This is a genomic window from Streptomyces sp. NPDC012825 (assembly GCF_042900925.1).
Lineage (GTDB): Bacteria > Actinomycetota > Actinomycetes > Streptomycetales > Streptomycetaceae > Streptomyces.
In genome coordinates this window covers 1-113,383 of sequence record NZ_JBIBBZ010000020.1, presented here as the reverse complement: position 1 = coordinate 113,383, position 113,383 = coordinate 1, and the positions used below count along the sequence as shown (strand labels likewise).

The window sequence follows — 113,383 nt, the reverse complement described above, 5'->3', positions numbered from 1 at the left end:
ACACGCGGGGCACGGAGACGGAGAAGACCGAGGTCGTGCTGGGCGAGATGTAGCCGACGCGAAAGGGGGTGCGGGGAGCTCGCCCCCGCACCCCCTTCCCGTCGCCGGGCGCCCTAGCCCTCCGCGTTCAGGGGCATCGGGCCGTAGATCTTCGTGCCGTCCTCCGAGAGGGTGACCTGGTCGGCGCCGCCGCTCAGGAGGTCACGCCAGTGCTCGCCGATCCAGCTCTCCGCGTCGCCCTGGGTGGTGAACTCCTCGGGTGTCACCACCGGCTCGACCTCCGTGCCGTCGGACTTCTCGAACCGCCACGTCCATGCCATGTCCGCCTCCTGGCGCTCACCGGATGATCGGTTTCCTGCCCGCAGCGTAGCCGGGCGCGCACGCCTCGCGGTGGCGCGGGAGGATCTGAGGGTGGAACTGACTCTGCTCGGCACCGGCGCCCCGCTCGGCCTCCCCCGTCCCGACTGCCCCTGCGCCGTCTGCGCGCTCTCCCGGGGGCCACGCGCGCGTGCCGCGACCGCGCTGCTCGTGGACGGGGCCCTGCTGCTCGACCTGACCCCGGGGGCCGCGCTCGCGGCGGCCCGGTCGGGGCACTCGCTCGTGGGCGTCCGGCAGGTGCTGCTCACGCATCCGCACGACGGGCCGGCCGTGGAGCTGCCTGCCGGACTGCCGACGGCGGGGAGGGTGCCGGACGGACGGGAGTTGACGCTCATCAGCGGGCACCGGGTGCGGGCGGTGCCGATGGACTCCCCCGGCACCGGGTACGAGGTGACCTCGGCGGACGGCGAGCGGCTGCTCTACCTGCCGCCGGGCGGCTCCCCGGCCGGGCTCGGCGAGGACCACCGGGCGCCGTACGACGTGGTGGTGGCCGATGTGACGGGCCGTCCGGACGGGCTCGCCCGGCTGCGGGCGACCGGGGCCGTCGGCCCGGCCACGGACGTGATCGCGGCGCACCTGGACCACGACGCGCCGGCGGGCGCCGAGCTGGACCGGCGGCTCGCGGCGGCGGGGGCGCGGGCGGTGCCGGACGGGGCGACGCTGTACGTGGGCGAGTACCACGAGGTGCCGGACGTGCCCCGGCGGACCCTGGTGACCGGCGGGGCCCGGTCGGGCAAGTCGGTGGAGGCCGAGCGGCGCCTGGAGACCTTCCCCGAGGTGCTGTACGTGGCGACCGGCGGGACCCGGGAGGGCGACCGCGAGTGGGCGCAGCGGGTGGGCCTGCACCGGGAGCGGCGGCCGGCCTCGTGGCGTACGACCGAGACCTGCGACCTCGTGCCCCTGCTCGCGGAGGACGGGCCCGCCCTCCTGGTCGACTGTCTGTCGCTGTGGCTGACGCACGCCATGGACGAGGTGGGCGCCTGGGACGACGGGGCGTGGGCGGACGGCGGGGAGAAGGCGCTGCGGGAGCGGACGGCGGAGCTGGTGGCGGCGGTGCGGGCGACGCGCCGGACGGTGGTGGCGGTGACGAACGAGGTCGGCTCGGGCGTGGTGCCCGCGACGGCGGCGGGGCGCCGGTTCCGGGACGAGCTGGGCCGGCTGAACGCGTCCTTCGCCGACGAGTGCGAGCAGGTGGTGCTCGTGGTCGCGGGACAGCCGCTGGTACTGCGCGGGTAGGGTGCGATCACCGATGGCCCTGGCTGATGTGTCTCAAGGCGGAACCGTGAACCTGGACGACTTCTCCGATCTGATCGAGCGCCCCGACGGGGGGGTACGGCGCGACGCCGAGGAGCGCCGGGAGCGGCTCGTGGTGCCGCCGGGGGCCCTCGGGAGGCTCGACGAGCTGGGCGAGTGGCTGTCCGCCGCGCAGGGCTCGGTCCGGGTGCGGGCGATCGAGCAGCCGAAGGTCGTCCTGTTCGCGGGCGACCACGGAGTGGCCTCGCTCGACGTGTCGGGGCGCCGGGCCGGCACCGCGCACGAGCTGGTGCGGGCGGTCCTGGACGGGGCGAGCCCGGTGGCCGTCCTCGCCCGGTCGGTGAACGTGCCGGTGCGGGTCGTGGACGCCGGTCTGGACTGCGACCCGGAGCTGCTGCCGGCCGAGGTCGTGCGGCACCGGATCCGGTGGGGCAGCGGCCGGATCGACGTGGAGGACGCGCTGACGTCCGAGGAGGCCGAGGCCGCGCTCCGGCTCGGCGTCGCGATCGCGGACGAGGAGGCGGACTCGGGCACCGACCTGGTGGTGCTCGGGGACCTGAGCGTCGGCGGCACGACCCCGGCGTCCACGCTGATCGCGGCCCTGTGCGGGACGGACGCCTCGGTGGTGACCGGCCGGGGCGGCGCCGGGATCGACGACCTGGCGTGGATGCGCAAGTGCGCGGCGGTCCGGGACGCGCTGCGGCGGGCCCGGCCGGTCCTCGGCGACCAGCCGGCGCTGCTCGCGGCGGTCGGCGGCGCGGACCTGGCGGCCATGACCGGTTTCCTGCTCCAGGCGTCGGTGCGGCGGATGCCGGTGATCCTGGACGGCGTGGTCGGGGCGGCCTGCGCGCTGGTGGCGCAGCGGGCGGCGTTCCGGGCGCCGGACTGGTGGCTGGCGGGCCAGGTGAGCGGCGAGCCGGCGCAGTCGAAGGCGCTGGACCGGATGGCGCTCAACCCGTTGCTCGACCACGGCGTCCATGTGGGTGAGGGAACCGGGGCACTGCTCGCGCTTCCCCTGGTCCAGGCCGCGGCGGCGTTCGCCGCGGAGCTGCCCGAGCGTCCGGAGCCGACCACTCCGGAGGGTGGGGGCGACATTCCGGGAGTCCCCGGGGCCTGACGGGGAGCACGGCGGATTCGCATCGTCTCCGGGGCGGCCGTACGCGACGCGCGTGCGGTCGTCTCCGGCGTCTCCGCACGGAAAGCGGTGCCCCATATGATCGCTTTTCATGGGAGAGGTCCGTTTGTCCGCCGAAGGAGCGCCCCGGGGCGCCACCGCCCGTTCACGGCGCGCCGCCGCGTTCGCCGTCTGGTACCTGCGCGTCGTCACGTTCGTCAATCTCCTGAGCGCCGTCTGGGTCTCGTTCGGACAGGACCTGCGCCGGCACAACGAGGACGACCACTTCACCCCGTACCTGCTCACGGCCGGTTTCGCCTCGGGGGTCTTCACCCTCTTCCTGGCGGTCACCATGCGCCGCCGCAAGCGGGCGGCGTGGATCCTCAACCTGGTGCTCGGCGGGCTCTTCCTGCTGCTCTTCGCCCTGGTGATGTTCTTCCCGGAGATCCGGCGGCACGCCCAGAACTGGGTCTCGCTGGTCCTGACCGCCGCCTTCGTGCTCGCGCTGCTGCTCGGCCGCAAGGAGTTCTACGCGAAGGGCGACCGCTCCAACCCGCTGCTCGCCGCGGTCGTGGCGGTCGGCGGACTGCTCGTCACCTCGCTGCTCGCCGCCGTCCTGGTGACCGTCACCGACACCTCCGCCGGCCACTCCACCTTCGTGGACCGCTGGCGCTACGGCCTGATGCGGCTGGTCACGCTGGCCTCCGACGACTCCCGGTTCACCGGGATCGACACCCCCGGCTGGGTGGACGTCACCATCAACGTCCTGTCCACGCTGCTGCTGTGCGCGGTGCTCTTCGCCGCCTTCCGCTCCCGCCGGGCCGTGGACCCGCTGACCGAGGAGGACGAGCGGCGGCTGCGGGCCCTGCTCGACAAGTACGGGGACCGCGACTCGCTCGGCTACTTCGCGCTGCGCCGCGAGAAGAGCGCGGTGTGGTCGCCGAGCGAGAAGGCGGCCGTCGTCTACCGGGTGGTCGGCGGGGTGTCGCTGGCCTCCGGCGATCCGATCGGGGACCCCGAGGCCTGGCCGGGCGCCATCGGGCCCTGGCTGGCCGAGGCGCGCGAGCACGGCTGGATCCCGGCGGTGATGGGGGCGAGCGAGGAGGCCGGGACGATCTACGCCCGGCACGGTCTGGACGCCCTGGAGCTGGGTGACGAGGCCATTGTGGAGACGGACGAGTTCACGCTGGACGGGCGGGCCATGCGGTCGGTCCGGCAGGCCTTCAACCGGGTCGAGCGGGCCGGGTACGAAGTCCGGATCCGGCGCCACGAGGACATCCCCGCCGAGGAGATGGCCGCGCTGGTGCGCCGGGCGGACGACTGGCGGGACGGGGCGACCGAGCGCGGCTTCTCGATGGCGCTCGGGCGGCTCGGCGATCCGGGGGACGGCCGCTGCGTGATGCTGGAGTGCACGGACGGCGAGGGGGAGCCGCGGGCCCTGCTGTCCTTCGTGCCGTGGGGGCCGCGGGGGCTCTCGCTCGACCTGATGCGCCGCGACCGGGAGGCCGAGAACGGCCTGATGGAGTTCATGGTCATCCAACTCCTCCGGCGCTCCGGGGAGATCGGGATCACTCAGGTCTCGCTGAACTTCGCGATGTTCCGTTCCGTCTTCGAACGCGGCTCGAAGCTCGGGGCGGGGCCGGTGCTGCGGATGTGGCGTTCGCTGCTCGGCTTCTTCTCCCGGTGGTGGCAGATCGAGTCGCTGTACCGCGCCAACGCCAAGTACCGACCGATCTGGGAGCCCCGATTCATGCTCTTCGAGAAGAGCGCCGACCTGGTGCGCATCGGCCTGGCCGCCGGGCGGGCCGAAGGCTTCCTGGAGGCCCCGGGGCTGCCGAAGTGGCTGCACCGCGGGCATCTGGAGGGCGGGCGTTGAGCGGGGCCTCCCGGGAAGGCCGGGGAGGCGGCGTCCGGGGGTTCGCCCGCCGCGAGTGGGGGCCGCTGTTCACCACCGTACGGACGGCGCTCGTCACGAAGAGGTGGCGGGCGATACCGATGACACTGGCGGCGGTCTGCCTCACGGCCCTGTTCCAGCTCGTGCAGAACCAGGACCGGGGGTACGGACCGGTCCACGACATCGGCTTCGTACGGGCCGGGGACCCGCTCTGGCTCGCGCTGCTCCGCACTCCCCTCTCGCTCTTCGTGCCCGCGCTCGACCTGCCCGTCTGGGGCGCCCTCGCGCAGGTGCTGCTCGTGTTCGGGATCGCGGAGATCTGCCTCGGCCGGTGGCGGACGCTCGCCGTCGCCTATCTGGCGACGCTGGCCGGCACGCTCTACGCGCGCGTGGGCATCGCGGTCGGCCCGGACGGCCCCTTCGGCCTGCCGGCCTCCGACGCGCTGGTGGTCGACACCGGCCCGTCGGCGGCCGTCGTGGGCCTCGCCGTCTACGTCTGTCGGCGTTACCGCGCCCACCGGACCGGCGGCCTCGTCGTCCTCGCGATGCTCGTGGAGGTCGTGGTCAAGCCGAACCTGGCGGGCAAGGAACATCTGGCGGCCATCGCCGCCGTCCTCGTCCTGATCGCCGTCCTGGCCCGGCGCGAGCGGCGTCAGGGCGGGGCCGAGCCGGGCCCCGAGACGCGCTCCTGGAAGCCGCCGATCAGGTCCTGAAAGCGGCGGCGGACCTTGGTCCAGCGCCGGTCGTGGCGGTACGTGCGGAGCCGGGAGCGGGCCCTGGCCCGGTGGCGGCGGCGGTAGAAGCGCTTGGACCACCAGGAGCCGGGGCGGGCGAGCCGGACGGCGCCGATGATCGCCACGAAGGGCACGAAGACCCCCATCACGGCCATCCGGAACTTCCCCTTCACCAGGCTGACCAGGATGAAGAGGAAGTTGAGCACGATCGTGACGAGGAAGGTCGCCCGGTCCTGGCGCTCGTCCTCGGTCAGGTCGTTCACGCCGAGCGGCGAGAAGCCGCTCAGGGCCAGCATGACCAGGGCCGCGGTGAGTACGACCGCCTCGACGCTCTTGCGGCCGTCCTCGCTCCAGTACACGTCGTCGAGGTGGAGGATCAGCGCGAACTCGTCCAGGACGAGGCCCGCGCCGATCCCGAAGACGACGGCGAAGACGACCGCGCCGACGCCGTGCCGGCCGCTGGCCACCGCGCCGAAGCCGCCGACCACGGAGAGGACCACACCGGGCACGACATGATGGATGTGGAGCCCGCCCGAGGAGACGTTCCCGAACGGTCCCTTCCCCGCCCGGATGAGGCGGGTGACGGTCCGGGTGACCAGGAACGTCACGACAAATGAGGTCAGCGCGAGGAGCAGCGGGAGCTTCCCCGGTTCGAGGACGTTCCGCGAGAACCAGTGACCCATGCCACCCCCTTCCGAAATGTACGTAATGCGCAATCTACCGTCCGGAACCGGCGATTACCCTGCCCGGATGGACGGCCTGCGTTTCGCCTTCGGCACCCTCACGGTGCTCCCCGCCCGCATCACCCGCTGGGACCGGGACGCGGCACGCGCCGGCATGCTCTGCGCCCCGCTCGCCGGGCTGACCGTCGGCCTGGCCTCCGCCGCGCTCGGCGGATCGTTCCTCCTGCTCGGCTCGGGCCCGCTGGTCGCGGCCGTCGTCACCGCCGCCGTCCCCGCCGTCCTCACCCGGGGCCTCCACCTCGACGGCCTCGCGGACACCGCCGACGGCCTCGGCAGCGCCAAGCCGCCCGAGGACGCGCTGCGCGTCATGAAGCAGTCGGACATCGGCCCGTTCGGCGTGATCGCCGTGGTCCTCGTCCTGTTCGCCCAGGTCGCCGCCCTCTCCCACCTGTACGGGGAGGGCTGGGCGCACGGCGCCGTCGCCGCCGTCCTCGCCGCCACCGTCGCCCGCCTCGCCCTCACCCACGCCTCCCGCCACGGCGTCCCGGCGGCCCGCCCCGAGGGGCTCGGCGCGATCGTCGCCGCGACGGTCCCGGTCCGCTCCGCGACCCTGGCGACGGCCGCCTTCCTGGCCCTGGCCGCCGGGACGGGCCTGCTGCTCTCGCCGTACGACGCGGTCCGCAACGTCCTGGCGGCCGGCGCCGCCCTGGGCGCGGCGGCGCTGCTGCTCCGCCGGTGCGTGCGCCGCTTCGGCGGGGTGACGGGCGACGTGTTCGGCGCGGTGGAGGAGACGGCGGCGACGGCGGCCCTGCTGGCGCTGACGCTGGGGTGATCGTTTCGTGACCGGCGGCCGGACAACCATCGGTGCCGCCGCCCGGTCAGGAGGACGTGACCAGACCCCTCGCCCGTACCGTCGGCGCGGCCGTCGGAGCCGTCCTGCTGCTCGGCGCCTGCGACCCGGGAGCAGCGGACGCCCCCGGCGCCGCCCGTCCCGCTCCCCTCTTCTCCGAGCCGGCCGCCCGGCAGATCGGCCTCGCGCTGCGGCACACCCGGGAGACCGGCGGCGCCGACCTGCGCCAGACGGTCACCTTCACCTCGGAGAAGGGCGACGCCGTCCAGACCCTCACCGGGCGACTGGACTTCGCGGGCTCGCGCGGTGAGGCGGTGCACACCTGGCGCATCGCCCCCGGCTTCTCCGAGGAGGCCCGGAGGACGATCCTCGGCACCCTGCCCGGACGCGGCACCGGCGACACCTCCGGCCGGTACGTGGTGGACACCCGGGCCATCCACTACCGGGCCGCGTCGGCCGGGTACTGGCTGCGGTACGACGGCGACGTCGAACCGTTCCCGGGCACCGACTCGATCGACCACCTCCGGGGCACCGGGAGCCCGATCGGCGGCACCCTCCTGGAGGTGCTCGGCGGCGTGCGGCCCGCCGGGGTGCGGGAGCTCGCGGGCGGCGGGCGCTCGTACCGGGCGGACTTCCCGCTGGCCGAGGCCCTGGAGCTCTTCCCGTACGACCTGCGGCGGGAGTTCGTGCCCGCGCCCCTGAACGCCGGCTCGCCCGGCGCCCCCGTCCCCGTGGCCGTCGAGGTGGACCGCGAGGGCAGGATCACCCGGGCCTCGGCCGACCTGACGTCCCTGCTGGACGAGGGGAGGAGCGGGGCGCTCGACGGAGTGACCGGGATCCGCGCGGAGCTGGCGCTGGGCGGCTTCGGCGCGCCGGAGCCGCCCGTCGACACCGCTCCCGGCGGGCGGGTCCTGGCGGGCGCCTCGGCGGTCGTCACCATCTACGGGGCCCGGCCCGGCGACTGCCTGGACTTCAACACCGGCATGCGGCATCGCAGGCTGGTGGTCCGGGTGCCCTGCGCCGGCCCCCACGACGGCGAGATCGTCGAGCAGCACTCCCTGCCAGGCGCCTTCCCCGGAACGGAGGAGGCCGCCGAGCGGGCCGAGCGGGCCTGCGCGGCGGCCGGGGAGCGGCGCGCCCCCGGAGCCCCCTGGCGCACCTGGTCGACCGAGGAGGAATGGACGGAACGCGGCGAGGGCCGGGCCACCTGCTACGCGGTCAGCAGGGCTGCCGCCACGCCCCCAGCTCGTACCGCTTCCGCATCGAGCTGAGGCCCAGCTGCCGGACCTCCGGGCAGAACTGTTCCGTCGTCAGCTCGTACTCGACGTGGAAGACGGCCTTGCCGGCCTTCACGAACGGGGTGAGCCGGTCGCACTCCTCGTACTGGGCGCACTGCTCGTTGACCGCGAAGTCGAAGTCCGCGAGGAGCTCCGGGATCTGGTCGAGGTCGTTCTTGAGGCCGACCGCGAGGCCGCGCTCGTGGGCCAGACGGGCGATCAGGCGGTTGTAGCGGAGCTGGTCGGCGGCGGTGAGGGGGAAGCCGGTGCGGTTCTTGTAGCCGTCCATGTTGTCGGGTTCGACGGCGTCGAAGCCCTTGTCGCGGCACATGTCCAGGCGTTCGGCCATCAGGGGGCCGAGGACGTCGGTGCGGCGGACGTCGAGCCAGCGCTCGCCCTTCCAGCCGTTGCCCCCGCCGAGCACGGCCTTCGGGAAGCGGCCGGCGTCGGGGCGGAAGTCCTCCCAGGCGCCGGTGGAGAGGTAGCAGACCACCTTGCGGCCCCGGGCGTGCAGGTCCTTCACGGCGGACGCCGGATGGTCGAAGCCGTCGATGTCGTACACGGGGACGTCGACCGCGGGGTCGAGCCGGCCGCTGAGCTGCCACTGCCAGGCGAGACCGGGCTTCGGCCGCCAGCGCTCCCCCGCCCGCTTGGCGTCGGGGGCGGGGCCGGGGGTCGTCGTGCAGGCGGTGGCGAGGAGCAGCAGCCCCGCGAGCAGGGACAGCGGTCGTCTCATCGGGCGGGCTCCGGGAGGTGCGGGAGGGTTCCCCAGGGGTGCGCGCCCGCGCCGGGGACGGCGCAGTGCACCGGGGTGGCGGGGCGGAACCCGGCGGGGGCGGCGTAGACCAGGTGGCAGTAGTGGGGGGCGACCGGCAGGTCGAGGGTGCGGTAGGTGTCCCAGGGGCCCTCGAAGGTGACGAGCAGGTCGGCCTGGGCCTCGTAGCCGGGGTCCGGGCGGGCCCCGTGGTTGAAGACCAGGGTCGCGGCCCCGGCGGCCCGGGCGGCGACCGCGATCCGGCGGTAGTGGGCGAGGGCGCCGGGCGCGGTCGCCACCTGGTCCAGGAAGGCGCCGTCGACGGCGTACCAGTCGCGGTGGCGCAGCAGTTCGCCGACGACCTCGGCGTGCGGGCGGCGCCCGTAGGCCGTGTCCACGTAGCCGAGGACCCGGACGCCGGCCGCGCGCAGCCGCCCGGCGGCGTCGGCGAACGCCGGGTCGGGGGCCGGACCCGCGCCGCTCGCCGGGTTGAGGACGACGCCGTACAGGGAGGGCGCCGCACCGACGAGCGCCGCCCAGGCGTCGGGGCGTTCGGCCGGGTGCTCGTAGAACGGCACCAGGAGGGACGGGGTCGTCAAGACACCCCCTAAGGGCGATGGGCGGTCGGTCGTACCAGCAGAACACAGGTGAGGACGGCGAGCACGGCCGCCGCTCCCCCGGTGGCCGCCGGGCCCGCCCCGGGCAGCGCGGTCTGCGCGGCCGCCACGAGCAGGCAGACGGTGGCGGCGCCGAGCACCGCGCCGAAGGCCTGGAGCAGCAGTCCGAGCCAGAGCGCGGCCCCGACGAGGAGCAGGGCGAGCAGGTCCGGGAGCTCCGGCCGGGGCGCCCCGGGCCGGAGCGGGGTCGCGGCGAGGAGGAGGGCGGTGAGGACGGTGAGGTAGCCGCCGACGCAGAGGACGAGGGTGCCGGTGACCGCCCGCCGGAACTCGCGGGCGGTGGTGAGGGTCCGCAGCCGGCTCAGGCTCTCGCCCCGGAAGCGGTGCAGCAGCCATTCGGCGGGCCCCATGGAGAGGGTGAGCGCGACGACGGCCGCCGCGCCGCTCACCGGGGTGGTGCCGGTGCCCGCGTGCAGGACGAGCAGACCGCTGCCGAGGCCGAAGAGCCCGTACGGCAGCGAGGCCCCGCGCGGGGGTCCGCCGCGTCCCGCCGCCGTCCGCCGGAGGCCCGGCCGCAGGGCGAGCGCGGCGAGGACGCCGGTCGAGGCGAGGGAGGCGAGGAGGAGACCGATCCGCAGGGGGTCGGGCAGGTCCCAGCGGAAGGCGGGGACGGCTCCGGCGAGCGGCACCAGGGCGCCGAGCAGGGCCCGTTCACGGCCGAGGACCAGGAGGACGGTCGCGGCGGCGAGGTAGAGCGCCTGTCCGGCGGCGAAGACGGCGGCCGGGGTCTCGCCGGGCGCGGCGACCGCGAGGGCGACGCCCGCCCCGGCGAGGGCGCCCGGGGGCGCGCCGGTGAGCAGGGCGCGGGCGGCGGCGGGCCGGTCGCCCAGGCCGAGCCAGGTGTGCGCGCGGTGGGACAGGGCCTGGTTCCAGACCCAGCCGGTGAGGGCCCCGGCGAGCAGCGGGACCGTGCCGCCGGGGAGCCCGGACCGGCCGGGCTTCCCCGCGAGCAGCGGGGCGGCCAGGACGTACGCGAGACCGGGCAGGGCGAAGACGAGCCCGCGCAGGAGGCAGTTCGCGAGGCCGGCGAACCGGGCCCCGGCGGGCGGCGCCTGCGGCGCGGGATGGCGCCGGGCCACGCGCGCGTAGAGGTCCTCGGCGAGGGCGAAGGAGTCGGCGCGGCCGTAGGCGAGCCGGATGTGGTCGTCGGTCATGCCGTCGGACTCCAGGAACGCGGCCACCTCGTCGGGGTGCACGGCGGCGGCGACGAACCCGTCGAGCCGCTCGGCGAGCGCGTCGAGGGGGTCGGGGGCGAGGTCCGTGTCCGGGGCCTTCGGCGCGTTCCCGTGACGGGGCCTCGGGATCGCCGGGAGGGCGTCCCCCTCCTTCGGGGGTTTCGGCCGGGGGGAGCCGCTCATGCCGGGGTGCCTCCCGCCACGAGGTCCGCCGGGGCGCGGTGGAGGGCGGGGGCCCGGACCGTCCGAGGCGCCGGGTCGGGCCGGTCGGGGCGGGAGGGCGGGTTCGCGCCCGCCAGTTCGCGGTAGATGCGGCGGAAGCCGTCCACCGAGCGGTTCAGGGTGAAGCGGTCGACGACCCGCTGCCGGGCCAGGCGGCCCAGTTCGGCGCGGCGGGCGTCGTCGCGGAGGAGGGCGGAGAGGGCGGCGGCCATGACGGCCGGTTCGCGGGGCGGGACGACGAGCCCGGTGTCGCCGACGGCCTCCCGTACCCCTCCGACGTCCGTGGAGACGGTGGCGCGGCCGCAGGACATGGCCTCGATGAGGGAGAAGGGGAAGCCCTCGCTGATGGAGGAGAGCACGACCACGCTGCCGGCCGCGTAGGCCGAGGGCACGTCGGAGACGCGGCCCTCGAAGGAGACGCCGTCGGTGACGCCCAGTTCGGCGGCGAGCTTCTCCAGGCGGGTTCGGTAGTCCTCGTTCCCGGCGGGCACCGGCCCGAACAACCGCAGCCGCAGCGCGGGGAGTTCGGCGCGGCAGATCGCGTACGCCCGGATCAGGGTCTCCAGGTCCTTGACGGGGTCGACGCGTCCGCACCAGCTGAGGGTGGGGACGGCGGGCTCGGGGCCCGCCTCGGGGAAGAGGGCCGGGTCGACGCCGTTGTAGACGGTGCGGATGCGGTCGGCGGGGGCGCCGCCGCGCTCCTCCCAGCGCCGGTTGTACTGGTTGCAGGGGGTGATGAGGTCGGCCTTGCGGTAGCCGAGGGTGTTGAGCTCGCGGTAGAAGGCGAGCATCAGGGCCTTGACGGGCCAGGGCTGCGTGTCGGTGCGGTAGCCGAGGTACCGCTCGCGGAGGTAGATGCCGTGTTCGGTCAGCAGGAAGGGGACCCCTTCGAAGTGCTGCGCGGCGAGGGCCGGCAGCGTGGCGAGGCCGCTGGAGACGGCGTGCGCCACACCGCCGGCGGATATCCGGGCGGCGAGCGGGCGCAGGGCGTGTTCGAGCAGGTCGGTGGCGGTGAGCGCGTCGTGGACGGTGGGCCGGGCCGCGCGCGTCGGGAGGTGCGGCATGCCCCACGTCCACATCAGGGAGCGCAGGGCGCTCTCGGAGCGGAGGGCGGCGGTGAGCCCTCCCCGCCGGGCGAGCGCGGCCAGTTCGTACAGGCTCGCGCCGAAGTCGTAGCCGGTCCCCGGGTCCAGGAGCGAGAGCAGGAGCCGCTCGTAGGTGTCGAGGAAGCGGCGGCGGTCCCGCCCCCGGGGGGCCCGGCGCGCGCGGGCGGGCGCCGGGCCCCAGAGGGGGAACGCGGTGTGCCGGACGACGTTGGACGGCAGGTCCCAGGTGACGGGCTCCCGTCCGCTGCCGGTGAGGGCGAGGACGTCGAAGTCCACCTCGGGCATGCCCCGGACGAGCTGGTCGCACCAGGTGCTGACCCCGCCGTGGACGTGCGGATAGGTGCCTTCGGTGAGCATGGTGACGTGACGGCCACTGCTCGGCATGTGCGGTTCCCCCCGGAACGTACTTCGGTTGTCTCGGTGCTTCGGTTGTCTCGGTGCTTCGGCTGTCTCGGTACCGCGGTGCTTCGGCGCCCCGGTCAGGTGGCCGGAAGCGTCAGGGTGACGGCGCTCTGGAGCAGTTCGGGCGCGGTCCAGGCCGAGCGGGTGCCGGCGTAGGCGGCACCGAAGGCGGTGGTGCCGAGGAGCAGCTTCTTGCGGGTGCCCTCGGGGGCGGTCACGGGCGCGGTGACGCCCGCAGGGGCCTTGACGGTGACGGTGGCGCCGATCCGGTAGGCGGTGACCTTCCCGGCGGCGAGGACCTGGTCCCAGGCGGCGCGGCGGGTCAGCTCGGTGCCGACGTCCCGCTGGGCCGGGTTCACCAGGGGCGCGGAGGACGCGAACAGGCCCCGGTAGTCGGCCAGTACGCGGTCGAGGACGGGGTAGAGCAGCCGCTCCTCGGCCAGGTTGGACTGGTGGACGTAATGCGGGCGCGGGTCGTTGCCGAGGACGTGGGAGAGCGCGATGCGCGCCTCCTGCGGGACGATGTGGTCGGCGTAGCCGGTGGCGACCGGCAGCGGGGCGGGCAGGCAGGTGGAGGCCGGGTTGGACTCGCAGACGCCGCTGCCGCCGTCGGCGCGGGAGGTGTAGACCCAGTTGTACTCGTCGGCCATCTCGGCGGCGGTGCCCACGTTGTAGTACACGTTCATGGGGTGCCGGGGCACGGTCTTCGCGGCGCCGGTCGCGGTCCCGACCGTGCGCTGCTGCGGCTCGCGGGAGTCGTCGCTCGCGATCCACTTCACGCCGTTGTCGGCGAGCGCGCCGGCGAGGTTCGGGTTGTCGACGGGCTGCTGGGGCAGGGTCCTCAGGCCGGAGTGCTCGCCGGTGACGAGTTCGGAGCGGTCGACCGCGATGCCCTTGCGGACGGCCCAGTCGTGGTTGTCGCGGATCTGCGCGGACAGTTCGGCGCGGCTCACCCAGAGGGTGGTGCCCTTGGCGTCCTTCGCGCACTGCCAGGGCACGACGGTGGTGTCCTGGACGCAGCCGAGGAAGGGGTGGGTGTAGGTGTGGTTGATCCAGCGGTACTGGGCGCGGTCGGCGACGAGCCGGTCGGTGAGCGGGTCGGTGCCGCCGTGCCCGGTCCGCCACTGCTCGCCTTGGCCGCCGTTGTAGACCATGTCGAGGGTGAAGCCGGAGGCCTTCTGCCAGGCGGCGGCGTACTGGGCGTCCGCGGCGGTCATGCGGATCGGGTTCGCGCCCTCGCCGTCGTCGCCGACGCAGTCGAAGTCGCCGGGGGTGCAGTCGCGCGCGGAGTCCCAGCGGGCGTCGGGGGCGAAGACGTCGTCGACGTGGACGGAGAGGTAGTTGCGGCTCTGTCCGAGGTGGATGCCCTGGGTGAGCCACTCGACGATGCCGCGGGCGAGGGTCCGGAACTGCCGCTGGTACTGGTTGTAGGCGAAGGTGACGACGAGTTCGCGGCGCCCGTCGGCGGCGTACTCGCCGACGAGGCTGGCCCGGCCGCCGCCGGCGCCGTCGACGGGCACGTCGAGGTAGCTGGTGTAGCCGGCGCGGGGGCGGCCCGCGTAGCCGTAGCTCTCGGCGACCGTGGGGTCGTTGTCCTCGAAGGTGAGCGATCCGGCGAGGTAGCCGAAGGGGCCGGCCTTGCCCGCGGCGGTGACGGAGGTGGTGACCCCGTCGAGGACGCCGGACATGCCGCCCTCGGTGGTGTAGTCGAGGCCGACCCCCGGGTGCGACCAGGTGTAGGCGTCGACCTGGGGGATCCCGAAGGTCCGCTCGTACGCCTGGAGCGCGGTCTGCTCGGCGGAGTCGGGGCCGAAGGCGGTCTCGTGGGGCAGGACGACGCCCTGGTACTTGGCGCGGGGGCGCCCGTCGACCGTGTCGCTGAGGAACGCCTGGTTCACGGCCGGCCGGTTCGGGTCGTTCAGGTCGATCCTGCGGTACGGGACGCCGGAGCCCTTCAGCTCGGCGGTGATCGCCCCGACCGCGCTGCCGCCGTCGTCGACGACGAGGACGGTGAGGTCGATCCGGGGCGCCGGGGCGGTGGCGGCCCGCGCGGACGGCACGGCGGTGGCGACCAGCGCGGCGGCGGCGAGGGCCGCGATCCGGGCCGCGCGGGGCGCGGAGCGGGCGGCGCGGGACGGGGCGCGGTCGCCCGGGGCGGTGCCGGGCGCGTTTCTGGGCGTACGGATTCGGCCGGAGTCCATCGGTGGTTTCCCCCCTCTGCAGGACCGCGCCGGACCGGGACGGGACCGGGCGGACCTGTGGAGATGTTGCAGATGGCGCGAAGGCGAGGGTGTCACCCTTGCGTGAATGAGGTGAGTGTGGGGGGAGCTGCCCGATCCTGGCCGGTAAACATGAAAGAGACACCACGGATGAGTGAATCAACGCCGCCGTGAGCGAACCGGGTGAGCGAGCGTAGGCTCGTTCCCGGCGCTCTCCGGGCCGAAATACGATGCGGCGGGCACGGTCGGCCCATCCCTCGACCGCCACAGAACTCAATGGAAGCGAGAATTCACCACCGTGACTGCTCTCACTCTCAGCACTGCCGGCGCGGCGACGCTGCGCGCCGACGCCCTCGTCGTAGGCGTCGCCAAGTCCGGGAAGGAGCTGATCGTCGCTCCGGGCGCCGAGGCCGTGGACAAGGCCTTCGAAGGCCGGCTCGCCGCCGTCCTGGAGACCCTGGGCGCCTCGGGTGCCGAGGGTGAGGCGACCAAGCTGCCCGCCCCCGCCGGTCTCAAGGCCCCCGTCGTCCTGGCCGTGGGCCTGGGCGGCGCCCCCGCGGACGGCGAGGCGTTCGGCACGGAGACCCTGCGCCGCGCCGCCGGCACCGCGGCCCGTGTCCTCTTCGGCGCGAAGAAGGCCGCGTTCGCCCTGCCGGTCGCCGAGGCCGAGGCCGTCTCCGCCGTGGTGGAGGGCGCCCTGCTCGGCGCGTACGCCTTCACCGCGTACCAGGAGAGCGGCAAGGACGCGAAGAAGCCGCTCGCCGAGGTCGTCCTGATCGGCGCCAAGCCGCGCGACAAGGCCCACAAGGCCGCCGCCGACCGCGCCCAGGCCGTCGCGGAGGAGATCAACCGCGCCCGCGACCTGATCAACACCCCGCCGAACGACCTGACCCCGGCCGCCTTCGCCGCCGCGGTGCAGACCGCCGGCAAGGAGCACGGCCTCAAGGTCCAGGTCCTCGACGAGAAGGCGCTCGCCAAGGGCGGCTACGGCGGCATCCTCGGCGTAGGCGCCGGTTCCGAGAACCCGCCGCGCCTGGTCCGCGTCGCCTACACCCACCCGAAGGCGGAGAAGACCCTCGCCCTGGTCGGCAAGGGCATCACCTACGACTCGGGCGGCATCTCCCTCAAGCCGGCCGGCCACAACGAGACGATGAAGTGCGACATGAGCGGCGCCGCCGCCGTGTTCTCCACCGTCGTCGCCGCGGCCCGCCTCGGCCTGGAGGCCAACGTCACCGGCTGGCTGGCGCTCGCCGAGAACATGCCGTCCGGCTCCGCCACCCGCCCGGGCGACGTGCTGCGCATGTACAGCGGCAAGACCGTCGAGGTCCTGAACACCGACGCCGAGGGCCGGCTCGTCCTGGCCGACGCGCTGACCCGCGCCTGCGAGGAGAACCCGGACGCGATCGTCGACGTGGCGACCCTGACCGGCGCGATGATGATGGCGCTCGGCAGCCGCACCTTCGGCATCATGGCCAACGACGACGAGTTCCGCTCCACGATCCACGAGATCGCGGAGGAGGTCGGCGAGGCGTCCTGGCCGATGCCGCTCCCGGCGGACCTGCGCAAGGGCATGGACTCCCCCACCGCCGACATCGCGAACATGGGCGAGCGGATGGGCGGCGGCCTGGTCGCCGGCCTCTTCCTCCAGGAGTTCGTGGGCGAGGGCATCACCTGGGCCCACCTGGACATCGCGGGCCCGGCCTTCCACGAGGGCGCCCCGTACGGCTACACCCCCAAGGGCGGCACCGGCTCCTCGGTCCGCACCCTGGTGCGCCTGGCCGAGCGGGCCGCCGAGGGCGAGCTCTGACGAACCACCGCGCGCTCCCGCGCGACGGCGACGGCCCCGGGCTTCCGTGCCCGGGGCCGTCCCCGTTCCGGCCCGCCCCGCCCGCCCGGTCCGCCCGGTCCGTCCGCTCCTTTCCGGTACGCCTCCGTCCGGTACCGCCCCGTCCGGTTCGTTCGCTCCCGACGTAACCGCGACGGAATCCGTAGGTGCGCGCGCGGTCCGGGCCCTCCGTACGGACGATCGGCCGTCTCGGAGAACGGCCCCGCGTCCCGCCATCCGTCAACAAGTGCGAAGATGGGTTCTCGGCAGGACAGGGCCCCCATCACAGGGCCGAAAAATAGCGGCCGAACACCAGCCGCCGCCCGGTCACGCACGACCGGCGACGAGCGCACATGCATGGAGGACGTGACGTGGCGAACGACGCCAGCACCGTTTTCGACCTAGTGATCCTCGGCGGCGGTAGCGGCGGTTACGCCGCGGCGCTGCGCGGAGCGCAGCTGGGCCTGGACGTCGCACTGATCGAGAAGAACAAGCTCGGCGGCACCTGCCTGCACAACGGCTGCATCCCGACGAAGGCCCTGCTCCACGCCGGCGAGGTCGCCGACCAGGCGCGCGAGGCGGAGCAGTTCGGTGTCAGGGCCTCCTTCGAGGGCATCGACGTCAAGGGCGTGCACAAGTACAAGGACGACGTGATCGCGGGCCTGTACAAGGGTCTGCAGGGTCTCGTCGCCTCCCGCAAGGTGACCTACATCGAGGGTACGGGTCACCTCTCCTCCCCGACCTCCGTCGACGTGGACGGCCGCCGCGTCCAGGGGCGTCACGTCCTGCTCGCGACGGGTTCCGTGCCGAAGTCGCTGCCGGGTCTGGAGATCGACGGCAACCGGATCATCACCTCGGACCACGCGCTGACCCTGGACCGGGTCCCGGAGTCCGCGATCATCCTGGGCGGCGGCGTCATCGGCGTCGAGTTCGCCTCGGCGTGGAAGTCCTTCGGCACCGACGTCACCGTCATCGAGGGCATGAAGCACCTGGTGCCGGTCGAGGACGAGAACAGCTCGAAGCTCCTCGAGCGCGCGTTCCGCAAGCGCGGCATCAAGTTCAACCTCGGCACCTTCTTCCAGTCCGCCGAGTACACCGACAACGGCGTGAAGGTCACCCTGGCCGACGGCAAGACCTTCGAGGCCGAGGTCCTCCTGGTCGCCATCGGCCGCGGCCCGGTCTCCGCCGGTCTGGGGTACGAGGAGCAGGGCGTCGCCATGGACCGCGGCTACGTCCTGGTCGACGAGTACATGCGCACCAACGTGGAGACGATCTCGGCCGTGGGCGACCTCGTCCCGACCCTCCAGCTGGCGCACGTCGGCTTCGCCGAGGGCATCCTCGTCGCCGAGCGCCTGGCCGGCCTCAAGACCGTCCCGATCGACTACGACGGCGTGCCGCGGGTGACGTACTGCCACCCCGAGGTCGCCTCCGTCGGCATCACCGAGGCGAAGGCCAAGGAGATCTACGGCGCGGACAAGGTCGTGGCCCTGAAGTACAACCTCGCGGGCAACGGCAAGAGCAAGATCCTGAAGACCGCGGGCGAGATCAAGCTCGTGCAGGTCAAGGACGGTGCCGTGGTCGGCGTCCACATGGTCGGTGACCGCATGGGCGAGCAGGTCGGCGAAGCGCAGCTGATCTACAACTGGGAGGCGCTGCCGGCCGAGGTCGCGCAGCTCATCCACGCCCACCCGACGCAGAACGAGGCGCTCGGCGAGGCCCACCTGGCCCTGGCGGGCAAGCCCCTGCACTCCCACGACTGACGCTCACGTCATCACAGGGCGCGACGACCACTTTCCGCAATTCGTTAGGAGCAACTGAAACCATGTCGGTTTCCGTAACCCTGCCGGCGCTCGGCGAGAGCGTCACCGAGGGCACCGTCACCCGCTGGCTCAAGGCCGAGGGCGAGCGCGTCGAGGCCGACGAGCCGCTGCTCGAGGTCTCGACCGACAAGGTCGACACCGAGATCCCCGCCCCCGCCTCGGGCGTCCTGGCCTCCATCAAGGTCGCCGAGGACGAGACGGTCGAGGTCGGCGCCGAGCTGGCCATCATCGACGACGGCTCCGGCGCCTCCGCCGAGGCCGCCGCCCCGGCCGCCGCCTCGGCCCCGGCGCAGGAGGCCCCGGCGCAGGAGGCCCCGGCTCCGGAGGCCCCCGAGGCCACGCCGTCCACCGAGACCGAGCAGCCCGCCCCGGCCCCGACGGCCGAGGCCGCCTCCGGCGGCGGTTCCGCCGAGGGCACCGACGTCGTGCTGCCCGCCCTGGGCGAGTCCGTCACCGAGGGCACCGTGACCCGCTGGCTGAAGTCGGTCGGCGAGACCGTCGAGGCCGACGAGCCGCTGCTCGAGGTCTCCACGGACAAGGTCGACACCGAGATCCCGGCGCCGGCCTCCGGCGTCCTCCTGGAGATCGTCGTCAACGAGGACGAGACCGCCGAGGTCGGCGCCAAGCTGGCCGTCATCGGTGCCGCGGGCTCGGCTCCGGCCGCCGCCCCGGCGCAGGAGGCCCCGGCCCCCGAGGCCGCCCCGGCCCAGGCCCAGGCTCCGGCTCCGGCTCCGGCTCCGGCTCCGGCGCAGGAGGCCCCCGCGGCTCCGGCGCCCGCCCCGGCCGCTCCGGCAGCCCCGGCTCCGGCCGCCCAGGCCCCGGCTCCGGCCGCCCAGGCCCCGGCTCCGGCCGCCCAGGCCCCGGCTCCGGCCGCCCAGGCTCCGGCCCAGGCCGCCCCGTCCCTCGCCCCGGCCGTGGTCACCCCGGTCCCGTCCACCCCGGCCCCGGCCGAGGACGGCGCCTACGTGACCCCGCTGGTCCGCAAGCTCGCCACCGAGAACGGTGTCGACCTGGGCTCCGTCAAGGGCTCCGGCGTCGGCGGCCGCATCCGCAAGCAGGACGTCCTCGCGGCCGCCGAGGCCAAGAAGGCCGCCCCGGCTCCGGCCGCCGCCGCCCCGGCCGCGTCCGCGCCGAAGGCTCCGTCCGCGGAGGCCTCCCCGCTGCGCGGCCAGACCGTCAAGATGACCCGCATGCGCAAGGTCATCGGCGACAACATGATGAAGGCGCTGCACGGCCAGGCGCAGCTGACCACGGTCGTCGAGGTCGACATCACCAAGCTGATGCGACTGCGCGCCCGTGCCAAGGACGCCTTCGCCGCCCGTGAGGGCGTCAAGCTCTCCCCGATGCCGTTCTTCGTGAAGGCGGCGGCCCAGGCGCTGAAGGCCCACCCGGTCGTCAACGCCCGGATCAACGACGGCGAGGGCACGATCACCTACTTCGACACCGAGAACATCGGTATCGCGGTGGACTCCGAGAAGGGTCTGATGACCCCGGTCATCAAGGGTGCGGGCGACCTCAACATCGCCGGCATCTCGAAGAAGACCGCGGAGCTGGCCGGCGCCGTGCGCGCCAACAAGATCACGCCGGACGACCTGGCCGGCGCGACCTTCACCATCTCCAACACCGGTTCGCGCGGCGCGCTGTTCGACACGGTCATCGTGCCCCCGAACCAGGCCGCCATCCTGGGCGTCGGCGCCACCGTGCGCCGTCCGGTCGTCGTCGACCACCCGGACCTGGGCGAGACGATCGCGATCCGCGACATGACGTACCTCGCACTGTCCTACGACCACCGGCTGGTGGACGGCGCCGACGCCGTCCGCTACCTGTCGGCCGTCAAGGCGATCCTGGAGGCCGGCGAGTTCGAGGTCGACCTCGGCCTGTAGTGGCGTGCGGGCGGGCTCCGGCCCGCCCGCAACGTAACGAGCCTCACCTGCGGCGCCCCCGTCCGGAAGTGTTTCCGGACGGGGGCGCCGCCGTATTGTCTAAGGGTCAACACTCCCCGAGGAGCCCTTCATGACCGTCCCCGTCGTCCACTCGCTGCGCGAACAGATCCGCGAGCACATCGTGGAGGGGATCGTCAGCGGCCGCTGGAAGCCGGGCGAGCGGATCGTGGAGCGCCGGATCGCGACCGAGCTGGAGGTCAGCCAGACCCCGGTCCGCGAGGCGCTGCGCGAGCTGGAGTCGCTGCGGCTGATCGAGTCGGCGCCCAACAAGGGCGTCCGGGTCCGCAACCTCACCGCCGCCGACCTGGAGGAGAGCTACCCCGTACGGGCCGGTCTGGAGCAGATCGCGGCCGAGCTGGCGGCCGGACGCCTCTCGGCGGACTGTTCGGCCCTGGAGCCGCACGTGGCGGCCCTGTACGAGGCGGACGCGGCCTCCGACGGGACGGCGCAGGTGCGGCACACGGTGGCCTTCCACCGCGAGCTGGTGAAGGCCGCGGGGAACGCCGTGCTGCTGCACACCTGGGAGACGCTCGGCATCGAGGTCTTCACGGCGCTCTCGATCCGCTGGCTGGGGACGGTCCAGAAGTCGTACGCGGAGGAGCACCAGGACCTGGTGGAGGCCTTCCGGCGGGGCGACCCGAACATCGGCGCCCTGGTGAAGGCGCACGTCCTGGGCTGCGCGCCGCGCGCCTGACACCGTCGCCTCCTCCTGAGCGGGTCCTCGTCCGGGGGCCCGCTCATTCGTGCGCGCACCCCCTCAGGGATCCGCTCCCACCTGCGAAAACAAGGCACCGGGTGCCCCCTTTCACGGCACCCTGTGCCTACTTTCTCGATCTGAAGAGGTTTTCCCCTTCAACCCTTTGATCGATCATCGATCGCCGGTTTACAGTCTTCGGCGGGCCCTACCCGGCCCTCCGCCCTGTCCTGCCAGACAAGGGCCCCATCTCCACCCCCACCTGTCCGGAAGGCGGCGATCATGACCGATCCCGTAGGCAAGATTCCGAGCGAGCTCGACCAGCTCCCGGACCGTGACACCGAGGAGACCGCCGAGTGGGCGGCCTCCCTGGACGCCGTCACCAAGGCCGCCGGCCCGCACCGGGCCGCCTACCTGATGCGCCGCACGCTCCAGCACGCCGAGGGCGCGGGCCTCGCCCTCCCCAAGCTCCTGGAGACGGATTACGTCAACACCATCCCCACCCCCGCCGAGCCCTCGGTCACCGAGTCCGGCGGCGACGAGGAGATGGAGCGGAGGATCACCGCCTGGAACCGCTGGAACGCGGCCGCGATGGTCTCCCGCGGTTCCAAGTACGGCGTCGGCGGCCACATCGCCACCTTCGCCTCCGCGGCCTGGCTGTACGAGACGGGCTTCAACCACTTCTTCAAGGGCAAGGAGTCCCCCGACGCCCCCGGCTCGGGCGACCAGCTCTACATCCAGGGCCACGCCTCCCCCGGCATCTACGCCCGCGCCTTCCTCGACGGACGCCTGAACGAGGCGCACCTCGACAACTTCCGGCAGGAGTCCGGCGGCCAGGGCCTGCCCTCCTACCCGCACCCGCGCCGCCTCCCCTGGCTGTGGGAGTTCCCGACCGTCTCCATGGGTCTGGGCCCGCTCTCCGCGATCTACCAGGCGCGCTTCAACCGCTACCTGACCAACCGAGGCATCAAGGACGTCTCCGCCTCGCACGTGTGGGCGTTCCTCGGCGACGGCGAGATGGACGAGCCCGAGTCGACCGCGGCCCTCGCGCTCGCGGCCCGCGAGGGTCTGGACAACCTGACCTTCGTCATCAACTGCAACCTCCAGCGCCTCGACGGCCCGGTCCGCGCGAACTTCAAGATCGTGCAGGAGCTGGAGGCCCAGTTCCGCGGCGCCGGCTGGAACGTCGTGAAGTCGCTGTGGGGCAGCGCCTGGGACGAGCTGTTCGCGCTCGACACCACCGGCACCCTGGTCCGCCGCCTCCGCGAGGTGCCGGACGCGCAGGTCCAGACGTACCAGACCCGCGACGCCGCCTACATCCGCCAGGACTTCTTCGGCAAGGAGCCGGCGCTCGTCGAGATGGCGAAGCTGCTGAGCGACGACAAGATCCTGGAGTGCTTCCACCTCTCCCGCGGCGGGCACGAGCCGCGCAAGGTGTACGCCGCGTACAAGGCCGCCCTGGAGTTCAAGGGCGCGCCGACGGTCGTCCTGGCGCAGACCGTCAAGGGCTTCACCCTCGGTGAGGGCTTCGCGTCGAAGAACGCGAACCACCAGATGAAGAAGCTCTCCACCGACGAGTTCAAGAACATGCGGGACCTCCTCGGACTCCCCATCTCCGACGCGCGGTTCGCCGACGGCCAGGTGCCCTACGGCCACCCCGGCGCCGACTCCCCCGAGGTCCGCTACCTCCAGGAGCGCCGCGCGGCGCTCGGCGGTCCGGCCCCGGCCCGCCGCGTCCACCCGCTGGCCCCGCTGCCGGCCCCGGCCGAGAAGGCGTTCACCGTCTTCGACAAGGGCTCCGGCAAGCAGTCGATGGCCACGACGATGGCGTTCGTCCGCCTGATCAAGGACCTGATCCGCGACAAGGAGACCGGCAGGCGCTGGGTCCCGATCGTCCCGGACGAGGCCCGCACCTTCGGCATGGAGAGCCTCTTCCCGTCCCTCGGCATCTACTCGCCGAAGGGCCAGACGTACGAGCCGGTCGACCGCGACCAGCTGATGTACTACAAGGAGGCCAAGAACGGCCAGATCCTCAACGAGGGGATCACCGAGGCCGGTTCGATGGCCGACTTCATCGCCGCTTCCACCGCGTACTCCACGCACGGCGAGGCGATGATCCCGTTCTACATCTTCTACTCGATGTTCGGCTGGCAGCGGACCGCCGACCAGATGTGGCAGCTCGGCGACCAGCTCGGCCGCGGCTTCCTCGTCGGCGCCACGGCCGGCCGCACCACCCTGACCGGTGAGGGCCTCCAGCACGCCGACGGCCACTCGCCGGTGATCGCGGCCACCAACCCGGCGGCCCTGACGTACGACCCGGCGTTCGCCTACGAGGTCGCGGCCATCGTCAAGGAGGGTCTGCGCCGGATGTACGGCGAGGCCGCCGAGGGCGAGGACCAGGACGTCTTCTACTACCTCACGGTCTACAACGAGCCGATGCCGCAGCCCGCCAAGCCGGCCGGGATCGACGAGGGCATCGTCAAGGGCCTCTACCGCTTCAACACGGCCGAGTCCGCCGGTGTCGACCTCCCCGCGAACCCCTCCCGCATCCAGCTCCTCTCCTCCGGCACGGCCATCCACTGGGCCCTGGAGGCGCAGAAGCTGCTCGCCGCCGAGTGGGGCGTGGCCGCCGACGTGTGGTCCGCGACCTCCTGGACGGAGCTGCGGCGCGACGCCCTGGAGGCGGACGCGGCGCTGCTGCGCGGCGAGGAGCGGGTGCCGTACGTCCGCGAGGCCCTGGCGGGCGCCGAGGGCCCGGTGCTCGCGGTCTCCGACTACATGCGCCAGGTCCCGGACCAGATCGCGCAGTGGGTCGAGCAGGACTGGTCCTCGCTGGGCGCCGACGGCTTCGGCCTCTCGGACACCCGCGACGCGGCCCGCCGCCACTTCGGCGTCGACGCGCAGTCGATCGTCGTCGCGGCGCTCGCGCAGCTCGCGCGGCGCGGCGAGGTGCAGGCGTCGGCCGTGAAGGAGGCGCGCGAGCGCTACGGCCTGTAAGGGTCCTTCCCTTCCACGGGGCGGGCGGCACGCATGATGGAGTCATGCGTGCCGCCCGCCTCATCAAGTTGGTCCTGCTGCTCCAGTCCCGCCCGTCGATGACGGCGGCCGAACTCGCCGCCGAGCTGGAGGTGTCGGAGCGCACGGTCGCCCGGGACGCGCTCGCCCTCTCGGAGGCGGGGGTGCCGGTCTACGCGGACCGGGGCCGGGCCGGCGGCTACCGGCTCGTCGACGGCTACCGCACCCGGCTGACCGGGCTCGCCCGGAGCGAGGCGGAGGCGCTGTTCCTGTCCGGACTGCCGGGCGCGCTGCGGGACATGGGCCTGGAGGACGCGGCCTCGGCGGCCCGCCTGAAGGTGTCGGCGGCGCTGCTCCCCTCGCTGCGGGACGCGCCCCGCACGGCGGCCCAGCGCTTCCACCTGGACGCGCCCGCCTGGTACCGGGAGCCGGTGACCCCGGAGCTGCTGCCGGCGCTCGCGGAGGCCGTCTGGGACGACCGGTGCGCCCGGGTCCGCTACCGGCGCGGGGACGGCACGGAGGTGGAGCGGGAGCTGCGGCCGTACGGGCTCGTCCTGAAGGCGGGCGTCTGGTACGCGTGCGCGTGGACGGACGGCTCGTTCCGTACGTACCGGGTGGACCGGTTCACGGCGGTGGCGGTGGGCGGGGAGCGCTTCGCGCGCGACCCGGACTTCGACCTGTCCGCCTTCTGGGCGGACCGCTCCCGGGAGTTCGCGCGTTCCCTGCTGCGGGCCGAGGCCGTGCTGCTCCTGACGGAGGAGGGGGCGCGGCGGCTGCCGTACGCGACGGACCGGGCGGCGGCCGAGGAGGCCCTGGCGGCGGGCACGGCGGAGGCGGACGGCCGGCTGCGGGTGACCCTGCGCGTCGAGAGCGAGGAGGTCGCCCTCGGGCAGCTCCTGGGGCTCGGCCCGGAGGCGGAGGCGGTGGCCCCGGCCGCGCTCCGGGAGCGGTTCGCGGAGGCGGCGCGGGGACTGGGGCGGTTGTACGGGTGAGCCCCGGTGACCGTGCGGGCTGCTACCGGTAGTCGTCCGCCGACACGTCCTCGTCCGTCTCCTTGGCGACGACGAACCCCCACGCGTCCGGCCGCGAGCCGTCCGCGTCGGTGAAGCCGTACTCCTTCGCGAGCTGTCCGCTGGAGAGCGAGCGGCCGTTCCAGCGGGCCCGGTCGGGGTCGGCGGCGAGGGCGGCGACCGCGCGGCCGACGTAGACCGGGGACTCGGCGACGGCGAAGTCGGGGAGCTTCCCGACCGCGTCGCGCCAGTTCTCCTCGGTCACGCCGAAGTGGTCCAGCATCTGCTCCGAGCGGAGCCAGCCGGGGGTGAGCGCGACGGCCGTGCCGCCGGACGGCGCCAGCTCGCGGGCGAGGCCGAAGGCCATCCGGATCGGGGCGTTCTTGGCGAGGTCGTAGTAGACGTTCTCGCGGTAGCGGGTGGCGTTGTACTCCTGCGTGCCGTCGGTGACCTCGACGAGGAGGCCGCCGGGGTGCCGGGTGAGCAGCGGCGTGGCCGCCGCACTGGTGATCAGGTGGCTCTTCACGCCCAGTTCCAGCATGCGCAGGCCGTCGGCGAGGTCCATCTCCCAGATCTTCTTCCCGAAGCCGGCGACGACGAGGTGCTCGCCGCCCCAGATGTCGTTGACGAGGACGTCGAGGCGGCCCCGCTCGCGGTCGATCCGGTCGATCAGGACGCGGACCCGATCCGGTTCCAGGTGGTCGGTGGGGACGGCGACGCCCTCGCCGCCGGCGGCCGTCACCAGTTCGGCGGTCTCCTCGACGGTCTCGGTGGTCCGGCCGACCTCGCTGACCTTCTCGCGGGTGGTGCGCCCGGTGACGTAGACGGTGGCTCCGGCGGTGCCGAGCTGCACGGCGATGGCCCGTCCGGCTCCCCGGGTGGCCCCGGCGACCAGGCAGATCCGTCCGCGCAGGGGCTTGCTGTCAGATGTCTCGGTGGTCATGGGCCTCACCCTGGCAGGAAAGTACGACACCTTCTGTCCGGATTCATTTCGGACTTCCGGGTGCGTCGTCCCCGCCGGGGCACGATGCTGGTCCCGTGATGGACGAGACCGAGTTCTGGAAGATCATCGACGCCGCCCGGGAGGACGCCGAGGGCGACGCCGAGGAGCAGGCGGACCTGCTCGTGGAACGGCTGACCCGGCTGGACCCCGACTCGGTGCTCGACTACGCGCGCCACTTCGAGGCCCGCTACAACCGCGCGTACCTCTGGGACCTGTGGGGCGCGGCGGCCGTGCTGTTCGACGGGGCGGGCGAGGAGACCTTCGACGCCTTCCGCTGCTGGCTGATCGGTCAGGGCCGGGAGGTGTACGAGGGGGCCGTGCACGATCCGGACGCGCTGGCGGAGCTGCTCGACGACTTCGACGTGGAGATCGACGGGGACGGCGAGGAGATCGGTTTCGCGGCGGACGAGGCGTACGAGGCGCTGACCGGGGCCGAGACGCCGGACCTGGGGATTCCGATGCCGGGGGGCGAGCCGCTCGGGACCCCGCTCGACCTGGCGGACGAGGAGGCCCTGGCGGTCCGCTTCCCCCGGCTGTGGGAGCGCTTCGGCACGGGGTGACGCGGTGACGCTCTGACCGGGCGGGCTCAGAAGTGGGTGCCGCCGTCGACGCGGACCTCGGTGCCGGTGATGAACCTGCCGTCCTCGCTCGCCAGCATCGCGACGACCCCGGCGACGGTCTCGGGGCCCGCGAAGCCCCGGCCGAGGGCGGGGGCCAGCTTCACGAAGAGCGCCATGTCGGCGTCGGCGGGCAGGCCGGGGCCGACGGACCGGCGGCTGGCGCCGGTGCCGTCGGTCATGCCGGAGGAGATGGAGCCCGGCTGGACGGCGGTGAAGCGGATGCCCTGCTTGGCGTACTCGGCGGCGAGCGCGTGGGTCATGGACTGGATGCCGCCCTTGCTGGCCGCGTAGGCGGACATGTACGGGTGGGCGAACGCCGCCGAGGTGGAGGAGAAGTTCACGACGGCCGGGCCCTCGCCCGCCAGGAGGGCCGGGACCGCCTCGCGTATCACCAGGAAGGTGCCGGTGAGGTTGGTCCGGATCACCTGCTCGAAGGCGTCGAGGGTGGTCTCGTGGGTGTGCGAGGAGCGCAGGATCCCGGCGGCGTTGACCAGGACGTCCAGGCCGCCGAGCGCCTCGACGGCGGCGGCGACGCCGGCCCGTACGGAGGTCTCGTCGGCCACGTCCAGGAGGACGGTGGTGAGGCGGACGGCGGCGGCGCCGGCCCGGTCGGCGGTGTCCTTGAGGCCGTCCTCGCTGATGTCGGCGGCGACGACCCGGCCGCCCTCGGCGAGCATGCGCAGGACGGTGGCCTGGCCGATGCCGGAGCCGCCGCCGGTGACGAGCGCGCGGCGTCCTTCGTAACGGGCTCCGTGACGGGTGGGGTGGTTCATGGGAGGGCCTTTCGAGGGCGGGTTTCGCCGGAGGAATGCTGTCACCGTACGCCCAAGTGGCACGTTTTGCCATCAATGCACTTCGCGCACCCCTGGCAGTCACGGGCGTACCCTTGGCGGGTGAGCGACAAGACGCCCTCCCGGGCCCCCTCCCTGACGGAGCGCCGCAAGGCCGCCACGCAGCTCGACATCGCCCGCGCGGCCGTCGAGCTGTTCACCGAGCGCGGCCCGGACGGCACGACGGCCGAGGACATCGCCCTGCGGGCCGGGGTCGCGCTGCGCACCTTCTACCGCTACTTCCGCTCCAAGCAGGACGCCGTCGCCCCGCTCCTCGCGGGCGGCGCCGACCGCTGGCGCGCCGACCTGGCGGCCACCGCCCCGGGCACACCCCTGGCCGACGCCCTGGAGCGGTCCGTCGTCACGTCGCTGACCCCGGCGGACGCGGAGGCCGGGGAGGAGCTGCTCCGGACCCGGGGGCTGCTCCGGGCGGCCGCCGACGACCCCGCCCTGCGGGCCGTCTGGTACCGGGTCAACCAGGAGTCGGAGGAACGGCTGCGCGAGGTCCTCGCCGGGCTCGCGGGCCCGGACGCCGACCCACTGGGGGTACGGCTCGCGGCGGCGGCGGCCACGGACGCGATCCGGCTCGCCCTGGAGAGCTGGGCGGAGGGGGAGCCGGGGGACGGCGGGGACGGACCGGCGCCCCTGGCGGCCCGCTGCCTGCGCGAACTGACCCGGGGCATCGACCTGTTGATGCCGTGACAGCAGGGGCGGGACCCCTCAGTACGGCCGGAAGGGTGGGGCCCTTCAGTACGGCCGGAGAGGCGGGACCCTCAGTACGGCCGGGGGCGGGCCCCTCAATACGCCCGGAGGGGCGGGCCCCTCAGCCCACCAGCGACCGCCCCATGCACACGTCGTCCACGTACTCCCCGTCGATCAGGAACTCCCCCCGCAGGACGCCCTCCACCGCGAAGCCCTCGGAGGCGTAGAGCGCGCGGGCCGGGGCGTTGTGGCCGAGGACCCGCAGGGTGAGCCGGGTGGCGCCCCGCTCCCGCGCCCGGTCCGCGGCGGCCCGCAGCAGCGCCCGGGCGACGCCCTTCCCCCGGGCGGATTCGGCGACCACGAGGCCCTGGATCTGGAGCACGTGCGCGTGCGAGGCGAGCGGGATGGACTGCACGACCCGGACGTAGCCGACGAGCGCGCCCCCGCGCACCGCCACCAGATAGTCCCCGGGAAGGTGGCGCTCGTCGAAGAAGGGGCCGTACGGCGGGACCGGCGCGGGCACCACCGCGTGGAGGGTGGACCAGGCGGCCCGGTCGAGGGCGCCGAGCCCGGCGCCGTCGCCGGGTTCGGCCGTGCGTATCCGTGTCTCCGGCTCGGTCATGCCCGTCACTGTGCCATGCCCCGCCCCGGAGGGGGCAGGATGGCCCCATGCAGCGTTCCGCCTCCCGCAAGCGTGTCGCCGTCACCGGCGCCTCCGGGCTCATCGGCTCGGCCCTGGTCCGCTCCCTGCGCGCCGACGGCCACGACGTCCTCCGTCTCGTCCGCCGCCCGGCCCGTACCGCCGACGAGGTCGAGTGGGACCCCGAGCGGCTGTACGTGGACGCCGCCGGGCTCGTCGGCGTGGACGCCGTCGTGCACCTGGCGGGCGCCGGCGTCGGCGAGCGGCGCTGGAACGAGGCGTACAAGAAGGAGATCCGGGACAGCCGGGTGCTCGGCACGACGGCGGTCGCGCGGGCGCTCGCCTCGCTCGCGGAGCCGCCGGAGGTCCTGGTGTGCGGCACGGCGCTCGGCTGGTACGGCGACACCGGCAGCCGCGCGGTCGACGAGGGCGCCCCCGCCGGGACGGGCTTCCTGCCCTCGGTCTGCGTGGAGTGGGAGGCCGCGGCGGCCCCCGCCGAGGAGGCCGGCATCCGGGTCGCGTACGCCCGCACCGGTCTGGTGGTGGCCCGCGAGGGCGGGGCGTGGGGGCGGCTCTTCCCGGTCTTCCGGGCCGGGCTCGGCGGGCGGATGGGCGACGGCCGCCAGTACTGGTCCTTCATCTCCCTGCACGACGAGGTGGCCGCCCTGCGCCACCTGGTCGACACGCCGTCCCTGTCGGGTCCGGTGAACCTGACGGCCCCCGAGCCGGTCACCAACCGCGAGGTGACGGCGGCGATGGCCCGGGTGCTGCGGCGGCCCGCCCTCCTCACGGTCCCGGCGCCGGCCCTGCGGATCGTCCTCGGGGACTTCGCGCAGGACGTGCTCGGAAGTCAGCGGGTGCTGCCGGGGCGCCTGTTGGAGACCGGTTTCGACTTCGCGTTCCCGACGATCGACGACGCGATCCGGGCCGCGGCCCGCTGACGCCCCCTCGTCCGTGCTCCCCCGTGCCGCGCGCACCCCGGTGCGCGCTCCTGGCACCCGCGGGAGCGCTGCCTACGCTCGACGCGGACCGTGAACTCCGGCATTCCGGAGGCCCGTTGGGGGCATAGGCCTCCCACCGGCCGCGCCGACCTGGGGAGGGGCACGTGCTCAGCAGCGCAGACGACACCGTCAGCAGCACGGAGAGCAGCACGAACAGCACGAACAGCAGCACCACCGACACAGTCAGCACCATCGACACGGGTGGCACGGGCGGGACCGGCGGCACCGTCGACGTCGTGGTCGTGGGGGCCGGGGCGGCGGGGCTCGCGGCCGCCCACCGGCTGACCCGCGCCGGCCTCTCCGTCGCCGTCCTGGAGGCGGAGCCGTGGATCGGGGGCCGGATGGCGACCGCCTCCGTCGACGGCTTCCGGCTCGACCGGGTGGGCCCGCTGCTCACCCTGTCGTACGAGGAGCTGCGGGCCCTGCCGGGACTCGGCGGCCTCGCGCTGCGCCCCTTCGCCCCCGGGGTCCTCGTGCACAGCGACGGCCGGTACGCGCGATGGGGCGCCCCGCACCCGCGCCGGACGGCCGGAGCGCCCCGGGCGACGGGCGGACGGAGCGCGGGGGGAGCGTTCAGCGTGGCGCGCGCCCTCGCGAGCGCCCCCCGGCATCCGGCGGCCTCGCTCGACCAGGCCCGGCTCGGCGCGTCCCTCGTCCGGCTCGCGGCGACCCCGGCGCAGCGGATCCTCGCCCGGCCCGAGCGGACCGCCCGCGAGGCCCTGGACGCGCGGCTGCCCGCCCGGACGGTCCAGGGGGTGCTGCGGCCGCTGCTCGCGGCGCTCCTGGCCGACCCGGACCTGAGCACGTCGAGCAGGCGGGCCGACCTGGCGCTGCGCGCCTTCGCCCGGGGCCGGCTCGCCGTGCCGGAGGGCGGCGCGGCGGCGCTTCCCGAGCTGCTCGCGGCCGGCCTTCCGCCGGGCACGGTCCGCACCGGCGTACGGGTCACGGAGGCGTCCGTCTCCCGGGTCACGACGGCGGAGCACGGGGTGTTCCGCTGTCGCTCGGTGGTGCTGGCCACGGGGGCGCGCACGGCGGCGGAGCTGCTGCCGGGGCTGCGGACGCCCGCGTTCCACCCGGTGACGGTCCTGCACCACACGGCGCCCGTCGCGCCCACCGGGGACCCGGTGCTGCTCCTGGAGTCGGACCCGGACGGCCCCGTGGCCCACACGGCCGTGATGAGCGCGGTCGACCCGGGCCGGGCCCCGGCGGGGCGGACCCTGATCACCTCGACGGTGCTCGGGACGCCGCCGGACGACACGGAGCGGCGGGTCCGCAAGCACCTCGCCACGCTGTACGGCACGTCGACCGACGAGTGGGAGCTGCTGGCGCTCCGGCACACCCCGGACGCGGTCCCGGCGATGCCGCCCCCGCACGACGGCCACCGCTCGGTCCGGCTGCTCGCGGGGCTCTACGTCTGCGGCGACCACCGCGCCACGAGCACCCCCCGCGGCGCCCTCGCCTCGGGCCACCGCGCGGCCCGCGCCCTCCTGACGGACCTGGGCGTACGACTCCCGGCGGAGCCCCTGGCCGTGGAGGCGGCCTAGGGGGCGGGCCCGGACCGTCCGGGCCCGGCCCCGGTCAGCCGATCGCGGCCACCCGGTCGCGGTAGGTGCGGGCCGGCGCCGCGTCCCGGTAGGGCTCCAGGCGGCGCTCGAAGTCGCGTACGTACTCCACGGCGCGGGCCGAGCGCATCTCGGAGGCCTCCTTGGCGGCCTCGGCGCCGAGCACGCAGGCCTGCTCCAGTTCGCCGAGGGCGAGCCGGGAGGTGGCGAGGACGACCCGGCAGAAGAGGCGGCTGCGGGCGAAGCCGGGGGCGCGGAGCTGGAGGGAGCGCTCGGCGTGCTGGGCGGCGTCGCGGTGCTGCTGGAGGTCGCGGTGGCTGTGCGCGAGCTCGTCGGCGAGCTGGGCCTCGTCGAAGGTCCGGGCCCAGTACGGCACCTCGTCGCCGGGCCGGGCCGCCCCCAGGGCCCGCTCGGCCCGGACGAGCGAGGCGCTGCACGCCCGCCCCTCCCCCAGGACCGCGTGGCCGCGCGCCTCGACCGCGTGCAGCATCGCCTGGACGACGGGCGGCGCGGCGGGCCCGACGCCCTGCTGGGCGACCCGGGCGAGCTGCACGGCCTCCCGCCCGTGGCCGAGGTAGACGGCCTGGTGGCTCATGGTGAGGAGCACGTACGAGCCGTACGCCCGGTCCCCGGCCGCCTGCGCGAGGCGCAGCGCCTGGACGAAGTAGCGCTGGGCGAGGCCGTGGGCGGCGATGTCGTACGAGGTCCAGCCCGCGAGCCGGGTGAGGTCGGCGACGGCGGCGAAGAGGCGGCGGCCGGTGGACTCCCCGTACGTGCCGCGCAGCATCGGCTCGGCCTCGTGCTCCAGGTAGCGGACGAGTGCCTGGCGGGCGTGGCCGCCGCCGTAGGCGTGGTCGAGGGTGCGGAAGAGCTCGCCGACCGAGCGGAGGGCGGCGACGTCGCCGCCGGAGACGCGCTGTCCGGGCCCCCGGTCCGTACCGCGCTGGCGGGGCACGGAGAAGCGGCCCTGGGCCGGGACCCGGGGGTCGTGCGGGGGCGCCCCGGCGGAGGGGCGGGAGGGGGCGGGCTCGCCCCGCGCCACCCGCTCGTCGGCGCGGCCGATCAGCCAGTCCCGGCTGGGGACGACGAGGCCCGCCGGGGTGAAGGCGATCTTGCGGAGTTCGGCGTGGCTGCCGGAGTCCTTGCGCCACAGGCCGCCGACGATGTCGACGGCCTCCTCGGGGGTGGCGGCGAACTCCAGGCCCGCGTAGACGGGCGCGCAGGCGTCGAGGCCGAGGTCCTGGGCGGAGAGCCGGCGGCCGAGGCGGCGGGTGAAGACCTCGGCGATGAGGGCGGGGGTGGTGCCGCGCGGCTGCTGACCCCGGAGCCAGCGGGTCACGGAGGTCTTGTCGTACCGCAGGTCGAGGCCGTGTTCCAGGCCGAGCTGGTCCACCCGTCTGGCGAGGCCCGCGTGGGAGAACCCTGCTTCGGCGATGAGCGCGGCGAGCCGGCTGTTCGGGATGCGCTGCGGGGGTCGTTCCGTCATCGGCTGTGCGGTCTCCTGTTTTCCGGGTCCGGGCGGCACCCCTGCGGACCCTCCTGGAACGGCGCGAATTTAGCGGCCCCCACGGCCCGTACCACTACCTTCGCCCCACATTCATCCGATCGTGTGAGGATTGGGGGGACCGCTGACGTGGGCGCTCCCGTCCGCCTCCCCCGGGCCCCGTCCGCCCGCCGGAGGGGCGGTCCCGGCGCCGCCGTACAGTGGCACGGGCGCGAATGACGCATGGTGCCGAACCGGCCCGGGATGATCCCCGGTCCCCGGTCTCCCGGCACAGGAGGAGGCATGGCCGTGAGTGAGCTGCGATTCGTCCGTCTCGGCTTCGGCGAGGACGCCGTCGACTACCGGGTGGCCTGGGACAGGCAGCGCGAGGTGCACGCCGCGCGGTTCGCCGACGAGATCGACGACACCTGTCTGCTCCTGGAGCACCCGCCGGTCTACACGGCCGGCCGGCGCACGGCGGAGAGCGAGCGCCCCCTGGACGGGACGCCGGTGGTGGACGTGGACCGCGGCGGGAAGATCACCTGGCACGGTCCCGGCCAGCTGGTCGGCTACCCGATCATGAAGCTGCCCCGCCCGGTGGACGTCGTCGCGCACGTGCGGCGCCTGGAGGAGGCCCTGATCCGCACGGCCGCCGACTTCGGCCTGGAGACGACGCGGATCGAGGGCCGCAGCGGGGTGTGGGTCCTGGGGGAACCCCGACAAGCAGCGGGGCAGCGGCCGTCGCTCGGCGGACTCTCGCTCGACTTCGACCCGCGCCTGACCGACGAGGAGTTCGACCCGCGCCTGAACGGACCGGAGTACGCGCCCTCCAACGCCGGCCAGCGCCGCGAGGACCGGAAGCTGGCGGCGATCGGCATCCGGGTCGCCAAGGGCGTCACGATGCACGGCTTCGCGCTCAACGTGAACCCGGACAACGCCTGGTTCGACCGGATCATCCCGTGCGGCATCCGCGACGCGGGCGTCACCTCGCTCGCCAACGAGCTGGGCCGTGACGTCACGGTCGAGGAGGTGCTGCCGGTGGTGGAGAGGCACCTGCGGGAGGTCCTGGAGCACGCGGAGCTGAAGCCGCGGGCCGTGGAGCCCGCGTCCGTCTGACCCCGGGCCGCCCCGTCCGTACGGCCCCCGGGAATGCGGGGGCGATGGCCAGAGGTTGGCCGGACGTAGGCAGGCATGGAAGCCACGGGCGTACCCTGGTGTACGCCGAAGAATCGAAGCTACAGGAGCCGATGTGTCCGCAGTCGCACCCGACGGACGCAAGATGCTGCGCCTGGAGGTCCGGAACGCCCAGACCCCCATCGAGCGCAAGCCCGAGTGGATCAAGACCCGGGCGAAGATGGGGCCCGAGTACACGAAGATGCAGGGCCTCGTGAAGAGCGAGGGCCTGCACACGGTCTGCCAGGAGGCGGGCTGTCCCAACATCTTCGAGTGCTGGGAGGACCGCGAGGCGACCTTCCTCATCGGCGGCGACCAGTGCACCCGGCGCTGCGACTTCTGCCAGATCGACACGGGCAAGCCCGAGGCCCTCGACCGCGACGAGCCGCGCCGCGTGGGCGAGTCGGTCGTCACGATGGACCTGAACTACGCCACGATCACCGGCGTCGCGCGCGACGACCTGGAGGACGGCGGCGCCTGGCTGTACGCGGAGACCGTGCGCCAGATCCACCAGCAGACGGCGGGCCGCGAGACGGGCCGCACCAAGGTCGAGCTGCTGGCCCCCGACTTCAACGCGGTGCCGGAGCTCCTGGAGCAGGTCTTCGAGTCCCGCCCCGAGGTCTTCGCGCACAACGTGGAGACGGTGCCGCGCATCTTCAAGCGCATCCGCCCCGGCTTCCGGTACGAGCGCTCCCTGGACGTCATCACGCGGGCGCGTGACTACGGTCTGATCACGAAGTCGAACCTGATCCTCGGCATGGGCGAGACCCGCGAGGAGATCAGCGAGGCGCTCCAGCAGCTGCACGACGCGGGCTGCGAGCTCATCACGATCACGCAGTACCTGCGCCCCTCGGTCCGCCACCACCCGGTGGAGCGCTGGGTGAAGCCGCAGGAGTTCGTGGAGCTGAAGGAGGAGGCCGACGAGATCGGTTTCTCCGGCGTGATGTCGGGCCCGCTGGTGCGCTCGTCGTACCGCGCGGGACGTCTGTACCAGCAGGCGATGGAGAAGCGGGCGGCCGTGCAGAGCGCGGAAGCAAGCGCACCGACTGGTGTGTGAATCCGAGCACAAGTAGTTACCGGCCGGTAGTGGCCGGATCCGGTGCGGTCCGTACGACCCCGCAGCTCAGCGGGCCCGTACGGACCGCACCGCCGTTTCCCCACTGGGCCGACCGGCCGCACCGGCGTTTCACCCGTGTTTGACCGCCGGGTCACGTCCTGGTAACACCGATCTGTGAGCCTGGTTCCACCCACCGCCACCGCTCGCCCCCACCCCGCCTCGTCTCACCCGCCATCGAGGGAGGACCCCGCCATGCCGGCCGCATCGACGCACGTCCGCGTCACCGCGATCCCGTCCGTCACCGACGCCCTGAGGGCCGTGGAGTCGCTGCTCCTGGGCTCGGGACAGCGCACCGCCCGGCGCAACGCCTGGAACTCCGTCCTGGAGGACCGGCGCCGCGCCAGGGACCGGGTCGAGGCCCAGCGCGTGATGGAGGTCGCGTCGGGCCGCGCCTCCCGGGCCACGTAAACTTCAGGACATGGCGAGGAAGGCAAACACGAGCAGCGCTGACGCTGCCAACCCCGGGCGACTGAAGCAGATCGCCCTCACGTACAAGATGACCCGGAAGGCCGACCCGAAGGTCGGTCTCGTCGTCGCGGGCGTGGGCATCGGCGTACTCGGTGTCCTCCTCGCGATCGGCTTCCTCATCGGTCATCCGGTCTACCTGGGCATCCTGGGCTTCGTCCTGGCGCTCCTGGCGGCGGCCATCGTCTTCGGGCGGCGCGCCGAGCGCGCGGCCTTCGGGCAGATGGAGGGCCAGCCGGGCGCGGCGGCGGCGGTGCTGCAGAACGTCGGACGCGGCTGGACGACGACCCCCGCGGTCGCGATGAACCGCAACCAGGACGTCGTCCACCGCGCGGTCGGCCGGGCCGGCATCGTGCTGGTGGCCGAGGGCAACCCGAACCGGGTCAAGACGCTCCTCGCGGCGGAGAAGAGGCGCATGAACCGCGTCGTGGTGGACGTGCCGGTGCACGACATCATCGTCGGCGACGGCGAGGGCCGGGTGCCGCTGAAGAAGGTCCGCACGACCATGCTCAAGCTGCCCCGGGTCCTCACCGGCCCGCAGGTGACCGCGGCCAACGACCGGCTGCGGGCGATGGGGGACCTCATGAGCAACATGCCCTTGCCGAAGGGACCCATGCCGAAGGGCATGCGGATGCCGCGCGGTGGAAAGGCGCGCTGACGCGCCCGAGCGAACACGCGAGAGGGGCTCCGGACCACACGGTCCGGAGCCCCTCTCGCGTACGCGCGGTGTCGTCAGACGCGGACCTGGACGGCGCCGGAGAGGCGGTCGTGGAGGCCGCGGCCGTCGCGGTCCCAGACGAGGGCCGGGATCGCCAGGCAGAGGAGGAGCGAGCGGAGGGCCGCGCGCACCGGGCCGAGCCGGCCGCCGCGGACGGAGACGACGCGCAGGCGGAGGAGGAGCTTGCCGGGCGTGGCGCCGACGGTGCCGACGGTCAGGGCGCTCGTGACGAACAGGATGGCGAGGGCCCAGTTGCCGGTGGCCTGGCTGTAGCCGTCGGTGACCAGGCCGTATGCGATCAGCATGCAGAAGGCCCAGTCGACGGCGAGGGCGCCGAGGCGCCGCCCGGGGCGGGCGATCGAACCGGGCCCCTCCTCGGGCAGTCCGAGCTGCTGACCGCGGTAGCCGAAGTCGACGCCCGCTTCCTCGGCCGCCGCGCGGGGGCCGGAGAGCCACGATCCGATTGCTTGCCTGTTGTCCACCCGACCACGGTACTGTGCCCGTTTTCGATCTCTTCGGCCCGGGTAGCGGATGGAGGTCCGGTGGCCCCCAGAGGGGCGGGAACCAGGCATGCCCGGAGCAGGACCGGCACCCACCCCGGTTAACTTCGACGAAACAATTGGGTCATGCTTGAGAAATCCCGTCTGCCTATGGTCGGGTCCAGCGTGTGCCACCGCACTGGCCGCACGAACGAGCTGCAACCCCGCCCCTCCCCGGGCCGGGAGTAGGAGGAGTGGGATGTCCCAGACGCACGGGTTCCAGAACGCCGAAGAGGCTCAGAAGTTCATCAAGGACAACGACGTCAAGATGGTCGACGTCCGGTTCTGCGACCTTCCGGGCGTGATGCAGCACTTCACGATCCCCGCCTCGGCCTTCGACCCGTCGGAGGAGCTCGCGTTCGACGGGTCGTCGATCCGCGGCTTCCAGGCCATCCACGAGTCGGACATGTCGCTGCGCGCCGACCTGTCGACGGCCCGCGTGGACCCCTTCCGCCGCGACAAGACGCTGAACATCAACTTCTTCATCCACGACCCGATCACGGGCGAGGCGTACAGCCGCGACCCGCGCAACATCGCGAAGAAGGCGGAGGCGTACCTCGCCTCCACCGGCATCGCCGACACCGCGTACTTCGGCCCCGAGGCCGAGTTCTACGTGTTCGACTCGGTGCGCTTCGAGACCTCGGCGAACCAGGGCTTCTACCACATCGACTCCGAGGCCGGCGCCTGGAACACCGGTGCGGAGGAGAACAACCGCGGCTACAAGGTCCGCTACAAGGGCGGTTACTTCCCGGCCCCGCCGGTCGACCACTTCGCCGACCTGCGCTCGGAGATGTCCCTGGAGCTGGAGAACGTCGGCCTCCAGGTCGAGCGCCAGCACCACGAGGTCGGCACCGCCGGCCAGGCCGAGATCAACTACAAGTTCAACACGCTGCTGGCCTCGGCCGACGACCTGATGCTGTTCAAGTACATCATCAAGAACGTCGCCTGGCGGAACGGCAAGACCGCGACCTTCATGCCGAAGCCGATCTTCGGTGACAACGGCTCGGGCATGCACGTCCACCAGTCGCTGTGGGCCAACGGCGACCCGCTGTTCTACGACGAGACGGGCTACGCGGGCCTGTCGGACACCGCCCGCTACTACATCGGCGGCATCCTCAAGCACGCCCCGTCGCTGCTCGCCTTCACCAACCCGACGGTGAACTCGTACCACCGCCTGGTCCCGGGCTTCGAGGCCCCGGTCAACATGGTGTACTCGCAGCGCAACCGCTCCGCCGCCATGCGCATCCCGATCACGGGTGCGAACCCGAAGGCCAAGCGCGTCGAGTTCCGCGCGCCGGACCCGTCCTCGAACCCGTACCTCGCCTTCTCGGCGCTGCTCCTCGCGGGCCTCGACGGCGTCAAGAACAAGATCGAGCCGCTGGAGCCGATCGACAAGGACCTGTACGAGCTGGCTCCGGAGGAGCACGCCAACGTCCCGCAGGTCCCGACCAACCTCGAGGCCGTCCTCTCCGCCCTGGAGGAGGACAACGAGTACCTCCAGGCCGGTGGCGTCTTCACCTCGGACCTGATCGAGACCTGGATCGACTACAAGCGCACGAACGAGATCGCCCCGATCCAGCTGCGGCCGCACCCGCACGAGTTCGAGCTCTACTTCGACCTCTAAATCGCGGGGCCCGTCGTACGAAGGCCGTCGCTCCCGGAAGTCCGGGGGCGGCGGCCTTCGCCGTGCCCAGGGCCCCGTCAGCGCCCGTAGCGGATCAGGGTGCGGACCATGCGGCAGGTGGTGTCCGAGGGCGGGTGGATGCCGAGCTGCTCGGCCGTGGTGCGTATGGTCGCGTTCGTGGCCTTCGACGGGACGTAGACGCCGGCGTCGAGGAGGGCGATCGCGAGGCGCATGGCCTTCAGGCGCCGGTTGTGCGTGACGTACCACTCGCGGGGCCGGCCCGCGGGGAGCGGCTGCTTCTGGAGCGGCTTCCAGGGTTCGAGGGACGGCGTCCGGATCATGGCGAGAGCCATGGGCTACCTCCTGGCGAACGGCGGGGTGGGGGGCCTCCTCGGGACCCTCACCTTCACCCATTATTTTACCGGCCCCCACTGACAATCGTCCCTGGCCAGGACCGGTTTTCGGCGGTGCGGAAGGGGGGCGCGGGGGTAGCGTGGGCGCCATGGAGATCTGGATCAATCCCGCCTGTTCCAAGTGCCGCGGCGCCCTCGCCCTCCTCGACGCCGAGGGGGCCGGGTACACCGTGCGGCGCTACCTGGAGGACGTGCCCTCGCCCGACGAGATCCGGGAGGTGCTCGGGCGGCTCGGGCTCGAACCGTGGGACATCACCCGGACCCGGGAGGCCGAGGCGAAGGAGCTCGGGGTGGAGGAGTGGCCCCGGGACGCGGAGGGCCGCGACCGGTGGATCGAGGCCCTCGCCGCGCACCCGAAGCTCATCCAGCGGCCGATCATCACCGCCGAGGACGGCACCGCCGTCGTGGGGCGGACCGAGGAGGCCGTGCGGGACGCCCTCTCCCGCCGCTGAGATCAGGGCCTCGCCGTCAGGCGTTCCGCCTCCGTCAGGATCTCCGTGAGGCGGAGGCCGAAGCGGGCGTCGCAGGGGTGGGGGACGCCCGTGCGGGCCGACGCGACCAGGGCGTCCACGGCCGCTCCGAAGGCGTCCACCGCGCCGTCCCAGAGCGGCAGCTCGGCGCGGCCCTTCGTGCCGTAGAGGGTGAGGGCCGCCTCCGCCGCCTCCGGCGGGGCGCTCAGGGTGAGGGTGGCGGTGCTGCTCGCCCCCGACGCGTGGCGCAGGATCAGGTGGTGGGTGTCCGCCGGGCCCCGCGCCGCCGTGATCGCCGCGACGTCCCCCAGGATCGGCAGGTAGACCGAGAGGACGTGCGGGCCCACGTCCCACAGGCCGCCCTTCTCGCGCCGCCAGGGCGAGGCCGCGTACTCGCTCGTGGAGCCGGAGCCGTACAGCGAGCCCAGCCAGTGCGCCTCGCCCAGGAACCAGCCGTCCGCCGCCGCCTGCTCCTCGATCCAGGAGGCCGTCGGCTCCGCGAACCGGAGGGTGCAGAAGACCACCGAGGCGACGCCCGCCGCCCCGACCGCCTCCGCCACCTCGCGGGCGCCGGCCACCGTCGTGGCGACCGGCTTGTCCAGGAGGACGTGGCAGCCGGCGGCCGCGGCCCGCACCGCCAGCGGGGCCTGCACGTCCGGCGGCAGGGCGAGGGCCACGGCGTCGCTCGCCGCGAAGAGCGCGTCCACGTCCGCGTACGCGCGCGTGCCCGACGCGGCGGCCAGCGCCTCCGCCGCCTCCGGGCGCCTCCCCCACACCCCGCTGAACTCGACGTCCGGATGCCCGGCGAGCGCGGGCGCGTGGGTGTGCCCGGCCCAGGGGCCGGTGCCGAGGAGTCCTATGCGGGGCCTGGCCCCGAGCTTCTTCGCCATGGTCACAGTCTGCCGGGTGGTTGCGCCGGGAGCCGGGGGCGGGTGGCCGCCGTGCTCGACGACAGCTTCTCGTCGTCCGGTTCGGCGGTGAGGCGGCGCCGTCCGCCGGCCGTGGCCCCGGGCCGCCACTTCCTCCTGGAGGCCCTCGCGGCGCCGGGCTCGTAGACCTCGCTGTGGACCTCCGGCGGGGACGATCCGCTGCTCGTCCGGCCGTACGGGCCGACCCCGCTCGGCCTGCGGGTCCTGGACGCCCCGGAGAGCGGCCCGGAGCGGCTCGTGATCGTCCCGGACGGCTGGGACGACGCCCCGCCGGGACTCGCGGGCGAGGTGCTGCGGGTGTGGCGGACACGGCTCGATCCGGAGCGGCGGACCGGTGTCGTGCACCTCAACCCCGTATACGACGCCGGGGGTTTCGACGTGCGCCGGCTCGCGCCGGGCGTGCCGACCGCCGGCATCCGGGACGCGGAGGACCTGGCGGCCCTGGTGGAGATCGCGCAGTTCGCGGAGCTGTGGGCCCGTCCGGACCGGCGGGTGGAGGCGTTCCACGCGGGAGGCGGAGGGTGACCCGGATCGATCTCGGCGGGCTCGACGTGCGGCCCGCGCGGGTGTGGGGCGGGGTGCGGCTCGTACGGGCCGAGCCGGTGCCCGGCCTCCGGCTGCGCCGGGAGGTGTACGAGGGATTCGGGCGGCCGCGGTGGACCTCGGCGGCCGGACCGCGTACACCTCGTACGTCCCGCACGGCTTCGTCGCCGACCGGTCCGGTTCGCGGCAGGACGGCGAGTCCGCCGCGTGCGGGACCCGGCTGGGGGACCCGGCGCCCCCGTGTGTGCCCGTGCGCCGCGTCCACCGGCCGGCCAAGCGCCGGCGGGGCGAGCGGCGGCTGCGGTTCCTGCCGCTGCGCCTGGCCCTGGAGGGCTACCTCGCGCTGCACTTCGGCGGGCCGTCGATGGTCTGGGACGACCGGTCCCGGGAGGCGGCGCGGTGCGGGCTCTCGCCGCGGGCCGAGGCGGCGTACGCCGGGTGGGACGTGCCGGGGCTCGGGGAGGCGCTGCGGGTGTTCGAGCTGCGTCCGGGCCGGTGCGGGACGCTCCTGTACGTGGCCGACGCCCTGGCCGCGGCCTTCGTCGTGCCGCATCCGGAGGACTACCGGGTCCTGCACCCGACGCTCGTCGAGGACCTGTACGGGGAACTCGTCCACCGGTACGCGCACCACGGCGTCCCGGTGCCCGAGTTCGCGGCGCGGATCGGGGCGGCGGGTCCGGGCGGGCTCCTGGACGCGCACGTCGTCGCACGGAAGGTGCGGGAGGGCCGGGAAGGCTGAGTAACACGGGGTTCACAAACGGGCAACCGGCGGGAAATCCCGTGTTGCGAAGCTGCGGTCCGAAAGCAGTCGTACGGTCCGGCCCCGGCCGGGTCCGTACGGAGACCGCAGCTTCTCGCAGCGCCGCGAGCCGCCGCGGGCAGCCCCTCCCGCCGCCTCCGGGCGCCGGGGGAAACCCCAGCAGCACGCCACGCGCCCTAAGGATGAGCCCCGTGACCTTCAAGGCTGAGTACATCTGGATCGACGGCACCGAGCCGACCGCGAAGCTCCGTTCCAAGACGAAGATCATCGCCGGTGAGGTCCCGGCCCTCGACGAGCTGCCGATCTGGGGCTTCGACGGCTCCAGCACGAACCAGGCCAAGGGCCACGCCTCGGACCGCGTCCTCAAGCCGGTCTTCGTCTGCCCGGACCCGATCCGCGGCGGCGACGACGTCCTGGTGCTGTGCGAGGTCCTCAACACGGACATGACGCCGCACGAGTCCAACACGCGCGCCGCGCTCGCCGAGGTCGCCGGGAAGTACGCCGCGCAGGAGCCGATCTTCGGCATCGAGCAGGAGTACACCTTCTTCAAGGGCTCGCGTCCGCTCGGCTTCCCCGAGGCCGGCTTCCCGGCCGCGCAGGGCGGTTACTACTGCGGTGTCGGCGCGGACGAGATCTTCGGCCGCGACGTCGTCGAGGCGCACCTGGAGAACTGCCTGACGGCCGGTCTCGGCATCTCCGGCATCAACGCCGAGGTCATGCCCGGCCAGTGGGAGTTCCAGGTCGGCCCGCTGGCCCCGCTGGAGGTCTCCGACCAGCTGTGGATCGCCCGCTGGCTGCTGTACCGCACGGCCGAGGACTTCGACGTCTCCGCGACCCTGGACCCGAAGCCGGTGAAGGGCGACTGGAACGGCGCGGGCGCGCACACCAACTTCTCCACGAAGGCGATGCGCGAGGGCTACGACGCGATCGTCACCGCGTGCGAGTCCCTGGGCGAGGGCTCGAAGCCGCTCGACCACGTCAAGAACTACGGCGCGGGCATCGACGAGCGCCTGACGGGCCTGCACGAGACCGCCCCGTGGGACGAGTACTCCTACGGCGTCTCGGACCGCGGCGCCTCGGTCCGCATCCCGTGGCAGGTCGAGCAGGACCGCAAGGGCTACATCGAGGACCGCCGCCCGAACGCCAACGTGGACCCGTACGTGGTGACCCGCCTCCTGGTGGACACCTGCTGCGAGGCCCTGGAGAAGGCCGGCCAGGTCTGACCGCGAGCTCTCCGAGTGTCTTCCGGAGGGGCGCCCGCCGTTTCGTACGGTGGGCGCCCCTTCCGTCATGTGGGACGGACGACACAGGTTTCGGTCGTCCCGGGGGTCGTCCCCGTGTTTCCCTTCTGGTTCAATAGGGATATGGCCACCATGCAGAACGACACCGCGACGGGTCGTCACGACCTCGAGCCGTTCTGGCCTTCCCGGCAGCATCACGACTTCGACCGGGTGTGTTGCCGCGCGAGGAACGCGTCGGCCCTCTAAAGCCCTGATCGGTCCGGTCCGATCCCCGGCCTTCGGCCGACGCGCACGACGTACGACGCCTGTCCGTCCGTTTCTCCGCGCGAAAGAGCTGACCTGCCATGGCCCACACCCAGAGCGCCTCCCTCACGGCCGTCCGTCCCGGCCGGCACCGACTGCGTGCCGTCGATCCGAACGAGGTCGTCGACTTCTCCCAGGTGGCGGACTTCCTGCCGCCCGGCGCCACCCTGCTGCCCGCGCCGCAGCACGCCCTGCCCACGCTGCCGGGCCGTCCGCCGATGGTCGGGTACCTCGTGCTCGTCCCGGCCGACCAGCAGCCGCACCTGCCCGCGGCCGCCGTCCCCTCCCCCGTGACCGCGCCCGTCGCGGCCGAGGAGCGGGGCCCGGTGGCCATCGACGACGTCCAGCGGGTCGCCGTCGTGGACGGGCAGCCGCTGGACCTGACGTACCTGGAGTTCGAGCTCCTCGCCCATCTGGTGGCGCACCCCCACCGGGTGCACACCCGCGACCAGTTGGTCACGACGGTGTGGGGTTACGGACACGTCGGCGACGGGCGTACGGTCGACGTGCACGTGGCCCGGCTGCGCCGCAAGCTGGGCGCCGAACACCGCCACACGATCCAGACCGTGCGTCGGGTCGGTTACAAGTACACGCCCTGATCGGGCGGTTCGGTTCGTCCTCGCCCTCGCCTTCGCCTTCGCGGTGAGGGTGGGGGTGGGGGGCGCCGACAGGCCCGTGTCCGGGCCTTGAGCGGTGGGGTCGGTGACACCGGGCCGTATCCCGTCCCGGCGCGTCCGCCCCCGGCGGAATCCCCCGGGAGCGGAATCGCCGGCCCGGTCCCGGGCGGTCGGGCAGGCTCGGATCATGAAGCTGCTGATGCTCGGAGGTACGGAGTTCGTGGGTCGCGCGGTCGTCGAGGCCGCGCTCGACCGGGGGTGGGAGGTGACGGTCTTCCACCGGGGCCGGCACGCTCCCCCGGCCGGGGTCCGGACCCTGCTCGGTGACCGCACCGCCGGTCCCGACGGTCTCGCCGCCCTCGCCGGGGGCTCCTGGGACGCCGTCGTGGACACCTGGTCGGCGGCCCCCTCCGCGGTGCGGGACGCGGCCGGACTGCTCGCGGACCGGGTCGGGCGGTACGCGTACGTGTCGAGCCGTTCCGTGTACGCCTGGCCCCCGGCGGCCGGGCTCGCGGAGGACGGTCCGCTGGTGGAGGGTTCGCCGGACGACGGGGACGTGCCGTACGCGGAGGCCAAGCGGGGCGGGGAGCTCGCCGCCACGGCCGCCTTCGGCGCCGACCGGACGCTGCTCGTCCGCGCGGGCCTGATCCTCGGACCGTACGAGAACGTGGGCCGGCTCCCCTGGTGGCTGAACCGGACGGCGCGCGGCGGCCCGGTCCTGGCCCCCGGGCCCGCGTCGTCGCCCATCCAGTACGTGGACGTGCGCGACCTGGCCCTGTGGACGCTCGACGCGGTGGCGGCCGGGCTCTCGGGGCCGTACAACCTCGTCTCGCCGCCCGGGCACGCCACCATGGGCGGGCTCCTCGACGCCTGCGCGCGGGTCACGGGTTCGGGCGCCGAGCTGCGCTGGACCGCGCCGGAGGAGCTGCTCGCGGCGGGGGCGGAGCCGTGGACGGAGCTGCCGGTGTGGCTGCCGCCGGGCGAGACGTACGACGCGATGCACACCGCCGACGTCTCCCGCGCGCTCGCGGCCGGGCTGCGCTGCCGTCCCGTGGCGGAGACGGTCGCGGACACCTGGGCGTGGCTGGAGTCCCTCGGCGGGGTCGCGCCCCAGCGGCCGGACCGCCCGGGGGCCGGGCTTTCACCGGAACGGGAGGCGGAGGTCCTGGCGGCGCTGGCCGGGCGGTGAGGGGCGGGCGGCACCCGGCCGGGGCATGAGGGTCCGGGCCGGTGCCCCGAGGGAGCAGCAGGACCTGCCCGTACCGGTGTGATCGCTTACGGTCGACGGGAAGGGTGCGAAGCAGTGCGAACCGGAGGAGTCGACGTCATGGCCGCCATCCCCGCCGTCTCCGTCGCCAACCTCCGTGACCTCGGCGGTCTGTCGCTCGCCGGCGGGCGCGCGGTCCGGGCGGGGGTCGTGCTCCGTTCGGCGCAGCTCGACCGGCTCGACCCGGACGATCCCGCCGTGGCGGGTCTGGGGATCCGTACGGTCGTGGACTTCCGGACGGACGGCGAGCGCGCGGAGCGGCCCGACCGGCTGCCCGCCGGCGCGCGGCCGCTCGTCGCGGACGTGCTCGCGGACTGGCCGGCCACCAGCGGGCTGCCCCCGGCCGCGCGTCTGAAGACGCTGCTCTCCCAGCCCGCCCTGGCCGAGGAGCACCTGGGCGGGGGCCGCATGCGGGAGGCCTTCGCCCGCACCTACCGGGCCTTCGTCTCCGCCGACTCCGCCCGCGCCGCCTACGCCGTCCTCCTCGCCGAGCTGGGCGCGCCGGACGCCGGGCCGCTGCTCTTCCACTGCACGGCGGGCAAGGACCGGACGGGGTGGGCGGCGACGGTCGTCCTGTCGCTGCTCGGGGCGGACGAGGGGACGGTGCGGGAGGAGTACCTGTCGGTCAATCCGGCGGTGCGGCAGGCGTTCGCGCCGATGATCGAGGGGTTCACGGCCCAGGGCGGCGACCCGCAGCTGGCGCTCGACCTGATCGGGGTGCTCCCGGAGTACCTGGACGCGGCGCTCGACGAGGTGGCGGTGCGGCACGGTTCGATGGAGAAGTACGTACGGGAGGGGCTCGGGGTGCCGGACGAGGTGACGGAGCGGATCCGGGAGCGGTTGACGACGGGGGGCGGTTGACGACTTCCGGTTCCGGTTCGGAACCGGGGGCCGGGGCCGCGCCCCGTCGCCCCTCCCTCGCAAAAAGGCCCCGCACGCACCTGTTCCCGTCGCTTACCCCTCAGTACATTGACGGCATGTCTCATACGCAGCCCGCACCGGTGGCGTCGGAGCACGTCGAACTCAGAGCCCGCAAGGTCTCCTTCGACTGGGAGGAGACGCCGCTCCACTGGGTTCCGGGTGATCCGTTCACCACGCACACCATCAATGTGCTGCACCTGCTCCTCCCGGCCGGCGAGCGCTGGTTCGTGCACGTCTACAAGCAGGCGCTGCCGTACGTCACGGACGACCGGCTCCGCGAGGACGTCATCGGGTTCATCGGCCAGGAGGCCGTCCACTCCCAGGCCCACGACGACGTCCTGCCGCACCTGCGGAAACTGGGCCTCGACCCCACCCCGTACACCGCGCAGGTCGACTGGTTCTTCGAGAAGCTGCTCGGGGACCGCACCCTGCCGCCCGGCCGGCCGCGCCGCTGGTGGCTGAGGGAGCGGGTCGCGATGATCGCCGCCATCGAGCACTACACCGCCTTCCTCGGCGACTGGGTCCTCAACGCCGACGCGCTCGACCGGGCCGGCGCCGACCCGACCATGCTCGACCTGCTGCGCTGGCACGGGGCCGAGGAGGTCGAACACCGCTCGGTCGCCTTCGAGCTCTTCACGCACCTGGACGGCGGCTACCGGCGCCGCGCCCGCACCTGGGCGCTCGCCTTCGGCGCGCTGGTCTTCCTCTGGCAGCGGGGCATCCGCTTCTTCCTGGAGAACGACCCGAGCCTGGTCGACCCGAAGGCCTCCTTCGCGGACTTCGTCCGGAAGGGGCGGCAGGGCGTGCTGCCCTCCACCCCGGCCATGCTGCGCTCCATCCCGCGCTACCTCAGCCGCTCCTACCACCCCTCCCAGGAGGGCGACACCGCGCAGGCCGCGGCCTACCTCGCCTCCTCCCCCGGCGCCAACGGGGGCCGCTGATGCCCCGGTTCGCCTCCGTCGCCCTCGCCGCCGGGGCCGCCCTGCTCGTCCGCCGGGCCGTCCGCCGCCGCCTGTCCACCGCCCCGCTGTGGCCGATGCCCGCGCTGGACGAGCCCGTCTCCGGGTACGGCCGGGGCCACACCGTCCCCCGCAAGGTCCGGGTCGCCGCCCGTACCGCGCCCGCCGAGGGCGTCGTCGAGCTGCGCCTCGAAGGCGCCGGGCTGCCCGCCTGGCGGCCGGGGGCCCACATCGACCTGGTCCTGCCCTCCGGGCTCGTCCGGCAGTACTCGCTCTGCGGCGACCCCGCCGACACCGGTTCGTACACGGTGGCCACCCGGCTGATCGGGGCCGGGCAGGGCGGCCGGGGCGGTTCGCGCGAGGTCCACGAGCAGCTCCGCGAGGGCGTGGAGGTCGAGATCCGGGGCCCCCGGAACCGCTTCCCGCTCGTCGACGCGCCCGCGTACGTCTTCGTCGCCGGCGGCATCGGCATCACCCCGGTCCTGCCCATGCTGCGCGCCGCCGGGGCGGCCGGGGCCGACTGGCGGCTGCTCTACTGCGGCCGGAGCCGCGCCACCATGCCGTACCTCGCCGAGGTCGAGGCGCTCGGCGGCGACGGCCGTACGACCGTGGTCGCCGAGGACGAGTCCGGCCTGCCCGACCTGGGGTTCCTCGCGGACCTGCCGGAGGGCACCGCCGTGTACTGCTGCGGTCCCGACGGTCTCATGGACGCGGTCGGCGCGGCGCTGCCCGAGGGCCGGACCCCGCGCCTGGAGCGCTTCTCGGCGTCCGCGGCGACCGGCGGCACCGCCTTCGAGGCCGAACTGCGCCGCTCCGGCCGCACACTGGCGGTGGCGGCCGGCCAGTCGCTCCTGGACGCGGTCCGCGAGGAGCTGCCCGACGTCCCGTACTCCTGCCGGCAGGGCTTCTGCGGGACCTGCAGGCAGCCCGTCCTGGCGGGCGAGGTCGACCACCGGGACGAGCTGCTCACCGACGCCGAGCGGGACGACTCGATGCTGATCTGCGTCTCGCGCTGCGCGGGGAAGCGGCTCGTGCTCGACCTGTGACCGCTACGGGAGGACCAGCCAGTCCAGGGCGAGGGCGGTGAGCAGGCCGCCCACCAGGAGCCATGTGCCCAGTCGGGTACGGCCGTTGCGGGAGAGTTCGATCACGATCCCGCAGAGGATCATGGCGAATCCGTACACGCCGACGACCAGGACGGACGTACGGCTCGCGAGGCGGACGACGAGCACCACGGCGAGGGCGACGAGGAGGACGGAGGCGGCGGCGACGCGCAGCCGCCTGGCCTGCTTGGGGGTGAGGCCCGCGACGGGCCGCCCGTCCCCGTCGCCCTCGCCGTCCCCGTCGTCCTCGTCGGACTCGTCCTCGTCGGGCTCGTCCGGCTCGTCCTCGTCCTCGTCGAATCCTTCCTCCTCGTCGGCGAGTTCGTCGTCCGCCTCCTCCGCGAGGCCGTCGGCGAGCTCTTCGGCGGGCGCGTCGGCGGGCTTCGGGACCCCGGGTGCCTTCGGGGCCCCGGTCGCCGGGGTGTCCTGGTCGGGAGCGCTCATGGGGCAGGAGCGTAACGGACGCCGTTAGGCTGTTCGCATGACGACCGGGGTACGCCGCAGGATGGGCGTCGAGGAGCGCAAGCAGCAGCTGATCGGGGTGGCCCTCGAACTCTTCAGCCACCGCTCTCCCGACGAGGTGTCCATCGACGAGATCGCCGCGGCCGCCGGGATCTCGCGGCCGCTGGTCTACCACTACTTCCCCGGCAAGCAGAGCCTCTACGAGGCGGCCCTCCGGCGGGCCGCCGACGAGCTGGCGGCCCGCTTCGTGGAGCCGCCGCAGGGCCCGCTGGGTGCCCGGCTGCTGCGGGTGATGGGGCGTTTCTTCGACTTCGTTGACGGGCACGGCCCCGGGTTCGCGGCCCTGATGCGGGGCGGTCCGGCCGTCGGCTCCTCGACGACGAACGCGATGATCGACGAGGTGCGGCAGGCCGCCTACGAGCAGATCCTCGCGCACCTGGAGGTCGAGGAGCCCTCGGCCCGCCTGGAGTTGGTGGTCCGCTCCTGGGTGTCGCTCGCCGAGACGACGGCGCTGCTCTGGCTGGACGGGCGGCGGGTGCCGCGCGCGGAGCTGGAGTTGCAGCTCGTGCACGACTTCGCGGCCCTCGCGGCGGTGAGCGCCGCGTACGACCCGGGGACGGCGGAGATCCTGGTCGGGATCCTCGCCGACGAGCCGGCCGACGGCCCCTTCGGGGACCTGGTGGCCCGGCTCGTCTCCCTCGTACCCGCGCGGCTGCCGGGAGCGGCCCCGTCGGACGCGCTGCCCGGCGTACCCGATCAGCGTCCGCGGGAGGACGGCCCGTAGCTCCGCGCGTACGACGGGGCGTCCCCGGGGGGTGCGGGCGCTCCCCCCGGGGTTCGGTCATCCGGCCTTGAACACCGCCACCGTCCGCGCCGGGACCGTGAAGGTGCCCGAGCCCTTCTCGTGGGCGGCGGTCTTCACGACCGGGTCGGAGCCCTTCGCCTGGACGGGGTGCAGGGCGTAGTCCCTGCCCGCCAGGTCGGTGACCTTCTGGGTCTGCGTCTCCGGGGTCGCGTTGAGGACGACGACCAGGTCGCCCAGGCGCATGGTGATCACGCCGGGGGTCTCGTCGCGGCCGGAGAGCGGGAAGGTGAGGGCCGAGCGCACCCGGTCGGCGGTGGCCAGGGAGAAGACCGGTTCGGTGGTGCGGATCTTCTGGAGGTCCCGGTGGGCCGCCGAGGCGCCGTCGATCTGCGCGCAGCCGACGGTGAGGGACGGGTTCGTCAGGAGCGGCTTCGCGAAGCCCCACTTGGGCTCGTTGTCGGCGGCCGGCGGGAGGCCCCGGCCGAAGCCGTTGCCGTCGCGGCAGTCCCAGTGGATCGCGTTGAACCAGTCGCCGCTGTCGTAGGAGTTGCGGTCCAGGGACTTGGAGCGCAGCAGGTCCGAGCCGGCCTGGGAGAGCGCCGGGCCCTGCGAGAGGGTGGCCGTCGCCATGGCGAGGACCTGCATGCGGGCGCGGTCGGCCGGGGACGTGTCCGCCGGGAGCTTGAAGGCGAGCGCGTCGTACAGGGACTCGTTGTCGTGGGCGTCGGCGTAGGCGAGGGCGTCGCCGGGGGCGGCGGCGTAGCCGGCCGGGGAGCCGTTGTAGTCGACCTCGGAGCCCTTGACCGTGCGGCCGGAGGTGTCGGTGAAGGCGTAGTCGGCGAGGTTGCCGGTCAGGCCGACCTTGATGAGGTCCTGGTAGTGCAGGAGGCGGGCCTTCTGCTCGGCCGGGGTGCCGTTGGCGGGCGAGGTGTTGGGGTCGGTGAGGAGGCCGGAGGCGAAGCCCTGCACGCCGGGGTCCTCGTCGAAGGGGCCACCGCCGCGCACGGCGTCGCGGGCCCGGTCGGAGAAGGTCGCGATCCCGGTGCCGGCCATGTTCTTCTGGGTGGCCTGGACGAAGCGGGCGTCGTCGGCGACCTCGCCGAAGTTCCAGCCCTCGCCGTAGAGGACGATCGCCCTGCCGTCGACGCCGTCCTTCGCGACGGTCAGGGCGTCGAGGGCCTTGCGGACGGCGAGGATGTTCTCCTTCGGGTGGTGGCCCATGAGGTCGAAGCGGAAGCCGTCGACCTTGTACTCCCTGGCCCAGGTGACGACCGAGTCCACGACGAGCTTGCCCATCATGGCGTTCTCGGGCGCGGTGTTGGCGCAGCAGGTGGAGGTGGTGACGGCGCCGTCGGCGTCGAGGCGCTGGTAGTAGCCGGGCACGATCCGGTCGAGGACGGACTTGTCGGACTGTCCGGCGGCGACGGTGTGGTTGTAGACGACGTCCATGACGGTGCGCAGTCCGTCGCCGTTGAGGGCCTGGACCATCCGCCGGAACTCGACGGTGCGGCGGGTGCCCTCGGGGTCGGTGGCGTAGGAGCCCTCGGGGACGGTGTAGTGCAGCGGGTCGTAGCCCCAGTTGAAGCCGTCCTCGGCCGCGGCGGCGGTGACGCAGGCCTGCTGCTCCTCGGAGTCGGGGGCGTACGCCGTGAGGTCGCAGGCAGGGGTGGCCTGGTCGCCCGTCTTCTCGGGGACGGTGCCGATGTCGAAGGCCGGGAGGAGGTGGACGTAGGAGGTGCCGGAGGCGGCGAGGTCGCGCAGGTGCTTCGAGCCCTCGCTGTCCTTGTCGGTGAAGGCGAGGTAGGTGCCCCGGTGGTCGGCGCGGGCCGTGAGGTCCGCGATGGAGAAGTCGCGGATGTGGAGCTCCTGGATCTGGGCGTCCCGCAGCGGCACGGCGGCGGGCTTCCTCAGGCTCTTCCAGCCGGTGGGGGCGAGCCTCGGGTCGGTGAGGTCGACGGCGAGGCTGCGGGCGGAGTCGGTGGTGAGGGCGGTGGAGTAGGGGTCGGTGACCTTGTTGGTGACCGTCTTCTGGACGGTGGGGGCCCAGACCTTCACCGCGTAGCGGTACGGCTTGCCGGTCCAGGACTTCGGGCCGGTGGCGGACCAGACGCCGGTGGTGTCGTCGCGGCGCATGGCGACGGTCCGGCCGTCGAGTTCGAGGGCGACCGACTGGGCGGTGGGGGCCCAGACGGAGAGGGTGACCCCGTGGCGGCCGAAGACCGGGCCGAGGGCGGCTCCGGTCGCCTTCTTCGCGTACAGGTCGTCGAGGACGCCGGCGGTCTGGACGCCGGTGGCGGCGAGCAGGGCGCCGTTGGCGGCGCGCTGGGTGGCGATGAGCTGGCCGCGCAGGGAGTCGCGGATCCGGTCGGCGTCGCGCGGGTCGACGGTGAAGGCCGGGTACTCCTCGAGATGGGGGTACTCGGCCTTCTGGGCGTCGGTGAGCGCGGCCCGGTTCAGCCGGAGCCACTGGCCCTCGGTGTTCAGGGCGCCGCCGGTGACGGCGATCCCGCCGTCCTTCGCGTACACCAGCTGCTGGCTGGTGGCGTCGGTGGCCTTCACCTTCCAGACGACGGTGTTCCGGTCGATCCACTGGGCCGAGGCCTTGGCGAGGTCGAGGTCGGGGGCGCCGCCGACGGTGGGCAGGAGGTACTTGGGCTCCCCGCCGAGCAGCCAGACCTCGTGGCCGTAGGTGGCGAGGTCGAGGGACTGGTCGGTGGGCAGGTCCTTCTGGTCGCCCTTGTGGAGGATGTACGACAGGGAGGCCGCGCCCTCGGCGAGCGGCACCTCGTAGACGGCGCCGTACGCGTCGACGCGGACGGGCATGAGGGGCTTGGACCAGTCGGTGGGCTGGGCGGCGCCGGTCCAGGTGTGCAGGCCCCAGCCGTCGTAGTCGCCGTCGGCGCGCTGGTAGTGCAGGACGGCCTTGGTCCTGTCGGGGGTGACCGGGGCCGGGTCGGTGTCGGACTGACCGTCCTGACCCTGGGTGATCCAGACCTCCCCGGTGCGGCCGAGGTCGACGGTCCGCCGCGGGCCGTCGGCGGCGCCGTCCTTCTCGACGGTGTACGGGATCGTGGCGGCGCCCTCGGGGACCTTGACCCAGGCGAAGGCGCCGTGGGCGTCGCGGCCGGTGAACGCGGCCTCCTGACCGGCGGCCTTCAGCTTCCAGCCGTCGTAGTCCCCGTCCTGGCGCTTGTAGTGGACGATCGCGTGGGTGCGCTCGACGGCGACCGGCTTCTCGGGGGCCGGGGGCGCGCCCGCCGTGGTGGCGGCGGTGGCGCTCGCGGTGCGGCCGGCGCTGTCGACGGCGACGGCCTTGTAGCGCAGGGCGGTGCCGGCGGGGGCGGTCACGTGCTGGGTGACCTTGTAGGGGGCGTGGTCGGCGGTGCCGAGGGTCTGCCAGCGTCCGTTGCCGACCTGGGCGGCGAAGACGACCCGGTTGAGCTGCCCGCCGGTGACGTCGGCGGAGAGCTCGACGGTTCCGGTGGCTCCGGCGGCGGGGGCCTCGAGGGCCAGGGAGGGCTTCACGGCCGGGGCGGGGAGGGGCCGGTCGGCCTTGAGGACCAGGGAGGAGAGGGCGGGGACGGTGACGGTGACCCTGCCGTCCTTCGCCGTGACGGCGCCCTGACCCCCGTACAGGGCGCGGAAGGCCGCCGAGTCGACGGGGATGCCGACCGTCTTCTCGCCGGTGGAGCCGTTGGTGGCGACGAGGTACTCGGTGCGCGCCTTCGCGTCCGTGCGGGAGAAGGCGTAGACGGAGCCCTCGGCGTACCGCTCCCGCTGGATGCCGTCGCGCAGGGCCGGGTGCTCGCGGGTGAGCTTCGACAGGGCGGCGACCGAGCGGTAGACCGGGTGGCCGGTGTCGTACGCGTCGGTGGCGTGGGTGCGGTCGGTGCCGAGCTGGTCGTCGTCCAGGTAGTCGGCGGCCTTCGAGGCGAAGAGGGGCTGGCGGGCGTCCTTGTCGCCGCCGGCGCCGGTGAAGCCCTGCTCGTCGCCGGAGTAGATCACCGGGTTGCCCCGGGAGAGGAACATCAGCTCGTTGGCGAGCCGGGCCCGCTCGAGGAGTTCGGCGTCGGTGGCGTTCGGGTTGTCCTGCTGGAGGAAGGTGCCGATGCGGCCCATGTCGTGGTTGCCGAGGAAGGTGACCTGCTCGTAGGCATTGGCCTTGTCGGTGGTGTACCGGTAGTCCTCGGCGAAGACCTCGGCGAGGCGGTCGGCCCCGGCGCCCTGGGAGGCGAAGGCGCGGGCCGCGTCCTGGAAGGGGAAGTCGAGGGTGGCGTCGAGCCGGCCCCGGGTGACGTAGGGCGCGGTGACGGCGGTGTCGGCGGAGTAGACCTCGCCGAACATGAAGAAGTCCTCGCGGCCCCGCTTCTTCGCGTAGGCGTCGAGGGCGGTGGCCCACTGGGTCCAGAAGTCCAGGTCGACGTGTTTGACGGTGTCGATGCGGAAGCCGTCGATCTTGAAGTCGCGGACCCACTTCTCGTAGATCCGCTCCATGCCCGCGACGACCTCGGGCCGCTCGGTCCACAGGTCGTCCAGGCCGACGAAGTCGCCGTACTCGGCGGACTCGCCGGCCCAGGTGGAGTCGCCCCGGTTGTGGTACATCGTGGGGTCGTTGAGCCAGGACGGGACCTTGACGCCCTTCTCCGCGTCCGTCTCGACGACCGGCGTGTACGGGAAGGAGTCCGCGTCCACCCGGCCGATCGCGTCGCGGTCGTCGAAGGGGCGGCCGTCCTTGTCGAGGTAGGGGTACGCGCCCTTGGGGCGGTAGCCGTACGCCTTCTCGGCGTGGTCGACGGTGTCGGCGGTGTGGTTGGTGATGACGTCGAAGAAGACCTTCATGCCCTTGGCGTGGGCGGCGGCGATCAGCCGCTCCAGGTCTGCGTTGGTGCCGAAGTGGGGGTCGACCTGGGTGAAGTCGGTGATCCAGTAGCCGTGGTAGCCGGCCGAGGCGTTCTCGCCCTCGCCCTGTACGGGCCGGTTCTTGAAGATCGGCGCCATCCAGATGGCGGTGGTGCCGAGGCCCTTGATGTAGTCGAGCCGCTGGGTGAGGCCCTTGAGGTCGCCGCCCTGGTAGAAGCCCTTGTCGGCGGGGTCGAAGCCGGTCCGGGTGCGGCTGCCGGTGAGGCCGCCGCGGTCGTTGGACGGGTCGCCGTTGGCGAAGCGGTCGGGCAGGACGAAGTAGAACTGCTCGCGGGTGAGGTCCTGGCGGGCGGGTTCGGCCGCGAGCGCCCGGTCGGACGGCGGGGCCGGGGGCTTCGGAGCGGCGGTCGCGGGGACGGCGGGCACGAGGGCCGCGCACAGGGCGGCGGCCAGTGCGACCGCCGTTCTCTTGCGTATCACGGGGTTTCTCCCTGGAGGTACGGGAAGAGGGGGCCGCCCCGGGTGGGGCGGCCCCGCGGTGCGGGGTCGGTGGGTGGGGTACGGCCGGTGGGGGGTCGGCCGTGGGTCAGTTGCGGAACGTGTCGTTCAGGACGAGCTGTCCGGAGGCGGGGACGGTCGCCGTGCGGTTGGCGCCCGTCTCCCAGGTGACGTTTCCGGCGGCGTCCTTGCGGAGGTACTTGTACTCGAAGGTCGTTCCGGCGGGCAGGGAGAGCGTCAGCTTCCAGACCGGGTAGGCGGCCGGGTCGAGCTTGGGGGCCGAGACCGGGGACCAGGTGCCGAGTGCGGCGAGGTTCCCGGTGACGTGGATGTTCTGGCCGACGACGGTGGTCGCGGTGGCGTTGAAGGAGGTGCCGGTGGTGACGGGCGGCGGGGTGGTGCCGCAGCTCTTGGCGTTCGCGTGCAGGGCGAGCGCGGTGTCGGCGCCCAGGGTGGCCGTGAACCGGCCCGATCCGTCGACCGTCACGGGGTTGTTCGACTGCACGTCGCAGTAGGTGCCGGCGGGCAGGGAGGTCTGGTAGGTGCGGGTGAGCGCCGAGGACTCGTGGTTGATCGCCACGTACGCCGTGGAGCCGCGGCCGAACGCGATGGCGTTGTTGCCGTTGTCCCACCAGTCGGTGACGGCCTGGCCGCGCGCGGTGTTGCGGAAGGCCACCATGGAGGAGATCTCGCGCCAGGCGTGCTGGCACTTCCAGCCGTCGCTGTAACAGGCGTTCACCTGGCCGCCGTTGGGCGGGCCGGCGTCCTTGTCGGTCCACTCGTAGCCGGAGTGGACGTCCGGGGAGCCGTAGGGCCAGGCGAGCATGAAGACGGAGGCGAGGGTGTAGTGCGCGCCGTCCTTGTAGGACAGGGTGTCGCCGCCGCGCTCGGTGTCGTGGTTGTCGACGAAGACGCCGGCCCGGCCGGAGGGCAGGTGGCCCCAGGCCTCGCCGAAGTTCTTGAGGTACGCCAGCTTCTCGTTCCGCAGGACCCGCTTGAGGTCGCGGGCGTAGCGGAACTCCTGCACGTCGCCGCTGCCGAGGTACTCGCTCGGGGAGACGGCCTCGCCGGCGCCGAAGATGGCCTCCTGTTTCCAGTACGCGCCGGGCTTGGTGAGCCGCGACTTGATGTTCGCGAGGTCGGCGGCCGGCATGTGCTTGGCGGCGTCGATGCGGAAGCCGTCGACGCCGAGGGAGAGCAGGTCGTTGAGGTAGCCGGCTATCTTTCCGCGGACGTGGTCCTCGCCGGTGTCGAGGTCGGGGAGCTTGACCAGTTCGCAGTTCTGGACGTTGGCCCGGTCCTGGTAGTTCGTGATCTCGGCCCGGCAGTCGTCCATGTCGGCGCCGGAGTAGAGGCCCGGGTAGTCGTACTTGGAGAACGGGGTCCCGCCCGTTCCCGTGCCCGACCCGTTCGCCATGTGGTTGATGACGGAGTCCACGACGACCTTCACGCCCGCCGCGTGACAGGTGTCGATCATGTTCTTGAAGGCGGTGCGGTCCCCGAGGCGTCCGGCGATCCTGTAGCTGACCGGCTGGTACGAGGTCCACCACTGGCCGCCCTGGAGGTGCTCCTGGGGCGGGGAGACCTGGACGTAGCCGTATCCGGCGGGCCCGAGGCGGTCGGTGCACTCCTTGGCGACCGAGGAGAACTTCCACTCGAACATCACCGCGGTGACGTCCTTCTCACCGGGCGGTGCGGCCTGGACGGGAGTGTTTCCCGTGACGGCCACAGCGGCTCCCGCCACGAGGGCGAGTGCAGCGGCCACGGTCTTTCTGGCCATGTTTCCTCCTGCCGACTTCACTGTCGCAAGAAGTTGCCGAAAACTTCAGCAACTGTTTTCAGCCGTGACCGTACGAGTGGCCCGACGCCCGGTCAACCCTCCGGACGCCGCAACGCAAGTTGTTACGAAAGGACTTGCGGTCCTTCGGCGGCCGGGGGCCCGTCCGAGGCGGCCCGCGCCGGCGGCTGCGCCGTGGAACCGCGCACCACCAGCTCCGGCTGGAACACGAACTCGGTGCGCTGCACCGGGTTCCCCTCGATCTCCTCCAGGAGCGCGCCCACGGCGGCCGTGGCCATCGCCTGTACGGGCTGGCGGACGGTGGAGAGCGGCGGGCTGGTGAAGGCGATCAGGGGCGAGTCGTCGAAGCCGACGACGGAGACGTCCCGGGGCACGTCGAGGCCCCGGGCGCGGACCGCGCGGATCACGCCGAGCGCCATCAGGTCGGAGCCGCAGACGATGCCGGTGCAGCCCTCGCCGAGCAGGATGTCGGCGGCGGCGTGGCCGCCCTCGACGCCGAAGAGCGTGGGCCGGACGAACCGTTCGGCGTCCGCGCGCCCGACGCCGAGGAGCTCGTACAGCTCGGCGGCGAAGCCCTCGGCCTTGCGACGCGAGGGGACGTAGCGGGTGGGGCCGATGGCGAGGCCGATGCGTTCGTGGCCCAGCTCGACCAGGTGCCGCACGGCCATCCGCGCGGCGGCGCGGTCGTCCGGGGAGACGAAGTTGGCGTCGACGTGCTCGTTGTAGCCGTTGATGAGGACGAACGGCACGCCCCGGGCGGCGAGCCGGGCGTAGCGGGCCGGGTCGGCGGTGGCGTCCGCGTGGAGCCCGGAGAGGAAGACGATGCCGGACACCCCGCGCTCCACGAGCTGCTCGACCAGCTCGTCCTCGGTGGCGCCGCCGGGCATCTGGGTGCACAGGACCGGGGTGTAGCCGTGCCCGGCGAGGACCTGCTCGACGACCTGCGCGAACGCCGGGAAGATCGGGTTGGTCAGCTCGGGCACGACGAGCCCGACGAGGCCCGCGCTGCGCTGCTTGAGGCGTACGGGACGCTCGTAGCCGAGCACGTCGAGCGCGGCGAGCACCTTGTGCCGGGTCGCGCCGGCCACCCCCGCCTTGCCGTTGAGGACGCGGCTGACGGTGGCCTCGCTGACGCCGGACTGGGCCGCGATGTCCGCGAGCCGCGGGGCGCCCGTTCCGGCGCCCCGCGGCAGGGGGATCGTCACACCGCCCACCAGACGGTGGTGTCGGCGGGCAGCTCCACCGTGTCCGCGCCGGGGGCGACGGGCTCGTTGGAGAGGAGGAACCGGCCGGGCAGCGGGACGGAGAGGGCCCGGCCGGTGGTGTTGGCGGTGCAGACGAAGCCGTCGCGCCGGAAGGCGAGGACGCCCTCGGGGGCCTCCAGCCACTCGACGGCCTCGCCGGCGCCGAGTCCGGGCTGCGTCCGGCGCACCGCGAGCGCGCTGCGGTACAGCTCCAGGGTGGAGCCCGGGTCGCCGGTCTGCGCCTCGACGCTCAGCGCGCCCCATGTCGCGGGCTGCGGCAACCAGGAGCCGCCGGCGCCGAAGCCGTACGAGGAGCCCTCGACGGTCCACGGGATCGGGACCCGGCAGCCGTCGCGGAAGCCGTCCTGGCCGCTGGCCCGCCAGAAGGACGGGTCCTGGCGGACCTCGTCGGGCAGGTCGGTGGCGTCGGGCAGGCCGAGCTCCTCGCCCTGGTAGACGTAGGCCGAGCCGGGCAGGGCCAGCATGAGGAGGGTGGCGGCGCGGGCCCGGCGCAGGCCGAGTTCGCGGTCGCCGGCCTCGCGGAGCTGGGTGCCGAGGCCCGCCGGGTTGGCGAAGCGGGTGGCGTGCCGGGTGACGTCGTGGTTGGAGAGCACCCAGGTGGCGGGGGCGCCGACCGGGCGCATCGCGGCGAGCGAGGCGTCGATGACGGTGCGCAGCTCGGTGGCGTCCCAGTGGGTGCCCAGGTACTGGAAGTTGAAGGCCTGGTGCATCTCGTCGGGGCGCACGTAGTTCGCGGTGCGGTCGACGGTGGGGGTCCAGGCCTCGGCGACGAGGATGCGCTCCCCGTCGTACTCCGAGAGGACCTTCCGCCAGGAGCGGTAGATCTCGTGGACGCCGTCCTGGTCGAAGAAGGGCATGACGTCGTTGCCGAGCAGCTTGAGCTGGTCGTGGGCGCCGATGTCGGGCAGGCCGGCGGCCTTGACCAGGCCGTGGGCGACGTCGACGCGGAAGCCGTCGACGCCCATGTCGAGCCAGAAGCGCAGGATGGAGCGGAACTCGTCGCGGACGGCCGGGTGCTCCCAGTTGAAGTCGGGCTGCTCCGGGGCGAAGAGGTGCAGGTACCAGTCGCCGGGGGTGCCGTCCGGGTTCGCGGTGCGGGTCCAGGCCGGGCCGCCGAAGATGGACTCCCAGTCGTTGGGCGGCAGTTCGCCGTTCGCGCCCTTGCCGGGGCGGAAGTGGTAGCGCTCGCGCAGCGGGGAGCCGGGGCCCTCGCGCAGGGCCCGCTGGAACCACTCGTGCTGGTCGGAGGAGTGGTTGGGGACGAGGTCGACGATGATCCGCAGGCCCAGGGCGTGGGCCTCGCGGATCACCGCGTCGGCGTCGAGCAGGGAGCCGAACATCGGGTCGATGGCCCGGTAGTCGGCGACGTCGTAGCCGGCGTCGGCCTGCGGGGAGGCGTAGAACGGCGAGAGCCAGACGGCGTCGACGCCCAGGTCCCTGAGGTACGGCAGCCGGCTGCGGACGCCCTCCAGGTCGCCCATGCCGTCGCCGTTGCCGTCGGCGAAGCTGCGCGGGTAGACCTGGTAGATCACGGCGTCTCTCCACCAGCCCGTGTGCGTTCCGGTGGTGGGGACGTCGGCCGGGGCGGCGAGATGCTGGGTCATGTCTTCCCTGTGAGTAAGGAGGGGCGTGCGGGGGCGGTGGTCGGGCTCAGCCCTTGACGGCACCGGCGGACATGCCGGTGACCAGGTGTCGCTGGGCGAAGAGGAACACCAGCGCCGCGGGGATGGCGATGAGCACGGAGGCCGCGGACATCGGACCCCACTGGGCGCCGTACTGGTTGACGAACTTCTGGAGTCCGCCCGCGAGGGTGAGGTTCTCGTCGCCGACCATGAAGGCGGAGGCGTAGGCGACCTCGCCCCACGCGGTGATGAAGGAGTAGAACGCGGTGACGGCGATGCCGGGCTTGGCGAGCGGCAGGATCAGCCGCCAGAAGGTGCCGAAGGGGGTGAGGCCGTCGACGTAGCCGGACTCGTCGATCTCGCGCGGGATGGTGTCGAAGAAGCCCTTCATCATCCAGGCGCAGAACGGGACGGCGATGGTCAGGTACGTGATGACCAGGCCGACCGGCCGGTTGAGCAGGCCCATCGACGCCATGATGTTGTAGATCGGCACGATCAGGACGGCGACCGGGAACATCTGGGTGATGAGCAGCGTCCACATCAGGCCGCGCTTGCCGGGGAAGCGGAAGCGGCTGACGGCGTAGCCGGTGGTGGCGGAGATGAAGACGCCGACGAGCGTGGTGAGGCCGGCGACGAGCAGCGAGTTGCCGAACCAGGTGAGGAACGGGGTGTCCTTCAGGAGGTTCGTGTAGTTCTCGAGGGTCGTCTCCTTCACGAAGTCCGTGGTGGAGGCGTACTTGGCCGGCTTCAGCGAGGTCAGCAGCACCCAGAGGACCGGGAAGACGGCGATCACCGAGGTGACGATCAGGGTGAGGTGCAGCCCGGCCGAGGCGAGCGGCGAACGGCGGCCGCGGCGCGGGGCGTTCGCGACCTGGGGGGTGGGGGTCGTGGTGGTCACCAGACTTCTCCCTGCTTGCGGAGGACGCGCCGGTAGACCGCGGCGAAGGCCATCAGGAGGACCAGGATCAGCACGCCCCACGTGGAGGACTGCGCGAAGTCGCGCGGGCTGATCTCGAAGGAGAACTTGTACGCCTGGGTGACGAGGATCTGGGTGGCCTCGCCGGGCCCGCCCCGGGTGAGCAGGAAGATCACCGGGAACATGTTGAAGGTCCAGATGGTGGAGAGCAGGATCACCGTCGTGGAGACCGAGCTGAGGCCGGGCATGGTGATGTGCCGGAACCGCTGCCAGGCGTTCGCGCCGTCCATCTCGGCGGCCTCGTACAGCTCGCCGGGGATGGACTGGAGGCCGCCGAGGAGGGCGACCATCATGAAGGGGACGCCGAGCCAGACGTTGACGGCGATGACCGCGAGCTTCGCGACCGTCGGGTCGTTGAGCCAGGGCACGGCGGAGATCCCGCCGCCGGCCAGGATCTCGTTGAGCAGGCCGCGGCGCTCGTCGAAGAGGAAGCGCCAGGCGAAGACGGAGACGAAGCCGGGGACGGCCCAGGGCAGGATCAGCAGCATCCGGTAGACGGAGCGGCCGGCGATCCTGCGGTTGAGCAGGTTGGCGAGGCCGAGGCCGAGGGCGAAGGTGATCGACACGCAGGCGACCGTCCACACGACGGTCCAGACGAGGGTGTCGAGGAACTGGCTCCCGGTGAGCGCGTCGACGTAGTTGTCCACGCCGACGAACTCGTAGGTGGCGGGGATCTGGTTGACGCCGATGGACCGGGCGACGTTCCGCTCGTTCGCGTCGGTGAACGACAGGTAGATGCCCCGCACCAGCGGGTAGCCGATGATCACGCCGATCACGGCGACCACCGGGGCGACCATCGCCCAGGCGTACCAGTGGGTGGCGAAGGAGCGCTTGGGGGTGCTCCGGCGCTTGCCAGTTCCGCGGCTCCGGCCGCGGGCGACGGTGTCGCCCGCGGCCTTCGCCACCGACTGGCCGGTGGTGTCCACGGCCATCAGCCGGCCTGCCTTCCTTCTTACTTCCAGTCCTTCAGGAGCTTGCGGTAGGACTCGCCGATCGCCTTGGCGCCGGCCTCGGGGGTGGTCTGCCCGGTGAGGACCTTGGTGTACTCGACCTTGACGGGCTCGAAGAGGCTGCCGCCCTCGGGGATCCACGGGCGCTCGACGGACTTCTGCACGACCGGCTTGAAGAAGGAGATCATCTCGTTGGACGCCACGTCGGGCTTGATGTAGACGGACTCGCGGGTCGGGAGGAGGCTGAGCTGCTTCGCGACGGCGGTCTGCGTCTCGACCGAGGTCATGTACTCGGCGAAGGCGTAGGAGGCGTCCAGGTTCTTGGAGCCCGCGTAGACGGCGAGGTTGTGGCCGCCCTGCGGGGCGCCCTGGCCGCCGGAGCCGGCCGGGACCGGGGCGATGCCCAGGTTGGCCTTGTCGGCGAACTCCTTGCCGGCGTAGGTGTCGGCGACGGCCCACGGGCCGTTGATCATCATGGCGACCTTGCCGTCCTTGAAAGCGGCCTGCATGTTGTCCCAGCCGTTGGTCGCGTCGGTGATCGCGGCCTTCGAGTCGACCAGGTCCTTGACGACCTCGAGCGCCTTCACGCCGGGCTCGCCGTCGATGGTGACGGTCTTCTTCTCGGCGTCGACCAGGTCGCCGCCCTCGCCGTACAGGAAGGAGAGGAACCAGTACGGGTCGTCGCCGCGCAGGTAGAGGCCGGTCTTGCCGGTCTTCTGCTTGATCTTGGCGGAGACGGTCTTGAGCTCGTCGATGGTCTTGGGGACCTCGACGCCGGCCGCCTTGAAGATCTTCTTGTTGTAGAAGACGCCCATGGAGTCGATGACCTGCGGGACGGCGTAGGTCTTGCCGTTGTACTTGGTGGAGGCGGCGGCCTGGTCGAGGAAGTCGTCGGCGCCCTTGAGCGCGGCGGTGCCGTCCAGCGGGGCCAGGTAGCCGAGGTCCGCGAACTCGGGGGTCCAGGCGACCTCGGAGCGGATGACGTCGGGCGCGCCGGAGCCGGACTGCGCGGCGTTCTTGAACTTGTTCTGCGCCTCGCCGAAGGGCACGTTCACGTACTTGACGGTGACCTTGGGGTGCTTCTTGGTGAAGTCCTCGGCGACCTTCTTGAAGACCTTGTCCTCGGAGCCGACCGTGGAGGTGTCCCACCAGGTCACGGTGCCGGAGAGCTCGCCCGAGCCCTTCGATCCGCCGTTGTCGGTACCGCTGTCGCTCCCGCACGCCGCCAGGGTCACGCCCAGGGCGGCGACCAGCGCGGTGGCCGCTATGCCACGCCGCATGTGAACTCCTTCAACTGATCCCGGGGGGACGAGGGGCTGGAACCTTCCTCATGCGACCGCTCCCTCGCGGCGCTCCGGGTTGGCAGGAACGTAACAGGGATGAAAACGAGCCGAAAGACCTTGCGGGATTTTTCTGCAAGACCCGGCGATCGTTACATCCGCGTGTCCCTAAGGTTGCCGAGGGGTCGCTTGACAGGGGTGGGAGTGCGCCCTTCCGCACCTCGCGCGCCCCCGGCCCGCTCCCGGAGCTCCCCGCAAGGACTGCAAGACCTTGCAGAGCGACGACTCCCGGCCACCGGGGGCGGGGCGCACGGGGCGGTGGGCAATACGCCCCGTGACCGGTACAGTCCACTCCCATGACCGCGCGGCTCTCCGACATCGCAGCCCAGGCGGGGGTCAGTGAGGCCACAGTCAGCCGCGTGCTCAACGGAAAGCCCGGCGTGGCCACCGCCACCCGCGAATCCGTCCTCGCCGCGCTCGACGTGCTCGGCTACGAGCGGCCCGTGCGCCTGCGGCAGCGCAGCGCGGGGCTCGTCGGCCTCATCACCCCCGAGCTGGACAACCCGATCTTCCCCGCCCTGGCGCAGGTCATCGGGCAGGCCCTGACCCGGCAGGGGTACACCCCGGTCCTCGCCACCCAGACCCCCGGCGGGTCCACCGAGGACGAGCTGACCGACATGCTGGTGGAGCGCGGTGTCGCCGGCATCATCTTCGTCTCCGGGCTGCACGCCGACACCACGGCCGACACGTCCCGCTACGACCGGCTGCGCGGCAAGGGCGTCCCGTACGTCCTCCTCAACGGCTTCTCGCCCAAGGTGCGGGCGCCCTTCGTGTCGCCCGACGACCGGGCGGCGATGCGGCTCGCGGTGACGCACCTGGCCGCGCTCGGGCACACCCGGATCGGGCTGGCCGTCGGGCCGAAGCGGTTCGTGCCGGTGCTGCGCAAGATAGAGGGCTTCCAGAAGGGCATGGAGGAGCGGCTCGGCCTCTCCCCCGAGGAGTCCGAGGAGCTGATCCGGCACTCCCTCTACACCCTGGAGGGCGGCCAGGCGGCGGCGGGCGCGCTGATCGCCGAGGGCTGCACGGCGGTCGTCTGCGCGAGCGACATGATGGCGCTCGGCGCGATCCGGGCGGCCCGGCAGCAGGGACTCGACGTGCCGAGGGACGTCTCCGTCGTCGGCTTCGACGACTCCCCCCTCATAGCGTTCACCGATCCGCCGCTGACCACCATCCGGCAGCCGGTGCAGGCGATGGGGCAGGCCGCGGTCCGCGCGCTGCTCGAAGAGGTGGGCGGCACCCCGGCCCCGCACTCCGAGTTCGTCTTCATGCCCGAGCTGGTGGTCCGGGGTTCCACCGCCTCCGCGCCGTCCGCCGTCAGGCCTCCTTCCCAGGGCTGAGCGGGTGCGCGCGGGACCCGACCTTGGGATGATCGGTCGGGGGCGGCCATCTGGCAGACTCTCTCCCCATGGGTGAAACGACCGTGAAGAGTTTGGACAACCGGACGACCCCGTCGTCACCCATCGTGGCCGACGGCGGGCTGTCGCGGCTGCGCACCCGCGTGCCCCGGCGCCCCACGATCTGGTTCGAGATCCTGCTCATCGCGGTGAGCTACTGGACGTACTCGCTCGTCCGCAACGCGGTGCCGGAGCAGAAGGCCCAGGCCCTGCGGAACGCCGACTGGATCTGGCGGGCCGAGGAGTCCCTCGGGCTCGCCTTCGAGCACACCGTCAACCACGCCGTGAACTCGGTGACGTGGCTGATCGTGACGATGAACTACTACTACGCGACGCTGCACTTCGTCGTGACCATCGGTGTGCTGGTGTGGCTGTACCGGTGGCAGCCGGGCCGTTACGCGGCGTTCCGCACGGTCCTGTTCGCCACCACCGGCGTGGCCCTGGTCGGCTACTACCTGTATCCGCTCGCGCCGCCCCGGCTCATGAACGGCCAGGACTTCGTGGACACGGTCCTGGTCCACCACACCTGGGGCTCGATGGCCTCGGGGAACCTGAAGCACGTGTCGAACCAGTACGCGGCGATGCCGTCGATGCACATCGGCTGGTCGCTCTGGTGCGGGATCACGATCTTCCTGCTCGCGAAGGCGCCCTGGGCGCGGATCCTGGGCCTGCTCTACCCGACGGCGACCCTCGTGGTGATCGTGGCCACCGCGAACCACTTCTGGCTGGACGCGGTCGGCGGCATGATCTGCCTGGGCTTCGGCTTCGCCGTCTCGTACTTCTGGTACGGCTCGCGGCCCCACCGGCTGCCGAAGCTGGTCGAGCCGGTGGAGCCGGTGGAGCCGGTGGGCGTGGTCGCGCACGGCGGTCCGCTCCCGGCGGCGCACCGCGAGGGCGACCTGGACCGGCCGGTCGACTCCCGGCGCTAGGGCGTGTCCCCCCGGTACGTGATCCGGCCGCCGGCGACGGTGAGCCGGACCGGGGCGTCGGCCGTCTCGTCCGCCGGGGCCTCCACCGGGTCCACGGCGAAGGCGGTGAGGTCGGCCCGGTAGCCCGGGGCGATCCGGCCCGCGACCGCCTCCTCCCCCGCCGCGAACGCCGCGTGCGTGGTCATCCCCTCCAGGGCCATCAGGCCCGTGAGCCCGTGCCGGGCCGAGGCCGCGCCGCGCGGGGCGCGGGCGGTGGCGAGGACCTGCCGGGCGTCGTGGTGGGCGATGGGCCAGTCGGAGCCGAGCGCGAGGTGGGCCCCGGCGTCCCGCAGGTCGCGGCAGCGCCAGGCGCGCCCGGCCCGCTCCTCTCCCAGCCGTACGGACCACTCGTCGGTGCGGTCGGCGCGGGTGTACGCGGTGTGCGGGGGTTGCATCGAGGCGACGACGCCGAGCGCGGCGAAGCGCCCGAGCTGGTCGTCGGGGACGGTCTCGATGTGCTCGATCCGGTGCCGGGGGCCGCCCGTGCCGAGTCCTTCGACGGTGTCGAGGACGTGGCGGACGGCCGCGTCGCCGATGGCGTGGGTGGCGGTGCCGACCCCGGCGCGGTGCAGGCGGGCCACGGCGGCGGAGTACGCGGCCGGGTCGGGCCAGAAGGCGTCGGTGCCCCGGCCGTGGCAGTCGGCGTGCTCCAGCCATGCGGTGCCGCCCTCGACGGTGCCGTCCATGAAGAACTTCACCCCGCCGATCCGCCACATCCGGCCGGCCCGCTCCTGGAGCCGTACGAGGGCGTCGAGCTCCCCGGTGGTGGCGCCGGGCATGCACCAGGGGGCGAGGCGCAGGCGCAGCGGCAGGTCGCCGTCCTCCTCCAGGGCGGCGAGCAGACCGGGCACGTCGTGGCCGCCGAGGTCCATGACGTGGGCGGAGGTGAGGCCGGTGGCGGCCATGCCGGTGAGCAGGGCGACGAGCCGGTCGCGGCGCTCGGCGTAGGGCAGGACGGGCAGGGCCGGGGTCATCAGGTCCATGGCGGCGTGCTCGACCAGGTGCCCGGTGGGGCGCCCGTCGGCGTCGCACACGACCTCGGCGCGCTGGGTGAAGGCGCGGGGCCCGTCGATGCCGGCGGCATGGAGCGCGGTGGCGCTGACGAGGGCGGAGTGTCCGTCGTAGAGGCGCAGGTGGGCGGGGGCGCCGCCGAGGGCGTCCTCGATCAGGTCGTGGTGGACGGGCCGGCCGCCGAAGGCGTTGTGGTCGAGGCCGAAGCCGAGCACCCAGCCGTCGCGGCGGTCGGCGGCCCGGAGCGCGGTCCGCAGTCCTTCGAGGTCGGTGACGGCCGAGAGGTCGGTTCCGGCGGTCATCTCCAGGCCCCAGACGGGGTGGCTGTGGGCGTCGGTGAGGCCGGGGGTGAGGGTGGCTCCGGCGAGGTCGACGGTCTCGGTGCCGGGTCCGGCCCAGGCGCGGGCCTCGGCGTCGGTGCCGAGGGCGGTGATCAGTCCGTCGCGGACGGCGACAGCGGTGTGGCCGGTCGGCCGGGGGTCGCGGACGCGGGCGTTGACGAGGACGAGGTCGGGTGCGGGCACGGGGACTCTCCAGGTGCGGACGGTTCGGACGGCTCGGACGGCTCGGCGGCGAAGCGGGCGTAGACCTCGGGGCGGGTGCGGCGGAGCCGGTACGCCAGGAGGAGCCCGAGGAGGAAGACGGCGGGGGTGACGGAGAGCAGGACCGTGTTGACGGCGGTGGAGGCTCCGGTGAAGAGGTCGACGTGTCCGGCGACGAGGGCGATAGCCCCGGCGAGCAGGACGAAGGCGGTGACGGGGGCGACGACCGTGCGCAGGACGCCCTCGTCGTGCGGGATCCGGCGGAAGAAGAACGGCACGGCGAGCGCGGCGAGGAGCTGGAGCACCATCAGGCCCAGCATCCCGGGGGTGTTCACCCAGAGCAGGAGCTGCTGGTACGGGTCGGCCCCGGCGAGCGCGAAGGCGAGGACCACGAGTGCGCCGAGCGCGGTCTGGGCGGCCCCGGCGACGTACGGGGAGCGGTGGCGGGGGTGGATCCGGCCGAAGGCCTTCGGCAGGACGCCCTCTTCGGCGAGGGCGAGGGTGTAGCGGTTGATGGCGTTGTGGAAGGCGAGCAGGGAGGCCAGGACGCTGGTGACGATGAGGACGTGCATCAGGTCGGCGGCCCAGGGCCCGACGTAGGTGGTGATGGCGGCGAAGAAGAGGCCGCCGGGATCGGTGGCGGCGGCCCGGACGACCTCGTCCTCGCCGAAGGCCTGGATCACGGTCCACACGACGAAGGCGTAGAAGAGGCCGAGGAAGGCGACCGCGAGGTAGGTGGCGCGGGGGACGGTGCGGGCGGGGTCCCGGGCCTCGCGCCGGTAGATGACGGTGGACTCGAAGCCGGTGAAGGCGGCGAAGGCGAAGGCCAGGACGGCGGCGGTGCCGCCGGTGAGGACGTGGGCGGGGGCGAGGCCGCCGAGGGAGAGGCCGTGGGCGCCGCCGTCGAGCAGGACGCCGCCGGCGAGGAGGACGAGGATGCCGGTCTCGGCGACGAGGAGGACGCCGAGGACCTTGGCGCCGAAGTCGATCGAGCGGTGGCCGCCGTACCAGATCAGCAGGAGGCCGGCGAGGGAGACGGGCAGCCAGGGGACGTCGTGGCCGAGGGTGGCGGCGGCGGTGTCCGAGGTGGCGGAGCCGAGGAGCCCGTACACGCCGATCTCCATGCCGTTGTAGCCGAGCATGGCGACGAGGGCGGCGGCGATGCCGATCGGGGTGCCGAGGCCGCGCGCGATGTACGCGTAGAAGGCGCCGGCGCTGCGGACGTGGCGGCTCATGGTGGTGAAGCCGACGGCGAAGACGGTGAGGGTGAGGCCGGCCAGGAGGTAGCCGACGGGGGCGCCGACGCCGCCGAGCAGGATGGCGACGGGGGCGACGCCGGCCATGACGGTGAGGGGGGCGGCGGCGGAGACGACGAAGAACGAGATGTCGGCGGTGGTGAGGGTGCCGGTCCTCAGTCCCGGGGGCGCGTCGGGGGCGGGTGCGGACATGGCGGGGGCCTTCCGGTGGCAGATGTGTCGGGATGTCCGGCCGGACGTAAACCTAAAGCCTTTCGGTTTGCGCAATGTAGCCTCGCTCCCGACGATCCGGAAGACCCGAACGAAGACCTGGACGAAGATCCGAACAGAGAGTGAGGCTCCATGGGCCGGCCGCGCAGACCCCTCCTCGACCGGGAGCGCATCGCCACCACGGCGCTGGAGATCGTCGACGAGCGGGGCGAGTTCAGCGTCCCGCAGGTCGCGAAGCGGCTCGGAGTGCAGACGGCGTCCGTCTACCACCACGTCGACGGGCGGGAGGGGATCGTGGAGCTGCTGCGCGAGCGGGTGGCCTCCGCCATCGAGGGCGGGGTCCTCGACCAGGAACCGTGGGACGCGGCCCTCACCGCCTGGGCCCGCTCCTACCGGGCCGCGTTCGCCGCCCATCCGCGCGCCATCCCGCTCCTCACCACCTCGCCGGTGCGCGCGCCCCGGGTCCTCGGCCAGTACGAACGGGCCGTCGGGCGCCTGCTCGACGCGGGTTTCGCCCTGCCGGACGTCATGCCGGTGATCATCGCCCTGGAGAACCTCGTGCTCGGCTCGGCCCTCGACATGGCCGCCCCCGAGTCGATGTGGGAACTGGCCGACGAGACGGCCACCCCCCGCCTGGCCCGCGCCCTGGGGGCGATGGGGGCGGGCAGCGCGGACCGGTCCTTCGAACTGGCCCTGGCGGGGTACCTGGCGCACGTGCGGGGGCTGCTGGACGAGGCGTGAGCCCCGCCGGAGGCGTCACGCCCCGTAGAACAGCTCCTCGACGACCGCGCGGGCCCGGCGGGTGATCCGCCGGTAGTCGTCGACCATCTCGCCGACGTGCCCCGACTCGTACCCCAAGTACCGCGCCACCGCCGCGAGTTCGCGCGACTCGGAGGGAAAGGTGTCGCCGGGGCGGCCGCGCACCAGCATCACCGCGTTGCGGACGCGGGTGGCGAGGACCCACGCCTCGTCCAGGGTCTGCGCCTCCTCGGTGGGGATGAGCCCGGCCGCGTGGGCGGCGGCCAGCGCCTCGCGGGTACGGGTCGTCCGCAGCCCCGGCTCGGCCCAGCCGTGCCGCATCTGGAGGAGCTGGACCGTCCACTCGACGTCGCTCAGGCCGCCGCGCCCCAGCTTGGCGTGGAGCGTCGGGTCGGCGCCGCGCGGCAGCCGCTCGGACTCCATCCGGGCCTTGAGGCGGCGGATCTCGCGGACCGCGTCCTCCCCGAGCCCCTCCGCCGGGTACCGCAGCGGGTCGACCAGCTCGATGAACCGCTCGCCCAGGTCGGCGTCGCCCGCCATGTGCTCGGCGCGCAGCAGCGCCTGGCTCTCCCAGACGAGCGACCAGCGGCGGTAGTAGGCCCCGTACGACTTCAGGGTGCGGACCATGGGGCCGCTCTTGCCCTCCGGCCTGAGGTCCGCGTCGATCAGCAACGGCGGGTCGGCCGTGGGCACTTGGAGGAGCCGGCGCATCTCGGTGACCACCCGGTTCGCCGCCCGGGCGGCCTCCTGCTCGTCCACGCCCTCGCGCGGCTCGTGCACGAAGAGGACGTCGGCGTCGGAGCCGTACCCCACCTCGTGACCGCCGAAGCGGCCCATGCCGATCACCGCGAACCGGGTCGGCAGCTCCTCGCCCCACTCGGCGCGCACGGCGGCCCGCAGCGCGCCCGCGATCGTGGCCGCGTTGAGGTCGGTGACGGCCTCCCCCACCCGGTCGACGAGCGCGCCCGGGTCGGGCTCGCGGGGGCTGTCCTCGGTGCCGTACGAGCCGATGAGGTCGGCCGCGGCGGTGCGGAACAGCTCCCGGCGGCGCACCCCGCGCGCCGCCGCGACCGCCTGCTCGGCGTCGTCGGCGCGCTTGACCGCCGCCAGGACCTCCTGTTCCAGGTGGTCCCGGTCGCGGGGCTTCAGGCCCTCCGGGTCGCCGAGGAGCGCGACCGCCTCGGGGGCGCGGAGCAGCAGGTCGGGGGCGAGCCGTCCGGCGGAGAGGACCCGGGCGAGGTTCTCGGCGGCGGCCCCCTCGTCGCGCAGCAGCCGCAGGTACCAGGGGGTCTTGCCGAGGGCGTCGGAGACCTTGCGGAAGCCGAGCAGTCCGGCGTCCGGGTCGGCCGAGTCGGCGAACCAGCCGAGCAGCACCGGCAGCAGGGTCCGCTGGATCGCCGCCTTCCGGCTCACCCCGGAGGACAGCGCCTCCAGGTGGCGCAGGGCGGCGGCGGGGTCCGCGTATCCCAGCGCTTCGAGGCGCTGTCCGGCCGCCTTCGGGCTGAGCCGGATCTCGCCGGGGGCGAGCTGGGCGACGGCGTCGAGCAGCGGGCGGTAGAAGATCTTCTCGTGCAGCCGGCGGACGACGGCCGCGTGCCGCTTCCACTCCTTGGTGAGCGCGGCGACCGGGTCGGTGCGCAGGCCGAGGGAGCGGCCGAGGCGGCGCAGGTCGGTCTCGTCCTCGGGGACGAGGTGGGTGCGGCGCAGCCGGTAGAGCTGGATGCGGTGCTCCATGGCCCGCAGGAAGCGGTACGCCTCGTCCAGCTGGGCCGCGTCGGCCCGGCCGACGTAGCCGCCGGCGGCGAGGGCCGCGAGCGCGTCGAGGGTGGCGCCGCTGTGCAGGGTGGCGTCGCTGCGTCCGTGCACCAGCTGGAGGAGCTGGACGGCGAACTCCACGTCCCTCAGGCCCCCGGGGCCGAGCTTCAGCTCGCGTTCGATCTGGGCGGCCGGGATGTTGTCGACGACCCGGCGGCGCATCCGCTGCACGTCGGGGACGAAGTTCTCGCGCTCGGCGGCCTGCCAGACGAGCGGGGAGACGGCCTCGATGTACCGGGAGCCGAGCTCCTGGTCGCCCGCGACCGCGCGCGCCTTCAGGAGGGCCTGGAACTCCCAGGTCTTCGCCCAGCGCTGGTAGTAGGCGAGGTGGGAGGAGAGGGTGCGGACGAGGGGACCGTTGCGGCCCTCCGGGCGCAGGTTGGCGTCGACCGGCCAGATGGTGCCCTCGACGGTGGTCTCGGAGCAGATCCGCATCAGGTGGGAGGCGAGCCGGGTCGCGGCCTGGATCGCCTTGCCCTCGTCGGCGCCCTCGGCCGGCTCCCCGACGAAGATCACGTCGACGTCGGAGACGTAGTTCAGCTCGTGGCCGCCGCACTTGCCCATCGCGATCACCGCGAGCCGGCACTGGGCGGCGTCGTCGGGCGCGGCGGCCTCGGCGAGGGCGAGCGCGGCCCGCAGGGTCGCCGTCGCCAGGTCGGCCAGCTCGGCGGCGGCCTGGGCGACGTCGGTGGTGCCGCACACGTCACGGGCCGCTATGGCCAGCAGGCAGCGGCGGTAGGCGACCCGCAGCGCGACCGGGTCGCCGGCGCCGGCGAGCCCCCGCTCGAACTCGGCGACCCCCGGGTGCAGGTCGGCCGCCTCGTACGTGACGAGGGACTCCCAGTCACGGGGGTGGCGGGCCAGGTGGTCGGCGAGCGCCTCGGAGGCGCCGAGCACGCCGAGGAGCCGGTCGCGGAAGGGCTTGGCGGAGAGCAGGGTGGCGGTGAACCGCTGCCGCTCGGCCTCGGGCTGCGCCTCGACGAGCCGGACCAGGCCGCGCAGGGCGAGGTCGGGGTCGGCGGTGGCGCCGAGGGCGTCGAGGAGCACGGAGTCGCCGCGCAGCGCGGACAGCTCGGGCACGTCCAGGAGCCGCTCGGCTCCCGAGGGGTCGGTGAACCCGTGCCGCACCAGACGTGAGAACGTACTGCTCCTGCGTCCCGGCACCGTCATTCCGCCGCTCCCTCCGAGCACGTCCGAGCCCCGGGGCGAGCCCGTCGGACCCGGGGGGACCGAGCCTATCCGGCGCGGGGGGCGGGGGCGTGCAGGCCTTCGGTTCGCAGCGGATCACACGTGATGTCCCGCACATTGATCGCTTTTCGGGCCCGATGAACCGTATTTCTTGAAAGTCCGTCTTGCCGAGCGCGAGACCCGCCCGTCCGTTCGAACGGCACCCCGGCGGCTGCTGGGGCGCGTCCGCCTGTCCGCTTGCCCGTCCGCCCGTCCGCCCGCCCGCCCGCCCGTCTGTCCGCTTCCCCGCCTGTCCGCCCGCTGCCCGTCCGTCCAGCGGTCCTCTTCGAAAGTGCGCCACCGACCCATGCCCGTCCGCCGCCTCCGCCGCCCCCGCCGTTCCGATCTCCCGTCCCGCCGCGGGGCCGCCGTGACGGTGGTCACGGCCGCCCTCGTGGGCGGCGCCCTCGCCGGGGCCCTCACGGTGACGGGCACGCCCGACGGGCCGGAGGCGCACGCGGCGACGGGTGCGAAGGGGGCGATGCACGCGCAGGTCCCGTCGTCTGGCCGGACGGCGGCGAAGGCCCTGCCGGTCCCGCCGGTCCCGGCCTCCGCCTCGGTGATGCAGTTCGTCGCGCACCCGGACGACGACCTGTTCTTCATGAACCCGGACATATCCCAGTCGCTCCACTCCGGCAGCCCCCTGACCTCCGTCTACCTCACGGCGGGCGAGTCGGACGGCGTCAACGCGCGCCCGCGCGACGCCGCCGGGACCGCGGCCGACAAGGCGGGCTACGCCGAGGCCCGGCAGAACGGCATCCGCGCCGCGTACGCCGAGATGGCGACCGGCAGCAGGACCAGCCCCTGGGAGCGGGTCGCGATCCCCACGGCCGGCGGCGCGTGGGCCGAGCTGGACACCCTGCGGGCGAAGCCGCACGTCAAGCTGGTGTGGCTCCAGATGCGCGAGGCAGGTTCCATCAGCGACGACCGCCCGCACAGCCTCAACGGCCTCTGGCACGGGCGCGTGACCGAGCTCGGCTCCCAGCTCTCCGCCGGCACCCCGGCCGCCGCCGGCTTCTCGTACGACAAGGGGCAGGTCGTCGCCACGCTGACCGGGCTCCTGGAGCGCTTCCGGCCGACCTTCGTACGGATGCAGGACCCGACGCCCGGCACGTACCCGGGGACGGGGGCGTACCGGGACCACCAGGACCACCTGTACGGGGCGCGGTTCGTCCAGGAGGCCCTGGCCGGGTACGCGGAGACGCCCGGGCACCCGCACGTCGGCGTGCAGAACTACCTCGGCTACCCGACCAGCGCCCTGCCGCACACCCTCGACGCCGAGGCGGCGGGCGCGAAGCTGAGGACCCTGAAGACGTACGCGTGGCTGGACGGGGTCGCGGACTGCGGGAACCTCGCGGGCTGCGGCGACCTGAAGGTGGCCGCGCGGCCCGCCGGGCGGGGCTGGACGCAGACCGTCCGCTACGCCCGGGGCACCTCGACCTCCTGGGTGCAGCGGGACCCCGACGGCGGCCTGCGCGCCTTCTCCGTCCTCGACGGGCGGCTCGCGACCTGGCGGAAGGCGGCGGACGCGGTCGCCTGGCGGGGCCCGGAGCTGCTGCCCGGCGGCGGCCTGGACAGCGGCGTCACCTCCGTGCCCCTGCCCGACGGCCGGATCGCGGTCTACGGCACCCGGACGCTCCTCGCGGACTACCGCCGCGAGGTGGTCACCACCGTGCAGGCGGCGCCGGGCGGGGCCTTCGGCCCGTGGCGGTCCCTGGGCACCCCCGAGCCGGACGACGCCTCCGGCACCTCGGACGTCAGCGCGCCCGCCGTGACCGTGGGCGCCGACGGCCGGGCGACCCTGGTCCTGCGGGACAGCCGCCACCGCCTCACCGCCCGCGAGCAGCTCGCCGGCGGGGGCTGGGGGCCGTGGCGGGTCCTCGGCGGCGCGGAGGTGTACGGCGACCCGGTGGCGGCGACGGACGCCGCCGGGCGCGGGTACGTCTTCGCGAGCACCCCGAAGAGCGTGCTGGTCTGGGCGCGGCGGCACTCCGGCGGGCCGCTGACCGGCCCGGCGCCGACCGGTCTGCCCGCGACGACGCTGGCGCTGAGCGCGTCCCCCGCGCCGGACGGGGACGGGGTGCGGCTCTGGTTCCGCAAGCCTGCCTCGGGCGACCTGCGGAGCGCCGACTTCTCGGGTACGGCCCCGGTCTCCCCGTTCCGGGAGCTGCCGGGCACCGGGGTCGCGGGCTTCGGCCCGGTGAGCGGCGGCGACGGCCTGCTCGCGGTCCGCTCCCGCACCGGCTTCCTGGCGACGGCCTCGCACGGCCGGACGGGTACGGGGAGGACCGGGGCGGGGACCCCGCCGGTGTGGGCGCAGGAACGATTCCTCTTCTCGGGGGCGCCGGACGCGGGCACGGACGGGGTCGCGGCGATGGGCCTGGACGGCCGACTGCACTGGACACCGGCGGGACGCTGAGCGACCCGGGGCCTCGCGGTCCCGGGCTCGCGGTCCCGGGCCCCGGGGGATCAGCCGCCGAGGAGTACGGGAAACGCCTCCATGTCGTTCTGCGTCATCACGGGGAGGTTGCGCAGCTCGGCGTCCGGCACCGCGAGCCGCAGCCGGGGGAAGCGGGCGAAGAGGGCGGGCAGGGCGATCCCGGCCTCGACGCGGGAGAGGGCGGCGCCGGGGCAGATGTGCGGGCCGTGGCCGAAGGTCATGTGCCGGATCGGGGCGGACCGGGTGACGTCGAACGCGTCGGCGTCGGGACCGTGCTGTTCGGGGTCGCGGCCGATCGCCCGGTAGGAGATGACCACCCCCTCGCCCTTCGCGACGACGCCGTCGCCGACCTCGACGTCCTCGGTGGCGAACCGCATGAGGAGGTGGGTGGTGGGGGTGTCCCACCGCAGGGTCTCCTCGACGACGGCCTCCCAGGAGACCTCCCCGTCGAGGACCAGTTTCAGCTGGTCGGGGTGGGCGAGCAGGGCCCGTACGGCGTTGAGGACGAGGCCGATCGTGGTCTCGTGCCCGGCGGCGACCATCGCCTTGAGGTTGCCGATCACCTCCTCCTCGGTGAGCGGCTCGCCGCCCTCGTCGGCGAGGATGAGCGCGGAGGTCAGGTCGTCGGTGGGCCGCGCGGTCTTCTCGCGGACGAGACCGGCGTAGAAGACGTCCAGGTCGGCGAGGAGGGCGAGGCGCTCGTCCTGTGGGGTGAGCATCGAGAAGAACTTCTTGTACTGCCGGGTGAGCATGGCGTTCGCGGCGGGGTCGACGCCCATCAGCATGCCGACGACCCTCATGGGCAGCGGCTGCGCGAACACGGACTTGAGGTCGACGACGGCCCCGTCCCGGCCGCCCTCCTCCAGCGCGTCGAGGAGTTCGGCGGTGAACCTCTCGATGTCGGGGCGTATCGCTTCGAGGCGGCGGGGGGTGAGCGCCTGGGAGGTCTTGGCCCGCAGCCGGCGGTGCTCGGCGCCGTCGACGGTGAACATGGACCGTCCGGCGTCGATCATGCCGATGAGCGGCCACGCGTGCGTGACCTCGCCGCTGCGCCACAGGCCCCAGGCGTCGAGGTCCTTCACGAGCCGGGGGTCGACCAGGAGCCGCCGGGCGTCGGCGTGCCGGGTGACGGCCCAGGCGGGCACCCCGAGCAGGTCGATCCGGGCCAGCGGCCCGGCGTCGCGCAGCCGCGCCGTCTCGCCGTCCAGGTCCTGGACCATCGGGTCGATGACGACGGTCCCACCGTTGTGGGCGGCGGCCTGTGCCGCGGCATGGGGGCAGGTCACGAGAGGTCTCCTGTCGTACGAACGGGGGTGAACCGGACGGGGAGCGAGGTGGTGCCGCGCAGGAAGGCGGAGGGCCGCCGGACGAGTTCCCCGGCGGGGACGGCGAGTTCGAGGTCGGGCAGCCGGTCGAGGAGGACCTCGATGCCGGTGCGGACGATGATCTCGGCGATCTCCTGGGCGGGGAAGGGGCAGCGGTACTCGCCGTGGCTGAACGCCAGATGGGCACCGGCGCCACCGTGCGCGCCCCGGTCGCCCTGGCGGATCAGCGGGTCGGTGTTGGCCGCGCCGAGGCCGAGGAGCAGCATGTCCCCGGCCCGGATCTGCTGCCCGCCGAGCCGGGTGTCCCGTACGGCCCAGCGTCCGGCGAGGATCTGGGTGGGGGCGTCCTCCCAGAGCACCTCGGTCGTGGCCTCGGAGACGCTGCGGCGGCCGCCGGCCATCGAGTCGGCGAACGCGTCCTCGGTGAGCATCAGGCGCAGGGAGTTGCCGAGCCAGTCGGCGGTGGTGAGGTGGCCGGCGGCCGTGACGGCCATCAGGTCGAGCGTGTACTCCTCGTCGGTGAACGCCTCGGGGAAGGCGAGCATGCGGGAGGTGACGTCGTCGCCGGGCGCAGTCCGCTTGGCGGCGACCAGACGCGCCATGTGCTCCGCGAACCTCCGATGGGCGTTCTGCGCACCGGGCCCGCCGTCGGCCAGGTCCTTCAGCACCCCGGCGATGTCCTCGCCCTCGGCGTCGGGGAAGCCGACGAGGCGGGCGAGGACGAGGACGGGGAGGGGCTCGCAGAAGTCGGCCACGAGGTCGGCCGTGCCCCGGCCGCAGACGGCGTCGACGAGCCGGTCGGCGAGCTGCTCGCAGTGCCCGCGGATCTCGAACGGGTCGGCGCCCTCCAAGGCGGGCACCACCATCCGGACGTGGCGCCGGTGCTCCTCCCCGGCGGTGAAGTAGATGGACGGCAGGGGCCGCCCGACCATCGGCAGCAGCGGCCAGTCGTCGGGGATGTGCGGCCACTGGTTCCACAGGCCCACGTCGCGCGGGAACAGTTCGCCGTCGCTGGTGACCCGGTGGAGCTCGCGGTACCCGACGACCAGCCAGGCGGGTACTCCGCCCGGCAGCTCGACGGGGACGACGGGCCCGTGGTCGCGCCGCATGGCCCGGTAGAGGGCATGGGGGTCGACCTGGAACCCGGGCCCGTCGAGCGACACGGCGGGTGGGGCGCCGGCGTGGGCGGGGCACGCGGAGGGCGGCTGTTCGGCGTGAGGGCGCGTCATGAGTCCTGAACTCCCGACTCCTGGGGCGACAGCCGCACGTGTCGCGTTCCTGTGATCAACGCTGGCTCACTATAGGGAGGTTGTGTGTCGCAGGAGCCCTCAATCACGATCAATTCCGCACAGCGGGCGGAAGGGAAGGGGCACTTGGCGACCACCACCGGAACAAGGGGGAGCAAGGAGGAACATTCCCACCCTCGCGAGTCTTCTCCCCGCAAGAACCGGACGACGGGAACGACACTTTTTCGTCAGGTCGGTGACGGCGAGCCGAGGTGTGCGACGCACCTTCGTGGACGACGGTGGACGAGCCCGGCCCCGAGCCCTCGGAACGGAATGAGGAGAACCATGAACTGGACGCTGGAAGTCGTCCCGGTCCCCGTGACGGACATGGACCGGTCGAAGGAGTTCTACGGCGAGAAGTGCGGCTTCACCATCGACCTGGACGACGAGGTGGCCCCCGGCATGCGGATCGTGCAGGCGACCCCGCCGGGCTCGCGCTGTTCGATCGCGATGCTGAGCGGGATGCCGCCGATGCCGGGCACGAAGGAGACGCCCCCGGGCGGCCTGCACGGCCTCCAGCTCTGCGTCACGGACATCGAGGCGGCGCGGAGGGAACTGGTGGACCGGGGCGTCGAGGTCTCGCCGGTGATGCACGTGGGCGCGACGGGCTGGGAGGAGGGGAAGGGCGACACCTGGAACTCGTTCATGACCTTCGAGGACCCGGACGGCAACGGCTGGGTGGTCCAGGAGGCGCCGTCGGAGCTGTCGGAACGCTGAGGGGGCACGGGGGAGGCACCGGGGAGTCCCGGAACCCCGGCTGCCCCGGCCGCCCCGGAACCCTGAGCGCCCGGGAGCCCCGGCCATCCCGGCACACCGACCATCCCGGAACCCCGAGCGCCCCGGAACCCCGGCCGCCTCAGAACCCCAGATAGAAGTGCCGGAGCCCGTCGATCTCCGCGACACACCGCATCCCGGCGGCCTCCATGACCCGGTGCGAGGCCGGGTTGTCCAGGTCGGCGTCCCCCTTCACCCCGGCGACGCCGGCCATCCGGGCGGTTTCGACGAGCGCGCGCAGGGCCTCGGAGGCGTACCCCCTCCCCCGTACACCGGGCACGAGCCCGTACCCCACGGTCACGACCCCGACCTCGTCGGGCGGCCCGTGGAACCCGATGCCCCCGACGGCGAGCCCGCTCTCGAGCAGCCGCACCTCATAGGCCCGGAAGACCCCGGGGTCCCCACGTCCGAAGACCCCCCGCAGAAACCCGCCGCACCCCCGGACGTCCCCGTCCTGGGGGTACCCCTCCGCCCAGAGGTCCTCTTCACGGGGCGCTCGCGCGACGATCCGCTCGGCTTCACGGACGCTCAACGGGTGCAGCAAAAGCCGCGCGGTGACGACGGGAGGAACCTCCACTCCGGAGGTCCACGGGATCACCGCGCCTCCATCGGCTCGACCCGCCCGAGCGCTTCCGCGAGCGGAACGCCGGTCCGGGCGGCGGCGATACGCCGGGCCCGCACCTGGGCCCGGGTCCGGGGCCGGAACTTGGGCTCCCGCCCGCACCCGCACGCCTCGAACCCCTCGTACCGCAGTCCGGCCCGGAGCACGACCGCGACGACCGACCACGCCTTCCGGTCGCTGCGCCGGGGCGCCGCGAAGTCGTGCCCGGCGCACAGCATCGGTTCGGAGCAACGGGGGCACGGGGGCGCGGCGTCATGGGAGTACCGCTTGAAGCTGACGCGGCAGGAGACGCACGCGTAGTGCAGCTTGTGGTAAAAGGCGTAGGTGCACATGCCTGGACCGTACTGAGAACACCGGCCCGAGGCCCACCGGTTAAACCGCCACTTCCCTACGAAACGAACCGCCGCCCATCATGAGCGCGCACATGGGGCCCGGCCCCCTCAACGGCATCGAGAAGCCGCACGGCGTACACCTCGCCCATCCGCTCCCGGCCCCCGGTCTCCTCCAGAACCCCCCGGACGACCCCTTCCTGCAGGGTCTCGCCGAGCTCAAGAACGCCACCCGGCAACTCCCACGCACCGTTGTCGGCCCGTCGAATGGCCGACAACCTCCCGTCCTCACCGACGACGGTACCGGCTACGGACACGGAGTGCAGGGGCGACATCGACCGACCTCAGGCAGTCTCCAGAACGACGGAGGGAAGCGGCTCCTCCAGGACGCGGGCGCGGGGCAGGGAGAGGCCGAAGTGGCGTTCGACGACGTGGAGCGAGGTGCGGTGGGCGTCCCTGTAAGGGAGGTTCTCGTCGGGCAGACCGGCCTCTCCGAGCAACCGCTCGACCTGCGGGGCCACCTCGGGATCCCCGTCCACGCCGGCGGAGCCCCACGAGTGGTCGAGGCGGAGGTTGAAGCCGCACATGAGCCGCTCGTCGTGGAAGTAGTGGAACCACGGCGGTACGGGCTTGCCGTTGTCCTCGTCGAACTCCAGGTGGAAGACGTGGGCGCCGTCGCGCGAGACGGGTGGCGTGATCTCGAACTCGCCCTGCCAGAGGCCGTACAGAACGGCGAAGACCCACTCGCCGTCCCGGCCGACACGCACGGCGGCCTCCTCGTGGAACTCCCCGTACTCGTCCTCCAGCTCCCCGAGCAGATCCGCACCGGTCAACTCTCCCAACGACCGCAGGACGCGCCGTTCCCCGCACACCGCCCCCGCGAGCCGGGACACCAACTCCTCCTCGCCCAGGCCACGCGTCAACAGCACGCTGTAGCCGCCATGGGTGATCGACTGGGGAGCGGCGAGCCAGGTTGTTCCGTCGGTCATGCCGTCATTGTGGCCCGGCCCGAGCGGAGCCGGGTGAGCGGCCTCCCCGAGGGGTTCCACCACACCCGACGCCGGGAACTCGTGGAAACCGCCGCGGATCTCCGGCGTCCCTACAGCACCGGCAGGTTCTTCCGCAGCTCGAACGCCGTGACCTCCGAGCGGTACTCCTCCCACTCCTGCTTCTTGTTGCGGAGGAAGTGGCGAACTCGGCCACCGGCCTCGGGCATCTGCTGATGATGCAGATCGCAGCGACCGGGAACCGGTGACTGCTGGTGGGTGTTGGTGTCCCTGGGCTGCCCTCGGACGGCCCAGGGACGGCCCGGCGGCAGGCACCCGTAGGCGACCCTCCTCGCAACCTCCGTTCGCCTGCCCTACGGGCACCAGCATGTCTGACAAGGCAGTCGCATCACAGCCTGAGGCTGTCACTCAGCGTTCGTGTTCTATACGCTATGCGCTCGTGCGTCGATGGCGCCGCCTGGGAAGGAGCCACAAGAGGAACATGAACCGACGCCCGCTCCTTACATATCTCGATCAAGCATGGAATCGCCTGTTTCGCGGGCGAGGGCGGTCAGAAATACCAGACATCATCAATTGGGCAGATATTAATTCCTGCTGGCCCGAAGTGCGCAAAAATGTTGTAGCAGCACTTCGGAGCGGCCAGGTAGGTCCCGATTATGTAGAAGTGTTAGACCTTCCCAAAAATACCGTTGCTGTACGCCCGATTGCGCGCCTAACAGTGCATGATCGGCTCATTTATGACACGCTTGCGTTCTCCATTGCCGAGCTAGTTGAGGCGCAGCTGCGCGATAGCGTCTATAGCGCTCGGTGGGGCGATAATGGCGAGTCCTTTTGGTCACCCATTAACTCCTGGGTTTCGATGCAGAAGCGCGGTGTGCAGATGCTATCCGAAACCCCTTTCCAACTGGCCCGAACTGACGTCGTTTCATTCTATGAGCACATTGACATCGAAACGTTGGCAGTAGACATTCAAGCCACTGGAGCTTCAACCTGGGTAACAGAAAGACTAATCACTTATCTTCGAATGTTTCAGTCATCGAGCCACGCTTGGGGGATACCGCAGGGCCCTGACTCTTCAGCCATTTTGGCAAATCTCTACCTTCTCCCTGTAGATGAGTTCGTCCATAGGTCACATTTCAAGTACCTTAGGTATTCAGATGACATGATGATCTTTGACACCGAGGGAGAGGCTCTTCGAAATAGCCTGCTTGAAATAAACGCGATCCTTCGATCGCGTCGCCTTTCGATGTCCACAACTAAAACCGACATCTATGACGAGGCACAGGCCGTTTCACAGCTTGAAAACCTGGAAAAAGACGCCATCAACTACGGGATAAAAATCAGAGAGGTTGGCGCCGAAGAAAGGCTCTACAAACTATTTTTGGGAGCAATCGAAGGGAAGCAAGTCGATCGAGATATCAAGTTCGCGCTCTTCCGTATGGGGAATCTAAGGGATGATCGAGCCCTTCCGTGGGCACTTCGACACCTCAAGGAAAGTCACCACTTGGCGGTTGAGCTGATCAAGTACCTTGAATGCTTCCCTGAACGTCTGCCCGCCGTCACCAGGGCCTACGTGTCCACGATGCATCAGGCCGCCGGCCACAAGTACGACAGCCTGGAGCAGCGAATACTGCAAGCCGCGACGCGCCAGAAAATCCGCTCGCCCGAAATCCGAGACGCAGCCTGGGCAATACTGGCGAACAAGAATAAGTCCAGTCTTCCTCGCGAGTTCGCTGCCCGATACCTTGGAAAGGTGAGCAGCATCGCTGATGGGCAACTATTGCGTCGGGAGTACGAACATGAATCCGACGTTAACGTTCGACGTGCACTACTCGTTGCAATGTACGAGGCACGCTCAGTTTCACGCCCACTCCTTGAGCGGCTGGCGCAATCAAACTCCAGACTAATGTGGGTTAGTCGTTACCTGCTCGGCAGCCCCGTCGTGCCCCTACCTCGCTAGGAGAGGTTTTGCTGCGGCTCACTATCTACATACTTCTAGCGATTTCAGCTGGAGTATCGAGTTTCTTCATTACGAATTCCACTGTCGTCAACATGACGGCCGGCCTCAGCGTTGGACTTTTTGTTCCGGTCATCGATGAGATGGCGCAGAACTGGGGAAACATTAGGCACCTTTGGTATTCGCTGCGCTATCGCAAGCGCTCTATTCGCGTCTCGACGTCGTACCTATTTAAAATCTGCCTTGACGGAAAGTACCTACTGATCCGGGGGTCGCGATATCGAACCCAATTCCAACCGGTGGGCGGGGTTCATAAAGTTTCGCCCCAAGGCAACGCCACACTTTCCGCCATGGGAGTAACGGACGATGACCTGATACCCCTTGACGCCGTGAGTTATGGCGATCTACGTGTTCGGGTCCCAGGGAAGAAAATATTTCAGTTTTTCAAATGGTTCGATTCTCGGCAAGGGCGTGAAGATTCCCCTTGGCGAGAATTTCAGGAAGAATTGCTGTCGACCGGCATTCTGCCGCAAGAAAAGTTTCCACACATTATGCATAACTACCTCAAGCGAGAGGTCGATCCGATTCGCTACAGCGAGTGGGCTGAGTCGCTAGAGATTCTTGTAGCAGACGTTTACGAGCTTGTGCCGAATCAGGAACAAGAAGAAGCCTTTCGGCAGCTAGCTACCGCTGAACATCCAGACATTGCGTGGGTCACCTCCCAGCAAATCAGACGTCGCGGTGCCGTCGCGGGGCAACCTCAGACCATCGAAATCTCGTCGCACAGTCAGAGGATCTTGTGACGAGGTCGACAGAGCGGCTTTAGGCTGGAGCTGCTTTAACGCGAGCAATCATGGTCCCAGGAGCTTCGGTGCGTCGGGCAGCCTGTGGGCCTGCCCGGTGAAGCACGAAGTTGGGTCGTCTGCGAGGCTCGCGTCAAAGGGGCCGATAAAGCCGTGGAGTCGACTGACTCAGCCACAGAAGGATCCGCCATCCAGCGACTTAAGTTGTCAGGCATGCAGCCGACGGTCGGGCTGCAGCGGACGGAGACAGGAGCGCGGGCCCGAACGACGGACCGCACGCGGCGCTGCTCACTATGTTGGATTTCAAACTGCCCGACGGATAGCGCTCGTACGTCGTCTAACTTGCATCTCCTGCGGACCGAGGTCGCTATGCCGAGATCCTGACCCACATGTGGACCGCGAGGCCCCGAAATCGCCCCTCTGCGGGCGCCAACCGCCGCCTGCTCGCTACCCGCGCCGGGTCCGAGCGATCTTCGGAAGAGAGGTTCACATGGCTAAGTCATCTGTCCTGCTCCCCGGATACGCTGGCTATCATCAGTCGCCGATCAGGGAGAGTGCGCCGAGGATGGGACCCAAGACGCAGAGGGTCTACGAGACGATCCGATCGTGGATCGAGTCCGGGCGCTACGGGCCTGGCGACAAGCTGCCGTCCGAGCGTGCGCTGAGCGTCGAGCTGGAGATCGGCCGCACCGCGCTGCGTCAGGCGCTCGCCCGTCTGTCGAACGAGCACTTCATCAAAGCTCACGACCGCAGTTCCTACCGTGTCCTCGGCGGCGAGAGCGTCCCGACGCCGGCGGAGATGGAGCCGTGGAAGATCCATGGCTCTCGCAACGTCTATGAGAACCGGTGGGTGACTCTGGACTTGGTCGACGTCGAGCCACCCGGAGTAGAACGCTTTGAGCACCATGTCGTCCGGCTCTTCCGCGTAGCGATCACGGCCGTGATCGACGACCAGGACCGCGTGCTCATGCTGTGGCGGTACCGCTTCGTGCCGCAGCAGTGGGGCTGGGAGTTGCCCGGTGGAATCGTGGACGCGGGCGAGGACCCTGCCACCACGGCGGCCCGCGAGACCGAGGAGGAAACGGGGTGGCGTCCTGGCCCCGTCGAGCACGTCGTCAGCTACCAGCCGATGATCGGCATGGTTGACTCGCCACATGAGATCTTCGTGGCCCGCGGCGCCGAGAAGGTCGGCGAGCCGACCGACGCCGAGGAGGCCGGGGAGATCGCGTGGATCCCCCTCGACGACATCCCGCGCCTGATGACCGAGGGCAAGCTCATGGGCTCCGGCACGCTCGTGGCACTGCTCCACATCCTCGCGTCCCGGTCTAGAGGCGCCCGGTAAGAAGCTCCACGCGCCGGCGGTACCGCACGGAGCCCGTGCGGTTCGCCAGCAACCGAGCCTTCTGAAGGTGGGTCCGCGCTTCGTCCAGCTCACCGCGGGTCAGGTGCGCCTGAGTGAGGTCGCAGTGGATACCGGAGTTCGCACGGACGAAGGTCTCATCGGCGCTGCGAAGCGAGGCGTACAGCTCCTCCATCGCTGAGGCATCACCGAGCTTGGCTAGGACGTTTCCCCGCCACCTCGACAGGTGGCCGGTGTTGAGGAAGATGCTCAGCATGTCGGCGTCGCGCACCTCGCCATCGTCCGGAAGGAGCGCGGTCGCTTGCTCAAGTGCCGCCCTCGCTGCCGACTCCATCTCCGGGCCGCCGACAGCGGCACACAGCTCCGCCTCAGCCGCCGCCAGCCACGCCCGCAGGCGAGGCGACTGACGTTCGGTGTGGGTGCGCTGTGCGTCTCGCACCAGTTCGACCGCCAGATGAGGCCGGCCGGCGTCCGCGAGTACGTACGCCTGCTCACCCATGGCGTGTGCGAGGTACAGCGGGGATTCGGCGTCCTGGGCCGCCTTCTTGGCGAGTTCGTAGCGGCGCCATGCCCGGTCCACGGCCCCGGCGTCCAACGCCTGCCAGGCGGCGAGGGTGGATGCTCCCGCGAGGGCAGTCGCGATGGGCCGCCGCGCTCCCGGCAGCACGGCGAAGGTCAACGCTTCCTCCATCGCCGCCAAGTGGCCGTTCATCTGGTCGACGAGGCCGGTCGCGCCCATCTGTCGGTCCATGGTGCGCAGTAGCTCGGTCTGGGCCAGGAACGCCGGGACCATGGACTGACTCAGACTGCCGGCCGCATCGATCCGGCTCAGCAGTTCCGCGTAACCGTCCGCCTGAGGCTCGGGGGTTTCATCCTCACCCCGCAGCTCGGTGTCGGTGGCGCCCAGGAGCGGCCGCAGGATCGCGGCGTAGCGATCCGTGATGGCGCGTCGCCCGTTCTCCCACTCCGACACGTAGGTCTTGAGGCTGGCCGCCGAAGCGATGTCGAGCAGCCGCTGCTCCGCGAACCGCCGCATCTCGTGAATTAGTCGGTCCTGTGACCACCCTCGCGCGGTCCGGATCGCCTTTAACCCCTTAGCCACGCCGCCTCCGTAAAGCCGCAGGTGAGAGCTGGTTAACCCCCTTGAGGTTAACCCCAGTTGGCTACCGAGGCACCCCACTTGGGCCGTTCTCTAGAGGAGCACACCGACACGCAATCCGAACCAGGGGTTGCATCTGGTGCGCACCAGATGCCAATCTATTGGTGCGCACCAGATGGACCGTAAAGGCCCTAACGGCGTGTGCTCAAGGCGGGGACGCTGCAATCCCGCTGAAGGCCAGGGGACAGGGCGTCGGCCCAACTGGCGAGGTGGCCCGGTGACCGCGAGCAACGGCCGGAGAGTGGGGACACGGTCCCCCTTGCAGTGCTCCACCCCTGTTGCCCGACGCCAAGGAGGTCGCGATGTTCCGACGAAGAACCCAGGCGCCGCCCCCGCTGGACCGGCATGGCGGCCACGCCCACCGCGTCACCTGACCACCACAGCCGCTTGCTGCGGCCGGTTGCCTCCTCCGCCCGTCCGGGCCCTTTTACCGGGTGCCGTACGGGCGGGGCCGAGGGGAGCCGGATGGTTCCAACGGCGAGACCCCCCGGTGCTCGAACACCGGAGGGTCGGTTCGGGCCGTTCGTACCTGGAAGGAACACACCCAATGTTGTCCATCGCTGCACTTCAGGCCGTTGTTACGGCCAATCCGTTCGACGGTGAGCCGTCGGACGAGGAGCTGGAGGCGATCGAGCAGGAACTTCCGCTGATCCTGGCGGAGGTCGACCTGCTCGACGCGCAGATCATGACGCTGGACCGTCCGGCCACCAAGCTGGACGAGCGGCGGATCCGCCGGGCCCGACACCGGGTCGTGGCGGCCCGCCGGGACCTGACCAACCGCGCTGGCACGGTGCGGTCGGGCGGTGCCGCGTGAGTGCCCTGAGGCTGGCGGACTTGTCCGCCCCGCTGCTCACGCTGCGGCTGCTCAACGCCGAGTTCGGGCACCTGCCGGCGCCTCACGTGACCGTCTCGACGGTCTACCCGGAGCGGCTGGAGCTGACGTTCCACGACGACTTCGCCGCCTTCGAGGCCTGGCGCGAGGCGCTGAACATCGCCCCCGGGGCGGTTGTTCACCGCGTTCAGTCCGACGGCCGGACCGGCGTCCTGCGCGTTCACGGGACGTTCGCCGGGGCCGAGCTGGAGCTGACCGGCTATGCGCCGGTCCCGGCCACGGCGCCGGTTCTGGCGGGTTCGGGGGTCGGGTCGTGAACGGTGTTCAGATCGGTTCAGCCGAGCGGGCCCTGTCGGTCGGCACCTGGCTGATCGTGTCCGGCGCGATGCTCTATTCCGTCCTTACCGTCACTCCGCTCATGCGGGCCCACACGGCGGATGAGTGGGACTGGACGGCGCCGATCCTGCCAATCGTGGTGGACGCGGCGGTCGTCATCGTGGTCCGTCTCGACTCGGTCCTGGCCCGCCTCGGCGGGCATGGCGGCCGGTGGCCGGTCGTGCTGCGGTGGATGACCGGCGGTATGACCCTGGCCCTGAACGTGGCGGACTCCGCGCTGAGGAAAGACCTGGTCGGGGTGGCGGTGCACGCGGTGGCGCCGCTGCTGCTGATCGTCACCGCCGAGACCGGACTCGCCTACCGACGGGCCATCACCGACGCGCTCGCCGCCGCCCAGCAGCGTGAACGGGCCGAGCGGGCCGAACGCGAGAAGGCGACTGCCGAGCGGGCCGAGTTGTCCGAGAAGCGGGCCCGGGAGGCGCGGGAGTTCGAGGCGCGGATGGCCCGTGAACAGCGCGAGCACGAAGCCTCCCTGGTCCGTGAACAGGCCGAGCGGGAAGAGCACGCACGGCGTGAGGAGCGCGAGCGGACCGAGGCCGTCGAAAGGGCTCAGCGGGAGGCGCGTGAACGCGCCGAGCGCGAGCGTGAACAGCAGCGCATCGAGCGTGAACGCCGTGAACGCGAGGCCACCGAGCGCATGGAAAAGGAGCGCCAGGAGCGTGAGGAGCGGGCCGCCCGTGAACAGCGCGAGCGGGAAGAGCGCGCCGAGCGTGAACGCGCCGCACTGCTCGCCGCCGGCCCCGCGAGCGTGAAGCAGTCCGAGGAGCAGGCCCGCAAGACCGTCACCGCCGCCTTCCGCGCGAGCGTGCCGGTGCGGCAGGCCGCCGAGCTGTGCGGCTGGTCGGTCGGCTGGGTCTCCACCCGCTACCAGGAACTCCGCGACACCACCCCCGCCCGCTCCCTGGAAGGAGCCGCCCAGTGAAGCTCTCCCCCAACACCAACCCGACCGAGCCCTCGAATCTGCTGATCCGGTTCCACAACCAGACCGGTGCCGCTGTCGACATCACCGGCACCGAGCGCGGGCACGCCTCGCGCTGGCACTGCCACGGCTGCGGCGAGTGCTCCGGGAAGCACGGCCTCTCGTTCGCCCGCGATGAGGCGAACCACCACGCCACCACCTGCCGGGCCTCTCATCACCGACTGCGCTGATGGCGAGCCTGCCTGTCTACGGCTGGCGCTTCGCCCCGGAGGGCCTGGCCACCTTCCGCCAGCTCCGCGCCCTGGGGCTGCGGCCTGGCGGTCAGCCGGTGGTGGCCCAGCTCGAACGGCTCCGCCGACGGCGCGGCCCGCTGATCGCCTACCTCTACCGCGTCGACCAGGCCAAGCCCGTCCGCCCCATGACCCCCGCCAAGCGGGCGGCCCTGGCCAAGGCGAACACGGCCCGGCAGGTCTGCCCGGAGTGCGGTCGGGATGCCGGATACCGCATCCCCGCCTCGCTCGGCATGTGCGTCCCCTGCGCGGACGCCCCCACCCCACTCGCTTCCTGATCTGGAGGTTTCCCTCGTGGATCGCAGCACCGCGCAGGGCTCGCACGTCTACGTGCTGACCCTGCAGAACTCCCAGCACAGCGCATGCACCGTCTCCGGCACCTACACCCCGGCCCCGGGCGTGACGCGCTTCGACGCCCTGACCCAGCTCCGCATCGACATGGTCCGCCAGTACCCCTCCATGGAGGGCGCGGTCGTCCTGTACTTCGCCCTGGAGCCCAACCACCTCACCCCCGCCGGGGAGGTGGCCCGGTGACGGACCTCAGCACCGAGCAGGTCACCGCCCCCGCCCCGCCGCCGTCCCCGCCCACCCCTGCGCCCCCGCCGCCCGCCGAGCAGGCGGCGGTCAAGGAGACGGCGAAGGTGGAGCACACGGCGGGTGGGTGGCCGGTGGTGCCGTTGGCCACGACCGGCGCGAACAGCACGGTCACCGGTCTGGCCGCTGCCGCCCTGGTGGGTGGTCCGGCTGGTATCGCCACCGCGGTCGCCAGCGTGGCAGTGGTTGGCGGTGCGGTTCTGGCTCGCCGGGCAGTCCGCAACCGCACCGTCAAGACCACCCGCGCCGAAATGAAGACCAAGAACGTGCCCGCACCCCGGGTCTCCCGGCAGAGTTCCGGCGGCACACGGGGCGCCAGCACCACGGGTGCGGGTGCGAAGCGGGGCGGCTCCGGTGCGTCGTCCCGCTCCGGCAAGCCCACCCCGGGCAAGGGCCGTTTCACCGGGTCGACCACTTCGGGCGCCTCTTCGGCCCGGACGGGCCAGTCGGCGGGGCGGGTCGGGCAGGTGAAGGCGTTGCGGCAGGCCGCGAGCACATCGGCGCCGACCCGGTCCCAGCGCCGCGCCCAAGCCACGCAGAACCGGCGGCATGCCGCCGACACCCGCCGCAACAGCCCTGCTTCCCGCCAGACCGCCCGCACCGGCAGCTCTGCCGGAATGGGCACCTCGGGCCCGAAGAGCCAGGGTCGGGACCGGAGTCGAAGCCTGGCGTCCAAGCTGGGTGGGAAGGTCCGGGCCGGTCGTGACACCGCTGTTCAGCGGGCCCGGGCGGCGCGGGACCGGCAGGCGGCGAAGGCGGTGGACGCTTCCCGCGGGAAGGTCCGCGCCGCCCTCGCCGCGAAGCAAAAGCGGGCCATGACCCGGGCGGTGCGCAAGCAGGCCCGCAAGGCGCTGCGGAAGTCGGCGCTGCGCAAGCAGGGCCGCCGCCTGCTCGCCGCCCTCCTGGCCGCCCCGGTCGGCGCCCTGGGTCTGCTGACCACGCCGCTGGGTCGCAAGCTCGGCATCAAAGCTCTCCAGCACCCCGGCCGGCGCCTCTACCGGCGCCTGATGCGCACCGCCGAAGAACAGCAGGCCCTGCGCGATCAGAAGATCCGTGAGCAGCAGGCGACCGCCGAGGCCGCCATCGACGCCGACCTGGCTCCTGAGCAGCAGATCGGCGGCATCGTCCAGCGTCCCGCCTTCCTCGCCCCCGCCCTGCCCGCATCGCCCGTGGAGGTTGTGAACGTGTCCGGTTTCAAGTTCGAAGAGGCCGCCGCCGAGATGGAGAACGCGGCCCGCACCTACGAGCCCGAGACGGCCATGGAGATCCTGTCCATGGTCGACAACCTCCCCGACGCGCTGACGTCGGTCGCCAACACCTTCCGGATCCTGGCCGAGCGCTCCGACTCGGAGTTCCCGCTGGAGAAGGACATCGCCGGCGCCTTCGACGAGATCTACGGCGCGCTGATGCGCGCGGTCGACTCCTCCGCCGATCTGTCCCCGCTGTTCCGGCAGGTTCACGAGCACGACATCGCCCGGCACACCGACCCCCGCAACGGCCCCGAGGCCGAGAAGGGCTGGAACGTCTGATGAAGACCACCACCGACACCGTCACGACGGGGCCGGTGTGGGACTGGGCAGCCGGTCACGGACCCGTGACCGGCGCCCTGTCCGCCACCACCGGAGCCCTCGCCCTCGCGACCACCGGAGCGGCCACCGGCATGCCGCCCGCCTGGGCCCTCGCGGTCGGCACCGCCGGTGCCATCGGCCACACCATCTCCACCCTCCGCGAACGCCTCTCCGCCCGTACCCTCACCCTCCGCGCCTCCTCCTGGCTCCTGGGTGCCGGATGGACGACGTGGGCGATCGCGGACGGGCCGCTGACCTGGCAGGCCATCGGCTCCCTCGCCGTCCTCGGCGTCGGCATCGGCACCGCTTCCCGATCCGTCGGCTTGTACGAGGACGCGCGGGAGCTGGAGCTGATCGCTCTGGCGGACCGGCAGGTCAACGCCGAGATCCAGGCCGAACGCCGCACCCTCGCGGCCGAGTGGGTCGAGCGGATCCAACGCGTTTCCGGGGTCACCGTGACGGTGCTGGCGATCGAGAAGTGGCCCACCGCCACCGGCTTCACCATCGACGCCGAACTCCCCGGCGCGACCACCTACGACCGGATCGCCAAGGACTCCGCCCTGCTCTCCGCCGACGCCCGCCTCCCGCACGGCTGCACCGTCGCCGCCACCCCCGGCATCCACCAGGGCCGGGTCCTCATCGACATCTCCACCGTCAACGTCCTGGCCGGAGAGATCCCCTACCCGTCCGAGTACGGCCCGCTGTCCATCCACACCGGCCTGCCCTGGGGCGTGCGCTCCGACGGCCGGGACGTCCTGGTGCACCTGCGTGAGCAGTGCGCGCTGATCGTGGGACCGACCGGGTCGGGCAAGACCAACATGGTCCACGACGTCCTCGCCGGGTTCGCCCGCGCCACGGACATCCTGAGCTGGGTCATCGACCTCAACGCCGGATCCGCCGGCCTGCCCTGGGTGCGCCCCGCCTTCGACGGCGACGGCACCGCCGACCGGGAGACGCGGCCCGGGATCGACTGGCTCGCCTCCACCCCCGAGGAGGCCGAGCTGATGCTCGACACCGCTCTGCGAGTGGGCAAGCACCGCAAGGTCGTCTACCAGGATCTGATGGCGAAGGAGAACACCGACCTGCTGCCCATCTCCGCCCGGATCCCGCAGATCATGATCCTGATCGACGAGGGCGCCGAGATCCTGACCAGCAACGATCCGAAGATGCGCAAGCTCGCCGCGAAGATCGTGGAAGTCATCCGGCTGCTGCGGTCCATGGGCATCCGCACCGTCCTCACCGCCCTCGGGGCCACCGGATCGGTGCTGGGGAACCTGATGATCCGCCGCGAGGCCAAGACCCGGGTCTGCCTGACCGGCGGCGAGGTCGAAGGCATGGACCTCTCCCGCATCTTCCAGGGCTCCCGAGGCCTGCGGCCCGAGCAGGCCCCCTACAAGGGCGCCGGATTCATCGGCAGCCCCGAATCCGCCCCCGGCCTGTTCAAGTCCTGGCGGATCACCCCCAACCAGATCGCCGACATCGTCCGCGCCACCTCCACCCTCCATCCCCGGCTGGACGAGCCGTCCGCGAAGGTCGCCGGGCCCGACTACGCCCGCCGCTGGGATGCCAGCCGCACCGCCTGGATGCGCACCACCGATGAGACCGGCACACGACCGGTCCCGCCGGCCGAGACCCGCCCGGCGCGTCCGGGCGGGCTGAACCTCTCCGCCCTGCGCGACGCCCCCGCACCGGCCGCTCCGGCGGCCGACGAGGACACGCTCGCCGCACAGTTCATGGCCCAGATCGACGCCCAGTTCGGCACCACCAGCGAACCCGGCACCCCGGCCGAGGACGAGTCGGAACAGCCGCGCGGACTGAACCTGTCGGCGTTCCGGATCGAGCAGCAGGACAGCGAAGCCCGCACCGCCGCACTCGCCGTGCTCCTGGCCGCCGGCCCCGAAGGCACCGGAGCCTCGGCCATCGCCCGCGCACTCGGCGAGGAACACGGCACCAGCCGTCAGACCGTGGTCGGCTGGCTCAAGGAGTGGACCGAGGAAGGCACCGCGGTGCGTGTCGGTACGGGCACCAAGACCCGCTACGTCCACCGCCGCCACGCCCCCAGCTAGGCGTCACCGCGCGGCTTTCTGCTCCTGGTGCGCCAGGTAGATCCCCCGCAGCGTGCACAGCAGCCCGGTCGCCACGCCGAGCCCGACCACCCACATGAGCCAGGTGCTGAAGAAACCAGCGCTATCCGTCGCCATCACGTAGCCGGCCACCAGCCAAAGGACGGTACCGACGACGTTGCCCACCAACCGAACACGCGGACTGAACTTCACTTCTACATCCCCCCAATAGGCAACGGCAGCAGTGCCGTTGTCGGGCAAGGCGTCACGAGACCATCACCGCGCCGCACGCCGCATATCGTCTGTCGCCCGCCACCGCCCAACAAGGGCCTCAAGTGCCTCGCAGAGGGCCAAAAGCGCCTTGTGACCTGCAAGGCGACAAGCGACAAGACAAGACAAGCGACAAGCCACGCGACAAGCCGGACGACAAGCAGACCACCGGGCAGCACCCCACACACGGGGGTGCTGCCCGGCCCGTTGAAGGGACCCCGTTGTGCCCGAACCCACCCCGTACGAGATCACCACCCCCCACCCCTGGAACCCGCAGCGGCTGCCCGCCGGACAGCCGATGATCCTGCCCGCCCAGATCCCGCCGGGCGTCGACTGGGTCACCCTCCCCAACGGCGTGCGCACCCTCGCCTACACCCACCCCACCGCCCCGCAGCAGATTCCGGTTACCGCCCCACAGCCGGTTCCGACATGGGCCAAGACCACCGCCCTGCTCGCCCCCACCGTCGGCGGCGGGATCGCCGCCGGCGGCATCGGCCTCTCCTACGCCGCCCCGGGACTCATCGCCATGAGCCACGCCCTGTGGTCCGCCGCCGCCCTCGTCGTCGCCGCCGTCATCGCCGTCCCCGTCCTGCTCCGCACCGCCCGCCGCTCCATCGGCAGCGGCATCAGTGCGGGCGCGGGGCAGGGCGGCGGGGCGACGCACATCACGCAGAACATCACCGCCACCGGCATGTTCGGCCGCGCCAACGGAACCATCCACCACTGCTGACAAGCCGAAGGCGGCCCCCGCGACTCGCCAAAGAACCGGGACCGCCTTCGTAATCCAGCACCGAACAAGAGAACTGGAGACACCAAGCATGACCCAACCCACCGACATTCGGCGAGAGCACACCGCCCGGCCGTTACTGCTCGACCTGTTCTGCTGCGCCGGCGGCGCCGGTACCGGCTACCGGCGGGCTGGGTTCGACGTCGTCGGCGTCGACATCGCCCCGCGCCCGAACTACCCCTTCACCTTCCACCGGGCCGACGCCCTGACCTTCCTGGCGGACCTGATCGCCACCGGCGAGATCGGACGGTTCGCCCTCGTCCACACCTCCCCGCCGTGCCAGGCCGGATGCGCGCTGACCGTGGGCACCAACCGGTCCAAGGGCTGGGGCGGCAGCCACGTCGACCTCGTCCCGCCCACCCGCGTGCTGTTGGAGGCGTCCGGCCTGCCGTACGTCATCGAGCAGCCCAACGGCCGCGCCGAGATCCGCAAGGACCTCACCCTGTGCGGCGAACAGTTCTCCCTCGGCGTCCTGCGGCACCGGAACTTCGAACTCGGCCACTGGTCCGTCGCCCGGCCCGCCCACCCCAAGCACCGGGGCCGGGTCCGGGGGTGGCGACACGGGGAGTTCTTCGACGGCCCCTACGTCGCCGCCTACGGCAACGGCGGCGGCAAGCCCTCCGTGCCCGAGTTGCAGACGGCCATGGGCATCACCTGGACCGACGTCCGCGAGGAGCTGACCGAGGCCATCCCTCCCGCCTACACCCACTGGATCGGCGCCCAGTTCCTCGCCCAGATGCGTGCGGGGGTGGCCGCGTGAACAGCATCCCCACCACCGCCCTCGGCCTCGCCGAAGGTGGGCTGCCGGTGCTGCCCCTGCGGGCCGACAAGCGGCCCTTCGGCAACTGCCGCGCCTGCGGCGACTTCGCCTGCGGCGGGCGGCCGAACATGCGGGTCCCCGGCCCGTGCGCCTGCCCGTGGCCGTGCCACGGCTGGGCAGCGGCCACCACCGACCCCGCCGTCGTCGCCTCCCCGCAGTGGGCGGCGGCGTGGCGGCGGGCGCGGGCGATCGGCTACCACCCCGGCGGCGCCGGCGTGACCGTGGTCGACCTCGACAATCAGGCCGCCGTCACCTGGGCCCGGGAGAACCTGCCGCCCACTACGACCGTGGCCACCACGCGCGGCGAGCACTGGATCTACCGAGGCACCGTCCGGTCGGTGAACGCCATCCGTGAGGGCGTGGACATCAAGTCGGCCATGTCCTACGCCCGCTGGCTCGGCCCCGGTACCGGCCCCCTGGCCGACGTCCCGGCCGCCGTGCACGAGTTGGTCAAGGTGAGGCCCGCCGTCCGGCCCGCGCCCCGCGCCGTCACGGTGCCCGCGCTCGCCGGGGGCGGGGAATGCCCGCATCGCTCGCCGGTCTACCTGGAGCGCGGGATCGCCATGGCCGAGCAGCGCATCAGCACGGCGACGAGCGGGGTGCATGCGGCGGTGTACCGGACGTTCCTGGCGGTACTGGCCGCGCACGGCCGGTGCGGCTGCCTGACCGAGGCGCACATCGGGCGCCTGTTCACCGCCGCCCAGGCCAGGGGCGAATCCGCCCGGCACTGCACCGACGCGTGGGCCAACGCCTCCGCGGCTTTGGGGATGTAGCCATGTCCGAGGACGAGAAGAACCCGGCCCGCCAGATCATCAGCGATTACGCGCGGGAGCACTTTCGCTACTTCCGCACGGTCGACGGCACCGTCTACGCCCAGCGCAATGGCCACCCCGTCGCCCGCCCGATCCGCTCCCAGGGCACGACCGGGAGCCACCGGCAGGAACTCATGGTCGGCCTGTTCCGCGACGGGCTCGGCGTCTTCAACGGAACCGCCTTGAAGGAGGCACTCGACTTGATCGAAGCACTCGCGCTCACTGAGGACGTCCAGCCCATCCACATCCGCGTCGCCCCCGGCTTCGACGGCGCGACATGGCTCGACCTGGGCCGCGATGACGGCCAGTCTGTCCGCATCCACCCCACCGGCTGGGAGATCCGCACCCCCGACCCCCGCGAGGTCTGCTGGCGGCGTACCCAGCTCACCGGGGAACTCCCGCTGCCCGTGAAGGGCACCGACGGCAAGGGGATCGACCGGCTGATGCGGCTGTGCAACTTTGCCAGCGCCCAGGGCGAGGCCCTGGCCCTCGCGTGGCTGGTCGGCTGCCTCGGCCCCGACGCCCCCGTCCCCGCCCCGTTCCTCACCGGCCCGCAGGGAGCGGGCAAGTCCACCGCCGGGAAGATGCTGGTGCGGATCATCGAGGGCATGAGCGGCGACCTGCGCCGCGCCCCGAAGGACGAGGAGAACCTGATCACCGCCGTCGCCGCCGGATGGATCACCGGCCTGGACAACCTGAGCCACCTCGGCCCCGACCTCTCCGACCTGATGTGCTGCATCGTCACCGGAGCCGAGAACATCAAGCGCGCCCTGTTCACCGACGGCGACGTGGTGCGCTCCCGCTACCGCCGGCCGATGCTGCTCACCGGCATCGACGTCGGCGTCATCCGCCCCGACCTCGCCGAACGCCTCCTCCCCCTCCGCCTGGAGCGGCCGAGGGTGCGGCGGACGGAGGCGGAGCTGTGGGGCGAGTTCGCCGAAGCGCTGCCCGTGATCCTCGGCTCCGTCCTCGACCTCGCGGTCGAGATCCGTGCGGCGCAGGCCGACATCCCGACCGACCTGCGGATGGCGGACTTCGCCCACCTGTGCGCGCAGCTGGATGCGGCCCGGAACTTCGGTGCCCTGGAGGCCTACCGGGCGAGCCTGGACGACCTCAACGACGACGTCATCGAGGGCGACATCCTCGCCCAGACCGTCCTCAAGCGCGCCGCCGACATCGAACCGGGCAGCGAGGTGCGGATGACGTCGGCTGAGTGGCTGCATGCCCTGACCCAGCTCTACACCGACGAAGGAGAGTTCCGGCCCCTGCCCAAGGGATGGCCCACCACCGGCAAAGTCCTCTCCGACCGCCTCAAGCGCCTCCAGCCCGTCCTGGCCGCCCGGGGTGTCCTGGTCGACTGGGGACGCACCAAGACCGCCCGCTACATCGAGATGACCCGGCCCGTGCCGCCGACCAACGAGCAGCAGACGGCGTTCTGACCGCAGCAGCGGGACCGCTCGCGCACAAGCAAGAGGAGCGCGCCTCGCCCCGGCGTCGGGGTGCTCCTCTTGCCCTTCGGCGGCTCGCCGCCGCCCAAAGGGCGTGCCGCTTCGCGGCTCCCCATTCGCGTCTGAAGGCGCACACAACAACAGAGACAACCCCCGTCTTTTTCCTAAGTAGAAAGACGCTGCGTCACCCGCGTCACCACGGCCCCGGAAACCGCACCTGACCTGCACGGACAAGGGTGACGCAGAGCCCGAATCTCTGCGTCATCCTGCGTCATCTGCGTCACCCCGGTGACGGATGGCCGCGTCACGGGTGACACACGCCGCCGCTCCCTGCGTCACCTGAAACCGCAGGTCAGACCCCCGAATGACGCAGATGACGCGATGACGCAGAAATTCCCACCTCGGACACACGCGCCTCCCCAAGGCGCCCTCTCAGCACTGGCAAGCCAACTGTTCACAAGCCAGAGGAGAGCCAATATGGCATCCGCCGTGACCACCCTGCGGGCCGGACTCCCGGACCGGTACCTCACCCCCGAGGACATCGCCGAACTCTTCGATGTCCCCCTGGAGACCGTCTACCACTGGCGCAAGAAGCGCACCGGCCCGCCCGGATTCCGCGTCGGCCGCCACGTCCGCTACGACCCCGCCGCCGTCCGAGCTTGGGTCACCCAGCAAAGCGAGTTCGACGCTGCTGCCTGATCTGCCCCTCACCGGTCTATGCCGCCCCCGTCGTGGGGCGGCACAGGCCTTTCCATACTTCGAAAGGAACCGCACCCGCCCATGGCCGGCCACGTCCAGGACCGCTGGTACAAGACCGAGACCGACGCCGACGGCAAGGAGCGCCGGGTCAAAACCGACCGCTACGGCACCGGCATGCGTTACCGGGCCCGCTACATTGGGCCCGACGGCACTGAGAAGTCCAAGAGCTTCCCGGACAAGCAGAAGCGCCTCGCGGACAAGTGGCTCTCCGCCATCGAGGCCGACATGAGCCGCGGGCAGTACATCGACCCGTCCGCCGGACGGATTACGTTCCAGCAGTACGGCGAGAAGTGGCTCGCCTCCCAGACAACGGACCCGACGACGCGCACGACGGTGGGCGTCCACCTCCGTCTGCACGCGTTCCCGTACCTCGGAACGCGTCCGATCGACTCGTTCCGGCCCGAGCACATCCGCGAGTGGCTCGCGGCGCTGGAGAAGGCCCTTCCCGTGTCCTCGTACCGCCGGGTCATCTTCGCCAGCGTCTCCGCCGTGCTCGCCGCGGCCGTGGACGACGAGCTGCTCGCCAAGAACCCGTGCAAGTCGCGTTCGGTCCGGCCGCCAGCGCCGGTCGAGCCGCGGGTGAGGCCGTGGGCGGCGGAGCGGGTGTTCGCCATCCGCTCGGCGCTGCCGAAGCGCTACCAGGCGATGGTCGACATCGGAGGGGGGTGCGGTCTCCGCCAGGGCGAGATCTTCGGACTGGCGGAGGAGCACGTCAGGTTCGACACCGGATGGCTCCACGTCGCGAATCAGGTGAAGGTCGTGAACGGGCATCTCGTCTTCGGGCCGCCGAAGCGTGGAAAGGAGCGGGACGTCCCGCTCCCCCGCTAGGTCGCCCGCGTTCTTCACGAGCACGCCGAGGAATTCCCGCCCGTCGACGTCTCACTGCCGTGGCTGAAGCCGGACGGGCCGCTCGTCACGAAGCGGCTGTACTTCTCGCTCACCGGCGGCGGCGCCGTGCGCCGGACCGACTTCAACACCCGCGTGTGGAAACTCGCCCTCGTCCAGGCCGGCGTGATTCCGGAACCCAAGAAGGGCGCGCGTCACCAGGCGGCCCGCGAACACGGAATGCACGCGCTGCGGCACTTCTACGCGTCCGTGCTCCTCGACGCCGGCGAGAACATCAAGGCGCTCAGCTCGTACCTCGGTCACGGTGACCCCGGGTTCACGCTCCGGGTCTACACGCACCTGATGCCGAGCAGCGACGGACGGGCCCGCCGGGCCGTGGACGGGCTCTACGAGGGCCCCGGTTCGACGTCTGACGGCCCAGAGACGGCCCAGGCCGAGTAGGGCGCCTGAGGGCCGACGGTTCGCGACCGTCGGCCCTCAGCCTCAGTTCTAGTCTCTACATGTCCTGACCTGCGCTTACAGCACCGGCAGGTTCTTCCGCAGCTCGAAGGCGGTGACCTCCGAGCGGTACTCCTCCCACTCCTGCTTCTTGTTGCGGAGGAAGAAGTCGAAGACGTGTTCGCCCAGGGTCTCCGCGACCAGTTCGCTCTTCTCCATGAGGGAGATCGCCTCGCCGAGGTTCTGGGGGAGGGGCTCGATGCCCATCGCTCGGCGTTCCGAGTCGGAGAGGGCCCAGACGTCGTCGTCGGCGCCGGCCGGGAGTTCGTAGCCCTCTTCGATGCCCTTGAGGCCGGCGGCGAGGAGGACGGCGTAGGTCAGGTAGGGGTTGGCGCCCGCGTCGATGGAGCGGACCTCGACGCGGGAGGAGCCCGTCTTGCCCGGCTTGTACATGGGGACGCGGATGAGGGCCGAGCGGTTGTTGTGGCCCCAGCAGATGTACGAGGGGGCCTCGCCGCCCGAGCCGGCCGTGCGGGAGGAGCCGCCCCAGATGCGCTTGTAGGAGTTGACCCACTGGTTGGTGACGGCCGAGATCTCGCCCGCGTGCTTCAGGAGGCCCGCGATGAAGGAGCGGCCCACCTTGGAGAGCTGGTACTCCGCGCCCGACTCGTAGAAGGCGTTCCGGTCGCCCTCGAAGAGGGAGAGGTGGGTGTGCATGCCCGAGCCCGGGTACTCCGAGAACGGCTTCGGCATGAAGGTGGCCTGCACGCCCTGCTCCAGGGCCACCTGCTTCATGACCAGGCGGAAGGTCATGATGTTGTCGGCCGTGGAGAGCGCGTCGGCGTAGCGGAGGTCGATCTCCTGCTGGCCCGGCGCGCCCTCGTGGTGCGAGAACTCGACGGAGATGCCCATCGATTCGAGCATGGTGATCGCCTGGCGGCGGAAGTCCATGCCCACGTTCTGCGGGGTGTGGTCGAAGTAGCCCGAGTTGTCGGCCGGGGTGGGCCGGGAGCCGTCGAGCGGCTTGTCCTTCAGGAGGAAGAACTCGATCTCGGGGTGGGTGTAGAAGGTGAAGCCCAGGTCCGAGGTCTTGGCCAGGGCCCGCTTCAGGACGTAGCGCGGGTCCGCGAAGGACGGCGAGCCGTCCGGCATCAGGATGTCGCAGAACATCCGGGCCGTGCCCGGGGCCTCCGCGCGCCACGGCAGGATCTGGAACGTGCCCGGGTCCGGCTTGGCGATCATGTCCGACTCGTAGACGCGGGCGAAGCCCTCGATCGCGGAGCCGTCGAAGCCGATGCCCTCGTCGAAGGCCTGCTCCAGTTCGGCCGGCGCCACGGCCACCGACTTGAGGAAGCCGAGCACGTCGGTGAACCACAGACGCACGAAGCGGATGTCGCGCTCTTCGAGCGTACGGAGCACGAATTCCTGCTGCTTGTCCATTTCCACACCCATCCTCGCTGGTCAGGCCGCCTGATCCCACCGCCTCGGGCACATCGGGGGCACCTGAGCATCCCACCACATGGTTTCGCGCACGTTGCACACCCATACTGCCTGCTCGGTTGTGACTCAGGTAACGGGGGACGGAACGTTCCCCCTCGGCCGTTCCCGGTCCGTCGCCCGTCCTCCGGCGGCCAGTGGTACCCCGTTCGGCCCACAGGCGGCCTTCGCCCACTACGATCTCCGCCCATGGGGGCCCCACGGCTCGTACGCCCGTCCCGGCACGCGCGTCCCATGGCACTGGTGAGTGCCGTGGCGACGCTCCTCGCCGCGCTCTTCTTCTGTTCGGGGACGGGGCCGGGGGCGGGGGCGTCCCATCACGGGGCGGTTCCGGAGCGGCAGGGGCAGGCCGCGACCGCCGTCGCCGTCGAGTACGTCTGTCCTTACGACCGCAGCGGCTGCTCCCTCTTCCCCTCCCTCTCCCCCGCGGTGCTCAGCGCGCCCCCGCTCGATCCCCCGCTCCAGGCGGCGGACGGGCCTCCGCGCCTCGCCCCGGTCTCCGGCGACGGGCCGGCGCGCCGCTCCGGCGTCCGGCCCCGCGCGCCGGACCTGCACGTCCTTCAGGTTCTCCGGACCTAGGCGGAGGACGGGCGGCCCGTCCGCCCCGACGCCGCACGTCCGTGCCCGGACCGAACTCCATCCCCACCTCCCGAAGAAGGACGACCCACCATGGCCGCCAACCGCTCCGCCAACGCCGACCGCCGCGCCCGGATAGAGGAGATGCGCCGCGCCGAACAGTCCCGCGAGCGCCGCAACCGTCTGATCACCATCGGCGTCTCGACCGTCGTCGTGCTCGGCCTCGTCGGCTTCGGCAGCTTCGTGCTGATGAAGAAGTCCGACGAGCAGGACCAGAAGGAGGCCGCGGCCAAGGCCCCGATCTCCGCCGAGAAGACCTGGGACCCCGCCAAGCTCGGCCGCAACCACGTCCAGACGGCCGTGAAGTACGACATGAAGCCGCCGGTCGGCGGTGACCACAGCCAGGTCTGGATGAACTGCGACGGCGACGTCTACACGAAGCCGATCCCGGAGGTGAACGCCGTGCACTCCCTGGAGCACGGTGCCGTCTGGGTGACGTACAACAAGAAGGCCCCCAAGGCCGACGTGGATCAGCTGGCCGCGAAGGTGGGCAAGACCAAGTACACGCTGATGAGCCCCGTGGACGACCAGGCCGGGGCGATCATGCTGTCCGCCTGGGGCAAGCAGGTGACCGTGGACGGCGCGGACGACCCGCGCGTCGACGCGTTCTTCACCAAGTACGTGCAGGGCACGCAGACCCCCGAGCCGGGCGCGGCCTGCACGGGCGGGCTCGACGCCGGTGGCGCGGGCGGCGCGGGGATGGGCCGGTGAGGCCGAACCGCACGCAGGGCGCGGCGATCGCCGCCGTCGCCCTCGCGCTGCTCTTCGCCGGAGGTGCCGTCACCGTCGCGTCGGCCGACCGCGACGAGGTCCCCGCGACCCCGGTCTCCGCCTCGGCGGACGCCGGGTTCGCCCGGGACATGTCGGTCCACCACCAGCAGGCCGTCGAGATGTCGTTCATCGTCCGGGACCGGACGAAGGACGAGGCCGTGCGCCGGCTCGCGTACGACATCGCCAACACGCAGGCCAACCAGCGGGGCATGATGCTCGGCTGGCTCGACCTGTGGGGACTGCCCAAGAACGAGTCCGGCGTCGAGCCGATGACCTGGATGGGCATGGGCGGCTCGGGCGACACCGGTCCGCTGGACGGGGCGCTCATGCCGGGCATGGTGACCAAGACGCAGATCGAGGAGTTGCGCGGGGCCAGTGGCCGGGAGGCCGAGGTCCTGTACCTGAAGATGATGACCGAGCACCACAAGGGCGGGGTCCACATGGCCGAGGGCTGCGTCCAGAAGTGCACCGTGGGCGCCGAGCGCGCGCTCGCCCAGGGCATGGTCGACGCGCAGAAGTCCGAGGTGCTGCTGATGGCGGACATGCTGAAGGAGCGCGGGGCCTGACCCCGGCCCCTCGGAGGAGGGCCCCGGCCCCCGTGACCCGCTGCGGTCGCGGGGGCCGTGCCGTGCGCCGAGAATGAAGGGGCTCGGGGATTCGTACGACGACGTTCGACGACGAAAGGTACGCGACCCCATGACCACGGCGAAGGACATCATGCACCCCGGGGCCCAGTGGATCCCGGCTCACGAGACGCTCGACCGTGCCGCGCAGCTCATGCGCAACCTGAACGTGGGCGCCCTGCCCATCGCCGACGAGAACGAACGCCTCTGCGGCATCCTCACGGACCGCGACATCGTCGTCGGCTGTGTGGCCATGGGCCACGACCCGTCCAAGGTGACCTGCGGTGAGATGGCCCAGGGCACCCCGCGCTGGGTCGAGGCGAACGCCGACGTGGGCGCCGTCCTGGAGGAGATGCAGGGCCACCGGATCAAGCGGCTGCCCGTCATCGAGGACAAGCAGCTCGTCGGCATGATCAGCGAGGCCGAGCTGGCGCAGCACCTGTCGGACGAGCAGATCAAGGCGTTCTGCATGAGCGTCTACGCCTCCTCCTGACGCTCCCCCTCGGACGAAGGGCGGGACGGGGTGGGGGGGGACGGAGCGGGGCGGGACCGGTCCTGGACTCCCGGCCCGGTCCAGGAACCCCGACCCGGTCCCGGGCTCCCGGCCCGTCCCGGCCCCGGTACCCCTGCACCAAGACATAGCGTCGGTCTGACGATTAGACTGGGCACGTGCCTCAACTACGCCTCGCCCTCAATCAGATCGACTCGACCGTCGGAGACCTCGCCGGGAACGCCGAGGCGATCGTGCACTGGACCCGGCACGCCGCCGGGCAGGGCGCGCACCTCGTCGCGTTCCCCGAGATGGTGCTGACCGGATACCCCGTCGAGGACCTCGCGCTGCGCTCCTCCTTCGTGGAGGCGTCCCGGGCGGCCCTGCGCGGGCTCGCCCGGCGGCTCGCCGAGGAGGGGTTCGGGGAGGTGCCGGTGGTCGTCGGTCACCTGGACCGCTCGGAGCGGGCGGAGCCCCGGCTCGGCCGGCCGGCCGGGTCGCCGGAGAACGCCGCCGCCGTCCTGTACGGCGGCGAGGTGGCGCTGCGGTTCGCCAAGCACCACCTGCCCAACTACGGCGTCTTCGACGAGTACCGCTACTTCGTGCGGGGCGACACCCTGCCGGTCGTCCGGGTCCACGGGATCGACGTGGCCCTGGCGATCTGCGAGGACCTCTGGCAGGACGGCGGCCGGGTCCCGGCGGCGCGCGCCGCGCGGGCGGGGCTGCTCCTGTCGGTGAACGCCTCGCCGTACGAGCGGAACAAGGACGACACGCGTCTCGAACTGGTCCGGACGCGGGCCCGGGAGGCCGGGTGCGTCACCGCGTACCTGGCGGCCACCGGCGGCCAGGACGAGCTGGTCTTCGACGGCGACTCGATCGTCGTGGACGCGGCGGGCGAGGTCGTGGCGCGGGCCCCGCAGTTCGTCGAGGGCAGTGTGATCCTGGACCTGGACCTGCCCGCGTACGACCCGGACGCACCGGAGGGGCCGGTCGGGGAGGACGGGCTGCGGATCGACCGGGTGGTGCTCTCCGAGAAGCCGCTGCCCGCGTACGAGCCGGAGCTGACGGGCGGTTGCGCGCGCCGGCTCGACGACGACGAGGAGGTGTACTCGGCGCTCGTCGTCGGCCTGCGCGCCTACCTCGCGAAGAACGGTTTCCGCTCGGTCCTGGTCGGCCTGTCGGGCGGCATCGACTCCTCGCTCGTCGCGGCGATCGCCTGCGACGCGCTCGGCGCGGAGAACGTGTACGGGGTGTCGATGCCGTCGAAGTACTCCTCCGGGCACTCGCGCGGCGACGCGGCCGAGCTGGCCCGCCGGACCGGGCTCCACCACCGCACGGTGTCGATCGAGCCGATGTTCGACGCGTACATGGGGGCGCTCGGCCTCACCGGGCTCGCGGAGGAGAACCTCCAGGCCCGGCTGCGCGGCACGGCCCTGATGGCGCTGTCGAACCAGGAGGGGCACCTGGTCCTCGCGCCGGGCAACAAGTCCGAGCTGGCGGTGGGGTATTCGACACTGTACGGGGACGCGGTCGGCGCGTTCGGGCCCCTCAAGGACGTGTACAAGTCGGACGTCTTCCGGCTCGCGCGCTGGCGGAACCGGGCGGCCGAGGAGCGCGGCCGGACGCCGCCGATCCCGGAGAACTCGATCTCCAAGCCGCCCAGCGCCGAGCTGCGCCCGGGGCAGGTCGACACGGACTCGCTGCCGGACTACGAGGTCCTGGACGGCATCCTCGCCCTGTACGTGGACGGGGACCGGGGGCGGGACGCGATCGTGGCCGCCGGGTACGACGAGGAGTTGGTGACGCGGACGCTGCGGATGGTGGACGCGGCGGAGTACAAGCGGCGCCAGTACCCGCCGGGCACCAAGATCTCGGCGAAGGGCTTCGGCAAGGACCGGCGCCTGCCGGTCACGAACCGCTGGCGGGAGTCCCCGGCCGGCTGACCCCGGCCCCGGCTTCTTCGGCGGTTTCGAGGGGGCTTCCCGCGACGACGCGGGAGGTCCCCTCCGGCGTACGGCGGTCGAGCAGGCCCGCCACCGCCGCGACCGCCAGGCCGACGACGCTGAGGCCCGCGCCGACCAGGGTCGGGGAGGTCCAGCCCCAGCCGGCGGCGACGGCCGCGCCGCCCGCCCAGGCGCCGCCCGCGTTCGCGAGGTTGAAGGCCGAGTGGTTGGAGGCGGAGGCGAGCGTGGGCGCGTCCGCGGCCTTGCGCATGACCAGCATCTGGAGCGGGGTGGTGGTCATGAAGCCGACCGCGCCGAGCACGACGACCGTGACCAGGGCCAGCCAGGGCACGTGGACGGTGAACCGGAAGGCGACCAGGGCGAGGACGAGGGCGGCGAGCGAGCCGTACAGGGTGGGGCGCAGGGCGCGGTCGGTCAGCGGTCCGGCGGCGAGCGCGCCGCCGGTCATCCCGAGGCCGAAGAGGGCGAGGACGACCGTGACGGTGGAGTCGCCGAAGCCCATCACCTCGGTGGTCATCGAGGCGAGGTACGAGTAGACGGCGAAGACGCCCGCGAAGCCGAAGACGGCGGTGAGCAGGCCGAGCAGCACCTGCGGGCGGCCGAGGGCGCGCACCTCGCGGCCCAGGCTCCGGTGTCGGTCGGCGGGGATCGGCGGGACGAGGCGGGCGAGCGCGGCCACGGCGAGCAGGCCGATCGCGGCGACCACGAGGAAGGTGGCCCGCCAGCCGAGGTGCTGGCCGAGGAGGGTCGCGGCCGGTACGCCGAGGATGTTGGCGACGGTGAGCCCGAGGAACATGGTGGCCACCGCCCGCGCCTGCCGGTCCTCGCGGACGAGGCGGGCGGCGACGACCGCGCCGAGGCCGAAGAACGCGCCGTGCGGGAGGCCGGCGAGGACCCGGCCCGCGACGAGCCAGCCGAAGCCGGGGGCGAGCGCGGAGGCGAGGTTGCCGACCGTGAAGAGGGCCATGAGCAGCAGGAGCATCCGCTTGCGCGGGACGCGGGAGCCGAGGGCGGTGAGCAGTGGGGCGCCGACGACGACCCCGATCGCGTACGCCGAGACGAGGTGTCCGGCGGTGGGGACGGAGGTGCCGAGGTCCTCGGCGACCTGGGGCAGGAGGCCCATCATCACGAATTCGGTGGTGCCGATGCCGAAGGCGGAGACGGCCAGGGCGAGCAACGCCAGGGGCATGGGAGGGGAAGCCTTCCGGGGGTGGGGGCGAGGATTAGTTCGCTGTCTGAACAAATTGTCGCAGACGGCGTGTTCCCGGTGGCTTCCGGAGGATGAAGGGGACGTTTCGGCGCGGGGCCGGTTCAGAACGCCACGCGCGCGGCTACCGGGAGGTGGTCGCTCCGCGTGGCGGGCAGCGCCCAGGAGGAGACGGGCTCGACGCCCTTGACCATGATCTGGTCGATGCGGGCCATCGGGAACGAGGCCGGCCAGCTGAACCCGAAGCCGTCGCCGGCCGCGCCCTGGGTGGAGCGGAGCTGCGAGGTGACGGCGTTGAGGGCGCGGTCGTTCATGGTGCCGTTGAGGTCGCCGAGGAGGACGAGCCTCTCGTGCGGGTCGCGGGAGATGGCGGCCCCGAGCGCGTCGGCGCTGTTGTCGCGCTGGTTGGCGGTGAACCCGGCGTTCATCCTGACCCGCACCGACGGCAGGTGGGCGACGTACACGGCCACCTCGCCCTTCGGGGTCACGACGGAGGCGCGCATGGCGCGGGTCCAGCCCATGTGGATGTCGACGGGCTGCGCGCCGCGCAGCGGCAGCTTGCTCCAGAGGCCGACGGTGCCCTGGACGGAGTGGTACGGGTAGGCCTCGGCGAGGCCCTCCTCGTAGACCGGGACCATGTCGCCCTTGAGCTCCTCCAGGGCGAGCACGTCGATGCCGGAGGCGGCGAGCTGCCGGGCGGCGCCCTCGGGGTCGGGGTTGTCGGCGTTCACGTTGTGGGTGGCGACGGACAGGTCGCCGCCGGAGGCCGACTTGTCGGCGACGAGCCCGCCGAAGAGGTTGAGCCACACCACGGCCGGCAGCAGCAGCGCGATCAGCGCGGTGGCGGACCGGCGCAGCAGGGCGAGGACGAGCAGGAGCGGCACGAAGAGGCCGAACCAGGGGAGGAAGGTCTCCGTGAGGCTGCCCAGGTTGCCGATCCGGTTGGGGATGTCGGCGTGGAGGACCATGACGAGGGTGAGCGCCACGGCGGCCAGGGCGATCAGGACGCCCCGGCGCCAGATCCCCCGGTCGCGGCGGAGCCGGTCGAGGGCGGTCCGGAACCGGGAACGGGGACGCTCGCCGTTCGCACCGCCGTACTCGGTCCCCGTCGTGTCCACCCGCGTCATCGCTGCCCTCACTGCCGTGCGCCGTGCCGTCTTGCCTGCTGCCGTGACCCGACGTCGACACTAGGCGATGAGGGGGCGGCCGTACTCCCCCAGGGACGACACCGCACGCGTGGCGGGTTCCTGCGGGGTGCGGAGGCGGGGCTGTTGTGACAGAACGCTCATATTCGCGGCGGTCCGCGGCCCCGGGGCCGGGGGTGGGTCAGGCGCGGGGGCGCAGGCCGTCCAGGACGGTGTCGACGACCCGTTCGGCGAGGCCGGGCTCCAGGTCGGAGGAGCCCGGACGGATCATCGTGCGCAGCAGCAGGGGGCCGACGAGGAGGTCGTTGACGAACTCGGCGTCGAGGTCGTCGCGGAGTTCGCCCCGTTCCATGCCCCGCAGCACCGCGTCCAGGCCGAGGCGGCGGCGCGGTTCGACGGCGGTGAGCTGGTAGGCGTCCCACAGCTTGGGATAGAGCTGCATCTGGGAGAAGACGGTGTGGAGGAGGGCGGAGGTCCGCTTGGCGAGGCCGCGCTGCCGCAGGGACTCCAGGAGCGCCACGAGGTCGTCCCGGGCCGAGGTGCCGGGCAGCACCGGGTCCGGGGGCTCCAGGGAGCGCAGCAGGTCGACGAAGAGGTCCTCCTTGCCGGACCAGCGGCGGTAGATGGTGGCCTTGCCGACCCCGGCGGTGCGGGCGATCCGCTCGATGGACAGCTCGGTCAGCGGGACCCCCTCGTCCAGGAGCCCCCCGACCGCCTCGAAGATCGCCTGCTCGACGGCCTCGGACCGGGGACGGCCCCGGCGGGGGGCGGGAGCGGAGGGGCCTCCGGGGCCCGGGGCGGCGCCCCCGGGCCCCGGAGCCGACGCCTTCCCGCTCCCCGGAGGTGTCGTCGTCCCGCTCCCGGGAGGTGTCGTCGTCCCGTCCCCCGGAGCGGCCACCCCGCCCTCCGGAGGTGTCGTCGTCCCGGCTTCCGGCCTCTCGCCGGGAGCGTCCCCGTCGGCGTGGGGGGCCGGGTTCTCGCCGTTCTGGAGCGACACGTGCGTTCCGCCTCTCGTCCGGGGGCTGCGGGCTACCGTCGGGCCGATTCTCCCGCTCCGGCGCCGGGCGCCGGTACCGAGGCCCGGGGGGTGTCGCCCTCCGGGCCGCCGGGCGCGTCCGGGGCGGCGCCCGGGGACGCCGGGGCGCGGCCCGGCAGGAAGGCGGCGACGACCACCGCGCCGACCAGGGCGATCGCGGCCGAGGCGCAGGCCGTGACGTGCATGGCGTCCAGGAAGGCCCGGTACGCGGGGGCCACCAGGTCCCGGCCCGCCGGACCGAGCTTCTCGGCGACCGCGAGCGTGCCCTCGACGGACTCGCCCGCCGTGGCCCGCAGCGCCGCCGGCACCCCGCCCAGGTGCCCCTCGATCTCGCCCCGGTACACGGAGGAGAGCACCGAGCCGAGGACGGCGACGCCGAGCGCCCCGCCGACCTGCCGGAAGGTGTTGTTGATCGCCGAGCCGGAGCCCGCCTTCTCGCGGGGCAGCGCCTGCATGATGGCGACCGTGACCGGCGGCATGATGTGCGCCATGCCCGCGCCCTGGAGGAAGAAGACGACTTCGAGGGCCCAGACCGGGGTCGAGGTGTCGAAGAGGGCGAAGGCGGCGAGGCCGAGGGCGACGAGCAGCATGCCGGCGGCGCACACGGTCCGGGCGCCGAAGCGCTCGACGACGAGCCGGGCGCGGGGCGCGAACGCCATCTGGGCGACGGCCAGCGGCAGCAGGAGCAGGCCGGACTCCAGGGCGGTGTAGCCGCGGACGCTCTGGAGGTAGAAGGCCGAGAAGAAGGTCACGCCCATGAGGGCGAAGAAGACGAGCGCGATCGCGGCGACGGCGGCCGAGAACGCGGGCTTCCCGAAGTACGACATGTCGATGGCCGGGTGGTCGCTGCGCCGTTCGTGCAGGACGAAGCCGACGAGGACCGCGAGGCCGCCGAGGACCGGGGCGAGGACGGTGACGTCGGTGAAGTCCGCCAGCTCGCCGCCGCGGATGATCCCGTACACCAGGAGGACGAGGCCGACGACGGAGAGGAGCACGCCGGGCACGTCGACGCGGCCGGGCCTGGGGTCCCGGGAGTCGGGCACGAGCCAGACCATCAGGGCCAGGGCGAGGAGCACGACGGGCACGTTGACGAGGAAGATCGATCCCCACCAGAAGTGTTCGAGCAGGACGCCGCCGGTGATGGGACCGATCGCGATGGCGAGGCCGACGCCGCCGGCCCAGATGCCGATGGCCTTGGGCTGCTCGTCGCGCTCGAAGACGTTCATGAGGACGGCGAGGGTCGCGGGCATCACGAAGGCGGCGCCGAGGCCCATGACGGCCCGGAAGGCGATCAGTTCGCCCGGGGAGCCGGAGAACGCGGCGAGGGCGGAGCCGATGCCGAAGACGGTGATGCCGAAGAGCAGCACCTTCTTGCGGCCGAGGCGGTCGCCGAGCAGGCCGGAGGTGAAGAGGAGCCCGGCGAAGACGAGCGTGTAGGAGTTGATGGCCCACTCCAGCTCGCTCTGGGTGGCGCCGATGCCGGTGGGGGCGGGGGCGGCGATCGTCCTGACGGCCACGTTCAGGATCGAGTTGTCGAGGACGACGATCAGCAGGCTGAGCATGAGGACGCCGAGGACGGCCCAGCGACGCCGGTGGACGGCCTCGGGGACGCGGGGCCCGGCGGGTATCGCGGGTGCGGCGGGTGCGGTGGACGGCTGTGACATGCCGACCAGCGTAGGGCCATTTCGATACGAGACCGTCTCGTATCGAAAAAGCTGGACGAGTCTTTACGCTGCGCCGGCACGCGGGTCCGACGCCGCGCCGCTTCACGTCCCCGCCGGGCTTCACACATCGCGGGGGTGTGAACAGCGCCACTTCGGCCCACTTTCCCGTCCGCCCGCCGAAGTGCCACCATGGACGTGGTCCGGGGACGCCGTGAGGGCGCCTCGAGATGACGACAAGGAGCCGTGCACCATGACGCTTCAGGCTGCCCAGAAGCCGCCCGCCGCCTCCGGCGACAACGACAGGTCGCTGTACGGGGGGAAGGGCACCCGCCGCCTCACCGTCCACGACATCGCCGCCGCCAAGGCCCGCGGCGAGAAGTGGCCCATGCTCACCGCCTACGACGCGATGACCGCCTCCGTCTTCGACGAGGCCGGCATCCCCGTCATCCTCGTCGGCGACTCGATGGGCAACTGTCACCTCGGCTACGACACCACCGTGCCCGTCACGATGGACGAGATGACCTTCCTCTCCGCCGCCGTCGTGCGCGGGACCAGGAGGGCCCTCGTCGTCGGCGACCTCCCCTTCGGCTCGTACCAGGAGGGGCCCGTCCAGGCCCTGCGCAACGCCACCCGGCTCGTCAAGGACGCCGGCGTCGGCGCGATCAAGCTGGAGGGCGGCGAGCGTTCGCTGCCGCAGACCGAGCTGCTCGTCCAGGCCGGCGTCCCCGTCATGTCCCACCTGGGCCTGACCCCGCAGTCCGTCAACACCATGGGCTACCGGGTGCAGGGCCGCTCCGACGAGGCCGCCCACCGGCTCCTCCGCGACGCCAAGGCCGCGCAGGACGCGGGCGCGTTCGCGGTCGTCCTGGAGCTCGTGCCGGCCGAGCTGGCCGCCGAGGTCACCCGTTCGCTGCACATCCCGACCATCGGCATCGGCGCGGGCGCCGGGACCGACGCGCAGGTCCTCGTCTGGACCGACATGGCCGGTCTGACCGGCGGCAAGGTGCCGCGCTTCACCAAGCAGTACGCCAACCTCCGCGAGACGCTCGGCGATGCCGCGCGCGCCTTCGCCGAGGACGTCTCCGGCGGGGCGTTCCCCGCCGAGGAGCACACCTTCCACTAGGGATCCGGGGATTCCACCAGGGATCCGGGGAAGACCCCCGAAAAGCCACTGCGGCACCTCCGACAGCCCGCCGACATCCCCCATCGGCGGGCTGTCGGCCGTCTGTCGGGGTCCTGTCGGTGGGGTCCTGTTCCATGGTGGACATGACGCGATCACACACCAACGCCGTCGAGGTACGGGGCCTCGTGAAGCACTTCGGCGCGACGAAGGCCCTCGACGGGGTCGACCTGGACGTCCGGGAGGGCACGGTCCTCGGGGTCCTCGGCCCCAACGGAGCCGGCAAGACCACCCTCGTCCGCTGCCTGTCCACCCTGCTCGTCCCGGATTCCGGGACCGCCTTCGTCGCCGGGTACGACGTGGTGCGCCAGCCCCGGCAGCTGCGCCGCACCATCGGCCTCACCGGCCAGTACGCCTCGGTCGACGAGAAGCTGTCCGGCTGGGAGAACCTCTACATGATCGGGCGGCTGCTCGACCTCTCCCGCAAGGACGCCCGGGCCCGCGCCGACGAGCTCCTGGAGCGCTTCTCGCTCACCGAGGCCGCCAAGCGGCCCGCGATGAACTACTCGGGCGGCATGCGCCGGCGGCTCGACCTGGCCGCCTCGATGATCGGGAACCCGGCCGTCCTCTACCTGGACGAGCCGACGACCGGTCTCGACCCGCGCACCCGCAACGAGGTGTGGGACGAGGTCCGGCGGATGGTCTCCGAGGGCGCCACGGTCCTGCTCACCACCCAGTACATGGAGGAGGCGGAGCAGCTCGCGAGCGAGCTGACCGTCGTCGACCGCGGCAAGGTCATCGCCGAGGGCAAGGTCGACGAGCTCAAGGCCCGGGTCGGCGGCCGGACCCTGAAGGTGCGCCCGGCGGACCCGGCCGACCTGACCGCCATGGCCGCCGCGCTGCGCGAGACCGGTCTCGACGGCGTCGCCGGCGCGACCGTCGTCGCCGACGAGGGCGCGCTGTACGTGCCGATCCTCGCCGACGAGCAGCTGACCGCCGTCGTGGGCCTGCTCGGCGCGCGCGGCTTCGGCATCGCCCACATCGGCACCCATCTGCCCAGCCTGGACGAGGTGTTCCTGGCGATCACCGGCCAGAAGACGACCGTGTCCGACGCGCTTCCCGAGGAGGTCGCCGCATGAGCACCGCCACCACGACCACACCGCTCTCCAAGACCCCCGTCGGCGGCCCGGACCGGGGCACGGGCCCGGCGCGGACGCCGGCCGGCGAGGGCCGGATCGGCCTGCGGGCCAACCTGCGCCACATCGGCGCCCTGGCCCGGCGCAACGCCCTCCAGATCAAGCAGGACCCGGAGTCGATGTTCGACGCGGTCCTGATGCCGATCATCTTCATCCTGCTGTTCGTGTACGTCTTCGGCGGCGCGATCGCCGGCAAGGGCAACAACGACGCGTACGTGAACTACGTGACGCCCGGCCTGATGGCGATGATGGGCATGAACATCGCCATGGCCGTCGGAACCGGCGTGAACGAGGACTTCAAGAAGGGGGTCATGGACCGGTTCCGGACGATGCCGATCGCCCGGTCCTCCGTCCTGATCGCCAAGATCGTCGTCGAGGTCGGCCGGATGCTGATCGCCACCGCGATCCTGCTCGGCATGGGCTTCCTGCTCGGCATGGAGATCAAGACCTCGGTCCTCGACCTCTTCGCCGCGATCGGCCTGTCGATGGTCTTCGGCGCCTCGCTGATGTGGGTCTTCATCCTGCTCGGCCTCACCATGAAGACGAGCCAGGCGGTCCAGGGGGTCGCGATGCTGGTCCTGATGCCGCTCCAGTTCGGCTCCTCGATCTTCGCCCCGCCGACCTCGATGCCGGGCTGGCTGGAGACCTTCACCGACTACAACCCGCTCTCCAACCTCGCCGACGCCGCGCGGAACCTCGTCAACGGCGGTCCGCTCGCCCACTCGGTGTGGATGACCCTCGGCTGGTCGGTGCTGATCACGGTCGTCACGGCGCCGATCGCGGTCGCCAAGTTCCGCAGGAAGACCTGAGCCGGGGTCCCTCGGGGGTCAGGACTCGGCGCGCTCTCCGATCGCGTCGGCGGCGCGACCGAGCAGGGCGGCGGCCTCTTCCAGGGAGAGGCCGTCGCCCTCGGCGCGTGCCGCCCCGAACTCCGCGTCGCCGAGCACGGACCGGGCGAGCGCGGTGGCCCGCTCCAGCTGTTCCCGCTCGGTCGGCGGCGGCAGGTGCTCCGCCGGGAGCAGTCCTTCCCTGGCCCCGAGCAGCACCGCGCCGGTGCGCGCCTCCGGTCCGCCGAGCCCGGCCAGGGCCCAGGCGGCGACGACCAGGTGCGTGGCCGGCATCTGCGGGCCGATCATCATGGACAGCGGGACCAGTGAGCGCTCGTACGCCTCCGCGGCGAGGGCGAGCGCGGAGGCGTACCGGCCGTCCAGGACGTCCAGCCAGCCGAGGACGCCGAGGGTGAAGCCCTTGAAGAGGGCGAGGGTGTCCGAGTCGAACTCCCGGAGCAGCGCGTGGAGGTGCTCGCGGGCCTCGTCGGTGCGTCCCTCCCGGGCGAGTGCCACGCCGAGGAACATGCGGGCGCCGACGCGGGGTTCGTGGCCCAGGCCGTGGTCGTCGGCCAGGATCTCGCGCAGGATCGCCTCGCCCTCGGCGGGCCGTCCGGCCTCGACGAGCGTGCCGGCGTACCGGGCCCGCAGGAGCAGCACCTGTGCCTGCGCGCCGATCCGTTCGGCGTGGCCGATGGCGGCGGTGAAGTCCGCGGCGGCCGCCTCGAAGTCGAGGAGCCGTTCCTTGGCCTCCGCGCGGGAGGAGAGCGCCTCGGCCGCGCCCCAGGCGTCGCCGAACCGTTCGAAGATCTCCAGGCTCTCGTCGGCGTCGGCGATCGCCTCGGCGGCCCGGTCGCCCCGGTTGGCGAGCATGTTGGCGCGCAGCTGGAGGATGTTGGCGAGGTCCCAGTCGTAGCCGTAGCGGCGGCAGGCGTCGACGGTGGTGTCGAGCCGCTCGCCGAGCCGGCCGGCCTCTCCGATGAGGAGGACCGCGAAGACGGCGAAGGAGCCGGGCAGCCGGCAGGACTGGGGCAGGCCCGGGTCGTGGACGGCGGTCATCTCGCGCAGTCGCCGCACGCCCTCGGGGGAGGTCCAGCGGCCGGTCTCGTGGCTCATGTTGATCAGTTCGACGAGCCGCACCCCGCGCCGGGCCTCCCAGCGCTGTTCCTCGGAGAGCGGCGGCGGGGCGGCCGTGCACGGCTCGTACAGGGGGACGACGGGGGCGGCGGGCGGTGCGAACGGGTCGGGTCCGAGGGCCGCGGCGGCCTCGGCCCAGTGCAGGGCGTCGGTGCGCAGGTCGCGCATCTGCCAGTACCAGAGCAGGGAGTGGACGAGGACGAGGGCCTCGTCCTCGTCGCGGGCGTCGACGGCCCGGCGCAGGGCGGTGCGGAGGTTGCCGTACTCGGTCTCGAAGCGGGCGACGGCGGCGACCTGCCCCGGCCCCCGCAGCTGCGGATCCGTACGCCGGGCCAGCTCCCGGTAGTACGTCAGATGCC

At 72.5% G+C, this 113,383-nt stretch carries 97 protein-coding genes and 5 pseudogenes (1 of these 102 cut by a window edge); 62 read left to right on the top strand and 40 right to left on the bottom strand.

What is annotated here, in order from left to right; genetic code table 11:
- Nucleotides 1-53: the 3' end of a S1C family serine protease gene (locus ACFY7E_RS28810; RefSeq protein WP_389489910.1), read on the top strand. Its footprint begins 1,027 nt before the window's first position; the window shows 53 of its 1,080 coding nt (coding positions 1,028-1,080); its start codon lies off the left edge, out of view; it ends in the stop codon at nt 51-53.
- A 60-nt stretch (nt 54-113) separates the two neighbouring features.
- On the opposite strand, the gene ACFY7E_RS28805 is transcribed toward ACFY7E_RS28810, so the two are convergent.
- Nucleotides 114-320: a hypothetical protein gene (locus ACFY7E_RS28805; protein ID WP_125663506.1), complete on the bottom strand. Its 207-nt coding sequence runs from the start codon at nt 318-320 to the stop codon at nt 114-116.
- A 91-nt stretch (nt 321-411) separates the two neighbouring features.
- On the opposite strand from ACFY7E_RS28805, the gene ACFY7E_RS28800 reads away from it, so the two are divergent.
- The 4 genes from ACFY7E_RS28800 (at nt 412) to ACFY7E_RS28785 (ending at nt 5,353) form a co-directional block, all read left to right on the top strand.
- Nucleotides 412-1,614: a bifunctional adenosylcobinamide kinase/adenosylcobinamide-phosphate guanylyltransferase gene (locus ACFY7E_RS28800; protein ID WP_389489907.1), complete on the top strand. Its 1,203-nt coding sequence runs from the start codon at nt 412-414 to the stop codon at nt 1,612-1,614.
- Between the two features lie 46 nt (nt 1,615-1,660).
- Nucleotides 1,661-2,749: a nicotinate-nucleotide--dimethylbenzimidazole phosphoribosyltransferase gene (gene cobT, locus ACFY7E_RS28795; protein ID WP_389489905.1), complete on the top strand. Its 1,089-nt coding sequence runs from the start codon at nt 1,661-1,663 to the stop codon at nt 2,747-2,749.
- Between the two features lie 109 nt (nt 2,750-2,858).
- Nucleotides 2,859-4,622: a phosphatidylglycerol lysyltransferase domain-containing protein gene (locus ACFY7E_RS28790; protein ID WP_389489903.1), complete on the top strand. Its 1,764-nt coding sequence runs from the start codon at nt 2,859-2,861 to the stop codon at nt 4,620-4,622.
- Nucleotides 4,619-5,353, top strand: a complete 735-nt coding sequence (locus tag ACFY7E_RS28785) for a hypothetical protein (protein ID WP_389489900.1) — start codon at nt 4,619-4,621, stop codon at nt 5,351-5,353. The genes ACFY7E_RS28790 and ACFY7E_RS28785 overlap by 4 nt, the downstream gene beginning before the upstream one ends.
- Here the strand turns inward: ACFY7E_RS28785 and ACFY7E_RS28780 are convergent.
- Nucleotides 5,293-6,057 carry a hypothetical protein gene (locus ACFY7E_RS28780; protein WP_389489898.1) on the bottom strand — a complete coding sequence of 255 codons (765 nt, stop codon included), beginning with the start codon at nt 6,055-6,057 and terminating at the stop codon, nt 5,293-5,295. The two genes, ACFY7E_RS28785 and ACFY7E_RS28780, sit on opposite strands and share 61 nt — an antisense overlap.
- Nucleotides 6,058-6,082: 25 nt before the next feature.
- Between ACFY7E_RS28780 and ACFY7E_RS28775 the strand changes: the two genes are divergently transcribed.
- Together ACFY7E_RS28775 and ACFY7E_RS28770 are read left to right on the top strand one after the other, a co-directional pair.
- Nucleotides 6,083-6,889, top strand: coding sequence for an adenosylcobinamide-GDP ribazoletransferase (locus ACFY7E_RS28775; protein WP_389489896.1), 807 nt, complete (start codon nt 6,083-6,085; stop codon nt 6,887-6,889).
- A 56-nt stretch (nt 6,890-6,945) separates the two neighbouring features.
- A complete protein-coding gene (locus ACFY7E_RS28770) occupies nt 6,946-8,178 on the top strand; it encodes a hypothetical protein (RefSeq protein ID WP_389489894.1) in 1,233 nt (410 codons plus the stop codon).
- Here ACFY7E_RS28770 and ACFY7E_RS28765 read toward each other — a convergent pair.
- The 5 genes from ACFY7E_RS28765 to ACFY7E_RS28745 form a co-directional block, all read right to left on the bottom strand.
- On the bottom strand, nt 8,126-8,920 hold the full coding sequence (locus ACFY7E_RS28765; protein WP_389489892.1) for an endo alpha-1,4 polygalactosaminidase: 795 nt from the start codon (nt 8,918-8,920) through the stop codon (nt 8,126-8,128). The two genes, ACFY7E_RS28770 and ACFY7E_RS28765, sit on opposite strands and share 53 nt — an antisense overlap.
- The gene (locus tag ACFY7E_RS28760) at nt 8,917-9,537 is read right to left on the bottom strand and encodes a spherulation-specific family 4 protein (protein ID WP_389489890.1); all 621 of its coding nucleotides are present in this window, start codon (nt 9,535-9,537) and stop codon (nt 8,917-8,919) included. The genes ACFY7E_RS28765 and ACFY7E_RS28760 overlap by 4 nt, the downstream gene beginning before the upstream one ends.
- A gap of 8 nt (nt 9,538-9,545) precedes the next feature.
- Nucleotides 9,546-10,973, bottom strand: coding sequence for a hypothetical protein (locus ACFY7E_RS28755; RefSeq protein ID WP_389489887.1), 1,428 nt, complete (start codon nt 10,971-10,973; stop codon nt 9,546-9,548).
- Nucleotides 10,970-12,502 (bottom strand): GT4 family glycosyltransferase PelF, encoded by a 1,533-nt coding sequence (gene pelF / locus ACFY7E_RS28750; protein ID WP_389489884.1) that lies wholly within the window; start codon nt 12,500-12,502, stop codon nt 10,970-10,972. The genes ACFY7E_RS28755 and pelF overlap by 4 nt, the downstream gene beginning before the upstream one ends.
- A gap of 95 nt (nt 12,503-12,597) precedes the next feature.
- Nucleotides 12,598-14,721: a hypothetical protein gene (locus ACFY7E_RS28745; RefSeq protein ID WP_389489882.1), complete on the bottom strand. Its 2,124-nt coding sequence runs from the start codon at nt 14,719-14,721 to the stop codon at nt 12,598-12,600.
- 316 nt (nt 14,722-15,037) lie between these two features.
- Here ACFY7E_RS28745 and ACFY7E_RS28740 point away from each other — a divergent pair, with 316 nt between their 5' ends.
- From ACFY7E_RS28740 to ACFY7E_RS28715, 6 genes are all read left to right on the top strand, one after another.
- Nucleotides 15,038-16,546, top strand: coding sequence for a leucyl aminopeptidase (locus ACFY7E_RS28740; RefSeq protein WP_389489880.1), 1,509 nt, complete (start codon nt 15,038-15,040; stop codon nt 16,544-16,546).
- Nucleotides 16,547-16,935: 389 nt separating this feature from the next.
- Complete coding sequence (gene lpdA, locus ACFY7E_RS28735) at nt 16,936-18,324, top strand: dihydrolipoyl dehydrogenase (RefSeq protein WP_389489878.1); 1,389 nt, start codon at nt 16,936-16,938, stop codon at nt 18,322-18,324.
- 62 nt (nt 18,325-18,386) lie between these two features.
- Nucleotides 18,387-20,267, top strand: a complete 1,881-nt coding sequence (gene sucB, locus ACFY7E_RS28730) for a 2-oxoglutarate dehydrogenase, E2 component, dihydrolipoamide succinyltransferase (RefSeq protein ID WP_389489876.1) — start codon at nt 18,387-18,389, stop codon at nt 20,265-20,267.
- A 130-nt stretch (nt 20,268-20,397) separates the two neighbouring features.
- Nucleotides 20,398-21,021, top strand: a complete 624-nt coding sequence (locus ACFY7E_RS28725) for a GntR family transcriptional regulator (protein WP_125667234.1) — start codon at nt 20,398-20,400, stop codon at nt 21,019-21,021.
- Between the two features lie 282 nt (nt 21,022-21,303).
- Entirely contained in the window at nt 21,304-24,018 is a 2,715-nt protein-coding gene (gene aceE / locus ACFY7E_RS28720; protein ID WP_389489874.1) for a pyruvate dehydrogenase (acetyl-transferring), homodimeric type, read from the top strand.
- 44 nt (nt 24,019-24,062) lie between these two features.
- Nucleotides 24,063-25,028, top strand: coding sequence for a helix-turn-helix transcriptional regulator (locus tag ACFY7E_RS28715; protein WP_389489872.1), 966 nt, complete (start codon nt 24,063-24,065; stop codon nt 25,026-25,028).
- A 22-nt stretch (nt 25,029-25,050) separates the two neighbouring features.
- On the opposite strand, the gene ACFY7E_RS28710 is transcribed toward ACFY7E_RS28715, so the two are convergent.
- The gene (locus ACFY7E_RS28710; RefSeq protein WP_389489870.1) at nt 25,051-25,989 is read right to left on the bottom strand and encodes an SDR family oxidoreductase; all 939 of its coding nucleotides are present in this window, start codon (nt 25,987-25,989) and stop codon (nt 25,051-25,053) included.
- Nucleotides 25,990-26,087: 98 nt separating this feature from the next.
- Here ACFY7E_RS28710 and ACFY7E_RS28705 point away from each other — a divergent pair, with 98 nt between their 5' ends.
- Entirely contained in the window at nt 26,088-26,609 is a 522-nt protein-coding gene (locus ACFY7E_RS28705; protein WP_383444177.1) for a DUF4240 domain-containing protein, read from the top strand.
- A gap of 26 nt (nt 26,610-26,635) precedes the next feature.
- On the opposite strand, the gene ACFY7E_RS28700 is transcribed toward ACFY7E_RS28705, so the two are convergent.
- Nucleotides 26,636-27,442, bottom strand: a complete 807-nt coding sequence (locus ACFY7E_RS28700; RefSeq protein WP_389489868.1) for an SDR family NAD(P)-dependent oxidoreductase — start codon at nt 27,440-27,442, stop codon at nt 26,636-26,638.
- A 120-nt stretch (nt 27,443-27,562) separates the two neighbouring features.
- Between ACFY7E_RS28700 and ACFY7E_RS28695 the strand changes: the two genes are divergently transcribed.
- Complete coding sequence (locus ACFY7E_RS28695; RefSeq protein WP_389489866.1) at nt 27,563-28,201, top strand: TetR family transcriptional regulator; 639 nt, start codon at nt 27,563-27,565, stop codon at nt 28,199-28,201.
- A 121-nt stretch (nt 28,202-28,322) separates the two neighbouring features.
- Here the strand turns inward: ACFY7E_RS28695 and ACFY7E_RS28690 are convergent, their stop codons facing one another.
- Nucleotides 28,323-28,823 (bottom strand): GNAT family N-acetyltransferase, encoded by a 501-nt coding sequence (locus ACFY7E_RS28690; protein WP_389489864.1) that lies wholly within the window; start codon nt 28,821-28,823, stop codon nt 28,323-28,325.
- Nucleotides 28,824-28,870: 47 nt separating this feature from the next.
- Here ACFY7E_RS28690 and ACFY7E_RS28685 point away from each other — a divergent pair, with 47 nt between their 5' ends.
- Both ACFY7E_RS28685 and ACFY7E_RS28680 read left to right on the top strand, forming a co-directional pair.
- Nucleotides 28,871-29,782 (top strand): TIGR01777 family oxidoreductase, encoded by a 912-nt coding sequence (locus ACFY7E_RS28685; RefSeq protein WP_389489862.1) that lies wholly within the window; start codon nt 28,871-28,873, stop codon nt 29,780-29,782.
- A gap of 251 nt (nt 29,783-30,033) precedes the next feature.
- Nucleotides 30,034-31,386 carry an FAD-dependent oxidoreductase gene (locus ACFY7E_RS28680; protein ID WP_389489920.1) on the top strand — a complete coding sequence of 451 codons (1,353 nt, stop codon included), beginning with the start codon at nt 30,034-30,036 and terminating at the stop codon, nt 31,384-31,386.
- A 34-nt stretch (nt 31,387-31,420) separates the two neighbouring features.
- Here the strand turns inward: ACFY7E_RS28680 and ACFY7E_RS28675 are convergent, their stop codons facing one another.
- A complete protein-coding gene (locus ACFY7E_RS28675; RefSeq protein ID WP_389489860.1) occupies nt 31,421-32,890 on the bottom strand; it encodes a regulator in 1,470 nt (489 codons plus the stop codon).
- 306 nt (nt 32,891-33,196) lie between these two features.
- Here ACFY7E_RS28675 and lipB point away from each other — a divergent pair, with 306 nt between their 5' ends.
- The 4 genes from lipB (at nt 33,197) to ACFY7E_RS28655 (ending at nt 36,300) form a co-directional block, all read left to right on the top strand.
- The gene (gene lipB / locus ACFY7E_RS28670) at nt 33,197-34,003 is read left to right on the top strand and encodes a lipoyl(octanoyl) transferase LipB (protein WP_389489857.1); all 807 of its coding nucleotides are present in this window, start codon (nt 33,197-33,199) and stop codon (nt 34,001-34,003) included.
- A gap of 133 nt (nt 34,004-34,136) precedes the next feature.
- Complete coding sequence (gene lipA, locus ACFY7E_RS28665; RefSeq protein ID WP_389489855.1) at nt 34,137-35,117, top strand: lipoyl synthase; 981 nt, start codon at nt 34,137-34,139, stop codon at nt 35,115-35,117.
- A 252-nt stretch (nt 35,118-35,369) separates the two neighbouring features.
- The gene (locus ACFY7E_RS28660) at nt 35,370-35,585 is read left to right on the top strand and encodes a hypothetical protein (RefSeq protein WP_389489853.1); all 216 of its coding nucleotides are present in this window, start codon (nt 35,370-35,372) and stop codon (nt 35,583-35,585) included.
- 10 nt (nt 35,586-35,595) lie between these two features.
- Nucleotides 35,596-36,300: a DUF4191 domain-containing protein gene (locus ACFY7E_RS28655; protein ID WP_389489852.1), complete on the top strand. Its 705-nt coding sequence runs from the start codon at nt 35,596-35,598 to the stop codon at nt 36,298-36,300.
- 74 nt (nt 36,301-36,374) lie between these two features.
- Here ACFY7E_RS28655 and ACFY7E_RS28650 read toward each other — a convergent pair whose 3' ends face one another.
- Nucleotides 36,375-36,842, bottom strand: a complete 468-nt coding sequence (locus tag ACFY7E_RS28650) for an RDD family protein (protein ID WP_389489850.1) — start codon at nt 36,840-36,842, stop codon at nt 36,375-36,377.
- Nucleotides 36,843-37,098: 256 nt separating this feature from the next.
- Between ACFY7E_RS28650 and glnA the strand changes: the two genes are divergently transcribed.
- Nucleotides 37,099-38,523, top strand: coding sequence for a type I glutamate--ammonia ligase (gene glnA / locus ACFY7E_RS28645; RefSeq protein ID WP_383444175.1), 1,425 nt, complete (start codon nt 37,099-37,101; stop codon nt 38,521-38,523).
- Between the two features lie 77 nt (nt 38,524-38,600).
- Here the strand turns inward: glnA and ACFY7E_RS28640 are convergent, their stop codons facing one another.
- A complete protein-coding gene (locus ACFY7E_RS28640) occupies nt 38,601-38,876 on the bottom strand; it encodes a hypothetical protein (RefSeq protein ID WP_383441134.1) in 276 nt (91 codons plus the stop codon).
- Between the two features lie 149 nt (nt 38,877-39,025).
- Between ACFY7E_RS28640 and ACFY7E_RS28635 the strand changes: the two genes are divergently transcribed.
- On the top strand, nt 39,026-39,388 hold the full coding sequence (locus ACFY7E_RS28635; RefSeq protein ID WP_389489847.1) for an arsenate reductase family protein: 363 nt from the start codon (nt 39,026-39,028) through the stop codon (nt 39,386-39,388).
- 2 nt (nt 39,389-39,390) lie between these two features.
- Here the strand turns inward: ACFY7E_RS28635 and ACFY7E_RS28630 are convergent, their stop codons facing one another.
- Nucleotides 39,391-40,296: a Gfo/Idh/MocA family protein gene (locus tag ACFY7E_RS28630; RefSeq protein ID WP_389489844.1), complete on the bottom strand. Its 906-nt coding sequence runs from the start codon at nt 40,294-40,296 to the stop codon at nt 39,391-39,393.
- Nucleotides 40,297-40,311: 15 nt separating this feature from the next.
- Between ACFY7E_RS28630 and ACFY7E_RS28625 the strand changes: the two are divergent.
- From ACFY7E_RS28625 to ACFY7E_RS28590, 8 genes and pseudogenes are all read left to right on the top strand, one after another.
- Nucleotides 40,312-40,860, top strand: a pseudogene (locus ACFY7E_RS28625) (hypothetical protein); the annotation flags it as partial.
- Nucleotides 40,857-41,545, top strand: a pseudogene (locus ACFY7E_RS28620) (hypothetical protein); the annotation flags it as partial. The pseudogenes ACFY7E_RS28625 and ACFY7E_RS28620, both read left to right, overlap by 4 nt.
- 284 nt (nt 41,546-41,829) lie before the next feature.
- Nucleotides 41,830-42,861 (top strand): glutamine synthetase, encoded by a 1,032-nt coding sequence (gene glnII / locus ACFY7E_RS28615; RefSeq protein WP_389489842.1) that lies wholly within the window; start codon nt 41,830-41,832, stop codon nt 42,859-42,861.
- A 362-nt stretch (nt 42,862-43,223) separates the two neighbouring features.
- Entirely contained in the window at nt 43,224-43,781 is a 558-nt protein-coding gene (locus ACFY7E_RS28610; RefSeq protein WP_389489839.1) for a winged helix-turn-helix domain-containing protein, read from the top strand.
- A gap of 205 nt (nt 43,782-43,986) precedes the next feature.
- Entirely contained in the window at nt 43,987-44,988 is a 1,002-nt protein-coding gene (locus ACFY7E_RS28605; RefSeq protein ID WP_389489836.1) for an NAD-dependent epimerase/dehydratase family protein, read from the top strand.
- A 138-nt stretch (nt 44,989-45,126) separates the two neighbouring features.
- Entirely contained in the window at nt 45,127-45,927 is an 801-nt protein-coding gene (locus ACFY7E_RS28600; RefSeq protein WP_389489834.1) for a tyrosine-protein phosphatase, read from the top strand.
- A 116-nt stretch (nt 45,928-46,043) separates the two neighbouring features.
- Nucleotides 46,044-46,928, top strand: a complete 885-nt coding sequence (locus ACFY7E_RS28595) for a metal-dependent hydrolase (RefSeq protein WP_389489832.1) — start codon at nt 46,044-46,046, stop codon at nt 46,926-46,928.
- Nucleotides 46,928-47,992, top strand: coding sequence for a PDR/VanB family oxidoreductase (locus tag ACFY7E_RS28590; RefSeq protein WP_389489830.1), 1,065 nt, complete (start codon nt 46,928-46,930; stop codon nt 47,990-47,992). Before ACFY7E_RS28595 ends, ACFY7E_RS28590 begins: the two co-directional genes overlap by 1 nt.
- Before the next feature lie 3 nt (nt 47,993-47,995).
- On the opposite strand, the gene ACFY7E_RS28585 is transcribed toward ACFY7E_RS28590, so the two are convergent.
- Nucleotides 47,996-48,493 carry a hypothetical protein gene (locus ACFY7E_RS28585; protein WP_389489828.1) on the bottom strand — a complete coding sequence of 166 codons (498 nt, stop codon included), beginning with the start codon at nt 48,491-48,493 and terminating at the stop codon, nt 47,996-47,998.
- 37 nt (nt 48,494-48,530) lie between these two features.
- Here ACFY7E_RS28585 and ACFY7E_RS28580 point away from each other — a divergent pair, with 37 nt between their 5' ends.
- Complete coding sequence (locus ACFY7E_RS28580; RefSeq protein ID WP_389489826.1) at nt 48,531-49,295, top strand: TetR/AcrR family transcriptional regulator; 765 nt, start codon at nt 48,531-48,533, stop codon at nt 49,293-49,295.
- 57 nt (nt 49,296-49,352) lie between these two features.
- On the opposite strand, the gene pulA is transcribed toward ACFY7E_RS28580, so the two are convergent.
- The 7 genes from pulA to ACFY7E_RS28545 form a co-directional block, all read right to left on the bottom strand.
- Nucleotides 49,353-54,656, bottom strand: a complete 5,304-nt coding sequence (gene pulA, locus ACFY7E_RS28575) for a pullulanase-type alpha-1,6-glucosidase (RefSeq protein ID WP_389489824.1) — start codon at nt 54,654-54,656, stop codon at nt 49,353-49,355.
- Nucleotides 54,657-54,762: 106 nt separating this feature from the next.
- Entirely contained in the window at nt 54,763-56,454 is a 1,692-nt protein-coding gene (locus tag ACFY7E_RS28570; protein WP_389489822.1) for a carbohydrate-binding module family 20 domain-containing protein, read from the bottom strand.
- 122 nt (nt 56,455-56,576) lie between these two features.
- Entirely contained in the window at nt 56,577-57,686 is a 1,110-nt protein-coding gene (locus ACFY7E_RS28565) for a LacI family DNA-binding transcriptional regulator (protein ID WP_389489820.1), read from the bottom strand.
- Nucleotides 57,674-59,341 carry a glycoside hydrolase family 13 protein gene (locus ACFY7E_RS28560; protein ID WP_389489818.1) on the bottom strand — a complete coding sequence of 556 codons (1,668 nt, stop codon included), beginning with the start codon at nt 59,339-59,341 and terminating at the stop codon, nt 57,674-57,676. The genes ACFY7E_RS28565 and ACFY7E_RS28560 overlap by 13 nt, the downstream gene beginning before the upstream one ends.
- 46 nt (nt 59,342-59,387) lie before the next feature.
- Nucleotides 59,388-60,260, bottom strand: coding sequence for a sugar ABC transporter permease (locus ACFY7E_RS28555; protein ID WP_383441136.1), 873 nt, complete (start codon nt 60,258-60,260; stop codon nt 59,388-59,390).
- Nucleotides 60,254-61,267: a carbohydrate ABC transporter permease gene (locus ACFY7E_RS28550; protein ID WP_389489816.1), complete on the bottom strand. Its 1,014-nt coding sequence runs from the start codon at nt 61,265-61,267 to the stop codon at nt 60,254-60,256. The genes ACFY7E_RS28555 and ACFY7E_RS28550 overlap by 7 nt, the downstream gene beginning before the upstream one ends.
- 20 nt (nt 61,268-61,287) lie before the next feature.
- Nucleotides 61,288-62,565 carry an extracellular solute-binding protein gene (locus ACFY7E_RS28545; RefSeq protein ID WP_389489814.1) on the bottom strand — a complete coding sequence of 426 codons (1,278 nt, stop codon included), beginning with the start codon at nt 62,563-62,565 and terminating at the stop codon, nt 61,288-61,290.
- Between the two features lie 356 nt (nt 62,566-62,921).
- On the opposite strand from ACFY7E_RS28545, the gene ACFY7E_RS28540 reads away from it, so the two are divergent.
- Both ACFY7E_RS28540 and ACFY7E_RS28535 read left to right on the top strand, forming a co-directional pair.
- Nucleotides 62,922-63,962 carry a LacI family DNA-binding transcriptional regulator gene (locus tag ACFY7E_RS28540; protein ID WP_389489812.1) on the top strand — a complete coding sequence of 347 codons (1,041 nt, stop codon included), beginning with the start codon at nt 62,922-62,924 and terminating at the stop codon, nt 63,960-63,962.
- A 68-nt stretch (nt 63,963-64,030) separates the two neighbouring features.
- Nucleotides 64,031-64,948: a phosphatase PAP2 family protein gene (locus ACFY7E_RS28535; protein ID WP_389489810.1), complete on the top strand. Its 918-nt coding sequence runs from the start codon at nt 64,031-64,033 to the stop codon at nt 64,946-64,948.
- Here ACFY7E_RS28535 and ACFY7E_RS28530 read toward each other — a convergent pair.
- Together ACFY7E_RS28530 and ACFY7E_RS28525 are read right to left on the bottom strand one after the other, a co-directional pair.
- The gene (locus ACFY7E_RS28530; RefSeq protein ID WP_389489808.1) at nt 64,945-66,522 is read right to left on the bottom strand and encodes an amidohydrolase; all 1,578 of its coding nucleotides are present in this window, start codon (nt 66,520-66,522) and stop codon (nt 64,945-64,947) included. The two genes, ACFY7E_RS28535 and ACFY7E_RS28530, sit on opposite strands and share 4 nt — an antisense overlap.
- Nucleotides 66,432-67,988, bottom strand: a complete 1,557-nt coding sequence (locus tag ACFY7E_RS28525) for an APC family permease (protein WP_389489806.1) — start codon at nt 67,986-67,988, stop codon at nt 66,432-66,434. Before ACFY7E_RS28525 ends, ACFY7E_RS28530 begins: the two co-directional genes overlap by 91 nt.
- A gap of 150 nt (nt 67,989-68,138) precedes the next feature.
- Between ACFY7E_RS28525 and ACFY7E_RS28520 the strand changes: the two genes are divergently transcribed.
- Nucleotides 68,139-68,747 carry a TetR/AcrR family transcriptional regulator gene (locus ACFY7E_RS28520; RefSeq protein ID WP_383439009.1) on the top strand — a complete coding sequence of 203 codons (609 nt, stop codon included), beginning with the start codon at nt 68,139-68,141 and terminating at the stop codon, nt 68,745-68,747.
- A 15-nt stretch (nt 68,748-68,762) separates the two neighbouring features.
- On the opposite strand, the gene ACFY7E_RS28515 is transcribed toward ACFY7E_RS28520, so the two are convergent.
- Nucleotides 68,763-71,750 (bottom strand): bifunctional [glutamine synthetase] adenylyltransferase/[glutamine synthetase]-adenylyl-L-tyrosine phosphorylase, encoded by a 2,988-nt coding sequence (locus ACFY7E_RS28515; protein WP_389489802.1) that lies wholly within the window; start codon nt 71,748-71,750, stop codon nt 68,763-68,765.
- 427 nt (nt 71,751-72,177) lie between these two features.
- Between ACFY7E_RS28515 and ACFY7E_RS28510 the strand changes: the two genes are divergently transcribed.
- The gene (locus tag ACFY7E_RS28510; protein WP_389489799.1) at nt 72,178-74,226 is read left to right on the top strand and encodes a PIG-L family deacetylase; all 2,049 of its coding nucleotides are present in this window, start codon (nt 72,178-72,180) and stop codon (nt 74,224-74,226) included.
- Between the two features lie 50 nt (nt 74,227-74,276).
- Here ACFY7E_RS28510 and ACFY7E_RS28505 read toward each other — a convergent pair whose 3' ends face one another.
- Entirely contained in the window at nt 74,277-75,533 is a 1,257-nt protein-coding gene (locus ACFY7E_RS28505) for a cytochrome P450 (protein WP_389489797.1), read from the bottom strand.
- Nucleotides 75,530-76,801, bottom strand: coding sequence for a cytochrome P450 (locus tag ACFY7E_RS28500; protein ID WP_389489794.1), 1,272 nt, complete (start codon nt 76,799-76,801; stop codon nt 75,530-75,532). Before ACFY7E_RS28500 ends, ACFY7E_RS28505 begins: the two co-directional genes overlap by 4 nt.
- 342 nt (nt 76,802-77,143) lie before the next feature.
- Here ACFY7E_RS28500 and ACFY7E_RS28495 point away from each other — a divergent pair, with 342 nt between their 5' ends.
- Complete coding sequence (locus tag ACFY7E_RS28495; protein ID WP_389489791.1) at nt 77,144-77,575, top strand: VOC family protein; 432 nt, start codon at nt 77,144-77,146, stop codon at nt 77,573-77,575.
- A 139-nt stretch (nt 77,576-77,714) separates the two neighbouring features.
- On the opposite strand, the gene ACFY7E_RS28490 is transcribed toward ACFY7E_RS28495, so the two are convergent.
- From ACFY7E_RS28490 to ACFY7E_RS28470, 5 genes and pseudogenes are all read right to left on the bottom strand, one after another.
- Nucleotides 77,715-78,209, bottom strand: a complete 495-nt coding sequence (locus ACFY7E_RS28490) for a GNAT family N-acetyltransferase (protein WP_389489918.1) — start codon at nt 78,207-78,209, stop codon at nt 77,715-77,717.
- 17 nt (nt 78,210-78,226) lie between these two features.
- Nucleotides 78,227-78,586, bottom strand: coding sequence for a hypothetical protein (locus ACFY7E_RS28485; protein ID WP_389489788.1), 360 nt, complete (start codon nt 78,584-78,586; stop codon nt 78,227-78,229).
- Nucleotides 78,587-78,642: 56 nt separating this feature from the next.
- Nucleotides 78,643-78,918 (bottom strand): NUDIX domain-containing protein, encoded by a 276-nt coding sequence (locus ACFY7E_RS28480; protein WP_389489785.1) that lies wholly within the window; start codon nt 78,916-78,918, stop codon nt 78,643-78,645.
- Between the two features lie 9 nt (nt 78,919-78,927).
- The gene (locus ACFY7E_RS28475; protein ID WP_389489783.1) at nt 78,928-79,572 is read right to left on the bottom strand and encodes a DUF6461 domain-containing protein; all 645 of its coding nucleotides are present in this window, start codon (nt 79,570-79,572) and stop codon (nt 78,928-78,930) included.
- Between the two features lie 110 nt (nt 79,573-79,682).
- Nucleotides 79,683-79,769, bottom strand: a pseudogene (locus ACFY7E_RS28470) (glutamine synthetase); the annotation flags it as partial.
- A 302-nt stretch (nt 79,770-80,071) separates the two neighbouring features.
- On the opposite strand from ACFY7E_RS28470, the gene ACFY7E_RS28465 reads away from it, so the two are divergent.
- From ACFY7E_RS28465 to ACFY7E_RS28455, 3 genes are all read left to right on the top strand, one after another.
- On the top strand, nt 80,072-81,550 hold the full coding sequence (locus ACFY7E_RS28465; RefSeq protein WP_389489781.1) for an RNA-directed DNA polymerase: 1,479 nt from the start codon (nt 80,072-80,074) through the stop codon (nt 81,548-81,550).
- A gap of 92 nt (nt 81,551-81,642) precedes the next feature.
- On the top strand, nt 81,643-82,350 hold the full coding sequence (locus ACFY7E_RS28460) for a hypothetical protein (RefSeq protein WP_389489779.1): 708 nt from the start codon (nt 81,643-81,645) through the stop codon (nt 82,348-82,350).
- 565 nt (nt 82,351-82,915) lie between these two features.
- Nucleotides 82,916-83,692, top strand: coding sequence for an NUDIX domain-containing protein (locus tag ACFY7E_RS28455; protein ID WP_389489777.1), 777 nt, complete (start codon nt 82,916-82,918; stop codon nt 83,690-83,692).
- On the opposite strand, the gene ACFY7E_RS28450 is transcribed toward ACFY7E_RS28455, so the two are convergent.
- Complete coding sequence (locus ACFY7E_RS28450) at nt 83,676-84,746, bottom strand: XRE family transcriptional regulator (RefSeq protein WP_389489775.1); 1,071 nt, start codon at nt 84,744-84,746, stop codon at nt 83,676-83,678. The two genes, ACFY7E_RS28455 and ACFY7E_RS28450, sit on opposite strands and share 17 nt — an antisense overlap.
- 670 nt (nt 84,747-85,416) lie before the next feature.
- On the opposite strand from ACFY7E_RS28450, the gene ACFY7E_RS28445 reads away from it, so the two are divergent.
- The 8 genes from ACFY7E_RS28445 to ACFY7E_RS28410 are packed head-to-tail and all read left to right on the top strand — an operon-like array spanning nt 85,417 to nt 91,534.
- A complete protein-coding gene (locus tag ACFY7E_RS28445; protein WP_389489772.1) occupies nt 85,417-85,683 on the top strand; it encodes a DUF6284 family protein in 267 nt (88 codons plus the stop codon).
- Between the two features lie 20 nt (nt 85,684-85,703).
- The gene (locus tag ACFY7E_RS28440; RefSeq protein ID WP_389489770.1) at nt 85,704-86,018 is read left to right on the top strand and encodes a hypothetical protein; all 315 of its coding nucleotides are present in this window, start codon (nt 85,704-85,706) and stop codon (nt 86,016-86,018) included.
- Entirely contained in the window at nt 86,015-87,019 is a 1,005-nt protein-coding gene (locus ACFY7E_RS28435; RefSeq protein WP_389489768.1) for a DUF2637 domain-containing protein, read from the top strand. The genes ACFY7E_RS28440 and ACFY7E_RS28435 overlap by 4 nt, the downstream gene beginning before the upstream one ends.
- Complete coding sequence (locus tag ACFY7E_RS28430; protein WP_389489766.1) at nt 87,016-87,246, top strand: hypothetical protein; 231 nt, start codon at nt 87,016-87,018, stop codon at nt 87,244-87,246. The genes ACFY7E_RS28435 and ACFY7E_RS28430 overlap by 4 nt, the downstream gene beginning before the upstream one ends.
- Nucleotides 87,246-87,584 (top strand): RRQRL motif-containing zinc-binding protein, encoded by a 339-nt coding sequence (locus ACFY7E_RS28425; protein WP_389489764.1) that lies wholly within the window; start codon nt 87,246-87,248, stop codon nt 87,582-87,584. Before ACFY7E_RS28430 ends, ACFY7E_RS28425 begins: the two co-directional genes overlap by 1 nt.
- A gap of 16 nt (nt 87,585-87,600) precedes the next feature.
- The gene (locus ACFY7E_RS28420) at nt 87,601-87,840 is read left to right on the top strand and encodes a hypothetical protein (RefSeq protein ID WP_389489761.1); all 240 of its coding nucleotides are present in this window, start codon (nt 87,601-87,603) and stop codon (nt 87,838-87,840) included.
- Nucleotides 87,837-89,429 carry a hypothetical protein gene (locus ACFY7E_RS28415; RefSeq protein WP_389489758.1) on the top strand — a complete coding sequence of 531 codons (1,593 nt, stop codon included), beginning with the start codon at nt 87,837-87,839 and terminating at the stop codon, nt 89,427-89,429. The genes ACFY7E_RS28420 and ACFY7E_RS28415 overlap by 4 nt, the downstream gene beginning before the upstream one ends.
- Nucleotides 89,429-91,534 carry a hypothetical protein gene (locus ACFY7E_RS28410; RefSeq protein WP_389489756.1) on the top strand — a complete coding sequence of 702 codons (2,106 nt, stop codon included), beginning with the start codon at nt 89,429-89,431 and terminating at the stop codon, nt 91,532-91,534. Before ACFY7E_RS28415 ends, ACFY7E_RS28410 begins: the two co-directional genes overlap by 1 nt.
- 3 nt (nt 91,535-91,537) lie before the next feature.
- On the opposite strand, the gene ACFY7E_RS28405 is transcribed toward ACFY7E_RS28410, so the two are convergent.
- Entirely contained in the window at nt 91,538-91,792 is a 255-nt protein-coding gene (locus ACFY7E_RS28405) for a hypothetical protein (protein ID WP_389489754.1), read from the bottom strand.
- Nucleotides 91,793-92,024: 232 nt separating this feature from the next.
- Here ACFY7E_RS28405 and ACFY7E_RS28400 point away from each other — a divergent pair, with 232 nt between their 5' ends.
- The 6 genes and pseudogenes from ACFY7E_RS28400 to ACFY7E_RS28375 all read left to right on the top strand — a co-directional run bounded on the left by ACFY7E_RS28400 (nt 92,025) and on the right by ACFY7E_RS28375 (nt 97,714).
- Nucleotides 92,025-92,531, top strand: coding sequence for a hypothetical protein (locus ACFY7E_RS28400; RefSeq protein ID WP_389489752.1), 507 nt, complete (start codon nt 92,025-92,027; stop codon nt 92,529-92,531).
- An 88-nt stretch (nt 92,532-92,619) separates the two neighbouring features.
- On the top strand, nt 92,620-93,348 hold the full coding sequence (locus tag ACFY7E_RS28395; RefSeq protein ID WP_389489750.1) for a DNA methylase: 729 nt from the start codon (nt 92,620-92,622) through the stop codon (nt 93,346-93,348).
- Nucleotides 93,345-94,181, top strand: coding sequence for a DNA primase (locus ACFY7E_RS28390; protein ID WP_389489748.1), 837 nt, complete (start codon nt 93,345-93,347; stop codon nt 94,179-94,181). Before ACFY7E_RS28395 ends, ACFY7E_RS28390 begins: the two co-directional genes overlap by 4 nt.
- A gap of 2 nt (nt 94,182-94,183) precedes the next feature.
- Nucleotides 94,184-95,659, top strand: coding sequence for an ATP-binding protein (locus ACFY7E_RS28385; RefSeq protein ID WP_389489746.1), 1,476 nt, complete (start codon nt 94,184-94,186; stop codon nt 95,657-95,659).
- A gap of 486 nt (nt 95,660-96,145) precedes the next feature.
- The gene (locus ACFY7E_RS28380) at nt 96,146-96,367 is read left to right on the top strand and encodes a helix-turn-helix domain-containing protein (protein WP_389489744.1); all 222 of its coding nucleotides are present in this window, start codon (nt 96,146-96,148) and stop codon (nt 96,365-96,367) included.
- A gap of 81 nt (nt 96,368-96,448) precedes the next feature.
- Nucleotides 96,449-97,714 (top strand): annotated as a pseudogene (locus ACFY7E_RS28375) (tyrosine-type recombinase/integrase).
- A gap of 75 nt (nt 97,715-97,789) precedes the next feature.
- Here ACFY7E_RS28375 and ACFY7E_RS28370 read toward each other — a convergent pair.
- Complete coding sequence (locus ACFY7E_RS28370; RefSeq protein WP_356543831.1) at nt 97,790-99,151, bottom strand: glutamine synthetase family protein; 1,362 nt, start codon at nt 99,149-99,151, stop codon at nt 97,790-97,792.
- A gap of 291 nt (nt 99,152-99,442) precedes the next feature.
- On the opposite strand from ACFY7E_RS28370, the gene ACFY7E_RS28365 reads away from it, so the two are divergent.
- The 5 genes from ACFY7E_RS28365 to ACFY7E_RS28345 all read left to right on the top strand — a co-directional run bounded on the left by ACFY7E_RS28365 (nt 99,443) and on the right by ACFY7E_RS28345 (nt 103,671).
- Nucleotides 99,443-99,787, top strand: coding sequence for a hypothetical protein (locus tag ACFY7E_RS28365; RefSeq protein WP_389489741.1), 345 nt, complete (start codon nt 99,443-99,445; stop codon nt 99,785-99,787).
- Between the two features lie 90 nt (nt 99,788-99,877).
- Entirely contained in the window at nt 99,878-100,555 is a 678-nt protein-coding gene (locus tag ACFY7E_RS28360) for a DUF3105 domain-containing protein (protein ID WP_389489739.1), read from the top strand.
- Nucleotides 100,552-101,181 carry a DUF305 domain-containing protein gene (locus ACFY7E_RS28355; protein ID WP_389489736.1) on the top strand — a complete coding sequence of 210 codons (630 nt, stop codon included), beginning with the start codon at nt 100,552-100,554 and terminating at the stop codon, nt 101,179-101,181. The genes ACFY7E_RS28360 and ACFY7E_RS28355 overlap by 4 nt, the downstream gene beginning before the upstream one ends.
- Nucleotides 101,182-101,311: 130 nt before the next feature.
- Nucleotides 101,312-101,731, top strand: coding sequence for a CBS domain-containing protein (locus ACFY7E_RS28350; protein WP_389489734.1), 420 nt, complete (start codon nt 101,312-101,314; stop codon nt 101,729-101,731).
- A gap of 176 nt (nt 101,732-101,907) precedes the next feature.
- Nucleotides 101,908-103,671 carry an NAD+ synthase gene (locus ACFY7E_RS28345; RefSeq protein WP_389489732.1) on the top strand — a complete coding sequence of 588 codons (1,764 nt, stop codon included), beginning with the start codon at nt 101,908-101,910 and terminating at the stop codon, nt 103,669-103,671.
- Here ACFY7E_RS28345 and ACFY7E_RS28340 read toward each other — a convergent pair.
- The 4 genes from ACFY7E_RS28340 to ACFY7E_RS28325 form a co-directional block, all read right to left on the bottom strand.
- Nucleotides 103,637-104,881: an MFS transporter gene (locus ACFY7E_RS28340; protein WP_389489730.1), complete on the bottom strand. Its 1,245-nt coding sequence runs from the start codon at nt 104,879-104,881 to the stop codon at nt 103,637-103,639. The two genes, ACFY7E_RS28345 and ACFY7E_RS28340, sit on opposite strands and share 35 nt — an antisense overlap.
- A gap of 122 nt (nt 104,882-105,003) precedes the next feature.
- Nucleotides 105,004-106,026 (bottom strand): endonuclease/exonuclease/phosphatase family protein, encoded by a 1,023-nt coding sequence (locus ACFY7E_RS28335; RefSeq protein ID WP_389489727.1) that lies wholly within the window; start codon nt 106,024-106,026, stop codon nt 105,004-105,006.
- A 199-nt stretch (nt 106,027-106,225) separates the two neighbouring features.
- Nucleotides 106,226-106,942: a TetR/AcrR family transcriptional regulator gene (locus ACFY7E_RS28330; RefSeq protein WP_389489915.1), complete on the bottom strand. Its 717-nt coding sequence runs from the start codon at nt 106,940-106,942 to the stop codon at nt 106,226-106,228.
- A 131-nt stretch (nt 106,943-107,073) separates the two neighbouring features.
- Nucleotides 107,074-108,744 (bottom strand): MFS transporter, encoded by a 1,671-nt coding sequence (locus tag ACFY7E_RS28325; protein WP_389489725.1) that lies wholly within the window; start codon nt 108,742-108,744, stop codon nt 107,074-107,076.
- Nucleotides 108,745-108,994: 250 nt separating this feature from the next.
- Here ACFY7E_RS28325 and panB point away from each other — a divergent pair, with 250 nt between their 5' ends.
- The 3 genes from panB (at nt 108,995) to ACFY7E_RS28310 (ending at nt 111,869) form a co-directional block, all read left to right on the top strand.
- Nucleotides 108,995-109,867: a 3-methyl-2-oxobutanoate hydroxymethyltransferase gene (gene panB / locus ACFY7E_RS28320; RefSeq protein WP_389489722.1), complete on the top strand. Its 873-nt coding sequence runs from the start codon at nt 108,995-108,997 to the stop codon at nt 109,865-109,867.
- Nucleotides 109,868-110,001: 134 nt separating this feature from the next.
- Nucleotides 110,002-111,003, top strand: coding sequence for an ATP-binding cassette domain-containing protein (locus ACFY7E_RS28315; protein WP_389489720.1), 1,002 nt, complete (start codon nt 110,002-110,004; stop codon nt 111,001-111,003).
- Nucleotides 111,000-111,869 carry an ABC transporter permease gene (locus tag ACFY7E_RS28310; protein WP_389489718.1) on the top strand — a complete coding sequence of 290 codons (870 nt, stop codon included), beginning with the start codon at nt 111,000-111,002 and terminating at the stop codon, nt 111,867-111,869. Before ACFY7E_RS28315 ends, ACFY7E_RS28310 begins: the two co-directional genes overlap by 4 nt.
- Before the next feature lie 18 nt (nt 111,870-111,887).
- On the opposite strand, the pseudogene ACFY7E_RS28305 reads toward ACFY7E_RS28310, so the two are convergent.
- Nucleotides 111,888-113,383, bottom strand: a pseudogene (locus ACFY7E_RS28305) (AfsR family transcriptional regulator); the annotation flags it as partial.

Coding starts and splice junctions, on each gene's coding strand:
- ACFY7E_RS28715 (WP_389489872.1), top strand. CDS start 24,063: ATGCGTGCCGCCCGCCTCATCAAGTTGGTCCTGCTGCTCCAGTCCCGC.
- ACFY7E_RS28535 (WP_389489810.1), top strand. CDS start 64,031: ATGGGTGAAACGACCGTGAAGAGTTTGGACAACCGGACGACCCCGTCG.
- ACFY7E_RS28500 (WP_389489794.1), bottom strand. CDS start 76,801: ATGACGCGCCCTCACGCCGAACAGCCGCCCTCCGCGTGCCCCGCCCAC.
- panB (WP_389489722.1), top strand. CDS start 108,995: ATGACGCTTCAGGCTGCCCAGAAGCCGCCCGCCGCCTCCGGCGACAAC.
- ACFY7E_RS28385 (WP_389489746.1), top strand. CDS start 94,184: ATGTCCGAGGACGAGAAGAACCCGGCCCGCCAGATCATCAGCGATTAC.
- ACFY7E_RS28485 (WP_389489788.1), bottom strand. CDS start 78,586: ATGTGCACCTACGCCTTTTACCACAAGCTGCACTACGCGTGCGTCTCC.
- ACFY7E_RS28380 (WP_389489744.1), top strand. CDS start 96,146: ATGGCATCCGCCGTGACCACCCTGCGGGCCGGACTCCCGGACCGGTAC.
- ACFY7E_RS28340 (WP_389489730.1), bottom strand. CDS start 104,881: ATGCCCCTGGCGTTGCTCGCCCTGGCCGTCTCCGCCTTCGGCATCGGC.
- ACFY7E_RS28325 (WP_389489725.1), bottom strand. CDS start 108,744: ATGTCACAGCCGTCCACCGCACCCGCCGCACCCGCGATACCCGCCGGG.
- ACFY7E_RS28525 (WP_389489806.1), bottom strand. CDS start 67,988: ATGTCCGCACCCGCCCCCGACGCGCCCCCGGGACTGAGGACCGGCACC.
- ACFY7E_RS28410 (WP_389489756.1), top strand. CDS start 89,429: ATGAAGACCACCACCGACACCGTCACGACGGGGCCGGTGTGGGACTGG.
- ACFY7E_RS28365 (WP_389489741.1), top strand. CDS start 99,443: ATGGCACTGGTGAGTGCCGTGGCGACGCTCCTCGCCGCGCTCTTCTTC.
- ACFY7E_RS28655 (WP_389489852.1), top strand. CDS start 35,596: ATGGCGAGGAAGGCAAACACGAGCAGCGCTGACGCTGCCAACCCCGGG.
- ACFY7E_RS28425 (WP_389489764.1), top strand. CDS start 87,246: ATGGCGAGCCTGCCTGTCTACGGCTGGCGCTTCGCCCCGGAGGGCCTG.
- ACFY7E_RS28685 (WP_389489862.1), top strand. CDS start 28,871: ATGCAGCGTTCCGCCTCCCGCAAGCGTGTCGCCGTCACCGGCGCCTCC.
- ACFY7E_RS28610 (WP_389489839.1), top strand. CDS start 43,224: ATGGCCCACACCCAGAGCGCCTCCCTCACGGCCGTCCGTCCCGGCCGG.
- ACFY7E_RS28585 (WP_389489828.1), bottom strand. CDS start 48,493: ATGAGCGCTCCCGACCAGGACACCCCGGCGACCGGGGCCCCGAAGGCA.
- ACFY7E_RS28515 (WP_389489802.1), bottom strand. CDS start 71,750: ATGACGGTGCCGGGACGCAGGAGCAGTACGTTCTCACGTCTGGTGCGG.
- ACFY7E_RS28705 (WP_383444177.1), top strand. CDS start 26,088: ATGGACGAGACCGAGTTCTGGAAGATCATCGACGCCGCCCGGGAGGAC.
- ACFY7E_RS28570 (WP_389489822.1), bottom strand. CDS start 56,454: ATGGCCAGAAAGACCGTGGCCGCTGCACTCGCCCTCGTGGCGGGAGCC.
- ACFY7E_RS28465 (WP_389489781.1), top strand. CDS start 80,072: ATGAACCGACGCCCGCTCCTTACATATCTCGATCAAGCATGGAATCGC.
- ACFY7E_RS28725 (WP_125667234.1), top strand. CDS start 20,398: ATGACCGTCCCCGTCGTCCACTCGCTGCGCGAACAGATCCGCGAGCAC.
- ACFY7E_RS28775 (WP_389489896.1), top strand. CDS start 6,083: ATGCGCAATCTACCGTCCGGAACCGGCGATTACCCTGCCCGGATGGAC.
- ACFY7E_RS28475 (WP_389489783.1), bottom strand. CDS start 79,572: ATGACCGACGGAACAACCTGGCTCGCCGCTCCCCAGTCGATCACCCAT.
- ACFY7E_RS28640 (WP_383441134.1), bottom strand. CDS start 38,876: ATGGCTCTCGCCATGATCCGGACGCCGTCCCTCGAACCCTGGAAGCCG.
- ACFY7E_RS28660 (WP_389489853.1), top strand. CDS start 35,370: ATGCCGGCCGCATCGACGCACGTCCGCGTCACCGCGATCCCGTCCGTC.
- ACFY7E_RS28755 (WP_389489887.1), bottom strand. CDS start 10,973: ATGAGCGGCTCCCCCCGGCCGAAACCCCCGAAGGAGGGGGACGCCCTC.
- glnA (WP_383444175.1), top strand. CDS start 37,099: ATGTCCCAGACGCACGGGTTCCAGAACGCCGAAGAGGCTCAGAAGTTC.
- ACFY7E_RS28460 (WP_389489779.1), top strand. CDS start 81,643: ATGACGGCCGGCCTCAGCGTTGGACTTTTTGTTCCGGTCATCGATGAG.
- ACFY7E_RS28780 (WP_389489898.1), bottom strand. CDS start 6,057: ATGGGTCACTGGTTCTCGCGGAACGTCCTCGAACCGGGGAAGCTCCCG.
- ACFY7E_RS28545 (WP_389489814.1), bottom strand. CDS start 62,565: ATGCGGCGTGGCATAGCGGCCACCGCGCTGGTCGCCGCCCTGGGCGTG.
- ACFY7E_RS28805 (WP_125663506.1), bottom strand. CDS start 320: ATGGCATGGACGTGGCGGTTCGAGAAGTCCGACGGCACGGAGGTCGAG.
- ACFY7E_RS28675 (WP_389489860.1), bottom strand. CDS start 32,890: ATGACGGAACGACCCCCGCAGCGCATCCCGAACAGCCGGCTCGCCGCG.
- ACFY7E_RS28790 (WP_389489903.1), top strand. CDS start 2,859: ATGGGAGAGGTCCGTTTGTCCGCCGAAGGAGCGCCCCGGGGCGCCACC.
- sucB (WP_389489876.1), top strand. CDS start 18,387: ATGTCGGTTTCCGTAACCCTGCCGGCGCTCGGCGAGAGCGTCACCGAG.
- pelF (WP_389489884.1), bottom strand. CDS start 12,502: ATGCCGAGCAGTGGCCGTCACGTCACCATGCTCACCGAAGGCACCTAT.
- ACFY7E_RS28580 (WP_389489826.1), top strand. CDS start 48,531: ATGACGACCGGGGTACGCCGCAGGATGGGCGTCGAGGAGCGCAAGCAG.
- ACFY7E_RS28595 (WP_389489832.1), top strand. CDS start 46,044: ATGTCTCATACGCAGCCCGCACCGGTGGCGTCGGAGCACGTCGAACTC.
- ACFY7E_RS28360 (WP_389489739.1), top strand. CDS start 99,878: ATGGCCGCCAACCGCTCCGCCAACGCCGACCGCCGCGCCCGGATAGAG.
- ACFY7E_RS28745 (WP_389489882.1), bottom strand. CDS start 14,721: ATGGACTCCGGCCGAATCCGTACGCCCAGAAACGCGCCCGGCACCGCC.
- ACFY7E_RS28520 (WP_383439009.1), top strand. CDS start 68,139: ATGGGCCGGCCGCGCAGACCCCTCCTCGACCGGGAGCGCATCGCCACC.
- ACFY7E_RS28600 (WP_389489834.1), top strand. CDS start 45,127: ATGGCCGCCATCCCCGCCGTCTCCGTCGCCAACCTCCGTGACCTCGGC.
- ACFY7E_RS28315 (WP_389489720.1), top strand. CDS start 110,002: ATGGTGGACATGACGCGATCACACACCAACGCCGTCGAGGTACGGGGC.
- ACFY7E_RS28370 (WP_356543831.1), bottom strand. CDS start 99,151: ATGGACAAGCAGCAGGAATTCGTGCTCCGTACGCTCGAAGAGCGCGAC.
- ACFY7E_RS28635 (WP_389489847.1), top strand. CDS start 39,026: ATGGAGATCTGGATCAATCCCGCCTGTTCCAAGTGCCGCGGCGCCCTC.
- ACFY7E_RS28630 (WP_389489844.1), bottom strand. CDS start 40,296: ATGGCGAAGAAGCTCGGGGCCAGGCCCCGCATAGGACTCCTCGGCACC.
- ACFY7E_RS28540 (WP_389489812.1), top strand. CDS start 62,922: ATGACCGCGCGGCTCTCCGACATCGCAGCCCAGGCGGGGGTCAGTGAG.
- ACFY7E_RS28710 (WP_389489870.1), bottom strand. CDS start 25,989: ATGACCACCGAGACATCTGACAGCAAGCCCCTGCGCGGACGGATCTGC.
- ACFY7E_RS28560 (WP_389489818.1), bottom strand. CDS start 59,341: ATGACCCAGCATCTCGCCGCCCCGGCCGACGTCCCCACCACCGGAACG.
- ACFY7E_RS28550 (WP_389489816.1), bottom strand. CDS start 61,267: ATGGCCGTGGACACCACCGGCCAGTCGGTGGCGAAGGCCGCGGGCGAC.
- ACFY7E_RS28395 (WP_389489750.1), top strand. CDS start 92,620: ATGACCCAACCCACCGACATTCGGCGAGAGCACACCGCCCGGCCGTTA.
- ACFY7E_RS28350 (WP_389489734.1), top strand. CDS start 101,312: ATGACCACGGCGAAGGACATCATGCACCCCGGGGCCCAGTGGATCCCG.
- ACFY7E_RS28445 (WP_389489772.1), top strand. CDS start 85,417: ATGTTGTCCATCGCTGCACTTCAGGCCGTTGTTACGGCCAATCCGTTC.
- aceE (WP_389489874.1), top strand. CDS start 21,304: ATGACCGATCCCGTAGGCAAGATTCCGAGCGAGCTCGACCAGCTCCCG.
- ACFY7E_RS28455 (WP_389489777.1), top strand. CDS start 82,916: ATGGGACCCAAGACGCAGAGGGTCTACGAGACGATCCGATCGTGGATC.
- ACFY7E_RS28690 (WP_389489864.1), bottom strand. CDS start 28,823: ATGACCGAGCCGGAGACACGGATACGCACGGCCGAACCCGGCGACGGC.
- ACFY7E_RS28765 (WP_389489892.1), bottom strand. CDS start 8,920: ATGAGACGACCGCTGTCCCTGCTCGCGGGGCTGCTGCTCCTCGCCACC.
- ACFY7E_RS28700 (WP_389489868.1), bottom strand. CDS start 27,442: ATGAACCACCCCACCCGTCACGGAGCCCGTTACGAAGGACGCCGCGCG.
- ACFY7E_RS28310 (WP_389489718.1), top strand. CDS start 111,000: ATGAGCACCGCCACCACGACCACACCGCTCTCCAAGACCCCCGTCGGC.
- ACFY7E_RS28495 (WP_389489791.1), top strand. CDS start 77,144: ATGAACTGGACGCTGGAAGTCGTCCCGGTCCCCGTGACGGACATGGAC.
- ACFY7E_RS28335 (WP_389489727.1), bottom strand. CDS start 106,026: ATGACGCGGGTGGACACGACGGGGACCGAGTACGGCGGTGCGAACGGC.
- ACFY7E_RS28605 (WP_389489836.1), top strand. CDS start 43,987: ATGAAGCTGCTGATGCTCGGAGGTACGGAGTTCGTGGGTCGCGCGGTC.
- ACFY7E_RS28450 (WP_389489775.1), bottom strand. CDS start 84,746: ATGCGGCGGTTCGCGGAGCAGCGGCTGCTCGACATCGCTTCGGCGGCC.
- ACFY7E_RS28590 (WP_389489830.1), top strand. CDS start 46,928: ATGCCCCGGTTCGCCTCCGTCGCCCTCGCCGCCGGGGCCGCCCTGCTC.
- ACFY7E_RS28480 (WP_389489785.1), bottom strand. CDS start 78,918: ATGTCGCCCCTGCACTCCGTGTCCGTAGCCGGTACCGTCGTCGGTGAG.